At 74.2% G+C, this 112378-nt stretch carries 106 protein-coding genes (1 of these 106 running past the window's edge); 39 read left to right on the top strand and 67 right to left on the bottom strand.

Annotated elements, in window-relative coordinates:
• Window positions 1–125: 125 nt before the first annotated feature.
• A complete protein-coding gene (locus ACIA6B_RS13650) occupies window positions 126–2201 on the bottom strand; it encodes a family 43 glycosylhydrolase (protein ID WP_396773219.1) in 2076 nt (691 codons plus the stop codon).
• Window positions 2202–2512: 311 nt separating this feature from the next.
• On the opposite strand from ACIA6B_RS13650, the gene ACIA6B_RS13655 reads away from it, so the two are divergent.
• Window positions 2513–2992, top strand: coding sequence for a hypothetical protein (locus ACIA6B_RS13655; protein WP_396773220.1), 480 nt, complete (start codon window positions 2513–2515; stop codon window positions 2990–2992).
• A 78-nt stretch (window positions 2993–3070) separates the two neighbouring features.
• The gene (locus tag ACIA6B_RS13660) at window positions 3071–4273 is read left to right on the top strand and encodes an MFS transporter (protein ID WP_396773221.1); all 1203 of its coding nucleotides are present in this window, start codon (window positions 3071–3073) and stop codon (window positions 4271–4273) included.
• Window positions 4274–4343: 70 nt separating this feature from the next.
• On the opposite strand, the gene ACIA6B_RS13665 is transcribed toward ACIA6B_RS13660, so the two are convergent.
• Entirely contained in the window at window positions 4344–6557 is a 2214-nt protein-coding gene (locus ACIA6B_RS13665; RefSeq protein ID WP_396773222.1) for a carbohydrate-binding module family 20 domain-containing protein, read from the bottom strand.
• A 300-nt stretch (window positions 6558–6857) separates the two neighbouring features.
• Here ACIA6B_RS13665 and ACIA6B_RS13670 point away from each other — a divergent pair, with 300 nt between their 5' ends.
• Window positions 6858–7682, top strand: coding sequence for a hypothetical protein (locus ACIA6B_RS13670; RefSeq protein WP_396773223.1), 825 nt, complete (start codon window positions 6858–6860; stop codon window positions 7680–7682).
• Here ACIA6B_RS13670 and ACIA6B_RS13675 read toward each other — a convergent pair.
• On the bottom strand, window positions 7660–8343 hold the full coding sequence (locus tag ACIA6B_RS13675; RefSeq protein WP_396773224.1) for a hypothetical protein: 684 nt from the start codon (window positions 8341–8343) through the stop codon (window positions 7660–7662). The genes ACIA6B_RS13670 and ACIA6B_RS13675 overlap by 23 nt on opposite strands.
• A gap of 134 nt (window positions 8344–8477) precedes the next feature.
• Between ACIA6B_RS13675 and ACIA6B_RS13680 the strand changes: the two genes are divergently transcribed.
• The 3 genes from ACIA6B_RS13680 (at window position 8478) to ACIA6B_RS13690 (ending at window position 11069) form a co-directional block, all read left to right on the top strand.
• Window positions 8478–9641, top strand: coding sequence for a sensor histidine kinase (locus ACIA6B_RS13680; protein ID WP_396773225.1), 1164 nt, complete (start codon window positions 8478–8480; stop codon window positions 9639–9641).
• Entirely contained in the window at window positions 9620–10342 is a 723-nt protein-coding gene (locus tag ACIA6B_RS13685; protein WP_396773664.1) for a response regulator, read from the top strand. The genes ACIA6B_RS13680 and ACIA6B_RS13685 overlap by 22 nt, the downstream gene beginning before the upstream one ends.
• Before the next feature lie 163 nt (window positions 10343–10505).
• Window positions 10506–11069: a GNAT family N-acetyltransferase gene (locus tag ACIA6B_RS13690; protein ID WP_396773227.1), complete on the top strand. Its 564-nt coding sequence runs from the start codon at window positions 10506–10508 to the stop codon at window positions 11067–11069.
• 74 nt (window positions 11070–11143) lie between these two features.
• Here ACIA6B_RS13690 and katG read toward each other — a convergent pair whose 3' ends face one another.
• The 3 genes from katG to ACIA6B_RS13705 form a co-directional block, all read right to left on the bottom strand.
• Window positions 11144–13420 carry a catalase/peroxidase HPI gene (gene katG / locus ACIA6B_RS13695; protein WP_396773229.1) on the bottom strand — a complete coding sequence of 759 codons (2277 nt, stop codon included), beginning with the start codon at window positions 13418–13420 and terminating at the stop codon, window positions 11144–11146.
• A 43-nt stretch (window positions 13421–13463) separates the two neighbouring features.
• Window positions 13464–13892, bottom strand: coding sequence for a Fur family transcriptional regulator (locus tag ACIA6B_RS13700; RefSeq protein WP_357299172.1), 429 nt, complete (start codon window positions 13890–13892; stop codon window positions 13464–13466).
• A gap of 280 nt (window positions 13893–14172) precedes the next feature.
• The gene (locus ACIA6B_RS13705; protein ID WP_396773231.1) at window positions 14173–15171 is read right to left on the bottom strand and encodes a glycoside hydrolase family 11 protein; all 999 of its coding nucleotides are present in this window, start codon (window positions 15169–15171) and stop codon (window positions 14173–14175) included.
• Between the two features lie 479 nt (window positions 15172–15650).
• On the opposite strand from ACIA6B_RS13705, the gene ACIA6B_RS13710 reads away from it, so the two are divergent.
• Window positions 15651–16067: an ArsR/SmtB family transcription factor gene (locus ACIA6B_RS13710; RefSeq protein ID WP_396773232.1), complete on the top strand. Its 417-nt coding sequence runs from the start codon at window positions 15651–15653 to the stop codon at window positions 16065–16067.
• 1 nt (window position 16068) lies between these two features.
• The gene (locus ACIA6B_RS13715; protein ID WP_396773234.1) at window positions 16069–16536 is read left to right on the top strand and encodes an SRPBCC domain-containing protein; all 468 of its coding nucleotides are present in this window, start codon (window positions 16069–16071) and stop codon (window positions 16534–16536) included.
• Window positions 16537–16581: 45 nt separating this feature from the next.
• Here the strand turns inward: ACIA6B_RS13715 and ACIA6B_RS13720 are convergent, their stop codons facing one another.
• Entirely contained in the window at window positions 16582–17442 is an 861-nt protein-coding gene (locus ACIA6B_RS13720; protein ID WP_396773236.1) for an SDR family oxidoreductase, read from the bottom strand.
• A gap of 85 nt (window positions 17443–17527) precedes the next feature.
• On the opposite strand from ACIA6B_RS13720, the gene ACIA6B_RS13725 reads away from it, so the two are divergent.
• Entirely contained in the window at window positions 17528–18250 is a 723-nt protein-coding gene (locus ACIA6B_RS13725) for a TetR/AcrR family transcriptional regulator (RefSeq protein ID WP_396773237.1), read from the top strand.
• Window positions 18251–18271: 21 nt separating this feature from the next.
• Here the strand turns inward: ACIA6B_RS13725 and ACIA6B_RS13730 are convergent, their stop codons facing one another.
• The gene (locus ACIA6B_RS13730) at window positions 18272–19237 is read right to left on the bottom strand and encodes a PaaX family transcriptional regulator C-terminal domain-containing protein (RefSeq protein WP_396773239.1); all 966 of its coding nucleotides are present in this window, start codon (window positions 19235–19237) and stop codon (window positions 18272–18274) included.
• Between the two features lie 187 nt (window positions 19238–19424).
• Between ACIA6B_RS13730 and ACIA6B_RS13735 the strand changes: the two genes are divergently transcribed.
• Complete coding sequence (locus ACIA6B_RS13735) at window positions 19425–20792, top strand: PHB depolymerase family esterase (RefSeq protein ID WP_396773241.1); 1368 nt, start codon at window positions 19425–19427, stop codon at window positions 20790–20792.
• A gap of 127 nt (window positions 20793–20919) precedes the next feature.
• On the opposite strand, the gene ACIA6B_RS13740 is transcribed toward ACIA6B_RS13735, so the two are convergent.
• Window positions 20920–21897 (bottom strand): aldo/keto reductase family oxidoreductase, encoded by a 978-nt coding sequence (locus ACIA6B_RS13740; protein ID WP_396773243.1) that lies wholly within the window; start codon window positions 21895–21897, stop codon window positions 20920–20922.
• A gap of 99 nt (window positions 21898–21996) precedes the next feature.
• Between ACIA6B_RS13740 and ACIA6B_RS13745 the strand changes: the two genes are divergently transcribed.
• Both ACIA6B_RS13745 and ACIA6B_RS13750 read left to right on the top strand, forming a co-directional pair.
• Window positions 21997–23163, top strand: a complete 1167-nt coding sequence (locus ACIA6B_RS13745) for a sensor histidine kinase (protein ID WP_396773244.1) — start codon at window positions 21997–21999, stop codon at window positions 23161–23163.
• Window positions 23160–23813 (top strand): response regulator, encoded by a 654-nt coding sequence (locus ACIA6B_RS13750; RefSeq protein WP_396773246.1) that lies wholly within the window; start codon window positions 23160–23162, stop codon window positions 23811–23813. The genes ACIA6B_RS13745 and ACIA6B_RS13750 overlap by 4 nt, the downstream gene beginning before the upstream one ends.
• 54 nt (window positions 23814–23867) lie before the next feature.
• Here ACIA6B_RS13750 and ACIA6B_RS13755 read toward each other — a convergent pair whose 3' ends face one another.
• The 15 genes from ACIA6B_RS13755 to ACIA6B_RS13825 form a co-directional block, all read right to left on the bottom strand.
• Window positions 23868–24089 carry a hypothetical protein gene (locus ACIA6B_RS13755; protein ID WP_396773247.1) on the bottom strand — a complete coding sequence of 74 codons (222 nt, stop codon included), beginning with the start codon at window positions 24087–24089 and terminating at the stop codon, window positions 23868–23870.
• Window positions 24090–24254: 165 nt separating this feature from the next.
• Entirely contained in the window at window positions 24255–25271 is a 1017-nt protein-coding gene (locus ACIA6B_RS13760) for an ABC transporter permease subunit (RefSeq protein ID WP_396773248.1), read from the bottom strand.
• Window positions 25268–26146 (bottom strand): ABC transporter ATP-binding protein, encoded by an 879-nt coding sequence (locus ACIA6B_RS13765; protein ID WP_396773250.1) that lies wholly within the window; start codon window positions 26144–26146, stop codon window positions 25268–25270. Before ACIA6B_RS13765 ends, ACIA6B_RS13760 begins: the two co-directional genes overlap by 4 nt.
• 122 nt (window positions 26147–26268) lie before the next feature.
• Complete coding sequence (locus tag ACIA6B_RS13770; RefSeq protein WP_396773251.1) at window positions 26269–27702, bottom strand: glycoside hydrolase family 19 protein; 1434 nt, start codon at window positions 27700–27702, stop codon at window positions 26269–26271.
• 6 nt (window positions 27703–27708) lie between these two features.
• Window positions 27709–29451 (bottom strand): type IV secretory system conjugative DNA transfer family protein, encoded by a 1743-nt coding sequence (locus ACIA6B_RS13775; RefSeq protein ID WP_396773253.1) that lies wholly within the window; start codon window positions 29449–29451, stop codon window positions 27709–27711.
• A complete protein-coding gene (locus ACIA6B_RS13780; protein ID WP_396773255.1) occupies window positions 29448–31211 on the bottom strand; it encodes an ATP/GTP-binding protein in 1764 nt (587 codons plus the stop codon). The genes ACIA6B_RS13775 and ACIA6B_RS13780 overlap by 4 nt, the downstream gene beginning before the upstream one ends.
• A complete protein-coding gene (locus ACIA6B_RS13785; protein WP_396773257.1) occupies window positions 31208–32707 on the bottom strand; it encodes an SCO6880 family protein in 1500 nt (499 codons plus the stop codon). Before ACIA6B_RS13785 ends, ACIA6B_RS13780 begins: the two co-directional genes overlap by 4 nt.
• A gap of 21 nt (window positions 32708–32728) precedes the next feature.
• Complete coding sequence (locus ACIA6B_RS13790; RefSeq protein ID WP_396773259.1) at window positions 32729–34042, bottom strand: hypothetical protein; 1314 nt, start codon at window positions 34040–34042, stop codon at window positions 32729–32731.
• Window positions 34035–34781 (bottom strand): hypothetical protein, encoded by a 747-nt coding sequence (locus ACIA6B_RS13795; protein WP_396773260.1) that lies wholly within the window; start codon window positions 34779–34781, stop codon window positions 34035–34037. Before ACIA6B_RS13795 ends, ACIA6B_RS13790 begins: the two co-directional genes overlap by 8 nt.
• A 2-nt stretch (window positions 34782–34783) precedes the next feature.
• Window positions 34784–35152, bottom strand: a complete 369-nt coding sequence (locus ACIA6B_RS13800; RefSeq protein WP_396773262.1) for a hypothetical protein — start codon at window positions 35150–35152, stop codon at window positions 34784–34786.
• 62 nt (window positions 35153–35214) lie between these two features.
• Window positions 35215–35904: a hypothetical protein gene (locus ACIA6B_RS13805; RefSeq protein ID WP_396773264.1), complete on the bottom strand. Its 690-nt coding sequence runs from the start codon at window positions 35902–35904 to the stop codon at window positions 35215–35217.
• Window positions 35901–36404 (bottom strand): hypothetical protein, encoded by a 504-nt coding sequence (locus ACIA6B_RS13810; RefSeq protein WP_396773265.1) that lies wholly within the window; start codon window positions 36402–36404, stop codon window positions 35901–35903. Before ACIA6B_RS13810 ends, ACIA6B_RS13805 begins: the two co-directional genes overlap by 4 nt.
• Before the next feature lie 293 nt (window positions 36405–36697).
• Window positions 36698–37924 carry a ricin-type beta-trefoil lectin domain protein gene (locus tag ACIA6B_RS13815; protein WP_396773267.1) on the bottom strand — a complete coding sequence of 409 codons (1227 nt, stop codon included), beginning with the start codon at window positions 37922–37924 and terminating at the stop codon, window positions 36698–36700.
• 128 nt (window positions 37925–38052) lie between these two features.
• Window positions 38053–39114, bottom strand: coding sequence for a zf-HC2 domain-containing protein (locus ACIA6B_RS13820; protein WP_396773269.1), 1062 nt, complete (start codon window positions 39112–39114; stop codon window positions 38053–38055).
• A 99-nt stretch (window positions 39115–39213) separates the two neighbouring features.
• Window positions 39214–39780: a sigma-70 family RNA polymerase sigma factor gene (locus ACIA6B_RS13825; protein ID WP_396773271.1), complete on the bottom strand. Its 567-nt coding sequence runs from the start codon at window positions 39778–39780 to the stop codon at window positions 39214–39216.
• Between the two features lie 481 nt (window positions 39781–40261).
• Here ACIA6B_RS13825 and ACIA6B_RS13830 point away from each other — a divergent pair, with 481 nt between their 5' ends.
• Window positions 40262–41809, top strand: coding sequence for a ricin-type beta-trefoil lectin domain protein (locus ACIA6B_RS13830; protein ID WP_396773273.1), 1548 nt, complete (start codon window positions 40262–40264; stop codon window positions 41807–41809).
• 72 nt (window positions 41810–41881) lie between these two features.
• On the opposite strand, the gene ACIA6B_RS13835 is transcribed toward ACIA6B_RS13830, so the two are convergent.
• Window positions 41882–43366 carry a S8 family serine peptidase gene (locus tag ACIA6B_RS13835; RefSeq protein ID WP_396773275.1) on the bottom strand — a complete coding sequence of 495 codons (1485 nt, stop codon included), beginning with the start codon at window positions 43364–43366 and terminating at the stop codon, window positions 41882–41884.
• 197 nt (window positions 43367–43563) lie between these two features.
• On the opposite strand from ACIA6B_RS13835, the gene ACIA6B_RS13840 reads away from it, so the two are divergent.
• The gene (locus tag ACIA6B_RS13840; RefSeq protein ID WP_396773276.1) at window positions 43564–45585 is read left to right on the top strand and encodes a hypothetical protein; all 2022 of its coding nucleotides are present in this window, start codon (window positions 43564–43566) and stop codon (window positions 45583–45585) included.
• Here the strand turns inward: ACIA6B_RS13840 and ACIA6B_RS13845 are convergent.
• From ACIA6B_RS13845 to ACIA6B_RS13875, 7 genes are all read right to left on the bottom strand, one after another.
• Window positions 45546–47483, bottom strand: a complete 1938-nt coding sequence (locus ACIA6B_RS13845) for a hypothetical protein (RefSeq protein WP_396773278.1) — start codon at window positions 47481–47483, stop codon at window positions 45546–45548. The two genes, ACIA6B_RS13840 and ACIA6B_RS13845, sit on opposite strands and share 40 nt — an antisense overlap.
• A 118-nt stretch (window positions 47484–47601) precedes the next feature.
• Window positions 47602–48087, bottom strand: coding sequence for a hypothetical protein (locus ACIA6B_RS13850; protein ID WP_281942285.1), 486 nt, complete (start codon window positions 48085–48087; stop codon window positions 47602–47604).
• Between the two features lie 69 nt (window positions 48088–48156).
• Window positions 48157–49101: a hypothetical protein gene (locus tag ACIA6B_RS13855; protein ID WP_396773280.1), complete on the bottom strand. Its 945-nt coding sequence runs from the start codon at window positions 49099–49101 to the stop codon at window positions 48157–48159.
• A gap of 41 nt (window positions 49102–49142) precedes the next feature.
• Window positions 49143–50795 carry a class I adenylate-forming enzyme family protein gene (locus tag ACIA6B_RS13860; RefSeq protein WP_396773281.1) on the bottom strand — a complete coding sequence of 551 codons (1653 nt, stop codon included), beginning with the start codon at window positions 50793–50795 and terminating at the stop codon, window positions 49143–49145.
• Between the two features lie 109 nt (window positions 50796–50904).
• The gene (locus tag ACIA6B_RS13865; protein ID WP_396773283.1) at window positions 50905–51669 is read right to left on the bottom strand and encodes an ABC transporter permease; all 765 of its coding nucleotides are present in this window, start codon (window positions 51667–51669) and stop codon (window positions 50905–50907) included.
• Window positions 51670–51671: 2 nt separating this feature from the next.
• Window positions 51672–52649, bottom strand: coding sequence for an ATP-binding cassette domain-containing protein (locus ACIA6B_RS13870; protein ID WP_396773284.1), 978 nt, complete (start codon window positions 52647–52649; stop codon window positions 51672–51674).
• 150 nt (window positions 52650–52799) lie between these two features.
• Window positions 52800–53951 (bottom strand): glycosyltransferase, encoded by a 1152-nt coding sequence (locus ACIA6B_RS13875; protein WP_396773286.1) that lies wholly within the window; start codon window positions 53949–53951, stop codon window positions 52800–52802.
• 71 nt (window positions 53952–54022) lie between these two features.
• Between ACIA6B_RS13875 and ACIA6B_RS13880 the strand changes: the two genes are divergently transcribed.
• From ACIA6B_RS13880 to ACIA6B_RS13890, 3 genes are read left to right on the top strand one after another with little or no spacing between them, the layout of a single operon-like run.
• On the top strand, window positions 54023–54961 hold the full coding sequence (locus ACIA6B_RS13880; protein WP_396773288.1) for a 3-oxoacyl-[acyl-carrier-protein] synthase III C-terminal domain-containing protein: 939 nt from the start codon (window positions 54023–54025) through the stop codon (window positions 54959–54961).
• Between the two features lie 12 nt (window positions 54962–54973).
• On the top strand, window positions 54974–55792 hold the full coding sequence (locus ACIA6B_RS13885; RefSeq protein ID WP_396773290.1) for a 2-hydroxy-acid oxidase: 819 nt from the start codon (window positions 54974–54976) through the stop codon (window positions 55790–55792).
• Window positions 55793–55827: 35 nt separating this feature from the next.
• Window positions 55828–56772 (top strand): GIY-YIG nuclease family protein, encoded by a 945-nt coding sequence (locus ACIA6B_RS13890; protein ID WP_396773292.1) that lies wholly within the window; start codon window positions 55828–55830, stop codon window positions 56770–56772.
• Window positions 56773–56965: 193 nt separating this feature from the next.
• Here ACIA6B_RS13890 and ACIA6B_RS13895 read toward each other — a convergent pair whose 3' ends face one another.
• From ACIA6B_RS13895 to ACIA6B_RS13925, 7 genes are all read right to left on the bottom strand, one after another.
• Window positions 56966–57178, bottom strand: a complete 213-nt coding sequence (locus ACIA6B_RS13895) for a helix-turn-helix transcriptional regulator (RefSeq protein ID WP_396773294.1) — start codon at window positions 57176–57178, stop codon at window positions 56966–56968.
• A 343-nt stretch (window positions 57179–57521) separates the two neighbouring features.
• Complete coding sequence (locus tag ACIA6B_RS13900; RefSeq protein ID WP_396773297.1) at window positions 57522–58544, bottom strand: aminotransferase class I/II-fold pyridoxal phosphate-dependent enzyme; 1023 nt, start codon at window positions 58542–58544, stop codon at window positions 57522–57524.
• Entirely contained in the window at window positions 58541–59818 is a 1278-nt protein-coding gene (locus tag ACIA6B_RS13905) for an FAD-dependent oxidoreductase (protein ID WP_396773298.1), read from the bottom strand. The genes ACIA6B_RS13900 and ACIA6B_RS13905 overlap by 4 nt, the downstream gene beginning before the upstream one ends.
• A complete protein-coding gene (locus ACIA6B_RS13910) occupies window positions 59815–61515 on the bottom strand; it encodes a prenyltransferase/squalene oxidase repeat-containing protein (protein ID WP_396773300.1) in 1701 nt (566 codons plus the stop codon). Before ACIA6B_RS13910 ends, ACIA6B_RS13905 begins: the two co-directional genes overlap by 4 nt.
• Window positions 61512–62540, bottom strand: coding sequence for a UbiA family prenyltransferase (locus tag ACIA6B_RS13915; protein ID WP_396773302.1), 1029 nt, complete (start codon window positions 62538–62540; stop codon window positions 61512–61514). The genes ACIA6B_RS13910 and ACIA6B_RS13915 overlap by 4 nt, the downstream gene beginning before the upstream one ends.
• Entirely contained in the window at window positions 62537–63556 is a 1020-nt protein-coding gene (locus tag ACIA6B_RS13920) for a polyprenyl synthetase family protein (RefSeq protein WP_396773304.1), read from the bottom strand. The genes ACIA6B_RS13915 and ACIA6B_RS13920 overlap by 4 nt, the downstream gene beginning before the upstream one ends.
• Before the next feature lie 209 nt (window positions 63557–63765).
• Entirely contained in the window at window positions 63766–64788 is a 1023-nt protein-coding gene (locus ACIA6B_RS13925) for a methyltransferase (protein WP_396773306.1), read from the bottom strand.
• A 159-nt stretch (window positions 64789–64947) separates the two neighbouring features.
• Here ACIA6B_RS13925 and ACIA6B_RS13930 point away from each other — a divergent pair, with 159 nt between their 5' ends.
• Window positions 64948–65811: a TauD/TfdA dioxygenase family protein gene (locus ACIA6B_RS13930; protein WP_396773307.1), complete on the top strand. Its 864-nt coding sequence runs from the start codon at window positions 64948–64950 to the stop codon at window positions 65809–65811.
• A 9-nt stretch (window positions 65812–65820) separates the two neighbouring features.
• Here ACIA6B_RS13930 and ACIA6B_RS13935 read toward each other — a convergent pair whose 3' ends face one another.
• Entirely contained in the window at window positions 65821–67014 is a 1194-nt protein-coding gene (locus ACIA6B_RS13935; protein ID WP_396773309.1) for a cytochrome P450, read from the bottom strand.
• Between the two features lie 144 nt (window positions 67015–67158).
• Here ACIA6B_RS13935 and ACIA6B_RS13940 point away from each other — a divergent pair, with 144 nt between their 5' ends.
• Window positions 67159–68340 carry a nucleotide disphospho-sugar-binding domain-containing protein gene (locus ACIA6B_RS13940; RefSeq protein WP_396773310.1) on the top strand — a complete coding sequence of 394 codons (1182 nt, stop codon included), beginning with the start codon at window positions 67159–67161 and terminating at the stop codon, window positions 68338–68340.
• Window positions 68341–68362: 22 nt separating this feature from the next.
• A complete protein-coding gene (locus ACIA6B_RS13945) occupies window positions 68363–69565 on the top strand; it encodes a cytochrome P450 (RefSeq protein WP_396773312.1) in 1203 nt (400 codons plus the stop codon).
• Window positions 69566–69580: 15 nt separating this feature from the next.
• Here the strand turns inward: ACIA6B_RS13945 and ACIA6B_RS13950 are convergent, their stop codons facing one another.
• The gene (locus tag ACIA6B_RS13950; protein WP_396773314.1) at window positions 69581–70993 is read right to left on the bottom strand and encodes a condensation domain-containing protein; all 1413 of its coding nucleotides are present in this window, start codon (window positions 70991–70993) and stop codon (window positions 69581–69583) included.
• Between the two features lie 65 nt (window positions 70994–71058).
• Between ACIA6B_RS13950 and ACIA6B_RS13955 the strand changes: the two genes are divergently transcribed.
• The 3 genes from ACIA6B_RS13955 to ACIA6B_RS13965 are packed head-to-tail and all read left to right on the top strand — an operon-like array spanning window position 71059 to window position 73384.
• Window positions 71059–71784 (top strand): 4'-phosphopantetheinyl transferase family protein, encoded by a 726-nt coding sequence (locus ACIA6B_RS13955; protein WP_396773316.1) that lies wholly within the window; start codon window positions 71059–71061, stop codon window positions 71782–71784.
• Window positions 71778–72059 carry a phosphopantetheine-binding protein gene (locus ACIA6B_RS13960; protein WP_396773318.1) on the top strand — a complete coding sequence of 94 codons (282 nt, stop codon included), beginning with the start codon at window positions 71778–71780 and terminating at the stop codon, window positions 72057–72059. The genes ACIA6B_RS13955 and ACIA6B_RS13960 overlap by 7 nt, the downstream gene beginning before the upstream one ends.
• A complete protein-coding gene (locus ACIA6B_RS13965; RefSeq protein ID WP_396773320.1) occupies window positions 72056–73384 on the top strand; it encodes a glycosyltransferase family 2 protein in 1329 nt (442 codons plus the stop codon). The genes ACIA6B_RS13960 and ACIA6B_RS13965 overlap by 4 nt, the downstream gene beginning before the upstream one ends.
• A gap of 126 nt (window positions 73385–73510) precedes the next feature.
• Here ACIA6B_RS13965 and ACIA6B_RS13970 read toward each other — a convergent pair whose 3' ends face one another.
• The 4 genes from ACIA6B_RS13970 to ACIA6B_RS13985 all read right to left on the bottom strand — a co-directional run bounded on the left by ACIA6B_RS13970 (window position 73511) and on the right by ACIA6B_RS13985 (window position 77220).
• Complete coding sequence (locus tag ACIA6B_RS13970; RefSeq protein ID WP_396773666.1) at window positions 73511–74755, bottom strand: beta-ketoacyl-[acyl-carrier-protein] synthase family protein; 1245 nt, start codon at window positions 74753–74755, stop codon at window positions 73511–73513.
• Entirely contained in the window at window positions 74752–75012 is a 261-nt protein-coding gene (locus ACIA6B_RS13975) for an acyl carrier protein (protein ID WP_107155127.1), read from the bottom strand. Before ACIA6B_RS13975 ends, ACIA6B_RS13970 begins: the two co-directional genes overlap by 4 nt.
• 39 nt (window positions 75013–75051) lie before the next feature.
• Complete coding sequence (locus ACIA6B_RS13980; RefSeq protein ID WP_396773323.1) at window positions 75052–76332, bottom strand: cytochrome P450; 1281 nt, start codon at window positions 76330–76332, stop codon at window positions 75052–75054.
• A 93-nt stretch (window positions 76333–76425) separates the two neighbouring features.
• A complete protein-coding gene (locus tag ACIA6B_RS13985; protein WP_396773325.1) occupies window positions 76426–77220 on the bottom strand; it encodes an endonuclease/exonuclease/phosphatase family protein in 795 nt (264 codons plus the stop codon).
• A gap of 222 nt (window positions 77221–77442) precedes the next feature.
• Between ACIA6B_RS13985 and ACIA6B_RS13990 the strand changes: the two genes are divergently transcribed.
• Together ACIA6B_RS13990 and ACIA6B_RS13995 are read left to right on the top strand one after the other, a co-directional pair.
• Window positions 77443–77784, top strand: a complete 342-nt coding sequence (locus ACIA6B_RS13990) for a GlsB/YeaQ/YmgE family stress response membrane protein (RefSeq protein WP_396773326.1) — start codon at window positions 77443–77445, stop codon at window positions 77782–77784.
• Window positions 77784–78323: an adenylate kinase gene (locus ACIA6B_RS13995; RefSeq protein WP_396773328.1), complete on the top strand. Its 540-nt coding sequence runs from the start codon at window positions 77784–77786 to the stop codon at window positions 78321–78323. The genes ACIA6B_RS13990 and ACIA6B_RS13995 overlap by 1 nt, the downstream gene beginning before the upstream one ends.
• Before the next feature lie 37 nt (window positions 78324–78360).
• Here the strand turns inward: ACIA6B_RS13995 and ACIA6B_RS14000 are convergent, their stop codons facing one another.
• From ACIA6B_RS14000 to ACIA6B_RS14010, 3 genes are read right to left on the bottom strand one after another with little or no spacing between them, the layout of a single operon-like run.
• Window positions 78361–79302 (bottom strand): acyltransferase domain-containing protein, encoded by a 942-nt coding sequence (locus ACIA6B_RS14000; protein ID WP_396773329.1) that lies wholly within the window; start codon window positions 79300–79302, stop codon window positions 78361–78363.
• A gap of 53 nt (window positions 79303–79355) precedes the next feature.
• On the bottom strand, window positions 79356–79526 hold the full coding sequence (locus ACIA6B_RS14005) for a hypothetical protein (protein ID WP_199199507.1): 171 nt from the start codon (window positions 79524–79526) through the stop codon (window positions 79356–79358).
• 54 nt (window positions 79527–79580) lie between these two features.
• Window positions 79581–80864: a multidrug effflux MFS transporter gene (locus tag ACIA6B_RS14010; protein ID WP_396773331.1), complete on the bottom strand. Its 1284-nt coding sequence runs from the start codon at window positions 80862–80864 to the stop codon at window positions 79581–79583.
• 170 nt (window positions 80865–81034) lie between these two features.
• Between ACIA6B_RS14010 and ACIA6B_RS14015 the strand changes: the two genes are divergently transcribed.
• Window positions 81035–81637: a TetR/AcrR family transcriptional regulator gene (locus ACIA6B_RS14015; protein WP_396773333.1), complete on the top strand. Its 603-nt coding sequence runs from the start codon at window positions 81035–81037 to the stop codon at window positions 81635–81637.
• Between the two features lie 26 nt (window positions 81638–81663).
• A complete protein-coding gene (locus tag ACIA6B_RS14020) occupies window positions 81664–82332 on the top strand; it encodes a lysophospholipid acyltransferase family protein (RefSeq protein ID WP_396773335.1) in 669 nt (222 codons plus the stop codon).
• Window positions 82333–82434: 102 nt separating this feature from the next.
• Here ACIA6B_RS14020 and ACIA6B_RS14025 read toward each other — a convergent pair whose 3' ends face one another.
• Window positions 82435–83490 (bottom strand): LacI family DNA-binding transcriptional regulator, encoded by a 1056-nt coding sequence (locus tag ACIA6B_RS14025; RefSeq protein WP_396773336.1) that lies wholly within the window; start codon window positions 83488–83490, stop codon window positions 82435–82437.
• A gap of 456 nt (window positions 83491–83946) precedes the next feature.
• Between ACIA6B_RS14025 and ACIA6B_RS14030 the strand changes: the two genes are divergently transcribed.
• Window positions 83947–86064 (top strand): cellulase family glycosylhydrolase, encoded by a 2118-nt coding sequence (locus tag ACIA6B_RS14030; protein WP_396773338.1) that lies wholly within the window; start codon window positions 83947–83949, stop codon window positions 86062–86064.
• A gap of 48 nt (window positions 86065–86112) precedes the next feature.
• Here ACIA6B_RS14030 and ACIA6B_RS14035 read toward each other — a convergent pair whose 3' ends face one another.
• Window positions 86113–87594 (bottom strand): YncE family protein, encoded by a 1482-nt coding sequence (locus tag ACIA6B_RS14035; RefSeq protein WP_396773339.1) that lies wholly within the window; start codon window positions 87592–87594, stop codon window positions 86113–86115.
• A gap of 186 nt (window positions 87595–87780) precedes the next feature.
• Here ACIA6B_RS14035 and ACIA6B_RS14040 point away from each other — a divergent pair, with 186 nt between their 5' ends.
• The 3 genes from ACIA6B_RS14040 (at window position 87781) to ACIA6B_RS14050 (ending at window position 90472) form a co-directional block, all read left to right on the top strand.
• On the top strand, window positions 87781–88374 hold the full coding sequence (locus ACIA6B_RS14040) for a TetR family transcriptional regulator (RefSeq protein ID WP_396773341.1): 594 nt from the start codon (window positions 87781–87783) through the stop codon (window positions 88372–88374).
• A 110-nt stretch (window positions 88375–88484) separates the two neighbouring features.
• Complete coding sequence (locus tag ACIA6B_RS14045; RefSeq protein ID WP_396773343.1) at window positions 88485–89681, top strand: SRPBCC family protein; 1197 nt, start codon at window positions 88485–88487, stop codon at window positions 89679–89681.
• Window positions 89678–90472, top strand: a complete 795-nt coding sequence (locus tag ACIA6B_RS14050; RefSeq protein ID WP_396773345.1) for an esterase/lipase family protein — start codon at window positions 89678–89680, stop codon at window positions 90470–90472. The genes ACIA6B_RS14045 and ACIA6B_RS14050 overlap by 4 nt, the downstream gene beginning before the upstream one ends.
• Window positions 90473–90477: 5 nt before the next feature.
• Here ACIA6B_RS14050 and ACIA6B_RS14055 read toward each other — a convergent pair whose 3' ends face one another.
• Window positions 90478–91368, bottom strand: coding sequence for a LysR family transcriptional regulator (locus ACIA6B_RS14055; RefSeq protein ID WP_396773346.1), 891 nt, complete (start codon window positions 91366–91368; stop codon window positions 90478–90480).
• A 95-nt stretch (window positions 91369–91463) separates the two neighbouring features.
• Between ACIA6B_RS14055 and ACIA6B_RS14060 the strand changes: the two genes are divergently transcribed.
• Both ACIA6B_RS14060 and ACIA6B_RS14065 read left to right on the top strand, forming a co-directional pair.
• Window positions 91464–92513, top strand: a complete 1050-nt coding sequence (locus ACIA6B_RS14060) for a saccharopine dehydrogenase family protein (RefSeq protein ID WP_396773348.1) — start codon at window positions 91464–91466, stop codon at window positions 92511–92513.
• A complete protein-coding gene (locus ACIA6B_RS14065) occupies window positions 92510–92959 on the top strand; it encodes an SRPBCC family protein (protein WP_396773350.1) in 450 nt (149 codons plus the stop codon). The genes ACIA6B_RS14060 and ACIA6B_RS14065 overlap by 4 nt, the downstream gene beginning before the upstream one ends.
• Before the next feature lie 15 nt (window positions 92960–92974).
• Here ACIA6B_RS14065 and ACIA6B_RS14070 read toward each other — a convergent pair whose 3' ends face one another.
• From ACIA6B_RS14070 to ACIA6B_RS14080, 3 genes are read right to left on the bottom strand one after another with little or no spacing between them, the layout of a single operon-like run.
• Entirely contained in the window at window positions 92975–93628 is a 654-nt protein-coding gene (locus ACIA6B_RS14070; RefSeq protein WP_396773352.1) for a nitroreductase family protein, read from the bottom strand.
• A 45-nt stretch (window positions 93629–93673) separates the two neighbouring features.
• On the bottom strand, window positions 93674–94381 hold the full coding sequence (locus tag ACIA6B_RS14075; RefSeq protein ID WP_396773354.1) for a VOC family protein: 708 nt from the start codon (window positions 94379–94381) through the stop codon (window positions 93674–93676).
• Window positions 94382–94407: 26 nt separating this feature from the next.
• A complete protein-coding gene (locus ACIA6B_RS14080) occupies window positions 94408–96414 on the bottom strand; it encodes a putative bifunctional diguanylate cyclase/phosphodiesterase (RefSeq protein WP_396773356.1) in 2007 nt (668 codons plus the stop codon).
• Window positions 96415–96605: 191 nt separating this feature from the next.
• Here ACIA6B_RS14080 and ACIA6B_RS14085 point away from each other — a divergent pair, with 191 nt between their 5' ends.
• The 3 genes from ACIA6B_RS14085 to ACIA6B_RS14095 all read left to right on the top strand — a co-directional run bounded on the left by ACIA6B_RS14085 (window position 96606) and on the right by ACIA6B_RS14095 (window position 98598).
• Entirely contained in the window at window positions 96606–97154 is a 549-nt protein-coding gene (locus ACIA6B_RS14085) for a hypothetical protein (RefSeq protein WP_396773358.1), read from the top strand.
• 119 nt (window positions 97155–97273) lie between these two features.
• Window positions 97274–97597, top strand: coding sequence for a hypothetical protein (locus ACIA6B_RS14090; protein ID WP_396773360.1), 324 nt, complete (start codon window positions 97274–97276; stop codon window positions 97595–97597).
• 77 nt (window positions 97598–97674) lie between these two features.
• Entirely contained in the window at window positions 97675–98598 is a 924-nt protein-coding gene (locus tag ACIA6B_RS14095; RefSeq protein WP_396773362.1) for a LysR family transcriptional regulator, read from the top strand.
• A gap of 90 nt (window positions 98599–98688) precedes the next feature.
• On the opposite strand, the gene ACIA6B_RS14100 is transcribed toward ACIA6B_RS14095, so the two are convergent.
• Genes ACIA6B_RS14100 through ACIA6B_RS14110 form a run of 3 tightly spaced genes read right to left on the bottom strand, consistent with a single transcriptional unit; the run spans window position 98689 to window position 99855 of the window.
• Complete coding sequence (locus ACIA6B_RS14100; RefSeq protein WP_396773363.1) at window positions 98689–99039, bottom strand: hypothetical protein; 351 nt, start codon at window positions 99037–99039, stop codon at window positions 98689–98691.
• Window positions 99040–99089: 50 nt separating this feature from the next.
• Window positions 99090–99377, bottom strand: a complete 288-nt coding sequence (locus ACIA6B_RS14105) for a hypothetical protein (protein WP_396773365.1) — start codon at window positions 99375–99377, stop codon at window positions 99090–99092.
• 25 nt (window positions 99378–99402) lie between these two features.
• The gene (locus ACIA6B_RS14110) at window positions 99403–99855 is read right to left on the bottom strand and encodes a hypothetical protein (protein WP_396773366.1); all 453 of its coding nucleotides are present in this window, start codon (window positions 99853–99855) and stop codon (window positions 99403–99405) included.
• A 419-nt stretch (window positions 99856–100274) separates the two neighbouring features.
• On the opposite strand from ACIA6B_RS14110, the gene ACIA6B_RS14115 reads away from it, so the two are divergent.
• A complete protein-coding gene (locus ACIA6B_RS14115; protein ID WP_396773368.1) occupies window positions 100275–101300 on the top strand; it encodes a LysR family transcriptional regulator in 1026 nt (341 codons plus the stop codon).
• A gap of 92 nt (window positions 101301–101392) precedes the next feature.
• On the opposite strand, the gene ACIA6B_RS14120 is transcribed toward ACIA6B_RS14115, so the two are convergent.
• Window positions 101393–102298 (bottom strand): TerC family protein, encoded by a 906-nt coding sequence (locus ACIA6B_RS14120; RefSeq protein WP_396773667.1) that lies wholly within the window; start codon window positions 102296–102298, stop codon window positions 101393–101395.
• A 301-nt stretch (window positions 102299–102599) separates the two neighbouring features.
• Here ACIA6B_RS14120 and ACIA6B_RS14125 point away from each other — a divergent pair, with 301 nt between their 5' ends.
• A complete protein-coding gene (locus ACIA6B_RS14125; protein ID WP_396773369.1) occupies window positions 102600–104774 on the top strand; it encodes a BTAD domain-containing putative transcriptional regulator in 2175 nt (724 codons plus the stop codon).
• Window positions 104775–104807: 33 nt separating this feature from the next.
• Here the strand turns inward: ACIA6B_RS14125 and ACIA6B_RS14130 are convergent, their stop codons facing one another.
• Window positions 104808–105362 carry a murein hydrolase activator EnvC family protein gene (locus ACIA6B_RS14130; protein WP_396773371.1) on the bottom strand — a complete coding sequence of 185 codons (555 nt, stop codon included), beginning with the start codon at window positions 105360–105362 and terminating at the stop codon, window positions 104808–104810.
• Window positions 105363–105446: 84 nt separating this feature from the next.
• The gene (locus ACIA6B_RS14135) at window positions 105447–105710 is read right to left on the bottom strand and encodes a hypothetical protein (RefSeq protein ID WP_396773373.1); all 264 of its coding nucleotides are present in this window, start codon (window positions 105708–105710) and stop codon (window positions 105447–105449) included.
• A gap of 126 nt (window positions 105711–105836) precedes the next feature.
• On the opposite strand from ACIA6B_RS14135, the gene ACIA6B_RS14140 reads away from it, so the two are divergent.
• Window positions 105837–106730: a hypothetical protein gene (locus tag ACIA6B_RS14140; RefSeq protein ID WP_396773375.1), complete on the top strand. Its 894-nt coding sequence runs from the start codon at window positions 105837–105839 to the stop codon at window positions 106728–106730.
• A 127-nt stretch (window positions 106731–106857) separates the two neighbouring features.
• On the opposite strand, the gene ACIA6B_RS14145 is transcribed toward ACIA6B_RS14140, so the two are convergent.
• The 7 genes from ACIA6B_RS14145 to ACIA6B_RS14175 all read right to left on the bottom strand — a co-directional run.
• A complete protein-coding gene (locus tag ACIA6B_RS14145; RefSeq protein WP_396773376.1) occupies window positions 106858–107793 on the bottom strand; it encodes a peptidoglycan-binding protein in 936 nt (311 codons plus the stop codon).
• A 176-nt stretch (window positions 107794–107969) separates the two neighbouring features.
• Window positions 107970–108689 carry a JmjC domain-containing protein gene (locus ACIA6B_RS14150; RefSeq protein WP_396773378.1) on the bottom strand — a complete coding sequence of 240 codons (720 nt, stop codon included), beginning with the start codon at window positions 108687–108689 and terminating at the stop codon, window positions 107970–107972.
• Between the two features lie 151 nt (window positions 108690–108840).
• The gene (locus ACIA6B_RS14155) at window positions 108841–109218 is read right to left on the bottom strand and encodes a UBP-type zinc finger domain-containing protein (protein ID WP_396773380.1); all 378 of its coding nucleotides are present in this window, start codon (window positions 109216–109218) and stop codon (window positions 108841–108843) included.
• A gap of 109 nt (window positions 109219–109327) precedes the next feature.
• Window positions 109328–109558 carry a ferredoxin gene (locus tag ACIA6B_RS14160; protein ID WP_396773382.1) on the bottom strand — a complete coding sequence of 77 codons (231 nt, stop codon included), beginning with the start codon at window positions 109556–109558 and terminating at the stop codon, window positions 109328–109330.
• Complete coding sequence (locus tag ACIA6B_RS14165; RefSeq protein ID WP_396773384.1) at window positions 109555–110775, bottom strand: cytochrome P450; 1221 nt, start codon at window positions 110773–110775, stop codon at window positions 109555–109557. The genes ACIA6B_RS14160 and ACIA6B_RS14165 overlap by 4 nt, the downstream gene beginning before the upstream one ends.
• 160 nt (window positions 110776–110935) lie before the next feature.
• The gene (locus ACIA6B_RS14170; RefSeq protein WP_396773386.1) at window positions 110936–112051 is read right to left on the bottom strand and encodes an arabinogalactan endo-beta-1,4-galactanase; all 1116 of its coding nucleotides are present in this window, start codon (window positions 112049–112051) and stop codon (window positions 110936–110938) included.
• Between the two features lie 29 nt (window positions 112052–112080).
• Window positions 112081–112378, bottom strand: partial view of a cellulose binding domain-containing protein gene (locus ACIA6B_RS14175; protein ID WP_396773388.1) — the end only. It continues 806 nt past the right edge of the window; the window shows 298 of its 1104 coding nt (coding positions 807–1104); its start codon lies off the right edge, out of view; it ends in the stop codon at window positions 112081–112083.

Genomic DNA, 112378 nt, shown 5'->3' on the forward strand with positions numbered 1-112378 from the left:
CGCGCCCCCGCGCGCCCTCAGCCCCCCCCGCCGCGGGCCCCCCCCCCCCCCCGCCGCGCCCCCCCCCGCGCGCCCCCCCCCCCCGCCCCCCCCCCCCCCCCCCCCCCCCCCCCCCCCGCGCCCTGTCACGGGGTGGTCAGGTCGAACCGGCGGACGGTGACCGCGCCGCCGAGCGCCTGGGTCGCGTAGTTGAAGATTCCGAAGCGGTAGCCCATGAAGAACTGCCAGGCGTTGTTCAACGTCAGCGCGTTGCCCAGCGGGACGAAGTTCGTCCCGTCGGTGCTGTAGGAGAAGGTCGCCTGCCGTCCGCTGCCCGGTCTGATGTCGGCCTTGGCCCGCAGCCAGATCCGACCACCGCTGACCGCCGCGCCGGCGATCTCGGTACCGGTGTTCGTGGTGCGCCAACCGCTGTCCATGGTCAGGTTGTTGGTCATCACCACGCGTGTCGCGCCGTTGTCCCGGCGGACGCCGATCCAGGCCGACGAGTCCCGCAGCATGGCCAGACCGGTGCGGTCGCCGTCGCGCATCGTCGAGTAGTCCAGTTCGATGGTCGCCGTCGACGTCGGTCCCTGGATCCGCCGCGTCGCCGTGTTGCGCGCGCTGTAGAGGTCGTTCGTGACGGTCGCCGTCTGCAACCGCAACCCGTCACCGACCGACCACTTGGTGTTGTCCGGGTTGTGGTTCCACTCCCACAGGTGACTCAGCGAGGTGCCGGTGAACGTGTCCGCGCCGGTCATCGGTTGCACCGCGCGGGTCGGCAGCGGCGACGGGTAGGAGCTGCCCCAGCCGCCGTTGACGGTCTGGATCTGGGGCCAGCCGTCGCCGGTCCAGGTGATCGGGGCGAGGGCCGGGACGCGACCACCGGGGTACGCGTCCACGAACGCCATGTAGTACCACTGGCCGTTCTGTGTCTGCACCAGGCCGCCCTGGTGCGGTACGCCGCCGCCGGCGATCGGGCCGGGCATGTTGAGCAGCACCTGCCGCGTCTCGTACGGCCCCCACGGGCTGGTGGAGCGCAGGATGTACTGACCGTTGGCGGGCCGGGTGACGAAGATGTAGTAGTAGCCGTTGCGCTTGTAGAAGCGGGAGCCCTCCAGCGTGCCGATGGACGAGGGCGTGGTGTAGACCTGCTGGCTGCGCACCTGGCTCAGGCCGTCCGCGGACAGTTGCGCGACGCTCAGGGTGCTGTTGCCGTAGGCGACGTACATGGTGTCGTTGTCGTCGATGAGCAGGCCGGCGTCGTAGTAGCAGTTGTTGATCTCGGAGCGCTTCTGCCAGGTGCCGCTGACCGAGGTCGAGGTGTACACGTACGACTTGTTGAAGTCGATGCACCCGATCCAGTAGAACGTGCCGTTGCTGCTGCGGTAGTTCAACGTCGAGGCCCAGATGCCGTTGACGTACGCGCGGGCACCGTTGAGGTCGTACTTGGTGCCGAAGTCCAGCCGGGGCACCGAGTGCCCGGCGATCTCCCAGTTGACCAGGTCGTAAGAGCGCAGCACCGGCGCGCCCGGCGAGTAGTGCATGGTCGACGAGGACATGTAGTACGTGTCGCCGACGCGGATGATGTCGACGTCGGCGAAGTCCTGCCAGACCACCGGGTTGGTGTACGTCGACCCGCCCGGGGTGCCGCTGTCACCCAGCTTGACCAACTGCCACTGCTGGTTGTTGCCGCCCCAGTCGCTGTACTGCACCACGTTCGCGCCGTCCGCGGTCGAGGCGTTCTGCACCTCGACCGCCTTGCTGGAGTGCCGGGCGATCAGCCGCACGTAGCCGCCGGCGGAGTCGGCGAGCCGGAACTGCTGGTTGGTGGCGTTGTTGTCCGTCCACTGGACGATGCTGGCACCGTCGGCGGTCGAGACGCCGGAGACGTCAAGCACCTTGCCCGAGTGACGCGAGCGCAGCCGGTAGTAGCCGCTGCCGGAGTCGACGAACTGCCACTGCTGCCAGGCGCCGTCGTTGCGGGACCACTGGGTGATCCGGGCCCCGTCGTTCGTCGCCTGGTTGTACACGTCGAGCGCCTTGCCGCTGTTGCGGTTGACCAGCACGTACCACGCGTTGGTGTCGACGGTCGCCGCCGACGCGCCGGTCGGCGTCACCGCGACGATGCCGGCGCCGAGCAGCACCGCCAGCGTCGCGGCCACGACGCGCGACCACCGGCCGCCACGTCCGACCCGGGCCGCGAGTCTATCGATTCGCACCATGCTCCTCCTTCGTTCGGGCCGGCGCGCGGTGCGAGGACGACGGACAGCTCAGCCTGTTAGCGCTAACATACGAGCTGCCACGCGAGAGGGGTGCGCGCCCGGGCCGGGCGGGCACTCCGGACCGCCGACGATGCGCCACGATTCCGGAGATGCACACATCGACTGTGAGCGATAACACGCCGGACGTCAAGTCGTCACAATCATCGATGTCTTCACACGGGCGAACGGGTGGCCGGTCGCGGTGGACCGGCCGGACGCCACGGACCCGGGGGCAGCCCGCCGACGGAGATGTGTCAATGTAATGTTGACAGATGACTTCGGAGCTGGCGGGCCTGTCCGAGATCGGCGCCGCCCGGGCGCGGCTGGACGAGCGGGAGCTGGAGCTGATCGAGCGAGCCCGGCACGACGGCGCGACCTGGACCGAGATCGCCGACGCGTTGGGGTTGGGCAGCCGGCAGGCCGCCGAGCAACGCCGGCAACGGCTGGTGGCGGCCCGCCGGGCCCGGCTCGGACGGCTCGACCGGGCCTGGTCGGCCGAGGTGGTGGCGCTGCGGGCCGCCGTCTTCGACCTGCACCGGTGGATCGTGGCGGACCGGGCGTGGGACAGCCGGTTCCGCCGCGCCGCGCTGGTGCGCGACACCACCACGGCCGCCCTCGACGCCGAGCCGGGGCCGTTGTACGCGCTGGCCGCGTACCTCGTGGCGGACCTGGCCGGCGTCGGACCGCGACTGCCCGCGCCGGCCCGCGGAGCGGCGGACCGCATCACCGCCGCACTGTCAACAATGAATTGACGTCGTCGGGCAGCATTGCCGCCATCTCACTCAAGAAATGAGGATGTGAGTCTTCCCCGCTCAATGTTGGAGGGCTCCATGCGCCGCAACACCGCGCTGTTCGTGGCCATCTCGCTGCTGTCCGGGCTCGGCGGCAGCGCCATGGCCCTGGTCGCCGGCATCTGGGTGCTGGACCTCACCGGCTCCACCGGGCAGGCCGCGCTCGCCGGGCTCTGCGGGTACGTGCCGGTGCTGGCCGGACCGTGGCTCGGCGGGCTGCTGGACCGGGCGCCCCGGCGACCGCTTGTCATCGGCGTCAACCTGGCGCTGGCCGCGGCCCTGCTCTGCCTGCTCGCGGTGCGCGGGCCGGACCAGACCTGGCTGATCTTCGTGGTCGCCGCCGCCTACGGGGTCAGCTACGTGCTGATCGACGCCGGCGAGACGGCGCTGCTGCCGGCGGCGCTGTCCCCGGCGCAGCTCGCCGACGTCAACGGCTGGCGGTCCAGTGCCCAGGAGGGCATGAAGCTGGTGGCGCCGCTGGCCGGCGCGGGACTCTACGCGTGGCGGGGCGGCCACCCGGTGGCCGTGCTCAGCGCCGCCGCGCCGGTGCTCGTCGCACTCCTCTACGCCGCGCTGCGGTTACCCGCCACCGGCGGCGTCCCGGCCACCGCCGACCCGCCGACGTCGCCACCCGACCCGGCGGCGGAACGCCCGCCCGGCCCGCGGGCCGGGCTCGCCGCCGTCCTCGGCCGGCGCGCGGTGCGCGTACCGGTGACGCTCGCCGCCGTGTCGATCGCGATGTCCGGCTTCACCACCGCCGCGCTCTACACCGTGGTGACCACGGAACTGGCCCTGCCGTCGACGTTCCTCGGCGTGCTGGCCAGCGCGCAGGGTGGCGGTTCGGTGCTCGCCGGTCTGGCCGTGGGGCGACTCGTCGACAGGTGGGGCGCGGTCGCGGTCGGCGTCGCCGGCACCGCGCTGTTCGCCGCCGGCTGCCTGGGTCGGTGCCTGCCCTGGTCGCCGGCGACGGTCGCCGCCTCGGTGGTGATCGGCGTCGGTCTGCCGTGGACGCTCGTCGCCGCCGTCACCGCGGTCCAGACGCACACGCCGCCGGCGCTGCTCGGCCGCCTCTCCGGCACCGCGAACACGCTGATGTTCGGGCCGATCACGCTGGCCATCCCGCTCGGCTCGGCGGCCGTACGCCTCGGCGGCCGGCCACCACTCGTCGCCGCCGCGGTGACCTGCCTGGTCGTGGCGCTGCTGGTGGTCACCGGACGCGGGCAGCGACCATCACGCGCCTGACTGTTCCCGCCGGCCTGAGCGGTGGGCGCGGCCCGTCCCCGAGGTGCGGGGCGGGCCGCGCCGTGCCCGGTCAGCGCCAGGTGTCGGTGGCGGTGCGGGTGCCGCCGGCCGGCGTGGTGAAGCTCCGGTTCGCACCGGACTCCCAGGTCACCGAGCCGTCCGGGTTCTTCTTGACGTACTTGTACTCGACCGCGGTGTTCGGCGGCAGGTCGACGGTGGCCCGCCAGACCGGGTAGGTGGCCGGGGAGAGCGCGACCGCGCCGGCCGGGTTCCACCCGCCCAGCGCCGCCACGTTGCCGACCACGAACACGTTCTGGCCGTAGGCCGTGGTCGCGGTGACCGCGAACGAGGTGGCCACCGCCGTCGAGACGGTGTCGCCACGGAACGTCTCGGTCACCGCGTACGTGCCGGCGGCCGGCGTGGTGAGGCTCCGGTTCGCGCCGGTCTCCCAGGTCACCGCGCCGGCCGTGGTCACCTTGACGAACTTGTACTCCACCGCGGTCGACCGGGGCAGGTCGACGGTCGCGCGGTAGGTGCCGCCGCCCTGCGCGGTGAGCCGGACGCCGTTGGCCGGCGTCCACGACCCCAGCTCGGGGACGCTGCCGACGACGTACACGTCCTGGCCGGCGCTCGGGGTCGCGCTCACGGTGAACGTGGTGGCGATCCGGTCGGTGGGGCTGGTGGTCGGGCTGGCCGTTGGTGACACCGTCGGGGAGGCGGTCGGGGAGGCCGTCGGAGAGGCGGTCGGCGACGGGCTCGTCCCGGGCCGCGCGCCGACGTGGACCGCGACCGCGCCGTTGGCCGGGACGGTCACGGTGGCCCGGCCGCCGGAGACGGTCACCGTGCCGCCGGTGCAGCCGGCGGCGGTGGCGCCGCCCGTGATGACGTCGCAGTACCGCCCGTCGGCCAGGCCGGTGGTGAACGTGGCGGTGGTGGCGGCGCCGGAGTCGTTGATGCCGATCCACGCCCGGTCGCCCCGGTGGAAGCCGATCACGTTGCTGTTCACGGTGGTGAAGTCCGAGACCGTCTTCACCGGGCGGGCCGCGTTGGCCCAGCCGACCATGCCCTTGATGCCGACGCTGCGGGTCAGGCAGTTCCAGGCCGCGCCGCAGACCGTGTCGGTGACCCGCCCGGTGCCGTCGCTCGGCGGCGACTGGTTCCGGTTGGACCAGGTGAAGCTGTCGTAGACCGACGGCTTGCCGTGCGGGTACGCCAGCGCGAAGTAGTTGGCGAGCACGTAGTCGCTGCCGTTCTGGTACGACAGCACCACCCCGTCACGCTCCAGGTCGTGGTTGGTGACCATGGCGAAGACGTTGGCGCTGGGCGCGTCGAGGTTCCAGTTCGGCACGTTGGCCAGCGCGGAGATGGAACCCAGGAACGCCGAGCGGATGCCCTTGGCGTACCCGAAGTCGAGCACGTCGCCGTTGCCGGTGAACGCCCGGGCCTGCAACGTCGGGTTGCTGGCGCCGTCGAAGATCTCCTGCGCCACGTACGGACGGCGGCCCTCGGCCACGGTGTTGTTCAGCTTGCCGAGGATCGCGGCGAAGTCGTCCTTCCGGACGTGCTTGACCGCGTCCACCCGGAAGCCGTCGACGCCGAGGCCGATCAGGTCGTTCAGGTAACCGGCGATCTTGCTGCGGACCGCGTCCTTCTCGGTGTAGAGGTCCGACAGGGACAGCAGCTCACAGCTCGTCACCTGGGACTCGTTGTTCCAGTCGCTGATGCCGCCCGAGGTCGGGCAGTTGTCCCCCGGCCGGTGGAAGTCACCGCTGCCGTAGGGCACCGCCGGGTAGCTGTAGCCGCTGAACTCGGTGCCGGCGTACCCGCGTGTGCCGGCCGGGTTGTTGGTCCCGGCCATGTGGTTGACCACCGCGTCCACGTAGACCCGGACGCCGGCGGCGTGGCAGGTGGTGACCATGGCGGCGAACTGCTGCCGGTTGCCGAACCGGCTGTCCAGCTTGTACGACACCGGCTGGTACACCTCGTACCAGGGGTGCACGCCGTCGGGGCTGTTCGGCAGGCTGACCGACTCCTGCGGCGGGGCGACCTGCACCGCGCTGTAGCCGGCGGGGCCGAGGTGGTCGGTGCAGGCGGCGGCGACCGAGGGCCAGTTCCATTCCCAGAGGTTGGCGGTCACCTCGCTGTCGTTGAGGACGGTGGCGGCGCGGGCGGGGGTGGCGGTGGTGGCAGCGGCGACGACCGCCGTCCCGCCGGTCGCGACGAGCGCGGCGGCGAGCAACAGGCGAGCGACGCGGCCACGCGGGTGTGGCCTGGGGGATTCCATGGCAGGGGTACCTCTTCCGGTGCTCGAAAGGGTGCGCGGGAGGGGCGGACGGCCATCCGGGTAGCGAACACCATGCGGGATTCATGAAAGTCTTTGCAATACCTTGCGGCAAAGTTTTCGAAACCGGTCCGCAACATCAACCGCCCTGGAGCGCCAACGAGCAGGCCAAACGGGACCCTGACGCCCCCGCGACCGGATGGCAAGAATTCCAACGCTGTGGGACCGCCGGCACGACGGTTGACCGGAGCCGGCATGATCGGGGGCAGCCACACCGCCTCCCGCACCCCGAAGGGACCCGTCATGGCACACGCCCCGACCACGCCCGCCCGCGGACCGGCCCGGCGGCTGCTGCCCGCGCTGGCGGGGCTCGCGCTGCTGGCCGCGGCCACCGGCTGCGGCGGCGCGGCCGAGCCGGTGAGCGGCCCGACGAGCACCGGCTCTGCCGGCGCCGCCGCGCCGACGAGCCCGTCGACCGACCCGAGCCGGGACGGCGGCACGACAGTGGACGGCCGCACCGTCCCCGCGGTGGCGCCCGGACTCGGCTTCCCCGACGGCAGCAAGGTCGACACCGTGTTCGGCGACCCGTCCTCGGCGACGGTGATCCTGACCGCTCCCCCGCCGGAGCAGGTGCTCACCCACTACCGTCAGGCCGGTCCGGCGGCCGGGTATCCGGTGGGCACCGACACCGCCGGGACGCTGCACCTCGCCGGACGCGGCTGGACCGTCGCGGTCATCACCAGTTCCCGGGACACCACCGTCACCTTCGCCCACGCGCAACCGGCCGGGACGACCGCGCCGCCGCAGGGCGACTCCGAGGTCGCGCTGACCGGCCGGGACCTGGGCGTGACGAACCTGCCGTTCAACTTCCGCTTCCCGCCGGGCAGCCGGCTGCGCGACCTCTCCGACACCACCGCCGGCGCGCGGCTCACCCTGGTCGAGCCCGCCCCGGAGCGGGTGCTCGCGTTCTACCGCGACCACCTGCCCCGGGGGTTCTTCGACGTCACCGGCGACCGCACCGTCGACGGGACCACCACCATCACGTTCGACAAGGACGACGGCGAGTGGACCGGCACCATCGAGGCGACCGACGACCGGGTCACCGTCACCACCGTCCACCACCGGTAGCCCGGATCCGCCGGGCGCCGACCACGTTGAGCGCCACGCCCCACAGCAGCGCCGCGGTCGCCCACCGCGCCCACCCCGGACCCCCGGGTGATTCGACGAGCACCGCCCGCAGGGCCGCGTACGGGGTGAGCCAGTCGCGGACCCCGGGCAGTGGGGTCAGCAGCGCGTACGCGCCGAGCGGCAGCACGATCGTCGCCGGGCAGGCCCACGCCGGCCGTCCGATCAGCAGCCCCAGCCCGGTCCCGACGAGCTGCGCGAGCACCTGCACCAGCACGCCCGCCACGGTGATCGCGCCGACGTGCGCCCACGGTTCCGGCGCGGTGGACCCGGCCGCGGCCAGCGCGGTGACGGCGAGGACGTCGCCGGCGAGCCCGACGACCACGGCGATCGACACCGCCGCGACGATCGTGGGCCGCACGCCCGCGTCGGGGAGCCGGCGGAGATCGTTCGCGAGCAACACACCCAGGAACGGCAGCGGGACGGAGACAGCCCCGTGCACCAGCTCGCCGACCGTGGCGACGGTGCGCTCGCCGGACGGGAGCCCGGCTGCGAGCGCCGCGGCGGCGAGTCCCACGCCGATCGTCGCCACCAGCAGGACCCGCCGGCCCGATGTCCCGACCACCCGCCGCAGCGCCTGCGCGACCGACCCGTCTCCGACCATGTCAACCTCCCGCTCGGTACTCCGACCGGGATGACGATCGCCGACGGATCCGCCGGGCCGCACGGGCCGGAGGATCCGGCCGCGCCCCTACTTTGGTAGCTACCGTCCACAGCCGAAACGCCTAGGCTGCGGGCATGGCCGCCGCGCTGATCGCCCTGCTCGTGCCGGACCCGCCAGGCGGTCGGGCGACCGTGCGGGACCGCGTCGCCGACGCCGTGGCGGTCACCGTGGCGCTCGGGTACGGGCTGACGATGCTGCGGATCGGCGACGCGACCGCGGCCGGCGCGGCGATCCCGTGGCCGGTCGACGTGCTGCTCGGGGTGCTCTGCGCCGTTCCGCTGGCGACGCGGCGGCGACGCTCGTTGGCGGTGCTGCTCGCCCTGCTCCCGTTCGGCGCGGTCTCGGTGACGGCGACCGGGCCGATCCTGGTGGCGCTGTTCACCGCGGCGATCCGACACCGGGCCCGGCTGCTGTTCGCGTTGGGCGCGGCGCACGTCGGCACCGGCGTGGGATACTTCCTGCTCCAGGGCGATCCGCCGTATCCGGTCTGGGTGGACGTCGTCCTCCGCGCGGTGACCGGCGCGGCGGCGATCGGCTGGGGCCAGTTCGTGCAGGCTTACCGGCGGCTCACCGCCTCGCTGCGAGCACACGCGGCGCGGTTGCAGGCCGAGCAGCACCTGCGCGTCGAGCAGGCCCGGCTCACCGAGCGGGCCCGGATCGCCCGCGAGATGCACGACGTGCTGGCGCACCGGATGTCGCTGATCAGCCTGCACGCGGGCGCGCTGGAGGTGCGTGTCGACGCGCGACCCGACGAGATCGCGGTCGCGGCCGGGGCGATCCGGTCCAGCGCGCACGAGGCTCTGGCGGAGCTGCGCGCCGTCGTCGGCGTGGCGGGCCGGCCCGAGCCGCCGCAACCCGGGCTCTCCGACCTGCCCGACCTGGTGGCCAGCGCCCGCGCGGCGGGGATGCGCGTCGAGTTCGCCGACGAGGTGGCCGGCGACGAGCCACCGACCATGGTGGGACGGACGGTCTACCGGGTCGCGCAGGAGGCGCTGACCAACGCGAGCAAGCACGGCAGCGACGCGAGCGCGACGATCCGACTGACCGGTCGGGTCGGCGAGGGGCTGCGCATCGTCGTGGCCAATCCCCATCCGGGCACCGGCGGGCGTGCCGGCCGGCCCGGCGGGATGGGACTGGTCGGCATCGACGAGCGGGTGGCGATGGCCGGTGGGCGGGTGCGGTACGGCGCGGAGGGCGGGGAATACCGGATCGAGGCCTGGCTGCCGTGGCCCGCCTGACCGACGCACCCGACGGACCGCCCGCCACCGCGTCGGAGCCCGGCCGGCGGCCGATCCGGCTGGCTGTCGTGGACGACGACCCGCTGGTCCGCTCCGGGCTGCGCATCCTCGTCGGCGGATCGCCCGACATCGAGGTGGTCGCCGAGGCGGCCGACGGCGCGCAGGCCGTGTCGATGGCGCACGCGCACTGGCCGGACGTGATCCTCATGGACGTCCGGATGCCCCGCGTCGACGGGCTCACCGCCACCCGGCGCATCCGGTCCCGCCCGGGCGCACCGGAGATCATCGTGTTGACCACGTTCAACGCTGACGAGTACGTGCTCGACGCGCTGCGCGGCGGCGCGTGCGGGTTCCTGCTCAAGGACACCCCGCCCCGGGAGATCCTCGCCGCGGTGCGCACCGTCGCCCGGGGTGCGGCGATCCTCTCCCCCGCCGCGGTCCGTCGACTTGTCGACCACATCGCGGACCCGGCCGCGGGGATCCGTCGGGCCCGGGCGCGGGACCGGCTGGCTGCCCTCACCGACCGGGAACGGGACGTGGTGGTGCTCGTCGGCGAGGGCCGGTCGAACGCGGAGATCGCCGCCGGGCTGGGCATGAGCGTGCCGACCGTGAAGGGCCACGTGTCGCGGCTGCTGGCCAAGCTCGACCTGAACAACCGGGTGCAACTCGCCCTGCTCGTGCACGACGCCGACCTCGCCTGAACGTCGGCCGCTTGTCGACGTCGGTGAACCCGGGCATCCACGCGCGGTGCGGGGGTGTCGCCCGGTGCGGAAGTCGTCACCGCGGTGACCGCAACCCGCCCGGGGCGACGAAGACGCGGGAAAAGCTCTGGGCGGCCCGACGTGCTTCCCGCATGATCGGCTCGTGGAGACCTACCTGGAGACCGAACGCCTGCTGCTGCGCCGGTTCACCGCCGACGACGCAGACCTGCTGATCGAGTTGGACAGCGACCCGGCGGTGATGCGCTATCTGACCGGTGGCAGGCCGACCGCGCCGGAGACCATCCGCGAGCGCTACCTGCCGAACATCCTGGCCGGCTACCAGAAGTGGAACGGCGACCTCGGGCTGTTCGCCGCACACGAGAAGGACGGCGGCGCGTTCGTCGGCTGGTTCATCCTGCGTCCGGCGGCGCAGGGCCCGCTCGACGACGTGGAACTCGGCTACCGGCTGCGGCGGGCGGCCTGGGGCAACGGCTACGCCACCGAGGGCTCACGGGCGCTGCTGGGCAAGGCGTTCACGGAGCTCGGGGTGCGCCGGGTGTGGGCGGACACGATGGCGGTCAACCAGGGTTCGCGTCGCATCATGGAGAAGCTCGGCATGACGCTCGTACGGACCTTCCCCACCCCCGCCGACATGGAGCTGATCGACGGCGCCGAGCACGGCGGCGTGGTCTACGAGATCACCAGGAGGCGGTGGGAGCGGCAGTAGCACCCCGCCGGAGGACCGGACGAGCCCCGGTCGATCCGCGAGGGATCGCCGGGGCTCGTCGGTGCGACGGTCGATCAGGCCAGGTCGAACCGGTCCAGCTCCATCACCTTGGTCCAGGCCGCGACGAAGTCGGTCACGAACTTCTCGCGGGCGTCCTCGCTGGCGTAGACCTCGGCCAGCGCCCGGAGCTGCGAGTTCGAGCCGAAGATGAGGTCGACCGCGGTGGCGGTCCACTTCACCTGGTCGGTCGCGACGTCCCGGATCTCGTACACGTGCTCCTCGGACTCCGACGCCTTCCACCGGGTGCCCGGGGAGAGCAGGTTGGCGAAGAAGTCGTTGGTGAGCACACCCGGGCGGTCGGTGAGCACACCGTGCGCCGCGCCACCCACGTTGTTGCCGAGGGCGCGCAGACCGCCGACCAGGACGGTCATCTCCGGCGCGGTCAGGCTGAGCATGTACGCGCGGTCGACGAGCAGGACCTCCGGCTCGGTCTTCTCGCCCGGCCGCAGGTAGTTGCGGAACCCGTCGGCACGCGGCTCCATCACCCGGAACGACTCGACGTCGGTCTGCTCCTGGGTGGCGTCGGTACGACCCGGGTGGAACGGCACCGTCACCTCGACGCCGGCGTCCCGCGCCGCCTTCTCGACCGCGGCCGAGCCGGCCAGCACGATCAGGTCCGCGAGCGAGATCTGGGCGCCGCCGGCGGCGTTGAACTCCCGCTGGATGCCCTCCAGGGTCGCCAGCACGGTCGCGAGCTGCTCCGGCTGGTTGACCTCCCAGTTGCGCTGCGGCTCCAGCCGGATCCGCGCGCCGTTGGCGCCACCGCGCTTGTCGGTCGAGCGGTAGCTCGCGGCCGAGGCCCAGGCGGTGGAGACGAGCTGCGCGGTGGTCAGGCCGGAGTCGAGCACCTTGGCCTTGAGCGCGGCGACGTCGGCGTCACCGACCAGCTCGTGCTCGGCGGCCGGCACCGGGTCCTGCCAGAGCTGGGCCTCCGGCACCCACGGGCCGAGGAAGCGGCTGACCGGGCCCATGTCGCGGTGCAGCAGCTTGTACCACGCCTTGGCGAACGCCAGCGCGAACTCGTCCGGGTGCTCCAGGAAGCGGCGCGAGATCTTCTCGTACGCCGGGTCGACGCGCAGCGACAGGTCGGTCGTCAGCATCGTCGGCTTGTGCTTCTTCGACGGGTCGTGCGCGTCCGGGATGATCTCCTCGGCGTCCTTGGCGACCCACTGCTTCGCCCCGCCCGGGCTGGTGGTGAGCTCCCACTCGTAGCCGAACAGGATCTCGAAGAAGCGGTTGCTCCACTCGGTCGGCCGGTCGGTCCACGTCACCTCGAGGCCGCTGGTGATGGTGTCCCCGCCCTTGCCGCTGCCGTGGGTGCTCAGCCAGCCGAGGCCCTGCGCCTCCAGCGGGGCGCCCTCGGGCTCCGGACCGACGTGGTCGTCGGCGACGCCGGCGCCGTGGGTCTTGCCGAACGTGTGGCCACCGGCGATGAGCGCGACGGTCTCCTCGTCGTTCATCGCCATCCGGCGGAACGTCTCGCGGATGAAGTGCGCCGCCGCGGCCGGGTCCGCGTTGCCGCGGGGACCCTCCGGGTTGACGTAGATGAGGCCCATCTCGGTCGCGCCGACGCCGGCCGCCATCTCCTTCTCGGAGGCGTAGCGCTCGTCACCGAGCCAGGTGTCCTCCGGGCCCCAGAAGATCTCCTCGGGCTCCCAGACGTCCTCGCGGCCGAAGCCGAAGCCGAACGTCTTGAAGCCCATCGACTCCAGGGCCACGTTGCCGGCCAGCACCAGCAGGTCGGCCCAGGAGATCTTCTGGCCGTACTTCTGCTTGACCGGCCAGAGCAGCCGGCGGGCCTTGTCCAGGTTGGCGTTGTCCGGCCAGCTGTTCAGCGGGGCGAACCGCTGACCGCCGTCGCCGGCGCCGCCGCGGCCGTCCTCGATGCGGTAGGTGCCCGCCGCGTGCCAGCTCATCCGGATCATCAGGCCGCCGTAGTGGCCGAAGTCGGCCGGCCACCACTCCTGCGAGGTGGTGAGCACCTGGGTGATGTCCCGCTTGAGGGCCTCGACGTCGAGCTTGGCGAACTCCTTCGCGTAGCTGAAGTCGGCCCCCAGCGGGTTGCCCTTCTCCGAGTGCGCGTGCAGCACCGACAGGTCGAGCTGGTTGGGCCACCAGTCCCGGTTGGTGCGCGGACGACCGCCGGTCTTCGGGGTCGGCGAGTCGATCGCCGGGTTCTCGCTCTCGCTGCCGTGCGCGGTCACGGAGTCGTGCGCGACCGGGCAGCCGGCCGCCTCCTTGGCGTCCACGCCCTGGGCGCTGACGGGCCCGTTGTCCTGGGTCTCGCTCATCTGTTTCCTTCCGAACTGGCGGATCACTGGCCGAACTCGCGGATCACTGGGCGGTGCGGGCGGTCGCGCAGCCGGGACAGGTGCCCCAGTAGACGACCTCCGCCTCGTCGACCACGAAGCCGTGGTCGTCGGAGGCGGTGAGGCAGGGGGCATGACCGACGGCGCACTCCACGTCGGCGATCGTGCCGCACGAGCGGCAGACGACGTGGTGGTGGTTGTCCCCCACCCGCGACTCGTAGCGGGCGACGGCACCGGCCGGCTGGATGCGCCGCACCAGACCGGCGTCGGTGAGCGCGCGGAGCACGTCGTAGACGGCCTGGTGGGAGACGGTCGGCTGGTCCGCCCGGACCAGCGCGATCACGGTGTCGGTGTCGACGTGCGGATGGTCCCGCAGCGCGGCGAGCACCGCCAGGCGGGGCCGGGTCACGCGCAACGAGACCGCCCGCAACTGGGTCTCGAAGTCGGACGTCATGCCCGCAACCCTAGTCCAGTCTTCTGGAATGAATCAAGTTTCCGCCCCGGTGTGTCGGCCGGCACACGCGACGGCGGGGGGGGGGGGGGGGGGGGGGGGGGGCCGCGCCCCGGGGGGGGGGGGGGGGGGGGGGGGGGGGGGGTGGGGGGGGGGGGCGGCGGGGGGGCCCGCCGGCGCGGGGCCCCCCCCCCCCCGCGCCCGCGGCGGCGCCCCCGCCCCCCCCCCGCGCCCGCCGGCCCCCCCCCCCCCCCCCCCCCCCCCCGCCGGGCGGGAGATCGGCTCAGGCGGCCGAGCAGCTCGCCGTCGGCGTGTTGCTGTTGCCGTTCTTGTAGAGCGTGATGCCGAAGTTGTTGCCGTTGCCGTTCGGGCGCGCGGTGAGCGTACCGCTGGTGCCGCTCACCGACGCGTTCCAGCTGTTCTGGAGCGTCTGACCACCCTGGGTCTGGATGCTGACCGTCCAGTTGCTGCTGCCGCTGACCGAGAACGTCACGTTGAACCGGTCGCTCCACTCCTCGGCCCGGCTGACGCTGACCGTGCAACCGCCGTTGTTCGGCGGCGGGGTGGTCGGGTTGGTGCTGGTGCCGCCGATCGTGATGTTGGAGTTGCCGCTGCTCTGGTAGCCCTCGGTGGCCAGAATCTGGTAGTCGTGGCTGCCCAGGTTCATGCCGGAGCGGGCCCAGGCGTCGAAGTGGTTGCCGGCGGTGATCGTGCCACCGACCCGCTTCGACTGCCGCACGCTCCAGTACTGGTAGAACGTCCGGGTGCCCTCGATCGAGGGCGCGTTGACGCGCTGGGTCCGGTAGATGTCGTACGTGCCGCCGTCCGAGGTCACCGTGCCCATGAAGCCGCTGCCCGGCGGGCGCCAACTGCCCCAGCTGTCGACGATGTAGTACTCGACGAGCGGGTTGCGGGTCCACCCGTAGAGGGTGAGGTACGCGTTGCCGGACGGGTTGAAGCTGCCGGAGTAACTGACCGTCCGGCGCCCGCCGGGGTTCCAGCCCTTCCCGGCGACGAAGTTGTTGATGCCGCTCCACTGGGTGCTGTACTGGCCACCGCTCCCCATCGTCATGGAGACGTTGCCGCTGTCCTTCCAGAACGAGTAGAAGTAGCCGTTGTTCGTGCCGGTGGAGTTCGACGTGACGGTCTGGTCGGCGTAGGCGGGACCGGACAGGACCGCGGTGGTCCCGGCGGCGGCGAGCGCCACGGCGCAGGCGCCGCCGAGCAGCATCCTGAGGCGTCCGCGCCTGCGGCTGCCCGAGCGGACGGGGGCGTCGTTCATGGGCGTGTTCCCTCCCTGTGGTGGCGGGCACGCGGCCGGCGGGTGGCAGCACCACCGTCGACCGACGGACATCGACCGTCATCGAGGCGAGTCGATGGCCACAGTATTGAAGCCACCCTTCACAGTGTCAACAACTTCCGGAAACATCATGGAAATCGGAGGTGCCACACGACACCTCGCCGCAACCTCGCAATCGCTGCTCAGCGCCACTTCGAAGCGCTTCGACAGGCTGCCTCACGCGAGACCGCCCACGACCCCGTGGGTTCCACCGAAGCTCGAAACCCGAAACTTTCGGAGCCTTTCCGGACCACCGCAGCGGACCGCCGCCCCTTCCACCCGAAGCCCGCCCCCGCTGTTTCTCGGAAATAGTGGCCATTCGAGCGCCGATGAGCCCGCTTTCCGGGAAACAGCGGGGTGCGGGGACGCCTCGGCCCCGGTGCACGTTGAACCTTGTGGTTCAGTGTCGTAAGGTGAACCCTGTGGTTCAGCAAGAGACGCTCAACCGGGTGTTCGCCAGCCTGGCCGACCCCACGCGGCGCGACATCCTCGTCCGGCTCGGCGCGGGCCCGGCCACCATCAGCGAACTCACCGAACCGACCGGGATGAGCCTCACCGGCATGAAGAAGCACGTCCAGGCGCTGGAGAACGCCGGGCTCGTGGTGACCCGAAAGGTCGGCCGGTCCCGGCAGTGCCGGCTCGCCGACGCCCCGCTGGACGACGCGATGGCCTGGCTCGCCTTCTACCAGCGGCTCTGGGCGCGCCGCCTGGACGGCCTCGACGCCTACCTGACGCTCCGGTCCGAACCAAGCAGCCGACCCGAACCGGGCAGCCGGTCCGCACCGGGCAGCCGGTCCGAACCCGAGCAGCCGGACCCGACACGACCCGAAGGACCGTGACATGACGATCGACCTGACCGTGACCCGACAGCTCCCCGCCTCCCCGGAGGAGGTCTTCGACGCCTACACCGACGCCGAGAAGCAGCGAACCTGGTTCGGCATCCTGGACACCGAGCCCGGCATCGTCGAGATCGAGGTCGACCTCCGGGTCGGCGGCCGGCAGACCGCGGTGTGGGGCCCCTCCCCGGACGCGCTGTTCCGCGAGACGCAGACCTTCCTGGAGATCGACCGGCCGCGCCGGTTGGTCACCGAGTCCACCGGGAGCAGCCCCGACGGCGCCACCATGACCACCCGCATCGAGGTGACGTTCGAGGAGAAGGACGGCGGTACCCTGATGACCGTGGTGCAGTCCGGCTTTCCCACGCCGGAGCTGCGCGACTTCTTCGCCGGAGAGGCGTGGACCGGCGCGTTCGACCGGATCGAGTCGTACCTGGCGCGCGGGCGGGGACGCGCGGCCCCGCGCGGCTGACCGCCGGCCGGGCGGCCGTCAGGAGCCGGACCCGACCGGCGGCCGTCAGGAGGATCCGACAGCCGCCCGCAGGGCGTCCCGCGCGCCGCGGGGTGCACGGCTGAGGAGTTCGCCGAGCAGCGGGTCGACGCTGGCGAAGAAGCCGTCCCGCGCGGCCCGGTAGAAGCCCAGCAGGAAACGCGTCCGTTGCTCCGGCACCCCGGCGGCGACCTGCGCGGCGATCCACTCCGTCTCGCCCGTCGGTCGGCACCGGATGGTCCGCCCCGACAGCTCGGACGCGATCTCGGCGACCTCCACGAAGGTCGGTGCCGCGGACGCGGTCAGGGTCGTCGGGCCGTCGTACCCGCCGTCGGAGGCGAGGATCGTCGCGGCGACCTCGGCGGCGTCCTCGCGGGCGGTCCAGGACACCGGCCCGTCGCCGGGTACGGCGATCACGCCGGTCTCGCGCCAGGGGCCGGCGAACCACGGGAGGCTGTGGGCGTAGAACCCGTTGCGCAGCGACGTCCAGGCGATCCCGGAGGCCGCCAGGAGCTGCTCGGTGGCGAAGTGGCTCCGCCCGGGGGCGAACGGGTTGTCCGGCGCGGCGGCCTGGTGGCTGGTGTAGACGATCCGCTTCACTCCGGCGTCGATCGCGGCGTCGACCGCCGCGCGGTGCAGGGCGGTCACATCCTCGACCGGGTCGTTGGAGGAGACGAGCAACAACTGGTCGGCGCCCGCGAACGCGGTCGGCAGAGAGGCGGGATCGGCGTAGTCGCCGCGCCGGACCTCGACGCCACGCCGCGCGAAGCGCCCCGCCTTCGCGGTGTCGCGCACGGCGACCACGATCTCGCTCGCGGGCAGGCGGTCGAGCAGGTGGTCCACGGTGGCGCCGTTGAGGGCGCCGGTCGCCCCGGTGACAACAATCATTGATTCGCCTTTCGCGTTACCAATGGAAACAGGACGACCGTAGCCGCCTGAGTCACCGATAGCAAGTCGGTGTTATCGTTGGTTCATGAGCGATGGCGTCAAGAGTCGGGCGGACACCCGGGCAGCGATCGTCGACGCCGCCTCGTGGCTGTTGCACAGCGGCGGCCCCGGCGCCGTGACGACCCGGGGCGTCGCGGAGCGGGCCGGCGTGCAGGCCCCCACCATCTACCGCCTGTTCGGCGACAAGGACGGCCTGCTGGAGGCGGTCGCCGAGCGGGTACTGGCCACGTTCGTCGCGGACAAGGCCGTCGCCGTGGCGGCGGCCACGGCGGCGGACGCCGACCCCCTCGACGACCTGCGGGCGAGTTGGCGCCGACAGATCGAGTTCGGGCTCGGCAATCCGGCCGTGTTCCGCCTGCTGAACGACCCGGAACGCGTGGCCGGCTCACCGGCCGCCCGCCTGGGCAGGCAGATCCTTCAGACACGTGTGCACCGACTGGCGGCGGTCGGTCGGCTCCGGGTCCCCGAGCCGCACGCGGTCGACCTCATCCACGCCGCGGGTGTCGGCACGATCCAGACACTGCTCGCGACTCCGCCGGAGCACCGGGATCCCACCCTGGCCGACGCGATGATCGACGCCGTCCTGGGCCGGATCCTGACCGACGCCCCGGCCGAGGCGCCGGACGGCTCCCGCGCCGCGGCCGTCGCCCTGCGGGCCCTCGCGCCGCACCTGCCGATGTTCAGCGACGCCGAACGCCACCTGCTGGTGGAGTGGCTCGACCGCATCACGACGGCGGCCGGGCGGTAGCGCGCGTACCCGCGTCGTTCGTCAGCCCGACGCGCCGCAGCCGTCCGCGCGTACCCCGGCGAGCATGTCGGCGGTGGTGTGCGCCCGGACGTCCGGCGGCGCGCCGCCGGTGTGTCGCGCCACCACGGCCCGGACGTGGCGCTCGGCGGGGTCGGCCAGGCCGTCGTAGACGGCCGCGAACAGGTCCCGGGCCGCCTGTCGCGGCCAGCCGGCCGGCAGGAGCTCCAGCGGCAGGTGCGGGTCGAGCGTCGGGAACCGCCGGTAGGTGTCCATCACCTCGGTACGCGCCCGCACCGCCGCCGCGCCGTCGACCGAGCCGGTCCGCGACGCCAGCGGCGTCCACCGGCGCAGAAACTCCTGGTACTGCCCGCGGATCGCGGCGACGTCCCACGCCTCGATGGGCGCGCGCCCGCCGGCCGCCTCCAGCGCCGCGTGTCGGCCCCGGAAGACCGTGACGGCGCCGAGGGTGAGCTGGGCCAACCGCGCCCGGGCCGGCGGCGTCAGCTCGGTCGGCGAGATCCACAACCCGTCGTACAGGGGTGCGTAGCCGAGCCAGCGGAGCTGGCCGCGCAGCGCCCGACGCTGCGCGCTGTGCTCCTGCGGCAGTGAGAACGCGACGATCGTCCAGCATCCGTCCCACGGCGTCGCGGCCGCGGTGGAGGTGAGGATCCAGTTTCCCCCGGCGGAGAGGTCGGCGGCCACCGTGGGGCTGAGCCGGTAGGAGCTGTGGCGGCCGTGCCGGCTGCGTTCCAGCACCCCCCGGCGGGCCAGCCGGCTGATCGCGGTGCGGGCGCCGGCGCTGGTCACCCCGGCCTCCGCGAGCAGCGCCACGATCGCGGCGGAGGGAAGCGCCGCCCGGGTACGCAGGGTGTAGTCCGCCAGCAGCGTCACCGCGACGCCCTGCGGCGCCGGGCCGGACTGTCGCCGGGGCAGACGCACCGACGGCTCGTCCGGGTAGATCTCCTCGATGTCGAACGCGCTGGCCACGGGCGCTCCGGACTCGGCTCGGGGACGGGACCTCGACTGTAGACGGATCATGCCCGCGCCATACACATCGTGATACGTCGATTGACACTTCCGGGACCGGCGGGAACACTATCTGCTACCCGACACGGAGCCGGGCAGGGCGCACCACCGACGACCCCAACCTGCACAGGTGATCGAAGGAGTCTCCGTGAGAATCAGAGCGAAAGTGCTGCTCGCGCTGGCCGCGACGCTGGCGGCGACGCTGGCCGCGGCCGGCCTGGTCATCCCCGCCACGCAGCCCGCGTACGCGGCGTCGCTGACCGAGGTGACCAGCTTCGGCGACAACCCGGGGCGGATGCGCATGCACGTCTACGTGCCGGACAACCGGCCGACCCGACCGGCGACCGTGGTGGCCATGCACGGCTGCGGCGGCTCCGGTCCCGGCTTCTATTCCGGCAGCGAGTTCGCCGCACTGGCCGACCGCTACGGGTACATCGTGATCTATCCGACCGCGACCCAGCAGGCCGGCTTCGGCAACTGCTTCGACACCTGGTCCGACGCCGCCAAGCGCCGCGGCGGCGGCAGCGACCCGGTGTCGATCATCTCGATGATCCGCTGGGTCCAGCAGCAGTACGGCGCCGACCCGGGCCGGGTCTACGCCACCGGCAGCTCGTCCGGCGGCATGATGACCAACCACATGCTGGCGCTCTACCCCGACGTGTTCGCCGCGGGCGCCGCGTTCATGGGCGTGCCGTTCAACTGCTTCGCCAACGCGGCCGACTATCCGCCGCAGAGCAGCCAGTGCACCGGCGGCAGCATGAACCGGACGCCGCAGCAGTGGGGCGACGCGGTCCGTCAGGCCTACCCCGGCTACGCGGGCCCCCGCCCCCGGGTGCAGTTGTGGCACGGCACCGCCGACACACTCGTGCCCTACTCGCTGCTCCAGGAGACCATCGAGCAGTGGACCAACGTGTTCGGGCTCAGCCAGACACCCACCTCCACCGACACGCCGCAGACCAACTGGAACCGGCGCCGCTACGCCGACTCCAGCGGCACCGTGCAGGTCGAGGCGTACAGCATCCAGGGCGCCGGGCACAGCCTGCCGTCCAGTGGGATGGCCGCGGCCGCGATCGCGTTCTTCGGCCTGACCGGCACGCCGAGCCCGACGACCTCGCCCAGCCCCACCACGTCGCCCACGACGTCGCCCAGCCCCACCACGTCGCCGACCCCCGGCCCGACCACGCCCCCGCCGGGCTCCGGCGCGTGCCGGATCAGCGTCGAGGTCAACGCCTGGAACTCCGGACTGACCGAGAACATCACCATCACCAACACCGGGGCCGGTGCGGTCAACGGCTGGTCGCTGGTGTTCACGCTGCCCGGCGGCCAGACCATCACCTCGGGCTGGAACGCCTCCTACTCCCCCGCCGCCGGCCAGGTGACGGCCCGTAACGTCGCCTACAACGCCGCCATCCCGGCCAACGGGTCGACCACCATCGGCTTCCAGGCCAACCACAGCGGCAACACCGCCAAGCCCAGCTCCTTCACCCTCAACGGCGCCCCCTGCACGCTCACCTGACCGGGAGCCGCCCCCGGGCAGCGCGCTGTTTCCCGGAAAGTGTGGTCATTCGAGCTCGAATGGCCACACTTTCCGGGAAAGCGGGCGAGCCGGGGGCGGGGGTGGGGGTGGGCGGCGTGGGAGCGGGTCAGGGCAGGGGGGCGCCGCGGGCGACGATCCAGAGGTCGTACCACTCCTCGCGGGTCAGGTCCGGGGCACGACGGGCGGCGTCCCGGCAGGCCCGGATGCGGTCGGGACGAGCGGTGCCGATCACCGGCGCCACCCGCGCCGGGTGCCGCTGGATCCACCACAGCACGATCGCCTCCGGCGTGGTGCCCTTCGCCTCGGCCAGGGCGGCGACCCGCTCGGTCGCCTCCCGGTCGGCCGGCGTCCGGGCGGTGCCGGTGAACCGCCCACGGGCCAGCGCGCCCCACGCCTGGAGGCCGATCCGGTGCGCCCGGCAGTGCTCCAGGGTGCCGAGCGGAAAGCCGGTCCCGGTGGACTCCGCGGTGTTCACCAGCACGCCGGCCTCGACCCAGTCGCGCCGACCCAGGCTGATCTCCAACTGGTTGGCCACGAGCGGCACGTCGAGGGACGCCTGGAGGTGGGCGATCTGCGGGGCCGCCATGTTCGACACACCGAACTGCCGCACCAGGCCCTGCCGGTGGAGCGAGGTCAACGCGCCGGCCACCTCGTCCCGGTCGGCCAGCGGGTCCGGCCGGTGCAGCAGCAGGACGTCGATCACGTCGGTCCGCAGCCGCGCCAGGCTCCGCTCGACGCTGCGCTCGATGTGCGCGGCGCGCAGGTCGTACCGGCCCGGTCCCTCGTCGCCGGGCAGGCGGATACCGCACTTCGTCTGGATCAGCACCCGGCGGCGCAACTCCGGCGCGCGGGCCAGCACCTCGCCGAAGACTGCCTCCGACTTGCCGTTGCGGTAGATGTCCGCGTGGTCGAACGCGGTGACGCCGATCTCCAGGGCGGCCTCGACCGCCGCCTCGGCCGCCGCGATCTCCGGCGCGCCGTACGGCTCGGCGCCCCACCCGCCGCCCAGCCCCATGCAGCCGTAGATCAGTCGGTGGTCGCGGATGTCGGCGCTCGCCGGGGAAACGTGCTGCTCGTCGGCCATGACTCGTGGATAGCACAGGAACCGATCTTCGGCGCGGCGAGCACCGGGACCGTACTTTCGACCGGTTCGGCGTGGGCCGGGACTTCCTAGCCTGGTGCCATGAGCGACACGCGTCGACCGGCCGGCCTGCTGTGCGACCTGGGCCTCGCCGTGGTCTTCCTCCTCGGCCTGGCGTTCACCGCCGTCATGCTCGCGGACAGTTGGGGTCCCCGGTACGCCGTGCTCGACGGGACGGTCGGGGCGACCGTCTGTCTGCTGGCCCTGCGCCGCCGCCGGGACCGGGTCCGCACGGCGGCGGCCGGGCTCGGCGTGGCGGCCGTCGCCGTCGTGGTCGCCCACGTCGCGGGCCTGCCGCAGGAGCCCGGCCCGATCACCGGGCTGGCGCTGGCCGTGCTGGTCGGCTCCGTGATCCGGACCCGGCCGGCGCGGACCGCCGTCGCGGTCGGCGGCGCCGGCCTGCTGGTGATCGTCGGCAGCCTGCTCACGTCGCTGGACAACCGGCACGGCTTCTCCGCGGTGACCGTGCTCGCCGTGCTGTGCTGGCTGGCCGCCGTCGCGGTCGGCGTCGCGCTGCGCCTCGCCGACGCCCGCGGCCGGGCCACCACCGAGCGGGTACGCCGGGACGAGCGGCTCGCGCTGGCCCGTGAGCTGCACGACGTGGTCGCCCACCACGTCACCGGCATCGTCGTGCAGGCCCAGGCCGCGCAACTGGTCGGCGCGAAGCGGCCGGCGGAGGTGCCGGCGATGCTGGCCGGGATCGAGCTGTCCGGCGCCGACGCGCTGGCCGCCATGCGCCGGGTGGTCGGGCTGCTCCGGGACACCGACGACGCGGCCCCCGCCCCGCCCGACCCGGAACAGCTCACCGACCTGGTGGCCCGGTTCGACCGGCTCGGCCCGCCGGTGCGGCTCCGGCTGCCCGCCGGTGACCACGGGTGGCCCCCCACCGGTGACCTCGCCTGGCCGCCGGAGGTGACCACCACGGTCCACCGGATCGTGCAGGAGTCCCTGACCAACGTGTCCCGGCACGCCCCACACGCCGGGTCGGTGACCGTCACGGTCGACAACTGCTCCGAGGGGGTGTCCGTCGAGGTGGTGGACGACGCGCCGCCGGTGCCCGCGCGGGTCGGCCACCGCGGCGGCTACGGCCTGGTCGGCATGCGCGAGCGGGTCCGGACGCTGGGCGGCACGCTGACCGCCGGCCCCCGCGACGGCCGGGGCTGGGCCGTCCGGGCCACGCTCCCTCTCCCGGTCCGGAGCCCACGATGAGCATCCGGGTGCTGATCGCCGACGACCAGGCCATGATCCGGAGCGGGCTGCGACTCATCCTGGAGGACCAGCCCGACATCACCGTGGTGGGCGAGGCGTCCGACGGCGTCGGGGCGGTGGCCGAGGCCCGCCGGCTGCGCCCGGACGTCTGCCTGGTCGACATCCGGATGCCCCGGCTCGACGGCATCGAGGTGACCCGCGCGCTGGCCGGCCCGCCGAACCCGCTGCGGGTCATCGTGGTGACCACGTTCGACCTCGACGAGTACGTCTACGGCGCGCTGCGCAACGGCGCGGTCGGTTTCCTGCTCAAGGACGCCGGGCCGGCGCTGCTGGTCGAGGCGGTCCGGGCCGCGCACAACGGCGACGCGCTGGTGTCCCCGTCGGTGACGCTGCGGCTGCTCAGGCACGTCACGGCCGCGGCCCGGCCCGCGGCGGCGGCCCGGTCGACGGCCCGGCTGTCCGCGCGGGAGCTGGAGGTGGTCCGGGCGGTCGCACGCGGGCGGACGAACCAGGAGATCGCCGCCGAGCTGTTCATCTCGTTGAGCACCGTGAAGAGCCACCTCTCCGGCATCCAGACGAAGCTGGGCGTCCGCAACCGGGTGGAGATCGCCGCCTGGGCCTGGGAGAACCGGGTGGTCGAGGGCGCCTGACCGGCTCATGCCGGCGGCTCGACGAGCGGCCGGCGGAACGGGCAGGGCCACGGCTCACCAGTAGTGCGACCGTATGGTGGCGAGCCGACTCGCCCGGCCGGCGATCCTGACCGGGCCGCGACCGCCGCAGCTCATCGCCGTCGTTGACGAGTCGGTGCCGAGCCGCTGCTCGGCGTCCCAGGCGTAGAACCGTTCCAGCTCGGTGAACCCCCGCTTCGCCGCGAGGCGCATCGAGGTGGCGCCAGCGGTGGGCCTTGCCACCTTCCGGGCGTCCACACCCGCTACAGGCTACGAACTTGATGGCGTCAACGAGTCACCCGTGACACGCGCGACGGACACGGACGCCCGACGATCGCCGGACCCAACCGCCTGACCCATCCTCGCCATCAAGTTCGTAGCGTGCCGGGACCACTTGTCCCCACCGGACTTCGACCAGACGCGTCAGCTCGGACGGCGCTGGACCCGCCGGAACGCGACCGCCGCCAGCAGGCCGGCGAGCACCAGGTAGCAGCCCGACTCCAACCACTGGACCGACCAGTACCGGGCGACCGGCTGGTAGGCGACGTCCACGTGCAGGTCGTGGTCGGCCAGGCAGGTCGCGGTGTCGCCGAACGGCCCCTCCGCCGCGCCGGTCCTCGGCGGGTCGGTGAAACACCTGTCGAAGATCGCCCGGTCCAGTGGCGTGCCATCGCGGGTACGCAGCTCGCTCACATCGGTGATCCAGGCGTCCGGCAGGGTCAGCCCCTTCACCACCGGCGCCCCGGTGATGCCGCCCAGGCCGCGTGCCTGGTTGATGGCCGAGGCGGTCATCGGCAGCGTGACGTGCTCCGCCGGCAGCAGGTGTGGCCGGACCAGGTTCGGCACCAGGAACTGGACGACCACGAAGACCAGCGCGGTCACCGCCATGGCCGGCACCGTGCGGCGCACCACCAGCCCGATCAGGACCCCGAGGACGACGGCGAACACCGCGTACGCCACCGGGGCGAGGTTGCGGGCACCGAACAGGACGGTGCTGAAACGGTTGTCCGCGACCCGGTCGACCGGGCTCATCGCCCAGGTCACCAGCGCGGCGGCGACACCGGTCACGGCCATGGCGGCCAGCCCGACCACGGTCAGCTTGACCGCGAGCCAGCGGCGGCGGGTCACGCTCTGGTTCCAGACCAGTCGTTGGGTGCCGGCCTCCAGCTCCCGGGCCACCAGCGGCGCGCCCCAGAACATGCCGAGCAGGCCGGGCACCGGCGCGAGCAGCGCCGCCAGATAGAGCGAGGTGTTCTCGTAGTCGACCGCGAGCTGGGCCAGCCGGGGGCAGTCGGGCCGGCCGGCGCACTGGGCCCGGTAGGCGTCCTCGGCGTCCCGGACGTCCAGGCCGAGATGCACGACGTACGCGGCGAACAGCGCCAGCGCGACCACGCCGACCAGGGCCGGCACGCGAAACTGCCGCCAGGTGAGCCAGCTCATCGGTTTCCCTCCCCCGCCGCCCGGGTCAGATAGCTCAGCACCAGGTCCTCCAGCCCGACCGGCGCCACGCGCCACGGCCCGCACGGCGGCGGGCCGTCGACCCGCACGACGGCGTCGATGTGCGCCCCGGTGTGCCGTGTCACGACCGCCTCCACCCCGGCCGGCAGCCGGTCCCGCTCATCGCGCGGGCCGTCCAGCCGGTGGTGCCGGGCCAGCAGGTCGGCCACGTCGCCGGCGACCTGCACCCGGGACCCGACCAGGACGACGAGGTGGTCGCAGGCCCGGGCCACGTCGCCGAGCAGGTGGGAGGAGAGGATGGCGGTGGCGCCCAGTTCGGCGACCACCTCCATCAGGTCGCGCAGGAAACCGTCGCGGGCCAGCGGGTCCAGCGCGGCGGCCGGCTCGTCGAGGATCAGCAGGTCGGGACGCTTGGCCACGGCGACGGTGAGCGCCAACTGCGCCCGCTGGCCGCCGGAGAGCCGGCCCGCCCGCTGACCCGGGTCGAGTCCCACCCGGGCGATCCGCCGCGCCGCCAGCGCCGGATCCCAGGTCGGGTTCAGCTTCGCCCCCATCCGCAGGTGGTCGGCGACCGAGAGGGCGGCGTACACCGGGGTGTCCTGGGCGACGAAACCGACCCGGGCCAGGTGCGCGGCGTTCGCCGCGGGCGGCGAGCCGAGCACCCGCAACGTGCCCGCGGTCGGCGTGGTCAACCCGCAGGCGAGATTCAGCAACGTGGACTTGCCGGCGCCGTTCGGGCCGACCAGCCCGACCACCCGGCCCCGGGGGACGTCGAGGTCGCAGTCGAGGAGCGCGGGCCGACGACCGTACCGTTTCGTCAGGCCCCGGGCGTGGACGGCGAGTTCGGAAAGTGACATGGCCCGATCCTGCGGATCGGGGCCGTCGCCGGCATCGGTCCGCAGGAGGGCCGACCGCCCCGGCCGTCGTCCTTTCGGCCGGTTTCCGGGCCGGGTGGCGGGCCCGTCAGCCGGTCAGCCGGTCAGCACGACAGGGTCCCCTCGTCGCCCGGGTCGACGCCCAGCGCCTCGGTGAACCGGCGGTACGCGTCGACCCGGTCCCGCACCTGCCCGGGGTTGCCGCCGCCGCACTCCAGCGCCCCGTTGATGCTGCGGACCGTCCCGCCGAACCCGGCGCCGCCGGTGATCGCCGCGTGCGGCGTGGTGGCGCCCGCGCCGGACTGGGTCATCCAGAACCAGAGCGCGGTCCGCCACGCCACCGCCGGGTCGGTCGCGACCAGGTCCGGGTTGCCGAGCAGGTCGGCCCCGAGCGCGTCGCCGGCCGCCCGGTAGTTGTAGTTCCAACTCAGTTGCAGCGGCCCGCGCCCGTGGTAGGCGGTCCGGCCGGCCGGGCACCCGTAGGGCCGGCCGCCGTCGCAGTAGGTGCCCCACGCCGCCCGGTCGATCTCGTCGACGTGGAGCAGGCCCTCGGTCTCGTGGTCGACGTTGGCCAGGAACGCGGCCAGTTCCCGCTTGCGGGTCCGCTCGTCGCCGGTGGTGGCGAACGCGGGGAACGTCGCCATCGCGTCGGAGAGCCCGGCGTACGTGTAGAAGGCGTTGCGCCCGGGGAACATCGCGTCGAACGTCGACCCGGTCAGCAGCGTGCCGTCGCTCTCCGGCACCACCCGCTTGTGCACACCGGCCCTCGGGGACACCGACGGGCTCGGCGAGGCGGTGGAGGTGTCCGTCCCGCCGACCGTGTAGCCGGCGAACAGTCCGCGCACCCGGAACGGGTAGCTGTCCAGCAGGATGACCGGCATGCCGCCCTGGGCCTCGACCGCCGCCGTGCCCTGGTCCCAGGCCATCAGCGTCAGCGTGAGATGGTCACCGACCACCTTCCTGTCGTCGAGCATCCGCTGGGTCTCCTCGGCCAGGTGGCAGAACCACCGGGCGTGGGCGTGGATGGAGTCCTCCGGGTCCAGCGCCGACGCCTCGCCGCTGTCGTCGTCGTCCTCGCCGTACTGCGCGAAGACCTCGGGCGTCAACTGGGACAGGCCCTTGCGGCCCTCCTGGCCCTCCTTGTCCGCGTCGAAGTCCGACGCGTACTCGATCTGGGCGGCGAGGATCACGGGGGTGAGCAGGTCGCACTCCCGGGCCGCCGCCTCGATCGGCGCGACCAGGTCGGCGTCGGGCACCCCCGCGGAGTCGAACCGGCCGCCACCGTCGCCCCCGGCCAACTCGGTGAGGACGCTGCCCCCGGCGCCGGGACCGAGCGTGCTCTCCGGATCCGGCGAGTACGAGGTCAGCTGCGACCCGCTGAGCAGGATGATGACCACCAGCACGATCAGGGCCAGCGCCGCCGTCGCCGCCAGCGGGAACATGCCGACCATCGAGAGGAGCAACCAGGTGAGCTGGGTGGCGCCCAGCCGGCCGGTCGACGTCTGCCGCGCCGCCCGCGCCGCCGCCAACTTCGACACCGGCCGTCACCCGGCCCGCTGGTGCCAGGCCGCCGACGCCCGCTCGGTGACCGCCCGCGCCTCGGCCTTCGCCGCCGCCGCGATCGGGCCCGCGTCCGGCTCCTTGTACCAGGGACGCAACCGGATCACCGCCGGCCGCACGCCGGTCGCCAGGAGCAGCGCGGTGCCCTTCGGCAGCGCCCGGATCCGGTCCGCCGGCAGCACCTGCTCCTGCCGGTACGACACCGACCGGCTACCGCCGTCGCGGGACCGGGAGTAGGTCGGGGTACGCACGTCGTGCTGGCCGACCAGGCGGGCGACCTTGTCCACGAAGTCGGCGTCGTCCAGCCCGGCGCCCAGGAGCTTGACCGTGGCGGCGCTCCACAACGCGTCCATCCCCGCCTCGCCCCAGACCCGCACCCCCTGCCGGTAGCTCTGCAACAGCGTCACCACGCTGACCCCGCGGGAGCCCAGATGGCTGTAGAGGTCGGGCAGGTCGGCGATGCGGCACACGTTCGCCGCCTCGTCCAGCACGGCGGTCATCGGCGGGTCCAACCGGCCGCCCATCCGTTCGGCGGCCACCACGCCGGCGCGGACCACGGCGTCCGCCAGCCCGGCGATGACCCCGGCGGCGGACCCGCCGCCGTCCTTGGACAGCAGGTAGAGCGTGTCCCGGCCGAGCACGTGCTCCGCCGGGACGAACTCCGGGCGGTCCGGGTCCGGGCTGACCCAGGCCAGGATCTCCGGGTCGAGCAGGCAGGCCACGCACTGTCGGGCCGTCTCGTAGATGCCGTCGCGGGTCTCCACCGCCCCGCGTACGGTGCCCTGGAGCTGGTCGGCCATGGCGGTCAGCCCGGCGTCGCGGAGCAGGTCGATGGGACTACGGTCGGCCGGGTCGGCGAGCCAGGCCAGCATCTCTTCGACCGGCACGCCGCCGCGCGCGGCGGCCAGGAAGAGCGCGGTCAGCGTGTTCTGCGCCGCGGCGGTCCAGAAGTCCCGCTTCGACGCGTCGTCGTTGACCGAGCTGACGAAGTGACCGGCGAGCCGCCGCGCGCCCTCCGGGTTGTGGCAGCCGCCGAGCATGTCCCACCACATCGCCCGCTCGGTGTACGCGATGCCCTGCGGGTCGAACGTCCACACCCGGCCGATCCGGGCCCGCTCCTGCCGGGTGACCAGGTAGACGTCCGACTTGTTGGACGTGAGCAGCACCGCGCCGGGCGCGCGCAGCACCCGTGGGATGGCGATTCCGGTGGACTTCCCGGAACGCGGCGCCATCAGGTCGAGTTCCACGTCCTCGTAGGACGACCGCAGCTCGGGGCCCGACGGCAGCAGGTCGCCGAGCAGGTTGCCGGTGTCGTCGGGGCGCAGTCGGGGCACGTCCCGCAGCGACGGGCGCAGTTCGCGGGCCCGCGCCTGCGCCGCCTTGCCCGTCATGGTCCGCAGGTCGGCCGCACCGGCGAGGTTCGCCGGCCGGCCCAGCCGGCGGACCACGGCGCGGGTGGCCGCGACCACCGGGACGGCGGCGAACGGGACCAGCCCGGCCGCGCCGCCGTACACCAGGGCCGACGGCACGCCCGGCCACACCGCCCCGGCGTCGCCGCCGAGCAGGCTCAGGTAGACGTCGAGGCGGAACGGCGGCGGGCGCCAGCCGTAACCGCCCACCCCGGCGGCGAGCGTGCCCCCGAGCCAGAGCAGGGCGAAGGCGGCGAGGTTGATCAACGCGAGGACCGGGACCAGCCAGGCCAGGTGGTCCCCGCCGCCGCGCTTCACCGGTGCTCCAGGTCGGGCCGGGAGCCGGCCGTGACGGCCCGCACCACCGCGTCCCGCTCGGCGCGCATCCGGTCCGCGTCGCCGTTGGCGATCCACCGCGTGTTCGTGTCGTGCAGGTGCCGCTCGGCGTCGGTGATCGCGACCCGGATCGGGATGCCGGGCCGCCCACCGACCTTGATCAGGAAGCGGCCCCGGCCGGGCGGTTCCTCGTTGCCGCCGTCCTGGGCCCAGCCGGCCGGCGAGGACCAGGACGAGACCAGCTCGATCTCGCGCCGGGACAGCCCGACCACGCGGGCCAGCTCCTCCATCTCCGCCCTCGGCAGTCCGGCGCAGGCGACCATGCCGGCCCGCTCGACGAACCCGCGCGCCTTGGCCTTGTCCGCCTCGCTGCCCAGCGCCTCGGCGTCCTTCAACGTGTGGGTGATCTTCGCGTCGGCCAGCCCGAGCGAACGGTTCAGCCGGGTGAGCGCGTCGATCCGGTCGACGATGCCGGAGGCCGCCCGCAGCGGGCGCCACAGCTCGTCCAGGACGGTGAAGAACCAGCGCCGGGGCGCCAGGCCCGCGTCGGCGAGGGCGTGCGACGCGGACACCGTGCCCAGGCCGTCCGACCAGGCGGCGAGCATCGCGGCGGCGGTCAACTGCCCGTCCGCCTCGCCGATGCGCGAGATGTCGATGCAGACCGCTGTGGCGTCCGGGTCGATCCGGGTGGCCGTCTCCGACGCGAACGTGTCGCCGAGCGGGCCGTCCACGATGCCGAGCAGCGACCGGTGCAGCGGGTCCACCGCGTCCCGGTACCGGGACTCCTGCCCCCGGTCCAGGGTGACCTGCCGGACCTGCGGCGGCCCGGCCTCCAGCACCGCGAGCAGGTCCGGCAGCCGGTACGTCCGGCCCGGCGCGGTGCGCTCGCGCAGGTGTCGCAGGCAGGCCGAGAGCACCGACTGCTCGTGGTCGCTGATCGGCGTGCCCCGCACGATGGTCAGCAGGGCGGCCACCATGTTCAGCACCCGGCCGTGGGACTCGGCGGACAGCGCCTCGCCGGCCTGGCCGCCGATCCGCGCCGCCGCCGCGCCCATCGCGCCCGGGTCGAGCACGTTGAGCCCGCCGACGCCCCGGGCGATGGAGATGACCTGCCCGCCGAGCGCGCGGACGGTGTCCGCGTAGTCGGGCTTGAGGTCACCGAGCACCAGCGGGACGACGCCCTGCCCGGCCAGGCCGATCAGCATCCGGTTGATCAACGTCGACTTGCCGAGACCCGGCATGCCGAGCATGAACAGCGACGGGTTGGAGATGTACCGCGCCCGGGTGAACCAGTTGAGCGGGTCCCCGCAGACCGTGGCGCCGGTGCTGATGTGCTGCCCGAGCGGTACGCCGGTCATCGGCGCGCCCGAGCCGGAGGCGAACGGCCAGAGCCCGCACGCCTGCACCGTGGTGGCCCGCCACATGGCCGGCGGGTCCAGCGTGGCCACCCGGCCGCCACCCAGCTCGGGCGAACCGCGGTGCGGCACCGCGTCGACCCGGTCCATCCGGGCCAGCCGCTGCCGGTACCGGTGCTCGGCCGCCTCCTCCGCGGCCCGCCGCCGGCGCGCCCGCCGCAGCGCCCGCGGAGTCTGCTCGCCGCTCTCGTCGGGTTCCCGGTCCTGCGCCTCGACGGGCGGCACCACCAGGCCGGACATCGCGGTGTCCGGACCGGACGTCCCCCGTGGCCAGCCCGCGCCGAGGTCCAGCACCCGCACGCCGTCCGCGCCCACCCCGGCCGTCACAGCGCCTCCTGAAGGTCCTGCGGGACGATCGACTGCTCCCAGGGCAGGATGCCGACCGGAAGCGCGCAGGTGAACGCCGCGGCCTGCAACCGGTCCGCCGGTCGCATCGCGATCCGGGTCGCGCCGAGCAGGTTCCGCATGGTCACGTTCGCGTCGCGCACCTCGGCGACCGAGTCGACTGTCAACGTCACCAGCATCGAGAACTCCACCAGGCCGGCGCCCGACGCCTCCTCCGCCGCGGTCTGCTCGGCCGCCTGGATCTCCGCGACCGCCCGGGCCCGGACCAGGCCCTTGGTCGAGTTCGCCATGAACTGGGCGGACCGGCGGTCGGACTCGACGATCCGGGCGGAGGTCGCCGGGTCGATCGGGCGGTAGACCAGGGCCACCCGCTTGCGGCGGATGCCGGCGGCCGGGTCGAGCAGGCTGCGCAGGATCCCGGAGCGCACCACGCCACGTGGCGCCATGGTCAGCAGCCAACTGCGGGACACCCCGGAGTCGTGCTGGTACGCGGTGACTGTCTCGACGGTGGCGGCCGGCCCGGCGTCGTCCCACTCCAGGCCGGTGCCGCCGTGCTGGGCGCGTACGTCGAGCACCTCGGCCGCGGCGGCCGGGTCGTACGCGACGCGGACGACCTCGGCGATCCGTTCCGCCGACAGCGGCTCCGCCGCGCCTCCACCGGCCGCCACCAGCCCGTTGAGCACCCCCTGCAACCGCAGCGCCAGGTCGGCCAGCATGGTGTCGTCGTCGCGCCGGCCGCCGCCCGGCGCCGAGTAGGTGAGCGTCAGGTAGGTGTTCATCTCCGAGGACGCGTCCGGGTAGGAGCGCACCACCTCCTCCATCACCGCCCGGGCGGCCGGCGGCGCGTTCGGGGAGAGCCGGCCCAGCACCTCGGTGGCGAGCCGGGTGCCCGGGTCGGGGGCGGTCTCCACCACCACCGACGCGCCACGCAGCCCCGGCTCGTGCGCCAGCCGGGACAGCCACTCCCCCCACAGCGCCACCCACGTGTCGACCTGGTCCGGGTCGACGAGCGATCCGCCGTCCGGCTCGCAGCTCAGCACGATCGTGTACTGGTGCCGGTTACGGTGGTGCAGCACGCCGAACGGCCGGTCGTACGGGTCGCGTCCCTCCAGCATGGTCACCCGGCTCAGCAGCCCGGGCGGGCGGAACCGGCCACCGGGCCGGGTGGACAGCGGTCCGGAGACGTAGAGGTGCTGCCGCTTGGACCGGCGGCGCATCCACCCGACCCGGACGCCGGCCATCTGGAAGACGTTGCGGCCGTCCTGGGTGCGGATCGCCAACGGCGCCAGCACCAGCGCGAACGGGAGTCCCACCACCAGGGCCGCGTCCAGCGAGATCATGGACGCGATCAGGACCACCACGAGACCGCCGAAGAGGCCGAAGGTCCCGATCAGGCCCAGCGACCCCAGGCCGGCCTTGCGGGGACGACGCCAGTTGCCGTACGTCGGTGTCTTGATCTGTTCGGTTGCCGTGCTCATTGCTCGTCCTCCTGGGCCGGCCTACTGTCGGTCGGATTGCGGCAGCGCTCCCCCGGCGATGCCGGCGGCGTGCCGGTGGGTGCCGGCGAGGGCGCCGGCGCTCTTCTGTGCGGTCCAGGCGGCGGCGCCGACCGCGCCGCCGACGACCCGCCCGGCCGTCGACACGACGCCGCGTCCGCCGCCGCCGGACGAACCGCCGCCGGACGGCGCCGCGTTCTCGGGCGCCGGGGCGCCGCCGCCGGACGCGGACCGCCTGCCGGACCCCGAACCGCCACCGCCGCCGCCGGACCCGCCGCCGGACGTCGCGGCCCCGCCAGCCCGGGACGTCCCGCCGGCCTTCGACGCCCCGCCGGCCCCTGCCCCGCCGCCGCCCCGGGCCGCGCCGGAGGGTGAGCCGCCACCGCCCGGCGCCCGGGCCGTGCCGCCGCCGTGACCGCCCCCGGCGATCCGCCTGGCCCCGCTCGCCACGGCGCCCGCCGCCGCCGCGCCGGCGCCGACGCCGGCACCCACGCCGTCGCCCGACCCCAGTGCCGCCATGGCCGGTACGACCAGCCGCATCAGCGCGGGCAGCGCCACGGCGGCCATCAGCAGGATGGCGGCCCCGGCCAGCTTGTAGTGCTTGGCGTCGCCGTCGACCGAGCCGATCATGGCGGCCCCGGAGTACATGATCAGACCGACCACCGGTTTGAACGCCAGCCAGGCCACCATCCAGGCGATGTGCTTGCGCCACCACCCGCCGCCCGACTCGGTCATCGACGCGGCGGCGGCCAGCGGCAGCGTGCCGGTGAGCAGCACCATCGCGCCGAGCCGCAGATACATCAGGATCACGTGGATGCAGCCGGCGACCAGCAGCAGCAATCCGATGATGATCAGCAGGAACGCGGTCAGCCCGTCGGTCCCGCAGTTGGCGATCAGCTTGAGCTGCGCCTTGATGCCCTGGTCGTACAGGTGGTCGCTGTAGCGGTCGGCCTCCGTGGCGAGCAGGTTGAGCACGGTCCAGGCGGCGCCCACCGTGAGCACCATCCGGACCAGGCCCAGCAACGCCGTCCAGAGCGCCTGCCCCCGCCGCAGCAACGCCATCCGGAACGCCGCGGCCAGCAACGACGCCACCGCGATGGACACCACGAGCCAGTTGGTCTGGAGGTGGATCTGGTTGTTGATCGTCTCGTCGCCGAGCGTCGGCACGTCGCCGAGGTTGGCGAACAACTCCACCGCCGCGCCCAGGATGGCGCCCGCGATGTCACTGAGGATGCCGTCGATCCCGCGCTCGAAGAAGCCGACGACCTGCCCGATCTCCCCGATGTAGACGGCGTCGCCGGTCGCGCACTCAGCCATCGCCGACCCCCCGCCACAACACGAAGCCGGTCAGCGACACGACCGCGGTGACCGGCCCGTACAGGCCGCCGGAGGCCAACGGGCGCAGCCGCCAGTCGACGTCGTTCCAGTCCGCCGTGTAGTCGACCGAGAAGTACCGTGCGGTCGCCTGCCGGACCAGCACCCGGACCACCGCCGTGCGGGGCGTGTAGCGCACCACCAGGAACCCGGCGAGCCGGTTGGAGGTCTGCGGTGGGCCACCCTCCTCCAGCGACTCGCGCATGGCGTCGAAGTAGTCCCGCCCGAGCCCGGGCACGAGCTGCTGCCGGCTGACCGTACGCCAGTCCGGACCGCTCATCTGGCGGGAGATCGTGTGCACCGCCAGCACCGCGCCCATCGGGGTGTGCGCGAAGCACCAGCGCAGCGGCCCGGTGGTGCGCAGCGGCCCGGCCGAGGCGGAGAACGGGGTCTGCGCCCCGTTGACCGGCCGCCAGGTGACGTCGTCCGGCGCCGCGACCGGAATCTGCTGCGCGGTGTCCACGGTGCGGCAGCCCTGCGGTCGCGACCCGTCCGGCCCGAGGCCGCCGATCACCGGCCCGGTCGCGGGCGCGGCCCGGGTGGCGTCGTCCCCGCCGCCGTAGACCGCCGCGCCGACGCCGGCGCAGAGGGCCAGCACGACGAAGGCCGCCGACACCTGCCACCGGCGTTGCCGCCAGAACGGCCCGCCCGCCACCGGCTCGGACGCGTGTCGTGAGCGCACGGTCAGTTCCCCTCGCCCTGGCCGCCGGTGCCGAAGACCCAGCTCACGATCGGGCCGGCGGTGGCGACCAGGATGCAGCCGCCCAGCACCATGCCCAGCCGGCTCATGTGCTCCGAGCTCTCGCCCCGCTTGTGCGAGATGGCCATCACCGCGCCGGTGATCAGCACGCCGAGGACCCCGGCCGCGGTGCCCGCCCAGGCAACCAGGCCGAGCGCCTGCTCGACCTTCGTGGCGAGCTGCCCAGGCACCGAGTTGCCGCCGGTGGACGGCTGCGGCACCCCGCCGCCGCCGGACGACTCGGGGTCGGGCGCGAGGCGGAACCCGACCGGGATCCGTACCAGCCCGCTGTAGTAGATGTCGGAGAGGGCCATGGGTGCTCCTTCGATGTCAGGGACGGTCGGTCAGCCGGCCGGTGGCCGGTCGGGTCGGGTGGTCACTGGCTGAACCCGAGCGCTTCGACGAGCGGCCCGGCGGTGGTCGCGAGCAGGCACGCCGCCAGCACGAACGCGATCTGCCTGGTGTACTCGGTCCGCTCCTCCAGCGCGCCGCGCCGCAACTGCGAGGCCAACGTCATGCCGGTCAGCAGCAGGCCGACCACGGCGGCGGCGCTCACACACCACGCCATCAGCGTGAGCAACTGCACGACCGGCGCTCCGGCGTCGTCGACGTCCACCTCGTACGGTGCGATCGACGGGGTGCTGAAGCTCTTCTTGTTGATCGCGTTCTCGCACGTGAACTTGCCCGCGTACAGGGCGCCCTTGAGCGTGCACGAGTGGGATCCGGTGATCTCCACGTTGTCCTTGGTCCGCGAGTGGCCGCTCAGATCCACGAGCATCTCGACGTCCATCCAGACCGTGTCCCCGTCGGTGTACTCGGCGGTCAGGTCGAACGAGCCGTCGGTCGAGCCCTTCTTGCCCGAACAGACCCGGTCGCCGTGCCCGGCCGGGTAGGTGTTCACCGTGGTGGTGGTCTTCAGGCAGATCTTGTAGAGGAACGCGGCGTCACCGCCGTCGACGGTCACCGTGTAGCTGCCCGCGGCCACCGCCGCCGTCGGCGGGGCGAGGGCGAGCAGCGCCAGGACCAGGGCGACCAGGACCGGCCCGGACCGGCCCGGCCGGGTCACCGCGTCCCCCGTCCCGGCCGGGCCTCCGCCAGGGCGGCCAGCCGGGCCAGTTGTCGGGGCGGCTGCTTCGGCTCCACCCCCACCCGGTACGACGGGACCCACGGCACCCGGTGCACCGGGGCGATCGCGCGCAGCAGCCGGATCCGGCCGAGCAGCGGCGCCGGCAGCCGGCCTGGGGCGTCGGCGATCAGCACCACCCCCACCAGCCACATCCCGGCCGGATGGCGGCCCTCCCGCATCGCGTTCAACGCACGGGAGACCGCCCGCAGACCGTCCAGGTTGGTCCGGCCGACCACCGCGACCCGGGCCGGTTCACCGATCGCCGGGTCCGGCCACCGGCACCCGACGTCGGTGCCGCCGAGCAGCCGGGTGAGGGTGCTGGCGCCGGCGCCGCCGTGCGCGCCGATCCAGCCGATGCCCTGGTCGGAGAGGACGTCGCGGTGTCGGGCCGGACGCTCGTCACGCTCGGCTGGTCGCCGCAGCATCACCGGCTGGCTCATCGTCCGTCTCGCCTCCCTCTGTGCTCGCGTCGCGTCTGCCGGCCGCACTACGACGCGATCGCCCACCCGGTTCAGCGTGGATCCCAGGTTTTTTCCGGAGCCCGTCCCCGCCCGGCCCCACCGGCCGGGCGGACGCCGCCGTCCACCACCGACTCGGCCTCACCGACTACCCCGGTGACCGCTGCGCACGGCCGGCGGCTCGGTGAAGGAACCGCCCGGGGCGGCGCTGCGCACGGCGGTGGCCGGACGGGCCCGGGCGCGGAAGCACCCGGCCCGTCCCGGGGTCGGTCGGATCAGCGGGCGGCCTCGCGCCAGTTCTGGTTGCTCTGGCTGGCGGCGCACTCCCAGATCTGTAGCGGCGCACCGTCGTCGGAGTTCCAGTCGCGCACGTCGAGGCACTTGCCGGAGTGCGGATTGCGCAGCAGCCCGCCCTCGGCCACCCAGACCTGCGCCGGCCCGCCGTTGCACCACGCGAGCTGCACCTTGGCCGCGTTGTCCCGGGACGCCCACGCCACGTCCATGCACTTGTCCAGCACCGTCAACGTGTCGCCGGGACCACGGGTGAACCGCTGGGCCGGGGTGCCGTTGCAGTGCCAGAGCTGCAACCGCACCCCGTCGGCCGACTCGCCGCCCGGCACGTCGACGCACTTGTCCGCGTACCCGCGCAGCGCGAAGCCGGGGGTGGAGCGGACGACCGTACGCTTCGGCGACGGCGCCGGCGCGGCCCCGCCGCCGCGGAACGTCACCACGACGTCCGCGCAGCCCGGGCAGTTGTAGACCGTCTCGTTGCCGGCGACCCGGTCGTGGGTGGACCACAGGTAGGCACGCGGGCCGAACGGGAGCAGCGCGGCGGTGTACGCGCTCTCCGCGTCCCGGTTCGGGTTGACGCAGTTGATCCGGTCGCCCCGGGCCGGGTCCCGGACGGCGTGCGCCTCCGGGCAGGCGGCGAGGAGCTGGCCGGCGGAGCAGTCCCACCGCGCGCAACTGCCCGCCGCCTCCGGCCTCGGGGCGCCGGGCGCGTCGATCGTGATCGTGGTGGAGACCGCGTCGACGTAGCTGACGTTGTACCAGGGCGCGGCGGCGTTGTTCCGGTCGAAGTTGAACTCGGCCAGGCTCACCGGCTCCGCGCCCCGCTCGCACCGGTCGGCGAACGCGCCGCAGTCACCGACCAGGCAGCGGAACGACCCGTTCGGGTCGCCGTCGCAGCGCTGGCGGGCGAAGAACCGGCCCCGCCAGTGGCCCGGCTCGCCGGCGTCCGGGATGACGATGGTGCTCTTCTCGCCCGGACGCAGGGTGGGCAGGCCGCTGATCGGCCGCGAGCCGTCCCCACTCTCCCCCGCACCGATCCACAGCGTCTCCGCGGTGCCGTTGACGAACGTCACCCGCTCCCCGGTGGCGGCGGTCGCCGTGCCGCCCGGCACGCCCACGATCAGCCCCGACCCGAGCAACACGGCGGCGAGCAGGGCGGACCTCCTGCGCGTCGGCCGCCCGCGGGTCGACGATCCGGTGTTCACTGCCATGTAGCCCTCCCTCGGCCTGACGCGGGGACGCGTCACGTCCCCGACGAGTGCGGCAGGCGCACGGCCACACGACGGCGCGGGCGGGCTTCCGGTTCAACCGGAGTCGGTGCGGATCGGAGGGGTTGCGGTCAGCGGGAGATCGGCGCGGTCACCACGGAGGTGCCGTCCGGCCGGCCCACGCCGACGAAGGAGAGGTCGTCGACCGACGGCGACAGCTCCCCGGTCACCTCCTGCGGACCGGCCGAGGCGGTCCAGTCCCGGACGGGGTGGGTGACGCCGTCCCGGGTCACCGCGAAGAGCCGGTAGCGCAGGCCGGGCCGCAGCCCGGTCGCGGTGATCCTGATCGTGGAGCCCTGGCCCTCGTGGGTGGTGATCGACACGGAGAGGCTGACACCCTGGCCGGGCGCCTCGCCGGTGGCGGTCAGCACCAGGTCGTCGCGGCCCCCGCCGCCGACAGCGGCGACGATCCCACCGGTGAGCACCGCGAGCGCCAGCACCACCGCCCCACCCCAGAGCAGCAACCGGCGCCGGGCGGAGAGCGGCCGGGAACGGCCGTCGCCGGGGCGGGAGCGGTGACCGGACGCCGTCGCCGGCCCGGTCGTGCCGCCGGACCCTCGGCCGGGCCGCACGGGCCGCCGGCCCGCCGGCATCGGCCCGTCGTCAGGCGCGGTCGGGCCGTCCAGGTCCGGCCCGGAGCGGGGTACGGCGGGCGGCGCCGGCCGGGCACCGGCGTCCGACGGGGATTCCGGTACGACGGGTCCACCGGCGACCGGCACGGCCGGCTCCCCGACGACCGGCACGGCCGATTCCCGAACGACGGGCGCGACCGGCTCCCCGGCGACGACGGGGTCGGGGACGGCCGGGTCGGGAAACGCCGGGTCGGGGACGGCCGGCTCGACGACGGCGGAGGACGCCGGGTCGGGGCGCACCGCCGGGACGGCCCGCGGGGGCAGCACGGAGGCCGGCGGCAGGACCGCGGCCGGCGGAACGTCGAACTCGGCCCAGTCGGCCGCGTCGAGCGCGCCGAGCCCGCTGGTCACGCCACCCAGGTCGGCGGCGGCGGAGAGGCACTCGTCGCAGCCGGCGAGGTGCGCCTCGAACGCGACGCGGTCGGTCTCGTCGAGCGCGCCGAGCAGGTAGAGCGCGAGCGCCTCGTGCGCGGACGTGGGGTGTTCACCACCGGTGCGCATCACGCCCCCCTTCCCGACCCGACGAAGGGTGCGCCGGAACGACGACCCGGGTCACCGCGTCGGTGCCGGGATCGGACGAGGAGTCGCCGGGACGTGACATCAGGCCGACTCGATCGGGCCGATCGCCGCGTGCAGCGCCCGCACCGCGTAGTACGTCCGGGACTTTACCGTACCCTCGGGTATCCCGAGCCGCTCCGCCGCCTCCGCGACCGAGGCGCCCTTGTAGTACATCTCGATCAGGACCGCCCGGTGCTCCGGCTTGATCTGCCGCAGCGCCAGCCGGACGGTGTGGGCGGTGACCACCCGGTCCATCTCGTCGTCGGCCGAGGTGAGCCGGTTGAGGTCCGGCACGGCGACCTCGGGTGGCCGGGCCTGCCGGGCCCGGCCGGCGTCGACGGCCACGTGCCGGGCGACGGTGTAGAGCCAGGGGGCGATCCGGCGCGGCTCCTCGGCCAGCGTGCCGAGGTTGCGCCAGGCCCGCAGGAACGTCTCCTGCACGAGATCCTCGGCCAGCTCCTGCCGGCCGAGCACCAGGCGGGTGACGAAGCGTAGGAGCGGTTCACGGTACTGCTCGTGGATCCACCGCATCAGGCTCTCGGCGGAACCCTGCCCGACGGCCTCGCCCGGAACTCCGGGCTCCACCGCCTCGTTGGGCACCGCCGACACCGAACGCCTCCCCCTGACGTGTCGGGCGTGCCCGCCCGGCCGGCCCGGCGCCACGGCACCGGACCCCTCTGAGGGAGAAGGATAACCGTACTCATCGGACGCCGTCGCCGGCCGGCGGACCGCGACCAGGGTGGCGGTGCTCACCGGGCGCGCCCCGCCCGACGGACGACGACCCGGCGCGGGCCGGCCCAGCCCACGACGAGGCTGGTCAGCCCCGTGTCGGGCGAATGGTGGCGAGTCCACATCGAGCACTCCGATCGACGGTCCGGCGGTGTCCGGCGGCGGAAATCGGTCCGTCCGGCGCCGTCCACGTTGACGGCCCGGTGCGCCGGTCGGTTCAATGGCGGCCGGACTGGAATCGGAAAGATTCCGGTCGGGTGAACCGAGGACGTCGCGCATGCGTCACGCCTGGCGACGTCATCACCGGAAGGGAAGTCCCGTGACACCCGATCTTCCTGGCCTCCGATCCCGGCTCGCCCGGATGCCGCGTCGTGTCGTCGCCGCCATCGCGGCCGGCCTCGCGGTGCTGCTCATGGTGGTCGCCTCCGTGAGCTGGGGCATCGCCACCGCCCGCGACGACAAACTGACCGGCCGCAAGGTCTCCGCCGAGCATCTGACCGCCATCCGGGCCGCGGCCCGCTCCTGCCCCACGCTGACGCCGGCCCGGCTGGCCGGGCAGCTGATGACCGAGTCCGGCCTGGACGGACGCGTCGGCAAGACCACCTCGGGTGGTCGTGGCTTCGCCGGTCTGGACGACGACCGGTGGAAGTCCTGGGCGCCGTGGCCGGGCGCGGACCGCACCGACACGGCCGCCAACATCCTGGCGCTGGCCCACCAGATGTGCGACCTCAGTGGGCAACTGCGCCTGGCCGCCATCCCCGGCGACCCGTGGCGGCTGTCCCTGGCCGCGTTCCACACCGACCTCGACCGGGTACGCGAGGCGAAGGGCGTCCCGTCCGACGCGGTCACGTACGTCGACGACGTCAGCCGCTACGCGGCGTACTACGGCGAGTTGACCGCGTTCGGCGGCTCCGGCACCACCCGACCGGACACCGAGCGTCAGCAGCCGAAGGCGGTGCCGGCGAGCTACGTCCGACTCGTGGCGCGGGCCGGCTCGGTGTGTCCGGAGGTGCTGCCCGCGGCGGTGGCGGCCCAGCTCATGGCGCTGTCGGGTTTCGACCCGAACCTGCTCGGCGACGACGGCCGGCGGGGCATCGCCCAGTTCCTGCCCGAGGTGTGGCGGGCGCACGGGCCGGCGGGCGCCTCACCGTGGGACCCGCAGGTGGCGGTCCCCGCGGTCGGCGTCGCGCTCTGCGCGCTGCGTCGCGACCTCGCCGGCCTCGAGGGTGACCCGGGCCTGCTGGCGCTGGCCGCGTACCGGAACGGGCCGACCGCGGTACGACAGACCGGCGGTGAGCTGGACGACGACACGCAGGCGTTCCTGCGCCGGGTGAAGGAGTTCACCGACTTCTACGCGCTCGACGGACGGCTCACGGCGGCGCCGGCCAGCCCGAGCCCCTCCCCGTCCGCCACGCCCCGGTCGCCCAGCCCGACGCCGACGGTCAGGCCGCCCGCGCCACGGCCCAGCGCGTCGCCGTCGACCCGCCCGCCGGCCGAGCCGGAGAAGCCGGCCCCGCCGAAGCGCCCGACCGGCGCGAAGCAGCTCGTCGGCAAGGAGACCGGGCTGTGCGCCAGCGGCGGCGCCGGGGACGGCATCCCGGTGGTCCTGCGGCCGTGCCGGGAGGAGCGGGCGCAGTGGTGGACGTTCGCGTCCGACGGGAGCGTCCGCGCCAACGGTCTCTGCCTGGACGTGGCCTGGGGTGAGAAGCGGGACGGCGCGCCGGTGCAGAGCGCCCTGTGCAGCGGCAACCCGGCCCAGAAGTGGAAGTGGATCGAGTACCAGGGCACCCGGTCGCTGTTCAACCAGGAGACGGACCGCTGCCTGGACGTGGACGGGCACGGGACGGGTGCCCCGCTGAACGCGTGGACCTGCGTGTTCAACCCGAAGCAGACCTGGTCGCTGCGCTAGCCGGAGAGTGTGAGGCGGGGCCCCTTTTTGACAGACGTCTGTCAAAAAGGGGCCCTGCCTCACGACCTGGCGTCAGCCGGCCCAGCGGCGGCGGCGCAGCCGGTAGACCAGAAAGCCGCCCGCGCCGAACAGCAGCGCGAACCCCAGCAGCACGGCGACCAGCGTGCCCCCGCCCCGGCCCGCCTGCGCGGCGGCCGGAGCCTGGGCGTCCACGGACGGGGCCACCGAGGCCGCCGGATTGATCATGCCGGAGCCGTAGCGCGGATCTCCCTCGGCGACCTGCCCGCCCACCGGTTCGGCGGTGGCGCGGATGCGCTCCTCCACCTGCGCGGCGCTGAGGTCGGGCTGGGCGGCCCGGATCAGCGCGGCCTCGCCCGCCACGAACGCCACCGCGAACTCGGTGCCGGTGTTGCCGATCACCTTGCCGCCGCCGGCACCGAGCGTCGCCACCTCGATGCCGGGCGCGACCACCTCGACCGAGCCGTCGACGTACTTCTCGGCGAGCTGGCCGCCCGCGCCGACGCCGCCGGTGAGCACCAACGACCCGCCGGACCCGCCCCGTGGCGACGGGAGCGTGGTGGGCTTGACCGGCGCTCCCGCCACCACCAGCACGTCGTGCTCCAGCGCGGTGGCCAGCGACGCCGCCACCGCCGGGTCGGCCAGGTCGACCCGGGAACCGAGCGCCACCACCGAGGCGCCGGTGCTGACCGCCACCTCGATGGCCGTCGCGGCGTCGGCCGGGCGGGCGTCGCCGGAGGACCGGACCATCCGCACCGGCACGATGGTGGCGTCCGGCGCCAGCCCCACCGGGCGGTTCTCGACGCTGTCGTCCGCGGCGATGATGCCCGCCATCGCCGTACCGGAGCCGAGGCAGTCCTCGTCCCCGCGCCCATTACCGACGGTGACGTCAGCGCCCACCGCGACCCGGCCGCTGAGCTGCTGGAGACCGGCGTCGACGCCGGTGTCGACGACCGCCACCTTGACGCCGTTGCCGCGGGTCAGGGTCCACGCGCTGTCCGCCGCCATGCGAAGCTGCGCCCACTCCGACCGCCCGCTCGACGCGGTGGTGGCGGTGCACTTCCCGTCCCGACCGGGCCCGCTGGGCGTACCGGAGGGCGTGGGACTCGCGCCCGGTGACGGGCTGCCGTCCGGCCGCGCGCCCGGCGACCGGGTCGGCGTGGGACGGGCCGACGGCCGGCGGGGGGCCGGCAACTGTCCGTACTCGACCCCCTCGCCGGCGGCGTCCCACGGCAGCACCAGGTGCCACCCGGCCCGCAGCGTGCCCGGATCGGTGAGCCGGGCCCCGTCCGGCTGGACCCGACCGGTGTTGAGCTGGTAGATCTCGGCGGCCCGCGCGCCGCTGCCCAGGAACCGCCGGGCGATCTCGGTGAGATTCTCCGGTTGGCCCTGGTACTGCGCCGCTACCACGTAGTACTTCACGTACGGCTCGGTGTCCGGCCCGGACCGGGCGGCCGAGGGCCGTGGCACGGCCAGGATCGCGCAGCCGACCATCACCACCACGAGCAGTCTTGCAAGGATGGAGTGCTTCGCCAGCACCTCGGGTCCCCTTCCGTCACCGCGGCCCAGACCGATCGGCCGTCACCGTCTATTGCGGATCAGCGCCGACTTCGTTCAAATCAATCTGAACCAGATTTCCATGGCGTCCGTCATGGAGACCGCCGAGGGTACCGGCCCTCGATGTCGAACGGCTCCGGCCGACGGCGGGACGACTGTGTGACGAAGGCGGGGCGGCGGTGACAGGGCTGGCACGGACCGCCGCCGTGGGCGGCCGGGGACTCGACCGGATGCCGACCACCCGCCGTTTCGACCCGCGCCGGCACCGGCGGGTGCCCGGCCTGCTCGATCTGTGGCTGGTGTGCGGCCCGCGCGGGAAGCCGGCGCTGCCCACCGCGCCGGACCGCCCGCTGGACGCGCCCGCGCTGGCGGACCTGGTCCGGCGGACCGGGGACGCCGCCGACGACGTCCGGATCCTCACCGACGACGGGGCCCGCCACGCCGAGCTGTTCACCGAGGTGGCCGGCCTGCTCGGGCACGACGTGCTGGTCAGCCCGGACGGCGCGGACATCCGGCAGGTGCTGCCCGGCCGGGTGCCCGACGCCGACGACGGGCCGCTGCACGCGTTGCCGCTGGACCGCGTGACCCGGCAGCCGATGGACTGGCTGGTGCTGCAACCACCGGACCTCGCCACCCCGCTGCCCGGCTGGTTCGCGGTGGAGGACGGTCTGGTCCGGCCCCGCACCGGCGTGGTCAACCTGCCGCTGCCCACCGGTGTGGCGTTGGCCACCCGGGCCGACTTCGTGGCCCGCCGGGCCACCGCCCACCGGCTCGGCGCCACCGCGACGGAACTGGTCACCGTCTCCGTCACGGCCCGCTCCGGCGGCTTCCTGATCGGCGACTACAGCGGCACCCAGCAGGTCCGCGACGCCGGGCACCTGGCCGCGCTCCTCGGTGAGCTGCCGCTCTACGGCGCCGACCTGCGGCTCTGGCTCACCTGGCCGTCCGAGCCGGACGAGCAGGCGAAGCTCGCGGCCCAGGCCGCCGAGCTGGCCGAGACCACCGGCGCCACGGTCTGGACCCCGCCGCCGGGCGGACGCGCCGAACTCGTCGCCGACCACCGCCACCTGCGCGCGCTCGACGCGGCCGGCGGTGTCGCGCCGTGGCAGGCCCACCGCCCCCGGTACGCCGAGGGCCCGCCGGGCGTCGACGCGACAGCGGACGGTCTCCTGGTGCCGCGCCCGTCGCGGCAGCGCATCGTGGTGACCGACGCAGACGTCGACGCAGACGCAGACGCCGACGGCGAGGAGATGCGGGCGGTCGAGCCGCCGACCGCCGACGTGCCCGACCACCACGACGTCAGCGTCCCGGAGTCCTCGCCCCGTCCCCCGCTGGCCACCGAGCAGCGCCGTGCCGGCCGGTACGGGCCGCCCTGGCTGCGCCCCGGCCAGCAGGTCACGATCGAGGCGTTCGAGGCGTACGTGCCGGTCACCGGCGACCTGGAGCGGGCCGCCGCCGACGGCGTACCCAGCGCCGAGCTGTTCCTGGTCGGCTACCTGGACCCGCGGTCCGCGCCGGACCGGGCCGACCTGCTGCGGGTACGGGTCGAGCCGGGCGGCGCGATCCCGGTGCAGGTGCTGCGCTCACACGTCCCGGCCCGCCTCCAGTACCTGCTCGGCGCCCCGGACACCTACCTGCTGCCGGCCGGCCGGCTGGACCGGGTGCGGGTCCGCGGCGCGTTTCGGGCCACCGACGACGGCCGGTTGCGCCCTGTCGACGGGCTCGACGGCGGGGCGCTGCGCATCCGCCCCGCGCCGACGAACGCGTCGAGCGCCGGGTTACCGCACGACGTCAGCCGCTGGCCGGCACACGGCACCCGGCGGGCGTACGCGCTGCTGCCGGCACACTCGCGCGGCCTGGCGCCGGGTTGGTTGCCGCTGTCCCGGCGGCGGCCGGCGGCCCGGGCCGGCCGGCTGCTCGTGGAGGTACGGGTGCCGCGTGGCCGTACGCTCGACGTCGTCGCCACCGCCGACGCCCTCACCGCGCTGCCGCTGGCCCGTGGCCGCGCCGAGCGGCTACGGCAGGCCGGCGTCGAGCTGATCCTCACCAGCCGCTCCTACGACCGGGTCCAGGTCGACCGCGTCCACCGGGCGCGGGACGGGGCGTGGGAGGCGGTGCCCGGCGTGGCGGCCGGCCCGCTGCCCGTGGTGGCGCGCGGCGTTCAGTCCGCCCCGACCGGCCCGGCGGCCACCTCGAACTGAAGCGACCAGCGGCCGGCCGGGACCGGCCCCAGCACCACCGGCACGCAGCGTCCGTCGGTGGCGGCGGCGAGGCCGCGCGCCCCGGCCGGGGACGGGCCCGCGGTGAACACCACGGACGGCGCCGGCAGGTCCTCCCCCGGCCGCGGCGGCTCGGGCAGGCCGGCCAGCCGGCGGTAGCCGTCCGGCAGCTCGGCGCCCAGCGCCTCCCCCACCACCGCGACGCCGACACCGGCGTCCGACAGGCGGCCGGCGAGGGTCGCGGCGGCGCGGCCACACACCGCCGCCGGCCCGACCAGCGTGAACACGTCGGGCACCCGGGCCAGGTCCACGTGCAGCCGCCACGGTCCGCGACGCCCCAGCACCAGCGGCAGCACGGCCGGCGGGGCCGTCTCCCCCGGGCCCAGCCAGGCGTACGGCGGCACGCCCCGCCCGGCCGCCACCCCGACCAGCCGCACCCGGGCCGGACCGACATCGGTCTCCAGGTCGGCGGTGAGGTACGGCGCCTCGTCCGCGGCGGGCAGCGGCGGGCGCGGCACGTCCGACGTCGTTCCGGTGCCGGCGGAACCGGTCCCGGTGCCGGCCGCAGGGCCGGCGGGGCCGGTCCGGGTCGAGGTGTCGGTTGAGCCGGTCCCGGTCGCGGTGTCGGTGGGGCCGGCCTTGGTGTCGTTGTCGGTGGGGCCGGTTCCGGGGCCGGTCGCGGTCTCCGGCGACGCGGCGGGACGGAGGGCCGGGGAGGCCGTCGAGGGCGCCGGACGCGGCTTCGGCGCGTCGGCCGCGCCCGACGCCGGGGGTGTGGCCGGCGGGGCGGCCCCGGCGGCGGGCGGGCCGGCCGGCGGCGCCGGTGACGGCGCGGATCGGGAGCGGCCGGTGCCGGCCTTCGTCGCCTTGCGCGCCGGCGATGCCAAGGAGTTCGTCGTGATGCTCCCCGAGCGGCCGGCCGGCTGGTCCGGGGCGACCGCCGGGGGCGATCCGGGCGGGTCACCGACGGGCCGGCGGACCGCCGTCGCGGCGTCGTCCGCTGCCGCTGCCCCTCCCGCTGCCGCCGGCTCGGACGCGACGCGGTCACCGGCCGTCGCCGTGACGCGGCCACCGGACACCGGCGTGACAGGGCGGCCGGACGCGGGCGTGACGCCGTCACCGGACACCGGCGTGACAGGGCCGCCGGACGCGGGCGTGCCGCCGTCACCGGGGGCGATCGCGATACGGTCACCGGGCGCGGGCGTGTGGTGCCGCTCGGGCGGCCACGGCCCGTCGTCACCGGCCAGGGACACGCCACGAGCGGCGCGACGCGGGCGCAGCAGCATGATCGCCACCGCCGCGAGCAGCACCGACAGCACGCCCGCGCCGACGCGGATCACCATCGGGTCGACCCCGCCGGTCGAGGTCCGGCCTCCCCCGGGCGGCGGGGCGGCCACCTCCGTGGCGACCGGGGCACGCGTCGCCGCCCGCGTGGTGGCGGGTGCCCGGGTCGACGGCGGTACGCGGCTCGGCGGGGCCGTGGTGCGGGCCGGCGTGGACGGGGCGGGGTCCGGCGACCGGGTCGCCGGCGGGGCGGACCGGGTCCGGGTCCGGGGCAGCGGGCCGATGCGTACCCCCTGGCCTTTGGCGTCCCGGGGCAGCACGAGCACCCAGCCCGGGTTCAGCACCAGCCCGTCGGTGAACGTCTCCCCGTCCGGCTGGGCGCGACCGGTGTTCAGGTCGACGATCTCCCGGTAACGGTTACCGTTGCCGAGCGTGCGCAACGCGATGGCGTACAGGTATTCCCGCTGTCCGTCGACCGGCGGACCGACCACGTAGTACCGGCCGGTCTCCGCCGGCGCGGCGTGCGCCGGGCCGGTCGGCACCAGCCAGATCCCGACCAGCACCAGCACCGCCAGCACGGCCCACCGCATCCGCACGCGTCGCCCTCCCTCTCCTGCGCCACCGCCACCCTGCCGTCGGGCTCACTACGGACCGGACCGCCGGCGGTTCAACGGTGATCGGGGTCGGATCACGGAGCGGGCCGGCGGAACGGTGTCACGGGGAGGTGGAGAAGACGCCCATCAGCGCGAGCCCTCCGCAGCAGAGCGGCACGACGACGACCAGCGCGGCCAGCGCGACGCTGTAGTTCGACCACAGGCCGAACCGCGTCACGTCGGTGCCGTAGGCGTCGTGGACGCGGTTGCGCCAGCCACCGAACCGGAACGAGAGGTGGTGCGCGGCCCCGGGCTGGGCCAGCACCGACGTGGTGATGATCGGGATGCCCATGAAGTCGGTGTAGCGGACGTCGCGCGGGCCGGCCGGGACCGCGATGTGCCACGTTCCCTCACCGGGGATCGGCACCGACCGCCCGTCCACCTTGAAGCGGCTGGTCGTCGGCGCGGGCACCAGGTAGGGCCCCCGGTTCACCGAGACGACGAGCACCGCGAAGCCCGGCGGCGGCGCGATCGGATGGGGGTAGGCGACCAGGGGCGTGACCGCGCCGGGCATCGGCGGGTATGGCTGCGAGGGGAGGTAGGACACGGCTGACGATTCTGGCACGGCGGCGCACCCCCGCGCCCGCGCGCCCACCTGCAGCCACCGGTGGTCCGGTCAGCGCAGCTCGACGACCGGGCGGGTGAGGACCTCGTCGGCGTAGCCGTCGTCGGAGGCGAGCCAGCGACCGAAGTCGTCATCCCGGTAGGCGGTCGCCAGGGTGAGCCAGCCCAGGAAGAATCCGCTGCCACCGCAGGTCGCGCCGCCGCCGTCGCCGCCGCACACCACGGTCCGCTCGGTCGTCGCCTCGTGCCGGTACGGATCCTGCCCGATCGCCAGGCCCCACCGGTTCTCCTCCCGGTGCGGACCGGTGCGGTGGTCGAAGGGGTATCCGTCGGCAGGGTGGTCGTCACCCCAACGGAAGAGCGTCGTCACGCCGGCCCCGCACGCCCACTCCCACTCGTCCGGGGTGGTGGTCCGCAGGCCCAGGCGCCCGAGCCCGGCCATCGCCTCGTCGTACGAGACCTGTCGGATCAGCCGGGCCCGCGTGACCCGCCCGGCCCGGTCGAACTCGACGTGCAGCCCGCCGTCCGGCCCGACCCGCCGCATCCCGCCGATCCCCGGCTCCGCCGACGCGGCCACCTCGCGCACCCGGGGATCGTCCGGCGCCAACGGCACGCCGCAGGGGTCGAGCGCGTCCACCGCCACCAGCATGGCCGGCAGCTCCACCACCCGCTCGGGCGACGTCATCGCGTCGACGAACTCGGGCAGGGACGGCAGGCCGTACTCGTCGGCGCTCTCCGCGTAGTCGGCCGCCTGGGCGGCGTCCGGCCGGAACCGTGAGCCGTCGTACCCGAGTGTCGGTCGCCCGCCCGGGACGAGCACGAACCGCGTGCCGTCCCGGTCGAACCGGGCCTGCCGGTGCGACCACCCGGCGCCGGCCCGGACCGTCAGGCCCCGCAGCGTCAGGCCGTGCCGGTCGGCGATTCCCGCCGCGACCCGGTGCGCGGCGTCGTCGGACATGACGTTCCACTCGGCGGACGTGAGGGCGGCGTAGGACACGGCACGAGGATAGGGCCCGCACGCCGACCGCGCGGCCCGGCTCACCCCGCGGTGGACGCTCCGGCGTCGGCCAGCAGCCGCTGGCGCATCAGGAACTTGCGGACCTTGCCGGTCGGACCCATCACCACGCCGTCGTCGGGCACTGTCACCACCCGGCGCAGCGTCGCGGCCACCGCCGGGCCCAACGCGGCCCGGACCCGGTCGGTGCGGTCCAGCGCCGGGTCGGCGTCGTCGGTGAGCAGGAGCAGCACCTCGGTGACGGTGGCGCCGTCGTCCCCGGCGGCGGCGATGACGGTGCAGTCCCGCACATCCGGGCAGTGCGCGAGGATGCGTTCCTCGGACAACGCGGTGTAGAGCCAGGTCCCGCCGCCCAGGTCGACCGCGTCGCTGGCCCGGTCGACGTGGTGGTAGTCGCCCCGCGCGTCGCGGTACATCAGGTCCCCGGTCAGGTAGTACCCGTTCAGCCGGGTCCGGTACGTGGTGACCGAGTCGTTCCAGTAGCCGATGGCCAGCGTCGGCGACCTCAGCCCGACGTGCCCGACCTGCCCGTCCGGCACCTCCTCGCCGGTGGCCACGTCGAGCAGCGCGATCTCGGCGAACGGGTACGGCTTGCCGACGCACCGGTCGTAGCGGTTGCTGCCGGGCCGGTGGGTGATCCGGAACGCGCCGTGCCCCATCTCGGTGGAGCCGAGCATGTCGACGAACTTCGAGCCGGGCACGTCGACCGGCCCGTCCGGGGTCCAGGTGGGATGGCTGCCGACCGCGACCAGCCGGCGGACGTGCGACTCGTGGGCGCAGTCGCCGGTGTTGAACCAGTTGCGCACCGAGCTGAGATCACGGGTGGTCAGGTCGACGCGGGCCAGCTCGGACCAGGTCACGGCGAAGCCGAACACACCGGTCGGGCGCCACCGCTCGATGGCGTCGAGGACGGTCTCGGCGCTGCGCGCGAACGGACCGCCCTGCGCCGAGAGGCAGAGCAACTGGTAGCCGTTGCAGAGCGCCTGGTTGAGCGTGATGATGCCGGCGGCGTGCGCGGCCGGCAGCGCGGACAGCTCCCGCACCTCGCCGTGCGGCCGGGACTCGGTGAGCCGTACGGCGCGGATCGCGGCGAACAGGCCGTGGTGCGAGTGGACGATCGCGGCCGGCACCCGGGTGGTGCCGGAGGAGTGGGTGATGACGACCGGGTCCTCGGGATGGTGCCGGTGGTGCGCGGGGGCCTGCGCCGGGTCGCCGGTGCCGGTCTCGGCGGCGTCACCGAGGACCGGTACGCCGAGGTCGTGACCGCGCAGCGCGTCGTGGTCGGCGTCGACGAGCACGCCGACGCCGCGCAGCCGCCGGACGAACTCGGCCGCCAACTCGATCGGCATGTTGCCGTTCATCAGCGCCGGGATCGCCCCGAGCCGGGTGAGGGCCAGGAAGTTGAGGAACACGTCCGGCGCGGAGGTGACGTAGACCGCGACCGGGTCGCGCCGGCCGATGCCGCGCCCGGCAAACCAGGCCGCCCGGGCGGCGACCCGCTCGGTCAGGGTGGCCAGCGACAGCGGCGTCCAGGCGGGGATGCCGTCCATGTCGACGTCGAACGTCACCCGGGGCGTCCGCATGTCGGCGCCGTGCTCGGCCAGCCGGAGCAGCACGTTGCCCGCGCCGAGTTCCTGGTCCGCCGCCAGGGTCGCCCGGAAGTTGTCGGCACCCAAACGAGTCGCCTCCCCACGTGACACGCTCACCGAAAGCGCCCCCGCCGCGCCAGGACACGATCAGGCTAGAGCGCCGGGCACGGCGAGACAATGGTCGATGCACGGACGGTCAGGAGACCTCGCGGTTGAACAGGTGCGACGACCAGAACAGGCTGGCGGCGGCGAGCCCGGTCATGATGAGCGCGCCCTGCCAGACCACGGTCTGCAGGATCTGGCCGGCGAACAGCGCCCGCATGCCGTCGGTGGCCCAGGCGAACGGGTTCCAGAGCGCCGCCCGCTGGATCCACATCGGGGCGAGCACGAGCGGGATGAGCACGCCGGCCAGCAGGGAGATCGGCTGGCCCACGGTGTTCACCAGCACGCCGAGGCTGTTCTCGTTGCGGACCAGCAACGCGATGTCGTACGAGATGGACGTGCTCAGCAGCACCATCACGGCCAGCAGCGCGTACGAGACGAGCAGGTTGGCCAGGTGCACGCGCAGCCCGAACGGCAGCGCCACGAGCGTGATCACGACCGCCTGCACCACGTTGAGGCACACGTGCATCAGGGCGCGACCCAGCAGCAGTGCGGTCCGGCTCACCGGGGTCACCCGGCAGCGTTCGATGATGCCGGCGCGTAGCGCGCTGAGCAGCCCGTAGCCGGCGAACAGGCCACCGAAGAGGCCCATCGCCACGAACAGGCCCGGCACGTAGATCCGGTAGGCGTCCGCGTACGTGGAGGCGCCCCGGTCGACCATCACCACCTTGAGGAACGGCGCGAACAGGATGAGGTAGGTGATCGGCTGGGCCAGGCTGAACGCGACCATCACCGGGTTGCGCACCATCAGGCCGGCCTCCTGCTGGAAGATCAGCCAGGTGTCACGGACGACTCGCACGGTCACTCCTCCAGCGAACGGCCGGTCTTGGCCAGGAACACGTCGTCGAGGCTGGGCCGGCGGGTCTCGATCGCGCCCGGCTCGATGCCCCGGTCGTAGAGCGCCCGCATGATCTGCGGGATGGCCGTGGCGGCGCTGTCGACGTAGAGCCGCAGGGCGCCGTCGACCGGCTCGGACCCGCGGACGTAGGGCGCCTCGGCGAGCACCTTCGTCGCGGCCGGCAGGCCGCCGCCGGCCGGGTCGGCGAGGTCGGAGGCGGTGAAGTCGATCGCGACCACGTCCCCGGAGATCTCCCGTTTCAACGCCGACGGCGTGCCCTCGGCCACGATCCGGCCGGCGTCGATGATGGAGACCCGGTCGCACAGGCTGTCCGCCTCGTCCAGGTAGTGCGTGGTGAGGAAGATCGTCATGCCGTCCTCGCGCAGTCGCCGGACCTCCTGCCACATCCGGGCCCGGCTGGGTGGGTCGAGGCCCGCGGTGGGCTCGTCCAGGAACATCACCTGCGGCGAGTGGATGACCCCGAGCGCGACGTCGAGCCGTCGGCGCTGCCCACCGGAGTACGTCCGGATCCTGCGGTCGGCGAAGTCGTCGAGCTGGAACGCGCGGATCGCCGCCGCCGCCAACTCCTGCGCCACGCCCTTCGACCGGCCGTGCATCCGCGCCTGGAGGATCAGGTCCCGGCGGGCGGTGGAGTCGTCGTAGGTGCCGCTGGCCTGCGCCACGAACCCGATCCGGTGGCGTACCTGGGCCGGCGAGCGCAGCAGGTCGACGCCCGCGATCGTCGCCGCGCCCCCGCTGGGGCGCAGCAGCGTGGCCAGCATCCGCAGGGTGGTGGACTTGCCCGCGCCGTTCGGGCCGAGGAAGCCGACGATCTCGCCCCGCCGGACCGCGAAGTCGACGCCGCGGACCGCCTCGACCGTGCTGGCGCCGCGACCACGCCCCACCCGGAAGGACTTGCGTAGGCCGGTGGCCTCGATCATCGAGCCTCCTCGTGCGGCGACGACGCGGGGCCGGCCCGCGTCGCGCACCGTCCGATCACGAGGGTGGCCGGACGGGGGCGTCAGGTCAGGCTAGTGCGGGCCCGGGCGTGGGACAACGGTCGATGCGTTCCGGTTCGCCGCGGGTCGGCGTCACGGCGCCGCGGCCAGCGCGGCGAGGTGCGCCGCCGCCGCACTCGCGCCGCCGGCCGCGGCGAACGAGTCGCGGACGCGGGCCGCCCCGGCCCGGTACGCCGGATCGTCGAGGACCGCGGTCACCGCCTCGGTCAGTTCCGCCGGGGTCGCCTCGTGGAAGGAGACCTCGCGGCCGGCGCCGGCCCGGGTCACCTGGCGGGCGATGGCCGGGTGGTCGTGCCGGATCGGCGCGACCACCACCGGCACGCCGTGCGCCAGCGCCTCGGAGACCGTGCCCAGCCCGCCGTGCGAGACGACCGCGTCCAGCCGGGGCATCAGCTCCAGCACCGGCACCCGGGGCGCGACCAGCACATGTGCCGGCGGGTCGGGCACCAGGTCCGCCGGGGCGGTGAGGATCACCTGGAGCCGGTCGGCGAGCGGCGCGGTGGCGGCCGTCACCCGCCGGTAGAAGTCGCGGGCCAGGTGCTCGGCCATCGTCCCGACGGTGACCAGCACGTGCCGGCGGTCCGGCGCCCAGGCGGACCAGTCGAAGTCGGGCGCGTTCGGCCGCCGCCCCAGCGCCGGCCCGGTCAGCACGCACCGCGCCGGCATCGGCGCCGGGCCGGTGAGCGCCGTCGTGGTCAGCCCGATCACCAGGTACGGCGAGAAGCGCAGGTCGAGCGTTTCGTCGACGGGCAGGTCGGTCATCGCCCACACGCGCCGCACCTGGTCCGCCACCCAGTCGGTGAACTCGGGCATCTCCGCCGTCGGCGGGGTCAGTTCCAGCATGCCGACGCAGAACGTCGCCCAGGGCACGCCGTGCCGGTGTGCGGCCAGCGCGCCGGCCAGCGCGTACTGGTCGACGACGACGACGTCCGGCCGGTACTCCGTGACCGCCCGCTCGGCGGCGTCCCGGATGAAGCGGTTGGCCGGCAACACGTGCCCCGCCCAGAGGCTGCGCACCGCGGCCATCCCGGACTCGCCGTCCGGGCGGTACCAGCGTTTCCCGGTCGGGAACAGCGTGGCGTCCGGGCCGATCAGCGGGCGCAGGTCGCTGCGCGGACCGCACCAGGCCACCTCGTGTCCGGCCGCCGTCAGCGCCTGGCCGATGGCGAGCGGGGCGTTCAGATGGGAGAAAACCGGCAGCACCACGAAGAGGAACCGAGCCACGTCGATATGATGCCACGCGCGTTGACATCCACCGGCGTCGTTGATCTGATCTTCTCCGTGACGGTGTGCGGATGACGGCTGTCGACGCCGTCTCGGTGTTCCTGCCGGCCCGCCGCGTGCCGATCGAGAGCCTCGCCGCGCCGCTGCGCCTGACCGAGATGCAGATCCGGTTGTTCCGGCGGTTCCACGGGCTGACCGAGGTGCGCCACGACCCCGACCTGTCCCTGACCGACCTGCTGCGGCACGCGGTCGACGGCCTCACCGCGCTGCGCGAGGTCGCGCACCGGGTGCGCTTCGTGGTGTACGCGCGGGCCTTCCCGGTGGTGGCGCCGTACCCGGTGAACCCGCTGCACGACGTCTGCCGGGCGGTCGGTCTGGGGCACGCGGTGGCTTTCACGCTGACGCAGCAGTCCTGCGCGAGCGCGCTGGCCGCGGTCGACGTGGCCGGCCGGCTGCTGGCCGCCGAGCCGCACCCGCCGGGCGAGGAGCCGCTCGCGCTGGTCCTCACCGGGGAGAAGGCGTTCACCCGCGACGCCCAGTTCATCCCGGAGACGTCGGTGTTCAGTGAAGGCGCGTCCGCGTGCCTGGTCAGCGCGCACGGCCGCCGGGACCGGCTGCTCGCGTACGCCGTCGCGCAGCGGGGCGAGTTCGACGTGGCCGGCGGCGCGTCCCCGGCCCGGTTCCAGCGCGAGTACCGGCCGGCGCTGGCCGAGGTGATCGGTCGGGCCCTGGCGCGGGCCGGCACGACGCTTGCCGACCTGCGGCTGATCCTGCCGCACAACGTCAACCTGATGACCTGGAAGCGGCTGGTCAAGCTGATCGGGTTCCCGCTGGACCGGGTGCTGCTGGACAACATCACCGGCGCCGGGCACGTGTTCTGCGCGGACGCGTTCGTCAACTACCGCACCGCGCGGGAACGCGACCTGCTGCGGCCGGGCGACCGGTACCTCGTGGCGGCCGTCGGCGCCGGGGACGGGGCCACGTTCGCCGCCATGGTGTTCGAGCACTGACCGGGGAGCGTGATGGGCACCGACCTGCACCTGATCCGGGCCGCGCGCCGGGAGTTCACCGGCCCGGCGGTCCTGCTCGACGATCCCGTGCTGCGCGAGCGTGCCGCCGAGTACCTGACCGACCTGGTACGCCCGTACGGCCTGCGGGTCGACGCGGCGGCGCGGGGCCAGTCCTACGGGGAGATGGCCGCCGAGCTGATCGGGGCGCTCGTGCCCGAGGACGAGCCGGTCGACCTGCTGGTGCTGGCGTTCGCCGTGCACGACGCGCTGCCCGGCCGGGCCACCGCGGCCTACCTCAGTCACGTCTGCCCCGGCACGCCGATGTCCATCGCGCTCTGCGACCAGGGGTCGGCGGCGGCGTTCACCGGGCTGCGGATCGCCGGCGCCCACGCGTACCGCCGGGCCCTGCTCATCGTCGTCGAGCAGTCCGTGCTGCCGTACGACCCGGGGGTCGCCGTGCCGGACCGGCACCGGGCGGTGGCGCTGTTGCTCGGCGACGGCCCGGCCGACGACAGCGCGCGGGTGACAGCGGTCCGGCAGCACGCGGACGTCGGGCCTGACGACGTGGCCGCCCTGGCGGCGGTCGAGCTGCGCGCGCTGGGCGCGGGGCGCGCGGACGTCTCGGTGGTGCTCGGCACCAACCTCGCCGCAGTCGGGGCCCTGCTCGGCGGACCGGTCACGGTCATGCCGCCGGGGCAACCGTCCACCGGCGTCTGGTGGGCGCTGCTCGACCAGTTGGCCAACGGCGCCGCTGCTCGGGTGGTGGTGGTCGACTACGACGCCGAACTGCACTACCTGTGCCTGGTGGCGACCTCCACTGACCGCCCCTGATGGGATCGGCCGCAAGTAACCTACCGTTGTCCGGCATGGACGGTGGCGAGATCACTCGACTGAAGGTGGACGGGTTGCACTCGATCGCTCACCTCCTGCCCAAGGCGGGTGGCCGGTGCGGGGTGTACGAGTTGATCTTTGCCGATGGCCAACGCTACGTGGGACAGGCGGTGGACGTCGTGACGCGGTTCTGTGCCCATCGCCGGACCTGGTCCGACATCGTCGAGATCGCCTTCCGGCGGGTCAGTCGCAGTCAACTCGACGAGGCGGAGCGTGACCAGATCCACCGGCGCGAGGCGGCCGGGGTGCAGCTTCGCAACGTCGTGCACACCACCGGCCGGCTCAGCGTCAGCGAACTGGACCTTCTCCTACCCCCGGCGGAGCAGCAGCGCTGGCTGACCGACGACGAGCCGCAGCCCGTCGCCTTCGCTGACCGGCCGATCGATTCCGCCCTGCGCCACCGCACGAGCCACCGCTTCAGCCGCCTGAAGGCCGACCGCCGATTCACCGACGAGTTGGCCCGCCTGGTGGGCGCCTACCTGCGCGCGACCATGCCGGCGCCCGCACTGACGGAGCTGAGCTACTGGACGGTCAGCGCGCTCCCGGGCACCAACGCCGGCGCCTACCCGCGCCTGCTCACCGTCTCGGTGCACGCTCTGGAGACCCTGTACGTCTGCCACCGAAAACACACCCCGCAAGAACTGGAGATCCACCTGAACATCGACCGGTCCGCCGCACGTTCGCGTCTTCGAGCCCGCCTCGGGCTGGCGTTGATGCACACGGCCGAGGCCCGCTACCGGATCCGCCCTGGAGTGCTGGGGCTGCGCTTCACCTCGACGCGATCCGCCCACGACGCGCTCACCAGGCCCGGCATCATCAAGGCTGCCCGAAAGCTCAACCTGGACCTCATGCGCAAGGGGCCGGCGCTGAACTGGAAAACCCACTGCCCGGACCTCGTCGAGCACGTCCTTTCCATCTGACCCACAACGTTCCACCAGACGTCGGGTGACCAGCCCTCGGCGGGCCCGGCTCTCCGGGACGACGTCGCCCCGCGAGCACGGCAGATCGCTGGCATGCGGATGCGGCCTGCTGCCGAGGACCCCGGTGCGGCGAATGGGCGCCGGCGTGGCCCCGTCCGGGTGCGTATAGCTGGGCCCGACGCGGACCGTCGCGTCAGGGCTGTTCGTCGTCCCCGCCACGGGGCTGGTTCGGCCGGTACCGCCTGATCCAGGCTTCGACGTCGGCGCGGTCCCACACCCGGACCTTGCCACTCGCCACCGTGTCGATGGGGTTCGGGAAGGTGGACCGGTTCGTGATCTCGGTCGCCCGCGTGCGCGACACGCCACCGAGCATGTCCGCGATATCGGAGAGCGCCACAAGCCTCACACCGTGACCGTATGCACGTGACTGGCGTACACGTTGCCACTTGCAACATTGACGGTGCGCACGTTACAGGGGAGGCTGGTGGGGCACGTCCGATGAGCGGTCCGGGTGCCTGAACGAAGTTCGGTGCCCGGATCCGCATGTCTCGGGAGAAGCATGATCGAGAGAGAATCACCCCGGTCAGAGTGGGTGCCGGAGCTGGCGAAGCGGATCATCCGGCGGCACTGGATCCTGGGTCACTGCCATCGGTGCCACGACCGGACGGACGGCTGTCCGTCCCTGCGCTGGGCACGCGACCGCCTGACGGCGCGGCGGTCGGCCGCCGCCGCGCGGTCTCCGCGCTGACTCAGAACCCCTCGTCGAGCGCCGCCCGGACGAACGCGCAGAGCCGCTCGTTCGCCTCGTCCGAGCCGACCGTGATGCGGACACCGGCGCCGGGCAGCGCCATCACCAGGATGCCGGCCGCCCGGGCCCGGTCGGCGAACGGCGCCGCCCGCTCCCCCAGCGGCAACCACACGAAGTTGGCCTCGCTGGGCGCCACGGTGAGCCCCAGGCCCCGCAACGCGTCGACCAGGCCGGCGCGCGCCGCCACCAGGTCCGCGCACCGCCGGGTCAGCTCCGGCGTGACCTCCGGCGCCAGGCTCGCCACGGCCGCCGCCTGGGCCAGCGCGTTCGGGAAGAACACCGCCCCGGTCAGCGCCGCCGCCGGGAGCAGCCGGGGCGGCACCACGGCGTAGCCGACGCGCAGCGCGGCCAGACCGTACGCCTTGGAGAAGGTGCGCAGCACGCAGACGTTGTCGTACGCCCGGAACAGCTCCATCCCGTCCGGCGCGTCCGGGTCGGTGACGAACTCCCGGTACGCCTCGTCCACGATGACCGGGACGTCGGCCGGGATCCGGTCGAGGAACGCGCGCACCTCGGCGCGGCGCAGCGCCGTCCCGGTCGGGTTGTTGGGGTGGCAGAGCAGCACGCAGCGGGTCCGGTCGGTCACCGCGTCCGCCATCGCGGGCAGGTCGTGGTCGTAGCCGTCCAGCGGCACCGGCACCGCGGTCGCGCCGGCGTTGCGGACGATCAGCGGGTAGCCCTCGAACGACAGCGCCGCGTGGACGACCTCCGGCCGGGGGCCCAGCGACTGCACCAGGTGCTGGCACAGCCCGGCCGAGCCGGGGCCGACCAGTATCGACTCCGGTCCCACCGCCAGCTTGGCGGCCAGCGCGGCCACCAGCGCCGACGAGGTGCGGTCCGGGTACCGCTGGAGGGTCGCGGCGCCGTCGGCGACGATCCGCCGGATACCCGGCAGCGGCGGGTACGGCGTCTCGTTCATCGACAGGTCGACCGGCGGCGTGTCGACGGCGGTGGCAGGCGTCATGATCGCTCGCTTCTGGACGGGGCCGGCGGGGACGGGACGCGGGCGTGCCGGTCGGTGAGCAGCCCGAGCTGGTAGAGCCGGTCGACGAGGGAGAGCGGCCGGACATCCGTGCCGGAGAGATTGCCGGCGGTGAGCCCGAGCAGCCTCGGGTTGGCGGCGGTGCGGCGCATCATCCGTACGCCGAGCAGTTTCGGCAGCCCGGAGACGCTGGTGATCATGCGGGAGGCGTTGTGGCTGACGGTCGCGACGTGGTCGAGGCGGGGCCGACGCGCGGCCTCGAAGGCCCGCAGCGCCCGGTCCACCGCGGTCGGCGCCGGCGTGCCGCCCTCGGCCGCCAGGCTGGCCGCGAGCGTCTCGGCGTCGCCCAGGGAACTGTTCACGCCCTGCGCGGCCATCGGGTGCACCGCGTGCGCCGCCTCGCCGACCAACGCCAGGCCGGGCACGGCCAGGCGGTCGGCACGCAGCCGGTAGACCGCGAGGAGTTGGCGGCGGTGCAGGCTGGCCCGGATCGCGGCGCCGATCGGCCGGACCGCCGGCACGTCGGCGAGCAGCCGGTCGCACCACGCGCCCAGGTCGGCCCGGCCCCGGAACTCGTCCCCCGTCACCTGGACGTAGAGCCGGCACCGCCCGCCGGGCAGCGGGTAGACCAGGCACAGGCCGCGCCCGGTCCGGTAGGCCGTCACCTCGTCGGCCACCTCCGCGTCAGCCACGTCGAACGCGACCAGGCCGTGCGGGTACTCGCGGCGTTCGACGGTCACGCCGGCCGCCCGTCGCAGCGGGGAGGACATGCCGTCCGCGGCGACCACCAGCGCCGCCGGAACGTCCTGCTCGCCCCCGTCGCCGGCGACCCGGACGCCGGTGACCCGGCCGTCGTCGGCACGCAGCGGGCCGGTCACCCGCCGACCCCACCGGACCTCCACGGTGGCGGGCAGCCTGTCGGCGAGCACGCCGCGCAGGTCGCCGTAGTCGGCGCAGAGGATCTCCCGGTACCCGCCCGGCAGGCCGGCGTAGTCGAGGCAGAGCAGCGGCCCGCCGTCCGGGTCCCGGATGGCCAGCCGCCCGACCGGGCGGGCGCCGGTGGCGCGCAGGGCGTCGAGGACCCCCCACGAGTCGAGGATGCGGACGGTCTCGGGCTGGAGGATCTCGCCCTTGGCGATCGACGCGGGGGTCCGCTGGCGGTCGAGCACGAGCACCCGCAGCCCGAGCGCGCCCAGCGCGCGGGCGCTCGCCAGGCCGCCGGCGCCGGCGCCCACCACCACGACATCCGGGCTCATCGGGCCACCGCGCCGGGCGCGACGTCCGACCGCCCGGCGGTGGCCCGGCGGTACTCGCCGAGCGCGCGCAACGCGACCGCCTGGGTGATCACCGCGTTGGGGTAGCGCATGTGGTGGCGGATGTAGTTGCACACCCGGGCCGCCGGCCACCCGCCGTCCGGGCCGGCCGCCGCCACCAACCAGGCGACGCCCCGCTCCACGGCGGCCTCGACGTCGGGATCGCCGGTGGCGAGCAGGCCCTGCACGGCCCACGACGTCTCCTCGACCGTGCCGGGGGTGCCGTCGCCCGGGCCCCACGAGCCGTCCGGCAACTGTGTTCCGCGCAGCCACCGGACCGCCCGTCGCACCACCTCGTGCCGGGCGTGGCCGACCCGGGACAGCGCGCCCACCACCACGGCGGTGCCGGAGGTGTGGTCGCGGTACCAGAGGTTCTCGAACGTGCCGTCGGGCGCCGCGCGGGTCAGCAGCCAGGCCGCCGCCCGGACGATCGCCGGGTGGTCGTCGGGATGGCCGGCCTCGTGCAGGGCCAGGATCGCCTGACTGGTGATGGCCGGGCAGGGACCGTCGTTGGCGAGCTGCGTGTCGCGGACCCACAGGCTCCACGAGCCGCGGCTGTCCTGGCGGTCGACCAGCCAGGCCAGGCCGGTACGCAGCACCGGGTCGGCGGCGGCGTCGGGATAGCCGGCGAGCGCCGACAGGATCTCGGCGGACTCCAGCGTCACCGGCCAGCCGCCCACGTTGGAGTAGCTCCACCCGCCCGGCGGCACGTCCAGCACCTCGAACGCGGTGGGCTTCTGGGTGGCGTGGAAGACGTCGCGGGTGGCCCGCAGCCGCGGGTCGGCGGCGTACCCGGCGGCGATCAGGCCGGTCACCGCGTACCCGGAGCGGGTCAGGTCCAGGTTCGTCACGGCGTCCCAGGCGCCGTCGGGGCGGACCGCCCGGCGCAGCCAGCCGACCACCGCCTCGGCGATGTCCGGCGCCTCGCCGCTGCGGGCCAGCCCGAGCAGCACCAGCGCGGCCGGCCACGGGTCCTCGCTCAACGCGCCGGTGCGGCCCTCGTGGTCGAAGATGGAACGCAGCAGGCGTACCGCCACCGGGCGGGCCCGGCGCAGCGTGGCCCGGCGCAGGCGGCCGGCGGGCAGCAGGTCGGCCTGCATCAGGGCGAGACCGATGAAGGGCGCGGTGCGGAACGACAGCCGCCGGCGGCGGACCCGGTCGAACAGCACGATCTCCAGCGGCAGCCGGCGCAGCGGACCGGCCTCGGCGGTCATCCCGGCCATCGTGAGCAGTTGGCGGCAGAGCAGCGAGATGGCCCGGTCGGTGACCGCGTCGACGCCGCCCATCCCGGCCAGCCGGGCCCGGCCGGCGGCGATCGCCTCGGCGCTGGCCACCGGGGCGCTCAGCGCCAGCGCCGCGACCGCGACCGCGGTCGGGACGACCTCGCTCTCGGCGCCCACCACGCCGCCCCAGCCGCCGTCGTCGTGCTGCTGCCGGCGCAGCCAGCCGGTGCCGGCGTCGACCAGGTCGGCGCTGCCCACCGGGTCGGCGGCGTGCAGCGCGGCCACCGCGCCGGCGGTGCCCAGCACCGAGGCCGGCGGATCGTCGCCGAAGACGCCGTCGGGGCGTCGGCGGCGCAGCAGCGCCTCGGCGCCGGCGGTGATCGCCCGCCCCACGGCCTCGGCGGTGACAGCGGTCATGGCGCGTCCTCCAGGGACATTCGACGAGGGCTGGCCAGGGCCAGGTCGGCGGGGGCCGGCCCCAGTTCGTGCCGGGCGCGCATGCCGCGCTGCGCCCACCAGGTCAGCGCCACCATCGGCAGCGCGAGCGCGAGTTGCACCGCGACGCCGAGGCCGAGCCCCACCACGGCCGAGGCCAGCACGACCCGCTCGACGACCAGCACGGAGTGGGCGCGCAGCGCCACCCTGACGGGCATGTCGGTGTGGTGCGCCAGCAACGGCCGCAGCGCGGTGAGGCCCACGACGCCGACGACGAGCAGGGTCGCCAGGTAGCCGGCCCGCCCGCTCCGGTCGGCCAGCAGGCCGGCGGCAAGGGCCGCGCCGAGCGTGCCGGCGTAGAGCGCCAGCACGGTCCGGACCGCGACCGGGACACCGCGCCCGACCGGCAGCGTCCGGTAGCCGCCCGCACGGTCGCCGTCGATGTCCCGCAGCGCCCCGACGAGGTTGGACATGGCGTCGTGCGCCCAGAACGCGACGGTCAGCGCCAGCAGGACGGGCAGGACCGCTGACGGGTCCGCCGGCAGCCCGACGGCGAGCGCGCCGTAGAGCAACGCGACCGCGCCGAGCCCGCCGCGCACCAGGTTGCCGGCGAACCCGCGGGCCTTGAACCAGCGGCTGTAGGCGACGATGCCGCAGCCGGCCAGCAACGCCGCCGTCGTGGTGCCCCAGCCGCCGGCCCCGGCGAGGACCGCGAGGATCGCGAAGCAGGCGAAGCCGCAGACCAACGCGGTACGCGCGCCCAGCCGGCTGGACGGGATCGGCCGGTGCGGCTTGCTGCCGGCGTCCAGTTCCCGGTCGAACCAGTCACCGAGGTAGTGGCCGCCGAGCCAGCCGGCGGTGGGCGCCGCCCAGGCCGACAGGAGCCGCCACGGATGGTGGGCCCCGTCGACCACCGCCGCCCCGCCGAGACCCACCAGCCCGACGTACCAGAGCGTGTAGGGCCGCCAGGTCTCCACGTGCGCCCGCAGCGCCCGGGCGGCCCTCACGCCATCTCGCTCGTCATCCAACGCGCGATGCTGGCCAGCACGTCCGCGCTCGCGGAGGGGGCGAGCACGGCCAGTTCGGCCCGGGCCCGCTCGGCGTGCTCCGCCATCCGCCGACGCGCGCCCTCCACCGCGTCGACGTCGCGGAGCAGGGCGGTGACCCACTCGACGTCGCCGGGGCCGGCGCCGCGCCGGTGCAGCACCGCCATCAGCTCGACGCGGGCGGTGTCGGTGGCCGCGTCGTACGCCAGCAGCAGCGGCAGGGTCGGCCGGCCGTTGTTGAGGTCACTGGTCGCCGGCTTCCCGGTCTGCTCCGGAGTGGCGACGTAGGACAGCAGGTCGTCGCGGATCTGGAACGCCGTGCCGAGGTGCTCGCCGTAGCGGGCCAGCGCGGACGCCACGCCCGGTTCCGCGCCGCCGAGCAGGGCGCCGACGTGGCACGCGGCGCGGAACAGGGAGCCGGTCTTGAGGCGGATCATCTCCGCGTACCACCGGGCGCCCGCGTCCAGGTCGCCGACGAGCTGGGCCTCGACGGCCTGGCCCCGGCACAGATCCTGTCCCGCCTCGGCCAACGCGGTGACCGCGGCGACGACGTGGCCGGGCGGGACCGCGCCGCCACCGTCCACGATGGCCTGGAACGCCTGGAAGATGAGGTGGTCGCCGGTCACGATGGCGTTCGGGATGCCGAACGCGACCGGAACCGCCGGCCGGCCGCGACGCATCGTGTCGGCGTCGATGATGTCGTCGTGCACGAGCGTCGCGACGTGCAGGTATTCCATGCCGAGCGCGGCGGCGAGCACGTCCCGGGGGGACCCGCCCACCGCCTGGGCGGCGTGCAGCGTCATCATCGGGCGGAGCAGCTTGCCGGGGGGCAGCAGCGCGTACCGGGCGATCGCGTCGGGCTGCTCGGTCGTCTCCGGCCACCGCCGGAGGAGTTCGGCGTGCAGCAGCCGTCCCGATTCGCTGCGGGCGAGGTCGTCGATGAAGGGCGGATATTTCGTGAAGCCAGCAACCGTCATGACGCGTCGACCCTTTCACGAAGGCTCGGCTAGTCGCCACGCGAGACGTTACCGGCCGGAACTCCCGCGAACAACCATTGATAAATGTGCCGATTCATGGGTGGAGGCGAATACGATGACGATATTATTCGGCAAATTGGACGATGCGCAGTCAAATCGTCGACGGCCCGGCGCACCGGTGGGTAAGGGACGTGTGACGGCCCGACCGGTCAGGCGGGCGCGAACTCCATCAGCGTGAGCCCGTCGGGGCCGTGCCAGGTGCGCCGCGGCGCCAGCCCCGCGGCGGCGGCCAGCGCGGCGTGCTCGGCGGCGCTCCGCTCGCGACCGCCCACCAGCACCAGCATCCGCAGGTCGTACGGGGACAGGTGCGGCACGTGCGGCACGGTCGGGAGCACCTCGATGACCAGCACCCGACCGGTGTCGCCGGCCGCCTCCGCGCAGCGGCGCAGGATCGCCGTCGCGTGCTCGTCGCTCCAGTCGGTCAGCGCGCGGGACACCACGTAGACGTCCGCGCCGGCCGGCAGCGGGGCGAAGAAGTCCCCGACCACGCCCGTGGCCCGGTCGGTGAGGCCGTGCTCGGCGAACGTCGCGACGGCGGTCGCCACCGGCTCGTCGCGGTCGACGAGCGTGCCGCGCAGGTGCGGGTGGGCGCTGAGCAGTTCCCGCAGCAGCCCGCCGGAGCCCCCGGCGACGTCGACCACGTGCGTCACCTCGGCCCAGGGGTAACGCGCCGCCACCTCGGGCGCGGTGAACAGCTGCTGGCTGAGCATCAGCGCGTCGAAGTAGGCGCGGTGGTCCGGGTGGGCGTCGAGGTCGGCCCAGAAGTCCCGGCCGTGCACCGACCCGTAGCCGGGCCGGCCGGTGCGGATCGCGTGCGGCAACCCGGCGAAGGCCAGGTCCATCCGCGCGCCGAGACCGCCGAGGTCCAGGTCGGCGCCGTGCCCGCCGCCGTTGCGGTCGCAGAGCAGCTCACCCGCGTCGGTGAGGGCGAAGACGTCCGGTGACACCTCGACGAACACGCCCCGGTGGGTCAGGTAGCGCAGCAGCCGGCCGAGCGCGCCCGGGTCCGCGTCGCACGCCGCGGCCAACGCGTCCAGGCGCGTGACGCCGGCCGCGATCCGGTCCGGCACGCGCAGGGTCACCGCCGTGCGTACCGCGAACGGGGTCGCCAGATCGGTGAGCCGGTCGAGCCGCGCGGCGGCGTCCCGGTCCACGTTCGCATCGAGCGCCACGAGTCTCCCCTCCCCCACCGACGGGCCCGGATCATGGCCCGCGGCCCCGAATGATCCCAAGCCGGCCTCCGGCGCGTCAACGACGACGCTGGTGAGGACATTCACGATCGTGGAAGAATGCGGCGACAGGGCCGTCGCGCGCAGACCGGAGGACCATCGATGACCACTTCCACCGCCGTCGACGTGCGGCTCGTCGCCGGAGCCCTGGGCGCGCAGATCCGCGGCATCGACCTCAACACGCTCACCGACGCCGGTTTCGCGCTGGTCCACGACCTCCTGCTGAAGCACCAGGTGGTGTTCCTGGCCGGCCAGACCGGGCTGACCCCCGAGGCGCACGTCGCGTTCGGCCGCCGCTTCGGCGAGGTCGAGCTGCACCCCTACCTGCCCCGGCTGGAGGGGCACCCGGAGATCGTGGTGATCGACTCCACCGACGGCGGCAAGGTCGACGTCTGGCACACCGACATGACGTTCCACCAGAGCCCGCCGATCGCGTCGATCCTGCACCTGATCGAGCTGCCGGAGGTCGGCGGCGACACCATGTGGACCAACCAGTGCCGGGTCTACGAGGCGCTCTCCGCGCCGCTGCGCGACCTGCTCGACGGGCTCACCGCCATCCACGTCATCCGGATCGGCACCGAGTTCACCAGCCGCGCCGAGCACCCGGTGGTGCGCGTGCACCCGGAGACCGGGCGTCGCTCGCTGTACGTCAACCGGCTCTTCACCTCGCACATCCCGCAACTGACCCGCACCGAGAGCGACGCGCTGCTGGAGCACCTGTTCCGGTTCTCCGAGAGCCCCCAGTTCACCTGCCGGTACCGCTGGCAGGTCGGCGACGTCGCGGTGTGGGACAACCGGGTCACCCAGCACTACGCGATCAACGACTACGACGGTCTCCGGCGCGGGCAGCGCATCACCGTGCTCGGCGACCACCCGGCCGGCGACCCGCCCCGGTGGGAGCACTACGCCCCGGCGCCGGGCGAGCGCTACTGGCCGGACCGGGTCAACGCGGTGGAGAGCTACTGACCGCGTCGCTCACCAGGTGACCGGGAACGACGCGATGCCGCCGTTCATCCGGTCGTGCCGCCACGGGATGTCCTCGACCGGCACCGCCGGCGCCAGCTCCGGCATCCGGTCGAGCAGCACCCCGAGGGAGAGTTCCACCTGCATCCGGCCCAGCGCCGTGCCGAGGCAGAAGTGCGGCCCGAAGCCGAAGGTCAGGTGCGGCACGGTGGGGGTCCGGTCGATGTCGAAGACGTTCGGGTTCCGAAAGTGCCGGGGATCGCGGTTGCCGGCCCAGGGCAGCGCCATCACGCACTCCCCGGCCCGCATCACGACCCCGCCGAGGACCAGGTCCTCGCGCACCACCTGGACCCGGAACATGCTGCTCACCGACGTGTAGCGGAGGATCTCGTCGGTCGCGGCGGACAGCTTCTCCGGGGCCGCGCGCAGCTTCGCCAACTGCTCCGGGTGCTGGAACAACGCGCGCAGGCCGGCACTCGTGGAGTTGATCTCCAGGCCGCCGAGCAGCACCCCCATCGCCAGCTCGACCAGCTCGGCGTCGACCAGCTCGTGCGCGTCCTGGCCGCGCACCCACGCCGAGAGCAGGTCGTCGCCGGGCGCCGCCCGCTTCCCGGCGAGCTGCCCGGCCAGGTAGGCCCGCAGCTCGGCCTGCGCGTCGGCGGCGCCGGCGGAGCCGTACGCGGTGATCGAGTTGAGGCCGGAGATCCAGTCGTAGAAGCGGGGGCGGTCGGCGACCGGCACGCCGAGCACCTCGCACACCACGTGCACCGGCAGCGGCGCCACCAGTCCGGCCACCAGGTCGGCCGGGCGGGGACCGGCGAGCATGGCGTCGACCAGACCGTCCACCAGCCGTCGGACCCGGGGCCGGAACGTGTCCATCCGGCGCGCGGTGAACGCGCGGCTGGCCACCCGGCGCACCACCGCGTGCGCCGGACCGTCCATGTTCAGCTCCCGTGGGCCGGTGGCGCCCGACGCCTCGGTCGCGCCCAGCGGCAGCCGGGAGAACCGGGCGTCGGCCAGCACCGTGCAGCAGTGCTCGTAGCTGAGCACCAGCCAGGCGGCCCGGCCGTCGGGCAGCCGCACCCGGCTGATCGGGTCGCTGACCACCATGTCGAGCAGCTCGGCGGGCAGGTCGCCGGTGAACGGCTCGAACGGATAGGCGCGCGGGCCGGAATTGACGGCCACGTCGAGGTCCACGTCGGACATCGGGTAAGACTCCAACACCCGTTAGTCCGGCGTCAATATCTGTTGACGGTGGCGGCGACCTTCCGCGTACGGACGTCCATCGCCTAGCATCTGTGGTCCGGAGCTGCCGTTTCACGTGCGGATTGGTCGGATTTGACTGCGCCTTTGCGAATTCTGATGTCGACGTGGGGCTGGCGGTCGCATTTCTACAGCCTGGTCCCGCTCGGTTGGGCGCTCCAGGCGGCCGGGCACGAGGTGCGGGTGGCCAGCCATCCCTCGCTTGTCGCGGCGATCACCTCGGCCGGGCTCGCGGCGGTGCCGCTGGGCGAGGACGTCGACTTCGCCGAGGCGTTCGCGGGACGGATCGGCGCGGTGGGCGACCTGGACCGGCCCGGGGCCCAGCCGGCGGACCGGCTGGAACCGGCGATCACCGCCGACGGCGGCGTGGTCCGGTTCGCCGACGCCCTGCTCGACGACCTGGTCGCGTTCGGCCGGGTCTGGCAACCGGACGTCCTGGTCTGGGAGCCGTTCAACCTGGCCGCGCCGGTGGCCGCCGCCGCGCTGGGCGTGCCAGGCGTGCTGAACCTGTGGGGGCCGGACTCCTCGGTGACGCTCCGCCTGGACCCGGATTCGGTGCTCGGGCCGCTCGCCGCCCGGTTCGGGCTCGCCGCCGCCGACGTGTCACCGCACGGCGACCTGACGCTCGACCCGGCGCCGCCGCCGCTCCAGGCGCCGACCGCCCGCCCGGGGCGGCCGGTGCGCTTCGTGCCGTACAACGGCACGGCCGTGCTGCCGCCCTGGCTGCACCGGCCGGCGGCCCGGCCGCGGATCTGCGTCACGGCCGGCACCATGATGGCCGGCGTCGGGCTGCACGACCGGCTGGACCTGAGCCGCGTGATCCGGTCCGTGGCCGAACTGGACGCCGAGGTGGTCGTGGTGGTCGAGCCCCGGCAGCAACGCGGCCTGGGCCCGCTGCCGGCGAACGTCCGGCTGGCCGACGCGCCGCTGGCGATCCGGCTGGTGCTGCCGACCTGCGCCGCGCTGGTGCAGCAGGGCGGGGCCGGCACCACCATGACCGCGCTCGCGTACGGCGTGCCGCAGCTCATCCTGCCGCAGGTCAGCGACCAGCACTTCAACGGCGAACGGCTGGCCGCGACCGGTGCCGGCGCCTGGTTGGCGCCCGAGCACGCCGACGGCGCGACGCTGCGCGACGCCGTCGGCGAGCTGATCGGTGACGGCCCGGCGCGCACTGCCGCCACGTCGATGCGGGACCGCATCCGCGCGCTGCCCAGCCCCGCCGAGGTGGTGCCGGTCCTGACCGCCCTCGCCCGGCGCACCCGGACCTGACCAGCCGCCAGAGGAGTCGCAGATGACGCAGCCGCAGCCCGTTCCGTACCCGCTCGCCCCGGCTCCCACGATCTACCACCCGTCACCGGACTACACCCGGTTGCGGGAGACCTGCCCGGTGGCCCGCGTCGAGCTGCCCGACGGGGCGTCGGCGTACCTCGCCACCCGGCACGCCGACGTCCGCCGGGTGTTCACCGACCACCGGTTCAGCCGGGCCGCCGCGGCCGGGCCGAACCGGCCGACCCGCGAACTCGGCTCGCTCGCCGAGGACTCGCTCATCGGCATGGACCCGCCCCGGCACACCACGATGCGCCGGGCGGTGTCGCACGCGTTCACCGTGCGCCGGGTGGAGGAGCTGCGCCCGACGGTGGCGGCGCTGGTGGCCGACATGATCGACCGGATGGAGGCGGCGGGCCGCCCGGCCGACCTGATCACCCACCTCTCCGCGCCGCTGCCGATCTACGTGATCAGCAAGCTGTTCGGCATCCCGGAACGCGACCAGGAGCGGGTCCGGGAGTGGTCCGACGCGCTCGTCGGCGACTGGGACGCCGATCCGGCGGCCCCGCAGGCGGCGCTGGACGCGTTCCAGGAAATGATCACCGAGCGCCGGCGCCGGCCCGGCGACGACCTGATGAGCGCGCTCATCGCCGCCTGGGACACGCACGAGGACCTCACCGAACGGGAGCTGGTGTCGGTCACCGCCGGCATCTTCGTGGGCGGGCACGAGACCACCACCAACCAGCTCAACCTGTTCCTGCTGGTGCTGGCCCGCCACCCGGAGCAACTGGCCGGGCTGCGCGGCGACGACCCGGCCGCGGTCGCCCGCGCGGTCGAGGAGCTGTCCCGCTTCATCCAGCTCGGGGACAACGGCGTGCTGCTGCCCCGGGTGACCACCGAGGAGGTGGAGCTGGGCGGCGTACGCCTGCCGGCCGGCTCGGCGGTGATGCCGGCGATCGCGTCGGCCAACCGGGACGCCACGGTCTTCCCCGACGCGGACACGCTGGACCTGGCCCGCGCGCACAACCCGCACCTGGCGTTCGGCGCGGGCCCGCACCACTGCCTCGGCGCGGCGTTGGCCCGGATGGAACTCCAGGAGGCGCTCGGCGCGCTGCTGCGCCGGCTGCCCGGCCTGCGGCTCGCGGTCGACGAGTCGGAGCTGCGGTTCCGGCCGGGACTGGTGGTCCGCAGCCTGGAGTCGTTGCCGGTGACGTGGGACGACAGGTGAGCGCCACGCGACCGGTCAGTCGCCGGCCGACCCGGGCGTGACCCGGGTCGGCGCCGCCGCGTCGAGCGCCGCCTCCACGGCGACCTCCTCCACGCCCCGCAGCAGGCGCTCCGCCTGCGCCTCGGTGAAACTCGCGAAGTCGAAGATCACCTGGAGGTGCACGGTCCCCGGATGGTCCTCGACCGTGATGAACGCCTGCTCGGGAAGGTGGTCCAGCGGGCCGTCCCAGACCAGGAACGTCTCGGCGGCCCGGCGGCGGAACGTGTCCGCGGTCACCGGCTCGTCGTGGGCGTGGTCGTCGGCCGCCGCCCGGGTGGTCACCCGCCGGTCGTTGATCCGGCAGCTCACGCGCGCCGGGTAGCCGCGCTCCGCCTCCAGGCGGGCCTCGGTCTCGGCGAGCTGCGTCGGGTCGTAGTAGGCGTACATGCCGGCGGTCATCGAGGCCCGCCGGGCCCGGGACACCACCTCGTCCACTGTGGTGTCGGCGGTGTCGACGGTCAGCACGCCGTTCTGGCTGAGCGGGGCGATCGCGTCGGCGAAGCCCGGCCGGAACCGGTTGCCCACGATCAGCTTCGCGGTGAGCGGACTGACGCCGGTGGCCCGGCCGATCGCGACGGCGATGACCGCGAGCAGGACGCGCGAGGTGTCCGTCCGGGTCCGCCGGGCGACGGCACGCACCGCGAGGTACGCCGCGGGCGAGCTGAACCGGCCGTGCCAGTACCGGTGGCCCTGCCGACCGCCGCCGGGCCGGGGCGGGCCGAACGTCAGCGGCGGGACGGACCGCAGGTGCGACGCCCAGTGGCGGACGGCCCGGTCGCTGACCCGCCGTAGCGGCGGCGTCTCCTCCCGCCGCCCGAGGTCGAGGATCTGCACGGTGCGCGGGTCGTGGCCACGGCGGACGGCCGGCCCGACCAGCCCGAGGTCCGCCAGGAGCAGCGACGTGGCGGTCCCGTCCACCACCAGGTGGTCGAAGGTCAGCACCCGGTGCACCGGCGCGCCCCGGTGCCGGACCACCGCCATCCGCACCGACCAGTCGCGGTACAGGTCGTAGGGGGCCAGCAGGCGGGCGTGCCCGAGCTGGTAGGCGAACGTCGCCACGTCGGCCGGGTCGGCGTTGTCCGGCACGTCCACCACGTCGAGCACCGTCTCCCCGGCGGCGGACACGACCTGGCACGGCCCGCCCCGGTCGTCGGTGCCCAGCCGCATCCGCAACGCCGGGTGCCGGGCCAGCAGGTCGGCCAGCTCCGCCGCCATCTGCTCGACCGTGACGCCGGCCGGCACCGGATGGGCGCCGCTGACGTTGTGCGTCCACCCGGTCTCCCGCATGTCCTCAAGGATCGCCTTCTGACCCCAGGTCAGCGGCGCGGTCCCGGCCCCGGGGCCGGCGAACGGGACGGGGATCCGCACCTCGGCCGTCTGCGCGATCACCGGGCTATCAGAGCAACGCGCATCGGCACGTGTCAACGCCCGGACGGACCGTTACGCTGCCGTCCATGCCGGACCGCGTACGCGTCTGCGTCATCGCCGCCGACGGCTCGCCGGACGAGCTGGCCCGGTGCCGGGCGGTGCTCGACCGCGACGAGCGGGCCCGCGCCGCCGCGCTCGGCACCCCCTGGCTTCGGGACCGGTTCACCGTCGCGCACGGCGCGCTGCGCATCCTGGCCGGGCACGCGGTGGGCGTACCGCCGTCAGCGCTCGTCTGGCGCCGGGGCCGGCACGGCAAGCCGACGTCGACCGGTCCGCACACCAGCCTGTCGTACTCCGGCTCGCTGGTCGCGGTGGCGATCAGCCGGGACCGCCCGGTCGGGGTGGACATCGAGCACCTGCCGCCGGGCCGCGATCCGGTCGAACTGGCCGCGCGGTTCTTCCACCCGGCGGAGGCCCGGCACGTCGCCGCCGGGGCCGACGCCGGGGAGCGGGCCCGGCGGTTCACCCGGCTGTGGGTCCGCAAGGAGGCCGTGGTCAAGGCGGCCGGGGGCCGGCTCTGGCCCAACCTGGCGGTGGCGGTCCACCCCGGCGACGTGGTCGCGTGCGTCGAGCCGGCCGGCGCGTACCGGGTCGTCGACCTGGTCACGCCCGCCGGGTACCGGGGGGCGGTCGCGTCGCCCGGCGACGCGCCGTACGCAGTCGAGTTTCACCCGTTGACACTCGCCGATGTGCTTTGCTCTGATGAGTCCATGCTGGAGCGCTTGATCGACCCGCCGGCACCCCGGTGCTAGAACACGACACGTCGACCACGTCGCCGCAGCGCGACCAGGTGGTCGAGAGCCTCACGGCGTTGCTGGGCCGCATGCTCAGGCCGGCTGTCCCGGTCACCGAGCGGACCCAGCTGATGGACGACCTCGGCCTCAGCTCGTCGCTCGCCCTGGAGCTGCTGCTGGAGCTGGAGGACGAGCTGGAGATCCAGATCGACGTGGAGGATCTGGACGAGGACCGGATGACCACCCTCGGCGACCTGGCGGACTACATCACCGCCAACTCCACCCCCCGTTGAGCACGGCGAACGGGCGGCAGCCGGCCCTGAGCGTGGTGGTGCCCGCGCACAACAACGGCTCCGCGCTCGACGCGACGCTGCACTCGCTCACCCGGCAGACCCTGCCGCGCGACGATTTCGAGGTGATCGTCGGCGACGACGGCTCCACCGTTGCGCTGGGTCCGGTCGTGGACCGCTACCGCGACCGGCTGGCCGTCGAGTACGTGCGCAGCGACACCAACCGGGGGCGCAGCGCCAACCGCAACGCGGCGGCGGCGCGCGCCCGGGCCGACACGTTGGTGTTCCTGGACGCCGACACGGTAGCGCACCCCGGGTTGCTGGCCCGGCACCGGGACTTCCACGCCGACCGGGCCGGTCGGGCCGGGGTCCTGCTCGGCCAGCGCTACGAGCTGGACTGGGCCGGCACGGACGCGCTGCTTCGGGGCGAGCCGATCGTCCCGGCGATGCTGGACGCCGAGCGCGGCGACCCGCGCCTGGAGGACATCGCCCACCCGCAGCGGATGCGCGACTTCCCGAGCGCGCCCTGGGTGCTCGGGCTGACCCACAACGCGTCGGTCGACCACCAGTCGTTCCGGCGGGTCGGCGGGTTCGACGAGGCCATGGTGAAGTGGGGCTTCGAGGATCTGGACTTCTTCTACCGGGTCTTCCACCTGCACGGCGCGCCGGCCGAGCTGTTCCACCTCGACGTCGACGCGTGCTCGTACCACCTGCCGCACTTCCGCCGGACCACCAACGGGCTCGCCTCGATGGACAACATGAAGTACATGTTGCGCAAGCACCTGCGCTACGACATCGAGGTGCTGTACGCGATCAACACGTTCGGCCGGCACCTGGGCCGCATCCGCCTCTACCGGGACGCGATCGACGCGTACCGCCGGGCCGGGCTGGGCCGGCCGGCCGCGCTGCCCGCCCCGCTCCGGGAGGAGCTGGCCACCAGCCGGGCGTTGCTGATCGGGCACGGGGTGTCCACCATGGACCTCGGCTCCGGGTCGCACACGTTCGACCACGCGGCGCCGCCCGGCGACACGAACTCGCACCTGCTGGGCACCGTGCTCCAGCAGTTCCGGACCGGCGCGCTGGACGTGATCGTCAACATCGACCTGTGGCGCTGTCTGCTCCCCGAAGACCTGCCGGCGTTCCTGACCCGGGGGCTACTCAAGGCCGACCGGATCGAGCTTTTCGCCAGCCACGCCGACGTGGACCAGCAGGCGCTGCTCCCGGTGCCGCTCGTCGCTGACCTCGACTACCTGGTCGACATGCTGAACCCGCACTTCGCCCTGACGGTGACGCCGCACGACACCGCCACTCAGATCACCCTCCGCTGACCCCGCCCACCCGAGCCCTCCCCCCTCCCTGGCGCGCACTTTCACGGAAAGCGTGGCCATTCCGCTCGGGATGGCCACACTTTCCGTGAATCTGCACGGGGAGAGGGGTGGGGGGCGCGGGGAGGGTCAGGGGGTGGTGGGGTGGGTCAGGACGAGGCTGACGTTGTGGCCGCCGAAGCCGAACGAGTTGGACAGCACGGCGTCCACCGCGACCGGGCGGGGCTGCTTGCGGATGTGGTCGACGTCGCCGGCCGGGTCCGGGTCGTCGAGGTTGTGCGTGGGCGGCAGCAGGCCGTGCCGGAGCGCCTCGACGCCGATTGCCGCCTCGATCACGCCGGAGACGCCGAGCAGGTGCCCGGTCACGCCCTTGGTCGAACTCAGCGGCGGCGGGTGCGCGCCGTAGACGTCGGCCAGGGCGGCCAGTTCGGCGGCGTCGCCGGCCTTCGTGCTGGTGCCGTGCGCGTTGACGTACCCGATGTCGTCGAGGCCCAGGCCGGCGTCGCGGACGGCCATCCGCATGCAGTGCGCCGCGCCGGAGCCGTCGGGCCGGGGCGTGGTCGGATGGTACGCGTCGTTCGTGGCACCCCAGCCGAGCACGTCGGCGTGGCGGCGGGCGCCCCGCGCGGCGGCGTGCTCGGCGCGTTCCAGCACCAGTACGCCGGCGCCCTCGCCGAGCACGAGGCCGTTGCGACGGCGGTCGAACGGCCGGCTCGCGGCGGTCGGGTCGGCCCAGCCCCGGGCCAGTGCCCGGGCGTTGCCGAACGCGTCGGCGAAGGTGGGGAACAGCGGCGCCTCGGCGCACCCGCACAGCACCACGTCGGCCTCGCCGGCGCGCAGGATGCGCAGCGCCTCCCCGACCGACTGGGCGCCGGCCGCGCACGCCGTGCCGACCGACGAGGTGTAGCCACGGATGCCGAACGTGATGGCGACCCGCGCCGCCGCCATGTTCGGCAGCGTGCCGGGCAGCATGTACGGGCTGACACCGAAGCGGCCCCGCTCGGCCCGCCGCAGCACCTGGTCGGCCAGGGTGGACAACCCACCGACGCCGGAGACGACGACCGCCACCCGGTACGGGTCGACGTCCCGACCGACCCGCAGACCGGCGTCGGCCAACGCGTCCCCGGCGGCGCGCAGCGCCATGACGATCGACCGGTCCACGACGCGGGACTCCGGGCCGGGCAGCACGGAGGCCGGGTCGATCGGCGGGGCGATCGCCGCCACGTCGACCACGCCGTGCACCGGATGACCCTGCGGCGGCCGGGACAGCCCCGACCGGCCGTCGCACACCGCGTCGAACACCTCGGCGGCGGTCGAGCCGACCGGGCTCACCAGCCCGATGCCGGTGATCGTCGCGCCCGGCCGCACGCTCAGTGCGCCGAGGCCGGCTGGATGCGCTGCGCCACCGTCCGGGAGAACTCGCCGAGCGTCATCATCGCGAGCATCTCGGCCTCGTCGTCGTCGAACGCCACGCCGAACCGGTCCTCCACCCGGACCGCCAGCTCGGCGAGGCCGAGCGAGTCCACGTCCAGACCGGCCGGCCCGAAGACGGTGTCGTCGTCGACGTCGTCCACGTCGTACTTCATCTCGGTCAGGGCGGCGAGCAGGAACGCGCGGATCTCATCGGTCATGGCCGGTGTGTCCTTTCCCCAGCGTGGAATCGACCTTACTCAATCGGCATGGTTTGGCAAGGTCCCGATCGGCCGGTGGACCGCCGGCCCCGGCGGCGTGAGACGCACCGGCAGGTGGTCGTACCCGCGCAGCATGAGCTGACGCCGCTCGCCGGGCTCGGCGGCGAGCGCCAGCGCGGGGAAGCGGTCCAGCAGGAGAGGCAGGACCAGCCGGCCCTCCGCCCGGGCGAGGGCCGCGCCGAAGCAGTGGTGCGGCCCGGCGCTGAACGCCAGGTGGCGGTTGTCCACCCGGGACGGGTCGAACACGTCCGGGTCGGGAAACCGGCGTGGGTCCCGGTTGGCGGCGCCGGTCAGCACCACCACGGTCCGACCGGCCGGCACCGGCAGCCCGGCGATCTCGGTGTCCGCCGCCGCGTACCGGAGCGCGAAGTGCACCGGCGGCTCGTACCGGAGGATCTCCTCGACGTACGCCGGGGCGAGCGACGCGTCGGCGCGCAGCGCGTCCCGCGCCTCCGGCCGCGCCACGAGCAGGACCAGGCCGTTGCCGAGCAGGTTCGCGGTGGTCCGGAACCCGGCGTTGTACATGATGATCAGGTTGGCCAGCAGTTCGTCGGCGGAGAGCTGGTCGGGGTCGCGGTCCCGGATCCGCACGAGCGCCGACACGAGGTCCCCGCGCGGCCGGTCCCGGCGCGCGGCAAGCAGTTCGGTGAAGTACGCGGTCAGCTCCGTCGCCGCGACGTTGGCCGCCCGCACCTCCCGCATCGAGCGCCGGCCGATCTCCAGCACCGCGTCGAACGTGCGCACCCGGGACGGGAACCAGGCCCGGTCCCGCTCCGGCACGCCCAGCAGCTCGCCGACGACGTCACTGGGCAGGGTGAGCGCGAACCCGCCCATGAAGTCGACCGGTCGGCCGTCCGCGCCGGCCGCGGCGAGCCGGTCGAGCAGGCGGTCGGCGATCCGCGTGATCGCCGGCTCCAGCGCGGTGACCCGGCGCGGGGTCAACGCCTGGCCGAACAGGCGCCGGACCCGGAGGTGGTCGCCGGGCGCGGCGTTGAGCATCGACGTCTGGAGGATCCGGGTCACCGGGTGCTGGCGCCAGCGGGTGCCGGCCCGGTCCAGGAACTCCGCGCCGAGCACCCGGAAGACCGGGTCCCGCAGCACCCGGTGGACCGCCTGGTAGCCGTGGACGACCAGGGCGTGCGGTTCGCCGGGCCGGAAGGCGACCGCCTCCCCCATCCCGTGCAGCCTCGCGTAGAACGGGTACGGGTCGCGTCTCACCTCCTCGCCGAGCAGGTCGTCGAGGGAGATGGAGACACCCATGGGCCGCTCCTCGGGACACCGGTGGGCCCGACCCTAGACGGGCCGCCGCTGGCTGTCCACAGTGACCGGACAGCCGGTGACGCCGGTCGACCGTCAGCGCGGGGGCCGGTCGACGGTGAGGGTGGCCACCAGCGCCGGATGGTCCGTCGTGCCGCGCATGTCCACCGCCCGGCGGCAGCAGATGGTGACGTCGGTCGTCGCCATGATCTGCTGGCGGGCGCCGTCGTCGACGCGGCGGTAGCCCGGCGGTACGCACGACCGCACGTCGGGCGCGCCGCCCGCGCGCAGGTTCAGGTCGCCGCCCAGCACGGTCGGGGCGTATCCGGCGTCGCGGCGGATCGCCGGCACCACGGTGTCGAGCAGCTGCGCGCACTGGGCCAGCGCGACGGCGCCGTCGGTGTTCGCCAGGTGCGTGGTGCAGGCGTGCAGCACGGCGGCGGCGTGCAGGCAGAGCCAGACCCGCTCCTCCGGGTCCGCGAGATCCTGCGCCGGATAGGTGCCGCGGTGCGCGCCGGCGCGGGCCCCCGGGCCGGCGAGGCGGGCCACCAGGCCGATCCCGTACGGCTGGCCGTTGACGCATCGGGTCGCGGCGCGGCTGGGGCGGTCGCCGGCGGCCTGGAACGCGGGGACGACCCGGCCGCCCGGCCGGACCGCCGCGAGCGCGCGGGCCAGCGTGTCCACGTCGTCCCGGCAGATCTCGTTGAGGGTGACCACGTCGGGCCGCTCGGCGGCGATCACCTCGGCGGCCCGCCGCACGGAGCCGCCGGTGTAGCAGCCGGCCCGGCCGCTGTTGCAGAGGTTCATCTGGAGCATCCGGACGGTGCCCGGCCCGCCGCCACCGGCGCTGGACGAGCCGGCGGGCAGCCCGGCCACGACGAGCAAAAACACGACGGCCAGCGCCCGGCGCAGCGGCCGGGCGACGCGGGGTGCGGGCGACTCGGGCAGCGGAACTCCGGCGGGGTGGCGGGCGCGGCGGGGTGTGCGTGATCCTACGTGCGGCGTCCCGGCGCCACCCGGCCGCACCGCCGCCGGCCGGGTCGACGTGCGCGGGGTTTCCGGTGGTGCGGTGGGCGGGCATGAAGGCCGGAACCGGTGGGAGGAGTGACGGCAATGCTCGTGGGTGGTTATCTGGGCGCGGTGCTCATCGGCGCCCTCATCGGGCTGCTCGGGCGGCTGGTGCTGCCGGGCCGGCAGCGGATCGGCATCTTCGCCACGTTCGTCATCGGCGTCGGCGCGGCGGTGCTCGGCACCGTGGTCGCCCGCTGGGTCGACATCGCCGACGACGCGCCGGTGCGGCTCTGGGTCCTGCGGTGGGACTGGATCGTGCTCGCGCTACAGGTCGGCTTCGCGGTGGTCGGCGTCGCGGCGGCGAACGCGCTCACCTTCACCCGGCTCGCCGGCGGCGACGAGGAACACCGCCGGCGGAGCGCCCGCGGCAAGGCCCGGAGCTGATGCCGGCGCCGGCCCGGATCCTGGTCTACGGCGTGTACGGCGCCGGCAAGTCGACGGTGGCGGCGCGGTTGGCCGAGCGGCTCGGGCTGCCCTGGTGCCCGGTCGACGACCTGCTGTGGCAGCCCGGCTGGGTGGAGGTGCCGGTCGCCGAGCAGCGCCGCCGGATCGAGGCGGTCTGCCGGGGCGACCGGTGGATCCTGGACGGCGCCTACCACGGGTGGCGGGACGTGGTGCTGGGCCGCGCCGACCTGGTGGTGGGCCTGGACTATCCGCGGGCGCTCTCCTTCTGGCGGTTGCTGCGGCGCACCGCCGGCCGGCTGGTCAGCGGCGAGGAGATCTGCAACGGCAACCGTGAGTCGCTGCGCAGCGTGCTGTCCCGGGACTCGATCCTGGTGTGGCACGTGGCCGCGTTCGGTCGGGCCCGGCGGCGGATGCGGGCCTGGCAGGCCGATCCGACCGGGCCGCCGGTGCTGCTGTTCCGCAGCCCGGCGGCGCTGGACCGCTGGTTGGCCGAGCTGCCGTCGACACTCTCCCGCTGACCGGCCGGCACGACGGCAGCGCCGCCTCCGGTGTCGGTCAGCACGGGAAACGCCCGACGCGCCAACGCCAGTGACGGCCGGCGGCCAGGTGGTCGACGGCCGCCCGCTGGAGTGCCGTGCGGCGCTCCAACCGGTCGAGCGGCGTGCTCAGGGTACGGAACACGAACCGCAGCACCTCGACGTCGGCGTCGATGCCGTCCGGCTCCTGGTAGGGCTCCAGCGCGAACCGGCGCTGGAACCGGACGATGTTGGAGTCCTCCGGCAGGTACTCCCGTAGCTGGGGGTCGAGCAGCCAGGAGCCGCAGGAGAACTCCGTGTGGCGCTCGTCGGGGAAGTGGCGTGGGAAGAACGCCCGGGCCCGGTCGAGCGACGCGTCCACGGCCGCCGGGCTCAGCGGCCCGGCCTCGGGGATGTGCAGGCCGATGGTGTCGCCGCGCTGGTGCTGGAGCCGACCCAGCTCGTAGAGCCCGCCACGGGTGTGCAGCGTCAGCCAGCTCTGCATGACCGGCCAGCCCTCGCCGGCCATCCGCCTGTCGATCGCCAGGTTGCGGCCCAGGTCGGCGAGGGTCGCCCGGGTCACCGCGTCGTCGATGCCGTGCTCGCGGTGGTACGCGGTGACCACGTCGACCAGGGCCAGGTACGCGTACACGTAGAGGTGCCGCCAGGCCGGGCCCCGCTCGCGGGGCAGGGCCGGGCCGGGCGGCAGCCAGTCGTGGCCCCCGAGATCGGCGCGGACCAGGGCGATCGAGCGGTCGAGCAGCCAGCGCAGCTCCGGGGTCCACAGTGCGGAGCCCGGGTCGGGCCAACCCGCCATGACCTCGGCGGCGTCGTCCGGGCGGACCCCGAGCCGGTCGAGGATCGCCGGCGCGTCGGCCCGGGCCGGCAGCGGCGCCGACGGCCGGTCACCGGCGAGCCGGTGCACGCGCGCGAGATCCTCGACCGGCACTCCGAGCCGGACGGCGGTGTCGTCCAGATCCACGCGGACGACCCTACCGACGGCGCGGTCGCCGCGACAGGCCGTGCCCGGGGCGCTCAGGCCGGCTCCGGCACGCCGCCGGGCTCCCCGTCGTCGGGCATCGGCTCGGTCGGCGCCTCCGGCAGGACGTCCGGGGTGTCCGGCAGCAACTCCCCCGGGTCGTCCGGCACGTCCTCGCGTGGATCGATCGGTGGGTACAGCGCGGGGTCGAGGTCGGGATTCGTCATCGGCCCAGTATCCGACGAGATCGCCCCGGCCGCGCGGGACGACGTCGGGTCCGGTCAGTGCACCGCCACGACCGCCGGCGCGGGCTCCAGGTCGACGAGCCGGGCCGGCCGCACCACGACCAGCAGCACCGCCAGCGCCGCCACCATGCCGCCGGCCACCACCAGGGCCATCGCCAGCGCGCCGGTGCCCAGCACGCCGACCAGCGGCGCGGCCACCGCACCCACACCGAACTGCACGGCGCCCAGCAGCGCGGACGCGGTGCCGGCCGCCTCGCCGTGCCGGGACAGCGCCAGCGCCGGCGCGTTCGGCATCGCCAGGCCCGCCGCCGCCAGCACCAGCCACAACGACACCAGCAACGCGGGCAGCCCGCCGACGTCGGTCGCGGCGAAGACCACCAGGGCCAGGCCGGCCAGCGTCCCCGCGGCCAGCGAGGCGACCAGGATCCGCTGCGGCGGGAAGCGGCGCAGCAGCCGGACGTTGTACTGGGTCGCCCCGATCAGGCCCACCGCGCCCGCGCCGAACGCCAGCCCGAACTGCTGCTCGTCGAGTCCGTACCCCTGTTGCAGCACGAACGACGAGCCGGCCACGTACGCGAACAACGCGGCCATGGCGAGGCCGGCCACCAGGACCAGGCCCACGAAGACCCGGTCGCGCAGCAGCGACCCGTACAGCGCCGCGGTCGCGACGACGCCGCCGCGCCGGCGCCGCACGGGCGGCAGCGTCTCCGGCAGGCCGAGCGCGGCGACCACGACCAGCAGTACGCCGAAGACGGCCAGCGCGACGAAGACGCCGGTCCAGTCCGTCCAGCGCAGCAGCCCGCCGCCGAGGGTCGGGGCGAGGATCGGCGCCGCCCCCATCACCAGCAGCAGCCGGGACAGCAGGGTGGCGAACGCCGCGCCGCTGAACAGGTCCCGGACCACGGCCATCGCGACCACCACGGTCGCGGCGACGCCGAGGCCCTGCACCACCCGCAACGCGCCGAGCACCGCGACGTTGGGCGCGACCACGCAGAGCGACGACGCGAGAACGTGCAGGACGAGCCCGGCGATCAGCGGGCGCCGCCGCCCGACGGCGTCCGACAGCGGGCCGATCAGGAGCTGGCCGAGGGCCAGCCCGGCCAGGGTGCCGGTGAGCGTCAGTTGGACCGCCGCCGAGGTGGTCGCGAAGTCGTCGACGATCGCGGGCAGCGCCGGCAGGTACATGTCGATCGTCAGGGGTCCCACCGCGATCAGCGAACCGAGGACCAGCACGAGCCGGGCCCGCTGTCCGCGGCTCATCAGGTCACCGGGCGTCCGGGCACCGGGCGTCGACAGCTTGTCGGGACGGACATCGGTCATCGGGAGGTCTCCGCCCGGTCAGGGCGCGGCCGGGCAAGGTTCGGTGCGGTAGTCACACCTCGGTTCAAATGCGGTGGCGCCGACCTGATTCCCGGCTGGCCGAGAGGTAACGCGGGTCACTGCCGGCACGGTCCGTAGACACTGTCTACGAAGGCTGGTAGACAGTGTCTATGCCGCCGCCCGACAGCACGCTCCGGGCCCGCCTGGTGCGGGCCGGCGTCGACCTGCTCGCCCAGGAGGGCACCGCGGCCCTCACGCTGCGCGAGATCGCCCGGCGGGCCGGCGTCTCCCACGGTGCGCCGCGACGCTACTTCCCGACCCACCTCGCCCTGCTCGCGGCCATCGCGCGGGAGGGTTACCAGCAGCTCGGCGCCGAGGTCACCGCCGCGATCCGCGGCACCGGACCGGATCCGTACGACCAGGTGCTCGCACTCGGCCGGCTCTACCTGCGGTTCGCGCGCACCAACCACGGCATGTTCGAACTCATGTTCCGGCACGACCTGCTGCGGGGCAACGGCATCGGCCTGCGGGACGCCAGCGAGGAACTCTTCGGCGTCCTGGTCGACCTGGTCGCCCGGGCCCGCCCCGAAGCGGCCGACGCCCCCGCGCCGCCGGTCGTCGCCGGCACGCTCTGGGCCAACCTGCACGGCATCGCCGAGCTGCGGCAGTGGGGCAGTCTCCAGACCATGGTGCGCACCGACGACGTCGAACCGCTGCTGCGCGCCGCCGTGGCGGCCCACCTCGGCCGGCCCACGCCCGGCGTCCCCCGTTGACCGGGACCCACCCTCGGAGGGAACACGTGCTGTTGCAGACCGGCACCCGGCTGGTGCTCGCCCCGCTCGGCAGGATGGCCTTCCGGCCGGTCGTCGAGGGCCGGCACAACGTGCCGCGGCACGGGCCGGTGATCCTGGCCGCCAACCACCTGTCCTTCATCGACAGCGTGGTGATCCCGCTGGTGGCCCCGCGACCGGTCAGCTTCCTGGCCAAGGCCGAGTACTTCCGGCGGCCCGGCCCGCGGGGGTGGCTCACCCGCACCTGCCTCACCGGCATCGACGCCATCCCCGTGGAGCGGGGTGGCCACCGGTCGGCCCAGGACTCGCTGCGGGTGGCACTCGACGTGCTCGCCGCCGGCCGGGCCTTCGGCATCCACCCCGAGGGCAGCCGCTCCCGCGACGGGCGGCTCTACCGTGGTCGCACCGGCGTCGCGTGGCTCGCGCTGGCCTCCGGCGCCCCGGTGGTCCCCGTCGCCGTGCTCGGCACCGACCGCATCCAACCGGTCGGCGCCCGACTGCCCCGGCCCGGTCGGGTAACCGTACGGTTCGGCCCGCCCCGGCACTTCACCCCGCCGGTCACCGGCAGCAGCGGGCGGGCCCGGCGGGCCGTCACCGACGAGATCATGACGGCCATCCAGGCGCTGTCCGGTCAGGAACCCGCCGGCTGCTACCTCGACCTGCCGTCCGAGGGATAGCGAACACCCCGCCGGCGCGTCGACGCGCGCACCCGGTCGGATCGGTCCCCGCCACCGGCTCCGGACCCGAGGCGCGGCCGGCAGGTCGGCTGACCGCCCGCCTCAGCGGGCCGGCGCGGCGGTGCTCTCCCGGACCGTGAGGCTGGTCGCCAACTCCAGACCGGTCCGCTGCGTCGGTTCGCCGCGCCCGAGCGCGAGCGCCAGCTCGGTCGCGGCCACGGCCATCTCGGCGAGCGGCTGACGCACGGTGGTCAACGGGGGGTCCAGCAGTTCGGCGATCGGCAGGTCGTCGAAGCCGACCACGCTCAGGTCGGCCGGGATCCGCAGCCCGCGTTCCCGCGCGGCCCGGTAGACGCCGACCGCCTGGAGGTCGTTGCCGGCGAAGATCGCGGTCGGGCGGTCCGGCCGGCCCAGCAGCCGCAGCGCGGCGGCCCGCCCGCCGTCCACGGTCAGGTCGGCGCGGGCCACCAGGTCCGCGTCGACCGGCAGGTGGGCGGCCTCCATCATCGCGCGGTAGCCGTCGAGCCGCGCCCGGCAGCAGAGGATGCGGTCCCGACCGCCGATCATCGCGATCCGGCGATGCCCCAACCGGAGCAGGTGCCCGGTGGCCGAGCGACCGCCCGCCCAGTTGGTCGCCCCGACGAAGGGCACGTCGTCGGGCAGCTCGCTCGTGGGATCGAAGACCACGAACGGGATGCCGCGCGCCCGCAACTGGTCGCGTTGCTCGCCGGACAGCTGCGCGACGGAGACGATGCAGTCCGGACGACGGGCGAGCGTGTCGTCGATCCAGTAGCGGACGCCACCGCGCTCCGGCCCGAACTCGGTCAGCACCACGCCCACCCGGTGCGCCCGGGCCACCTGCTCGACGCCGCGGACGACCTCGACGCCCCACATGTGTTCGAGCTGGTCGAAGACCAGTTCCACCAGGTTGCTGCGGGTGGACGAGGTGGGCCTGCGGTAGCCGTACCGGCTGATCAGCGCCTCGACCCGGGCCCGGGTGTCCGAGGCCACGCCGGTCCGGCCGTTGATGACCTTCGACACGGTCGGGACCGACACCCCGGCGGTCTCCGCGATGTAGGAGATCGTGACCGGCCGGCCCGGAGCCGCCGCCGCGTCGTCCGGCCCGATGGCCGACGCGTCCGGCTCGGTCTGCGACAAGCTGGCTCCTCCCCCGGCCGACCCGCCCCTCCGGGGTGGCCACCGCTGCCCGGCCCCAGGATAGCCGTCCGTCCATGCCCGCCGGTGCCGCCGGTGTCGCCGGTGCGCGCCGGGCAGGGTCGAAACTTTCCGGTCGACCTCGCGCGTTTTCCGCGCCGATTCGCGCCGTTGACGTCGCACGACACCGAACGTCGTCACCGAGCCCGCATCTTCATTGACCGTCATCACAGAAACGCGTAGCGTTCGACCCGAAACTTTCCAGGGAGCCGGGAAGTTGCTGCCGCAGCGCGGCGATCGGCGGAGGCATCGGGCGGCGTCCGCGAGAAGCACTCCAGCGCGCGATGGCGTCGCCGGGTGGGCCGTGCGGCCACCCGGCGACGCCGGCGCGCGCCCCCACCCGTCCGGAACCGTTGGCCACCGGCCGCGTACGGGCGGACAACGGCAAGGGAGAACACGATGATCCTGCGCACCCGAAGAATCCGCCTCCGGGGCGGTCCGCTCGTCGGCGCCGTGGCGGCCCTGCTGGTGGCGTCGACGATGACGGCCGTGGGCGCCCAGGCGGCCGGCGGCTGCCGCGTGGCGTACGCGGTGCCGTCGCAGTGGTCGGGCGGGTTCACCGCCGCGGTCGACGTGACGAACCTCGGCACACCGGTCAACGGCTGGCGCCTGGCCTGGACGTTCCCGTCCGGGCAGCGGGTCACCCAGGCGTGGAACGCGACGGTCACCGCGACGGGCGGCCAGGTCACCGCGACGAACGCCGCCTGGAACGCCACCGTGCCGACCAACGGCACCGTGTCGTTCGGCTTCAACGGTTCGTGGTCGGGCGTCAACACCGCGCCGACCGGCTTCACGCTCAACGGCGTCACCTGCGCCGGGGACGGCGGCGGCACGCCGTCCCCGACCGGCGGCCCGTCAACCACTCCGTCGACGAGCCCGTCGCCGACCGCCACGGCGTCACCGTCGACGCCACCGGCCACCCCTCCCCCGGCCGGGAACCCGATGACCACGGTGGCCGCGATGCAGCCCGGCTGGAACCTCGGCAACACGCTCGACGCCATCCCCGACGAGACCGCCTGGGGCAACCCGCTCACCACCCAGGCGCTCCTGCGTCACGTGCGTTCGCAGGGCTACCGCAGCGTCCGGCTCCCGGTCACGTGGAGCAACCACCACGGCCCGGCGCCCGACTACACCATCGACGCGGCCTGGCTGGCCCGGGTACGCCAGATCGTCGACTGGGCGCTCGCCGAGGACCTCTACGTGATGATCAATCTCCATCACGACTCCTGGCAGTGGCTCAACACCTACCCCACCGACCGGGCCGGCGTGACGAGCCGGTACCGGGCACTGTGGACGCAACTCGCCACCACGTTCCGCGACCACTCACCGAGGCTGGTCTTCGAGAGCATCAACGAACCCCAGTTCGCCGACACCACCGACGCGCAGGGTGACACCGCGACCCGGGAACTCAACGCCGAGTTCGTCCGCCTGGTACGCGCCACCGGCGGGGCCAACGCCACCCGGCTGCTGGTCCTGCCCACGCTGCACACCAGTGGCGAGCAGGCGCGGCTGGACGCGTTGTCCGCCGGCATCGCCGACCTGCACGACCCCAACCTCGCCGCCACCGTGCACTTCTACGGGTGGTGGCCGTTCAGCGTGAACATCGCCGGCGGCACCCGGTACGACACGAACGTGGAACAGGACCTGGTCGGCACGTTCGACCGGCTGCGGGACACGTTCGTCGCCCGTGGCATCCCGGTCGTCATCGGCGAGTGGGCGCTGCTCTCCTGGGACCACACCCGGCCCGGCATCATCGAACGGGGCGAGTTCCTGAAGTACCTCGAAGCGGTCGGCTACCACGCCCGCACCCGCAACCTCACCACGATGCTGTGGGACGCCGGCCAGTTCCTCGACCGCACCGCGCTGCGCTGGCGGGACCAGCGCGTCGCCGACATGATCAGGACGAGCTGGACCAGCCGCTCCGGCACCGCGTCCAGCGACCAGGTGTACGTGCCGCACACCGGCACGATCACCGGCCGGGCCCTCACCCTCAACCTCAACGGCCTGTCGTTCCGCGGTCTCTGGCAGGGCGACACCCCGCTGGCCGCCGGCGCCGACTACACGGTCTCCGGCACCACCGTCACGCTCACCCCGGCGGCACTGACCCGCCTGGTCGGCGACCGGGCCTACGGCGTCGACGCCACCATCGAGGCCCGCTTCTCCCAGGGTGTGCCCTGGAAGATCGACATCATCAGCTCGGACCCGCCCACCCAGGCAGCCGCCACCGGCACGACCAGCTCGTTCGCCATTCCCACCCGGTTCCACGGTGACCAGCTCGCCACCATGGAGGCCACCTACGCCGACGGCAGCCCCGCCGGCCCGGCCAACTGGACGCCGTACAAGGAGTTCTGGGGACACTTCCAACCCGACTACACCGCCGACACCATCATCCTGAAACCGGAGTTCTTCGCCGAGGTGAACGACGGCACCGTCACGCTCACCTTCCACTTCTGGAGCGGCGCGCGAACCACGTACCGGATCACCAGGGCCGGCGCCGCGGTCACCGGCGCTCCCTGACCGGCCCCGGTGCCGCGGTGGACGCCGCGGCACCGGCGGCGGGTCCGGTCAGCCGAGGCCGGGCCAGGCGGCGAGGTAGCCGCCGCCGGTGCCGAGGGACGGCCCCGGACCCCGCCAGAACCCGGCCCTGTCGACCTGCGCCACCGCCGCCGCCACACCGCCGGCCGCGACCACCCCCCGTACGGTCCCGGCGCCGCCGTCGGTGAGCACCACCCAGCTCAGCCGCCGCCGCAGGTCCGGGGCGAGCACCAGCACCCAGGCGTCCCCACCGGCGTACGGGGCCAGCCGCCGGCCGCCGAGCGTCACCCGGGACCGGTCGGCGATCTGGTAGGCCGACACCCCGCCGGCGTAGATCCGGCCGGACTCGTCGGCGCCGATCGCGAGCGGCGTGATGGTGTTGCCCCGGTTCCCCTTGCTGTCGATGCGGCTGATCACGACCTGCCCGGCGAGCTGGCGTCCCGAGGCGGGGTCGAACCGGGCCAGGTAGGTGTGGTGCGCGTCGCCGGTGTTGGTCGCCCGGCTGAAGTCGTCGGTGACCACGTTCGGCGCGGACCGTCCCACGTCGGCGGCCGAGCGGGCGAACACACTGTTCCCGCCGGCGGTCTCCCCGGCCAGGTAGAGCCGTCCGTCCCGGCCCATCGCGACGCGGTCCGCCCGGGTGTCCGCGCACAGGTCGCCCAGCCGGTCCGCCGGATGGTCGTACGCCCGCCAGCGCAGTCGTCCCCGCCGGTCGTAGGCGTGCACGTAGGCGATCTGCACCGGCACGCACCGCCCGCCGGAGGTCTGCCGGAACCCGCTGACGAAGACCAGGCCGCTGCGGTCGTCCACCGCCACGTCGCTGACCGTGCGACCGCTCGGGGCGATCCGGGCCAGCGTGGCGCCGGTCAGGTCGTACACCGTGACGGTGGCGCCGGTGACCGCCGCGACCGTGCCGGCGGATCCGACCGCGACCCGGCTGGCGGCCCCGCCGCGCTGCCACCGCGCCCGCCCGGCCGCCGCGTCCAGCAGCAGCACGCCCCGGTCGGTGGCCACGGCGATCTCCCCGCCGGTGCGGCGCACCTCCAGGTCCTCGACCGCGCCGGCCAGCCGGACGGTACGCAGCAGCCGCCGACCGGTGCCGTCCAGGAACAGCACCGCGCCCGCGCCGCCCCGACCGATCGTGGTCGCCCGCTCGCCCGGCAGGCCGGTGAACCGGCCGCCGACGACGAGCTGGCAGGTGGGGCTCACGTCCACCGCCGTCGCCACGCCGCCGGCCCGTCCCAGGTAGGAGCCGGCGGTCGGGTCGAGCCGGCTCGCCGACCGCGGCGCCCGGCCGGGTGGCGGGCAGTCGAGCGGCGCGGGGCCCAGCCCGGCCCGGCCACCACCCGGCGCGGCGCTGGCGCCCGCGGCCGGGCGGTCGGGAGCCCCGGCGGTCGGCGTGGTGGTGGGTGCGCCGGCCCGTGGCGCCGGGTCCGGGGCACAGCCGGACAGCAGGAGCAGCAGGCCGGCTCCGGCCGCCGTCCATCGGCGGCCCCGGGGGATCGTGGGCACGGTGGTTCCTCCCTCGGCCGCGACGCCGCCCCGGGCGCTCCCGTGGCGACGCGCAGACTAGCAACCCGCGGCGGCACGAACGGGTGGCCGGGCCGCGGCGTCGCTCGGGGGCGCGGGCGCTGCGTGCCCCGCCGCCCCCGGTCCGGCCCGGCCGAGGGGCGTGACCATCTGCGCTAACGTGACCGGATGACCTCTCCAGCGACGCAGGCGCGGGGCCTGGAGACCCGACGGCGGGTGCTCGACGCGGCGATGGCGGAGTTCGCCCGGCACGGCGTCGACGGCGCGCGGATCAACCGGATCGCGGAGCGGGCGCGGGCCAGCAAGGAACGGATCTACGCCTGGTTCGGCGACAAGGACGCCCTGTTCGACACCGTGATGGAGGTCGGGCTCGAGGAGTTGTCCCGGGTGGTGCCGATCACGCCCGACCTGGTGGACTACACGGTCCGGCTGCACGACACGTTCGCCGCCCGACCCGACCTGCAACGCATCGCGGCGTGGGCGTGGCTGCACGAACGCGGCCGGGCCGAGCAGGTGTCGGAGAAGCGCGTGACCGGCTACCGGCACAAGCTCGCGGTGATCCGGGACGCGCAGCGGGCGGGACTTGTCGATCCGGAGTGGCCGCCGCACCACCTGCTGGCCGCGTTGATCGCGGTGGCCACGTCCTGGCTCACCGCCCCGGTCGAGCTGCACCGGGCGCTCGGGCCGCAGCCCGAGTCGGGCGACGACGCGCGGGCCCAGGTCCGCCGCGCCGCGCAGCGGTTGGTCCGTCCGCCGGGCTGACGTCCGCACGGGCGTCGAACCGCGCGAATCGAACCAGTCGGTTTGATTTTTCCGCGACCGGTGCTATACCTGAACCGAACCGACTGGTTTGATTTTAGGGAGGCGGAGCGATGCGCGCGGTGCTGATGGTCCTGTCCGCAGCCGACCACTGGACGCTGCGGGACGGCACGCGGCACCCCACCGGCGTCTGGGCCGAGGAGGTCGTCGAGCCGCACCGGCTCTTCTCCGCCGCCGGCTGGCGGATCACCGTGGCGACCCCCGACGGCGTGCCCCCGACGGTCGACCCGCGCAGCCTGCGGCTGCCCGCGACCGGACCCCGGCGCGCGCGCCGGCACCGCCGCTATCTCGCCGCCCACGCGCGGGAGTTCGCCCACCCGCGGAAGCTGTCCGAGGTGGACCCGACCGACTACGACGCGGTCTTCTACCCGGGCGGGCACGGCCCGATGGAGGATCTCGCCGTCGACCCGGTCTCCGGCGCGCTGCTGACCCGGGCCCTGCGCGCCGGCACGCCGCTGGCCCTGCTCTGCCACGCCCCCGCCGCCACGCTGGCGGCGACCGGCGAGGACGGGACGTGGCCGTTCGCCGGCTACACGATGACCGGCCTGTCGAACCGGGAGGAGTTGCTCAACCGGTTCGCCCGCAAGGCCCGCTGGCTGCTGGAGGACGAGCTGGTGGCCCGCGGCGCCCGCTACGTCCGTGGTCGGGTGCCGCTGCGGCCGTTCGTCACCGTGGACCGCAACCTCTACACCGGGCAGAACCCCGCGTCGTCCGCGCGGCTCGCCCGCCGGATGATCGCCGACCACGAGGCGCGGCCCGCGCTCTCGGTCCGCGTCAGCCGCACCGTCGCGGCCAGCCCGGACCGGGTCTACGCGCTGGTCAGCGACATCACCCGGATGGGCGAGTGGAGCCCGGAAACGTACGCCGCCCGGTGGCGTGAACCGGGCCGGCGGTTCACCGGCAGCAACCGGATCGGTCCGTTCTACCGGTGGCGCATGACGGCGACCGTGACCGAGGCGGTGCCCGGCCGGGTGTTCGGGTTCACCACCGCCTGGCCGTCGTCGTCCACCTGGCGCTACGAGCTGGAGCCGGTCGACGGCGGCACCCGGGTCACCGAGTCGATGACCCGGGCGACGCCCCAGATGGCGGCGGTCCGCGCCGTCCAGCGCCTGGTCGGCGTCGCGGACCGCGCCACCCACCTGCGCGCCGGCATGGCGACCACACTGGAACGGCTGGACGCGGCGCTGCGCCGGGAGGGCGACCGGGCGGACGGCGCGGTCCGGCCGACGACGGAGGGGAGCACCCGGTGAGCGAGGGCGCCTGGCGGCCGTTCCGGACGCCGCTGCACTACCTCGGGCTGCCGCACAGCGTGACGCCGCCGATCTGGCGGGAACGGCGGGCCGGCGCCGAGCTGGCCGCCCTGCGGGCCGCGCGTCCCGCGCCGCCGACGCCGCCCGAGCCGGGGGCGCCGATGCTGGTCGTGCCCGGCTTCGCCGCCGGCGACGACCGGGTGGCGTTGCTGCGGGACTGGCTGCGCGAGGGCGGGTGGGACGCCCGACCGACCGGGCTCACCGACGGCCGCCGCTGCTCCAGCCGGGACCTGGCCGTCGTCGAGGCGGCCCTGCTCCGCCTGCACACCGAGACCGGACGGCCGGTCACCCTCGTCGGCCACAGCCGGGGCGGCATGTTCGCGAAGGCCCTCGCCGTCCGCCACCCCCGGCGGGTACGCGCCCTGGTCACGCTCGGCTCGCCGCTGACCGACCCGTTCGGGATCCACCTGGCGGTACGGCTGCTGACCATGTGGATGGCCACCATGACCCGGCTCGGCCGCCGGGACTGGGTGCGCGACTGCCCGTTCGGCGACTGCTGCCGCGAGGTCCACGACGACGTGCTGACGCCCGCGCCGCCGGGTCTGCCGTTCACCTCGATCGCCAGCCGCAGCGACGGCATCGTGTCCTGGCACGCCTCCCAGGACCCGGCGGCCCGCTGCGTGACGGTGGACAGCTCGCACGGCGGGATGGTCGCCCACCCGGGCGTGTGGGCGGCGATCGCGGACGCGCTGACCACCAGCGACGCCCCGGGCCGGGCGCGGGCCGGGTAGCCCGGTCAGTCCGCCGGCCCGCCCCGGGCCCGGCGGGCGGCGGCCCGGAGCGCGTGGTCGATCTCGGGGTGCGCGTCCACCCGCCAGGCCAGCGCCAGCGTCGCGGGCGGCGCCCCGCGCACCGGGACGTACGCCACGCCCGGTGTGGCCGCGGTGCGGGCCAGCAGGGACGGCACCGGGCAGCAGCCGACGCCGCCGGCCACCGCGCGCAGCAGCCCGGCGACGTCGGTCACGGGCTCCCCGGCGCCGACCGGCGCGTCCGGGGTGAGCCGCCACCCGGCGACGAAGGCGGCGTCGACGTCGTCCGGCAGCGGCACCTGCGGCTCCCCGGCGAGGTCGGCCACGGTCACCTCCGGCCGTCCGGCCAGGTGGTGCCGCGCCGGCACGGCCAGCAGCCGCCGGAACACGCCGACCGGCTCCAGGTGGAGGTCGCGAACGGTGTCCGGTGCGTACGGCGGCCACAGGTAGCCGGCCTCGGCGGTGCCGTCCCGCAGCCGCCAGACGTGCTCCCGGAACGGCACGCCGGTGAGCGTGACCTGCCAGCCCGGCAGGTCACGCCGCAGCCCGAGGACGGTTTCCGCCTTCAACTCGTCGACGCTGGCGGCCAGCGTGGTGAGGAGCAGCCGGCGGCCCGGGTGCGCGGCCCGGCGCGCGTCACGGCGTGCCTCGGCGGCGAGGTCGAGCAGGGCGCGCGCGTGCGGCAGGAACGCCCGGCCCGCCGCGGTGAGCGCGACCTGCCGTCTGCGCCGGGAGAACAGCTCGACGCCGAGGTCGGTCTCCAGCGCCCGGATCCGCGCCGACAGCGACGGCTGCGCCAGGCCCAGCTCCTCGGCGGCGGCGGTGAAGTTCATCCACTCGGTGGCGGCGACGAAGGCCCGTACCCGATCCAGGTCCACCGGCCCCACCCTAGCCAGGTCGGATAGGAGAAACCTCTCGACACCGCGCCGGCGTCTCTTGGACACCGGCGGTCCCGGCGGGTCATGGTCGTGGCGTGTCTTCCCTCATCATCTACGGGGCCACCGGTTACGTCGGCCGGTCGGTCGCCCGCCTCGCTCTCGACCGCGGGCTCCGTCCGGTGCTGGCCGGCCGGGACGCGAACCGGCTCGCGGCGCTGGGTCTCGACGCCCCGGTCCGGACCGCCGCGTTGGATCAGCCGCGTGCGCTGGACCGGCTGCTCGCCGACGCCACGGTGCTGCTGAACGCGGCCGGTCCGTTCGCCCGGACCCAGCAGCCGTTGCTCGACGCCTGCGTCCGGACCGGAACGCCCTACCTCGACCTGTCCGGGGAGGCGGCGGAGTTCCTGACCGTGTGGCGGCGGGACGCCGAACTGACCGCCGCCGGGGTGATGGCGATGCCCGGTGTCGGCTTCGGTGTGGTGCCGACGGACGCGGTGGCCGTGCACCTCGCCCGCCGGCTGCCGACCGCCCGCCGGCTGGAGCTGTCGTTCGCCACCGTCGGCCGGGTGTCGCGCGGCACGCTCGACACGCTCACCGGGGGCATGGCGGACGCCGGGGTGCAGCGACGCGACGGACGGCTGGTGCCGGCGCGCGCCGCCGCCGAGCACCGGTGGATCGACGACGGCGCGACGCGTACCCGGGTGGTCACCAACCCCTGGCGCGCGGACGTCGTCTCCGCCGCGCGGTCCACCGGAATCGCGGACGTCGCGACGTTCTTCGCCGCGCCCGCGCCGATCCGCCTGGCGCTGCGCGCCGCCCCGGCCGCGCCGTGGCTGGTCACGTCCCCCGCCGCGCGGCGCGTCCGGGCCGCGTTGCTGGCCCGGCTGCCGGACGGGCCCACGCCGGCGCAGCTCGACGCCGGTCGCACGTTGGTGCACGGGCTGGTCCGGGACGACGCGGGCACGGTGGCCGAGGCGGTGCTGACCGGGCCGGCCGCCTACCGGTACAGCGCCCACACCGCGGTCGAGCTGCTGGCCCGCACGGCGGCGGGGGACGCGCCGCCGGGCTACCGCACCCCGGCCGAGGTGCACGGCCCGCAGATCGCGCTGACCACGCCCGGCACGACGCTGCGGGACCTGCGGTGACCGCCTCCGGATGGCCGCCCGGCCGGGAACCGGCGCGCTGCCCCGTGCACACCCGCAACGAGGCGTTCGTGCCGCTGCCCCCGCAGGCGGTGTGGCAGCGGCTCGTCGATGCCACCGCCTGGCCGTCGTGGTACCCGAACGCGCGGCGCGTCGTGGTGACCGGCGCGCCGGTCCTCGGCCCCGGCGTCGAGTTCCGCTGGACGACGCTGCGGGTCCGGGTCCGGTGCGTGGTCGACCGTTGGGAGCCGTACCGGCTGCTGGGCTGGACCGGACGGGCGGTCGGCTCGTCCGGGCACCACCGCTGGGTTCTCACCCCGGCGCCGGGCGGGACCCGGGTGGTCACCGAGGAGACGCAGACCGGGTTGCTGCCGCACCTGGCCGCTCCGGTGCTGACCCGCTCCCTGCTGCGCTGGCACCAGCGCTGGCTGGACGGCATCGCGGGCTGAACCCGGCGCGCACGCTCACCAGCGGTCGACGTGCAGCACCTCGTCGAGTGGCTGGCGCTTCGCCGGCCGGAACGTGTCGCCGGTGTAGTAGGCGGTGGGGATCAGGGCCGCCTGCCGGACCTCGGCCGGCAGGCCCAGCAACTCGGCCACCTCCGCCTCGTACGCCAGGTGGAGCGTGGTCCAGGCGGTGCCGAGTCCACGGGCGCGCGCCGCCAGCATGTAGCTCCACGCGGCCGGCAGCAGCGACCCCCACAGCCCGGCCTGGTTGCCGGCGGGCAACTCGCCGCCGCCGGAGAGCCGCAGGCACGGGATGAGCAGCACCGGCACCTGGCCCATCCGGTCGCCGAGCCACGCCACGCTCTCCCCCACCCGCCGCTGCACCGCGGCGCGCTCGGGCTCGTCGACGAACAACCGTGCCGCCGACCCTTCCGACGCCAGGTAACTCTCGACCGCGCGGCGGTAGAACCCGCCGATCGCGGACCGTACGCCCGGGTCGGTGACGACCAGCCAGTGCCAGCCCTGCCGGTTGGAGCCGGAGGGCGCCTGTAGGGCGATCTCCAGGCACTCCCGGACGAGGTCCATCGGCACCGGACGGGTCAGGTCCAGCCGCTTACGCACGGTTCGGGTGGTGGTGAGCAGGTCGTCGGGGGTCAGTGGCAACGTCGGCATCCCGCCAGCGTGGCACGCCGGCGGGCCGGCCGTCCCGACGGGTGGTCAGCCGCCGGTGGCCACCGGTCGGATCACGGTGAGCACCGCACCCGCCGGGTCGGCCAGGGCGCACACCCGACCGGTCACGACGTCGCTCGCCGGCACCAGCACCCGGCCGCCCGCCCGGACGGCCCGCGCGGCGGTGTCGTCCGGATCGGTCACCGCCACGTAGACCATCCAGCCGGTCGGAAGCAGGTTCCGCAACGGCGGCGGCATCCGCAGCCGGCCGGCGACCGGGCCGGCCGGGCCGGCGAGCAGGGCGTAGGAATCGTCCGGGGCGCCCGGCGGCACCGTGGCCCGCAGGCCCAGCGCGTCGGCGAGGAACCGGTCGGCCGGCTCCGTGTCCCCGGTCATGTACTCGTACCAACAGGGCTGGCCCACCCCGGAGGCCGCCACCGGCGCGCCGGCCCGCAGGCGGAAGGCCGCGCCGAGCGGATCGCGCACCTCGTCGCCGGTGACCCGGGCTCCGGCCCGCTCGGCGGTCGCCCGGACGCCGGCCGGATCGGCCGCGCCGAAGACCGTCCACCACCGGGCCACGCCGTCGCCGCGGCGCAGCTCGGCGGCGACCACCCCACCGGCGTACGCGGTGCCGCCGTGCGCGGTGGGGGTGAACGTCCAGCCGAACAGGTCACCGTAGAAGTCACGCGCCGCGTCGAGGTCGTCGGTGACGAGTTCGGCGCCGATGGGCGACGCCGGGGCGAGGGGTGGGGTCACGGGGTCCTCCGGGTGCGGTGGTTCGGTCAGGGCTCGGGCGGCCGGACGACGGTCGGCACGACGACGGTGTCCTGCCAGGCGTGGGCGGTCCGACGCAACAGGTCGTCCAGGGGCGTGGGACGGCCCAGATGGTAGCCCTGCCCGGCGTCGACGCCGAGCGAGCGCAGCGCCGGAACCAGGGGCGCGTGCTCGACCGACTCGGCGACGGTCCGCATGCCCAGACCGTGCGCGGCGCGGACGACGGCGTCGATGAGGACCGGATCCGCGCCGCCGCGGTCCGCCTGCCGGACGAAGTCCCCGGCGATCTTCACGGTGTCGAAGGGCAGGTGCTTGAGATAGGCGAACGACCCGAAGCCGGCGCCGAAGTCGTCGAGGCTCAGCCGGCAGCCCGCGGCGCGCAGCGCGTCGGCGAGGTGTCGGACCGCGGCCACGTTGGTGATCGCCGCGGTCTCGGTGACCTCCAGTCCCAGCCGGTCGGCCTCGATGCCGGCGGCACGCAGGGTCCGCACCACCCAGTCGCCGAACCCCGGTGACTCCAGCGAGCGGGCCGAGATGTTGATGTCCAGCCGGAGGCGGGCCCGGGTGGGACCCGGCGCGGCCAGGGCCGCCGTCGCCGTGGCCACCACCCAGCGGTCCAGGTCACCGATGAGGTCGTCGCGTTCCACGGTGGGCAGGAACTGCGCGGGCGACAGGGCCGGCTGCACCCCGTCGCGCAGTCGGATGAGCAGCTCGTGGCTGATCACCCGGCCGGTCGACAGGTCGACGATCGGCTGCGCGTCCAGACTCATCCGGTGTTCGTCGAGCGCGCGGCGCACCCGGGTCGTCACGCTGACCCGGCGCACGGCGTGGCGGTACTGCTCGGGCAGGTAGAGCCGGGCCCGGTTGCGGCCGGCGTCCTTCGCCTCGTAGAGGGCCAGATCGGCGTGCGCCAGAAGGGTGTCGCGGGTGTCGCCGGGCTGCCGGGCGGCGGCGCCGATGCTGAGGGTCACCCGCAGCCCGGCGCCGGCGGTCGGCACCGGGGCACGCACCACGGCGTCGCACATCGCCTCGGCGAACACCACGGCGCCCGCCGCGTCCGCCCCGGGCAGGACGACGGCGAACTCGTCCCCGCCGAGCCGGCCCAGCACGGTGCCGGGCGGCAGCTCGTGCGCCAGCAGCCGGGCCAGCGCGCGCAGGACCTCGTCGCCCACCGCGTGCCCGTGCACGTCGTTGATGTCCTTGAAGTTGTCGATGTCGACGAGCAGCAACGCGCCGGTGCCCTGGTCGTCGGCGAGCAGCTCGTCGATGCGGGCCAGCAGGGCACGCCGGTTCGGCAGGTCGGTCAACGGGTCGCGCTCGGCGAGGCGGGTCAGCTCGTCCTGGACCCGGCGCATGTCGGTGATGTCGTGGGCGGTGCCGAGCACCCGCGTCGGCGCGCCGGCGTCGTCGGTGAAGACCTCGCCGTAGCACTCGAACACACGCATCGTCACGCCGTCGGCGAGGAACATCCGGTGCGTGTACGAGAAGGGTTCGGCGGTGCGCAGCGCCGTGTCGAGCGTGCTCTCGATCATCGCCACGTCGTCGGGGTGCAGCATCCGGCGGTACGACCCGTAGTCGAGGGTCGTGCCGGGCGGCAGACCGAACATCTGTAGCAGCACGTCGCTCCAAACGACCGCGTTGCCCCGCACGTCCCACTCCCAGGTGCCGACCTTGGCGAGCTGTTCGATGTGCGCCAGCCGCCACCGGTAGTTGCGTCCCCGCTCGCGCTCCTCGCGTTCGGCGCTGACGTCACGCACCTCGACCAACCGCAGTCGCTGGCCCGCGTGCTCCATGCCGTGGCACCGCATCTGAAACCACCGCAGGGTGCCGTCCGCGGCGGGGACGGGGAGGTCGGTCATGCTCTCGCCGGGCGCCAGGCCGGCCAGCGGCAGCTCGTCCAGACGCGGTCCCAGCCGGTGACCGGCCTCGTTGCGCCACAGTGGCCGACCGTCGGCGGCGAGCACCACCAGGGCCGTGGTGATGGTGTCGGCTGCGATCACCGACAGAGCGCTCACTCGGGATCACCCACTTTCTGCACCGACCGGGAGCCCGGCACGCGACGAGCGACGGAAGGTCATCTTGCCGCGACGCGGAGTCTATCGACGCACCCGGCCGGAGGTACGCGGCCGGTGTTCGCGGTGAGCGGAACACCAGCCGCGTAACTCCGTAATCGTGTAATCATGTAATCACGAGCAAAGGAGTCGTCATGTCCCCTCGCCACACCTCAACCCACGCCCGACCGGAGCCCCCCGCCGACGCCACCGGCTGGATCACCGGCGTGACCCCGGACGGATGGTTCTCCGAGCCACCGCAGGTCGTGATCGACCGCGACGAGATCACCATCTGGGGCCGCCTGCCCGAACCCCAACTTGCCGCCGACGTCACCGACGCCGACCGCACCGCCGCCCAGGCCGGGCGGATACTCCGGTTCCGGGAGGACACCCGCGACGACCGCATCCGTGTCGCCCGCCAGGTCGAGCACCGCTACCAGCGCAAGGTGAGCTGGGGGGTGCGCTGCGGGGCGACCGAGCAATTGTTCTCCCACCTCGCCGCGCCGGTGATGACCCGACTCCGCCAGCCGGAGCGGCAGATCCTCGACACCCTGGTGGACGCCGGCGTCGCCCGCTCCCGCTCGGAGGCGCTGGCCTGGTGCGTCCGGCTCGTCGGCCGACACACCGACGACTGGCTGACCCAGCTACGGCAGGCCATGACCACTGTCGACGACCTGCGCCGACAGGGCCCCGACGGCGTCTGACCGGCACGGCCGGGCCGGCATGCGCCGGCACGCGCGGGCTCCGCGACATCGCCCGGCGACAAAATCTACATCGATGTAAAGTGCTCGGTGACCACCGTCCGTTCGAGAGGGGAGAAACCATGACCAGGACCCGAAGGGCCGCCTCGGCGGCTGCCGCGGTGGCACTCGCCGCCGCCGGCGTGGTGTCCGCGGCCGGGCCGGCTCAGGCGGCGAACATCCAGTACTTCTCCGGCTACTCCACCGCCGTGATCGGAGGCGGCCCCGGGAACACCATCGAGGACGCCCTGGCGCGGGCTCAGGCCAACGCCGAGGCGAGCATGCACGCCTACGAGCAGCAGTTCGGCAAGACCTGCGGCGTCACCTACCGCGACGGCAACTGGCAGAGCGGCGGCGGGTACGGCGTGATCCTGGCCGACTACCAGATCACCGCCGACTGCGTGTGATCCACCGGGTGCGGGGCGGGGCCGGTCCGCGGCTGCGGCCGGCCCCGCGCCACCGCCCGGCCTCTACACTGTCCGACATGGAGGACGGTCTCCAGGAGTTCCGGGTCCTCGCCGAGGAACTGTCGTTCACCCGGTCCGCGGCGCTGCTGGGCACCACCAGCTCCACGGTCTCCCGCCGCATCGCGAGCCTGGAACGCCGGCTCGGTGTCCCGCTGTTCGAACGCACCACCCGGAGGGTGGAGCTGACCGAGGCGGGTCGGGCGCTCCGGTCCCGGATGACCGAGATCGACGCGCTGTGGCGCCGGACGAAATCCGAACTCGGCAGCCCGGCCACGCCGCCCCCGGCGACCGTCCGGGTGCGCACCTATCCGGTCAAGGCGCGGGTGCTGATCGAGGAGTTCGCCCGGCACCTCCCCGACCTGTCGGTGGTCGTGGACGCGAACAACGACGTCCAGGGCGCGCTGGACTCCGTGGCGCGGGGAGTCGCCGCCGCGGCGCTGCACTGGGACGACGCGGCGGCGCCGCGCCCGGGGCGTCCCGGCCTGCTGACCACGGTCGTCGCCGACGAGCCGAGCTGGGTGGCGATGCACCGCGGCCACCGACTCTCCGGCGCCGCCGTCCTGCGCCTGGCCGATCTCGCCGACGAGGACTGGATCCTCGCGCCGGCCGGGCACCCGTTACGCGAACTGGAGGACCGCGCCTTCGCCGCGGCGGGGTTGCGGCCCCGCGAGGGTCACGTCGCGGAGGACGTGAGCCTGGTCCGCAGCCTGCTCCAGACCGGGCGGTTCGTGACGCTCGCCTCCGCCACGGTGCCGCCCAACGAGGAGCTGTCGGTCGTTCCGCTCGCCGACCCGCCGGTACGACGCATCATGCTGAGCGTCGATCCGTCGGCCCTGTCCCCCGCCCAGGTGGCCGGCGTCCGACGGGCGGTCGAGTCCTTCTACCTCCGGACGGCCAACTGCTCCGACGCCTACCGCCGGCATCGGAGCGGCCAGCGCTGACCCACCCGCGTCGCGGTGCCGGCAACGGCACTGGACGCGCCACCCGTCGCCGACGCGGTGGCACGTCCAGGCCCGGTGGGACGCGGGCGCTCAGGCCTTGCAGATCACCCAGTACTTGACGTACGCGAGGTTCGGGCCGCCCACGTTGTTCGTCTGGTCGGTCGACTTGTAGAGGCGACACATCAGGCCGGTCCGTTCGAGGCGGATCTCCTGATCCCGGGCCGGCGGGTAGGCGATGTTGTCCGCCCGCTGGAAGTCGGAGGAGGTGCAGATGGTCGGCCACGAGCAGACCACCGCGCCTTCGTGGGTGCCCTCGATGGTTTCGGTCGGACCGAGGATCGGCGGGTAGTACGCCTGGGCCGGGGTGGCGGTGAGGGCGGCCGCCCCGCCGCTGACGCTCAGCGCGAGCAGCGCGCCGGCCAGGACCTTCTTGGTTCGCATCGTTGCCTCCGTTGTCGTCGCGTCGGTGAGAGGTGCCGGCATGTCGTGGACTACCGGTACTTGTAGGCGATCAGGGCCCAGAAATCGCCGTAACGGTTGGTGCAGGTGGCGTAGTTCCAGTACGCGGTGTACTGGGAACGCGACATGAAGTCGTACTGCTCCGCGCTGCACCGCTGCGATTCGAAGTAGGTGCCCAGCGTGTACCAGCCCACCGGGTAGTTGTTCGCGGGCACGGTGTAGGCCGCGGCCGGGCCGGCAGCGCCCAGGGTCAATGCCGTCACGGCCGCGGCGGCGACGCCGAGCCGGCCGATCCATCGGGTTCGTACGGGGGTGGACATGACTTCCTCCTCGGGAACGGGTGGATCAGTAGTTGGCGTAGGCGACGGTTCCGTTGGCGTACACGTAGGACACGTAGATCGGACTGTTCGATCCGTTGCGCGAGAAGATCGAGTTGAGCTGCGCGTACTGGGTCGGCGAGAGGCGGAAGTTGATGGTGGTCTGCACCTGCGTGCCCGCGGCGACCCGCGGGCCGGAGTCGTAGACGATGCTGTTGGTGGCGGTGTCGACCACGTAGATGTTCTGGGTGATGCGGATGTTGTCGCACACGCTGTTGTTCCAGATCAGGGGCGCCTGGCTCTCGCCGTGCACGGTGTTGTCCCACTCGGCCACGGACAATGCCTGACGCAGCGTCGAACAGCCCTGGAAGCTCGGCAGGTCGCGGGCGGCGAAACCCGACGCCGCCGACGCGCTGCCCGATCCGACGAGTAACGCGGCGGCGGCGCCGGCGAGAACCGTCAGCGAACGGCGAAAACGCATGATGAGCCTCCTGCTCGATGAGAATTGACGGCCGTTGTCGAATGCACCGGATCACGAACCGGCTGACCGACGAAAAGCTAACAGTCGGCAAAACTGAATGACAAGGCTCTGTCTCGATACCAATCGTTCGCCGACTGGGGCCTCCGCCGGCACCAGTGCCGCCCGACGTCACCGCGCCCAGGTGGGTACACATCATTGCGCGGAGCGGGACAGCGGGCAGCGACGCGGTCCCCATTGTCACGACATCCGCAGCATCCGAGGTCATGCCGTAGAATTCGGGAAGGACAGCGGTTCGTCATCATTGAAATTGCCGTTTGCCGATGGACCAGCTACAGTTGCCGACATCATCGCGTACCCGCGATTCGCGAATCCCGGGCCCGGGAGCGAGTCGGCACCGCACGAGGCGAAATGGTGATCCGGTGAACTGGGAAGACCTCAAGGCGTTCCGGGCCGTCGCCGAGCACCGCAGCTACACGCGGGCCGCCGGCCTGCTGGGGGTGGCCCGCCCGGTGCTGTCGAAACGGGTGGACCGCCTGGAGAGAACCACCCGGGCGCGGTTGCTGACCCGCACGACACGACGGGTGGAGTTGACCGCCGCGGGCCGGCGACTGCTGGCGTCCGTCGACGCCATCGACGAGATCTGGATGCGGACGCTGCACGAGATCGGGGACGGCGGGACGACCGGCGACGCGCCGGCGACGCCGTCGACGATCAGGCTGGCCACCTACTCGCTGGCGGTCCCCATGCTGCTCGACGCGATGAGCGACGCACTGCCCGGCGTACGGTGGGCGACCGTGCCCTTCGAGCCGGCGACGAGCCTGCGGGCGCTCCGCGACGGCGGCCTGGAGCTGGTGTTCGGCTACACGCTGCCGGGGCAGGCGGTGCCCGCCCTCGCCGGGGTGCTGACGCGGTTGATGGTGCGCGAACCGATGTGGGTCGCGGTGGCCGAGGGCAGCGCGCACGCGCGTCGGTCGGAGGTCGACCTCGGCGACCTGCGAGACGAGTCGTGGGTGTCCAGACCCGACGGCCCGTTGCACCAACTTCTCGTGGACGCGTGCGCGGCGGCCGGTTTCGTCCCCCGGGTCGCGCACGCCGTCGACGACAACCACGCGGTGCGGGCCCTGGTCAGCTCCGGTCAGGCGGTGGCGCTGTGCTCCCCGTGCGTTCCGGTCACCCCTGGTCTCGCCGTCGTTCCGGTGCGCGACAGTCCGTCGCGGCCCTGTTTCGTGGCCTGGGACCCCAGGGTCATCCCCCGGCACACGATCGCTCCGCTCGTCGAGGGGCTGTACCTGTCGTACTTCCTCGCCGCGCGGCAGAACCAGCGCTACTGGACGTATCTGCTCCAGCATCCCGAGGTGCTGGCCCAGCAGAGCGCTCGGTCGGCGCTGCGGCGGTGCGCCCGAACCGCCGGCGCTCCCGCGTGGCCGAACGGGGCCGACCGCTGACCGCACGGGGCAGCCGACCGCCACGGACCGTCGGCCGCCGGCAGCGGCCCCGAGGCGGCGCGGTCGCCCCCGGGGGCCGCTGTCGGCGGCGTTCAGCGGGCGGCGGGGGTGCGCGGTCCGTCGCCGGCCGGCTGCCGGCCACGGGTGGCCACGAGGCTCCAGCCGATGGAGACCGCGAGCGTGCCGACGATGACGCCGAGGGTCAGCGGGATGGGCAGCTTGCCGACCGGGGTCTCGGAGAGGATCAGCTTCACCCCGGCGAACGCGAGCAGGAACGCCAGGCCGTAGTGCAGGTGCACGAACCGGCGCAGCAGGCCGGCGAGGCAGAAGTAGAGGCTGCGCAGGCCGAGCACCGCGAAGGCGTTCGCGGTCCAGACGATGAACGTGCTGGTGGTGATGGCCAGGATCGCGGCGACGGAGTCGATCGCGAAGATCAGGTCGGTGGCCTCGACCGCGACGAGGACGACGAACAGCAGCGTCGCGACCCGCCGGCCGTCGACCCGGGCGAAGAACCGGTCGCCGTGGTAGCGGGCGTCGGTGGGGACGACCCGGCGGACCAGACGGACGACGAGGTTGCGGTCGGGGTTCATCTCGGCGTCGTGCCGGAACGCCATCTTCCAGCCGGTCCAGACGAGGAACAGGCCGAACACGTACGCGGTCCAGAAGAACGTCTCGAGCAGCTCGGCGCCGACGAAGATGAACACCAGCCGGAACAGCAACGCGCCGATGACGCCCCAGAACAGCACCTTGTGCTGGTACGCGGCCGGCACGGCGAAGTAGGTGAAGACCAGGGCGAAGACGAAGACGTTGTCCACCGACAGCGCCTTCTCGATCAGGTACCCGGCATAGTAGGCGCCGGCGGCCTCGTCGCCCTGCCACAGCCACAGCACCACGCCGAACGCCAGCCCGGCGGCGATCCAGACGGCCGACCAGATCGCGGCCTCGCGGAAGCCGATCACGTGGTTGTCACGGTGCAGGAACAGGTCGACCGCGAGCATCGCGGCGATCACCAGGCTCAGGGCCAACCAGGCCCACAGGGGTACGGACACGGCGGGCGCTCCCTCCGACCGGGCCGGCGGGGTGCCGGCGAACGGGTCGAAGGTCTCCCCTGGCCGTCCGGCGGGTGCGGACGGCTCGCGTGGCCGGAACCCGTGGCGGGCTCGTCCTGACGGCCGACGCGTCCGGTGCGGGATGGGTACTCCCCCTCGAATTACGATCCATTATTCGGTAATCTCAGTTCGCATGTCAAGGGTCGGAGCCGGCCCCGGCGACGCCTAGACTTGACGTCGAGGTGCATCGATGGACAGGGGCCCTGGGCGGCTGGCGTGGGACCGGCCCGACCCGAATCCGACGACCGGGCACGACGAGCCCGGGCGACGTACCCCGCTGTGGTGCGGGGTCCTGGGCCCGCTGCACGTCCGGGTCGCCGGGACCGACGTGCTCGGGCCGGGCCCGCGGCAGCGGGCGCTCGTGGCCGCGCTGGCGCTGCGGTACGCGGCCGGCGTGCCCCTGTCCGCGCTCTCGGCCCGGGTGTGGCCCGAGCGGCACGACGTGGACCGCGGCGCGATCCGCGTCCTCGTGCACCGGGTCCGGCATCGGCTTCGGACCGCCGGCGCCGACGCCGACACCGGCCCGCGCCGCACCGCCGACGGCTACCGGTGGGACCTCGGCCCGGGGAGCAGCGATCTCGCCGACCTTCGTCAGCTCCGGGACCGGGCCCGTCGCGCCGAGGCGAGCGGGGACCTGGCCCGGGCCGTGGACCTGCTCGACCGCGCGTCGGCGCTGGTGCGCGGTACGCCGTGCCAGGGCGTCTGGTCGGATCCGGACCGGTGGCCCGAACTCGTGGCGGTCGGCGAGGAGGTGCGGGGGCTGCGGCGGATGTCGTTCGACGCGCGTCTGCGGCTCGGCGACCACCGGACGGTCCTGCCCGACCTGGCCGCCCTCGCCGCGCAGGAACCCACCGCCGAGTGGGTGCACGACCTGCACCTGCGCGCGCTGTCGCTCGCCGGCCGGTACGACGAGGCCGTCACCGCCCATCGGGCCTTCCGCCGGCGGCTGCGCGACGACCTCGGGGTGGAGCCGAGCACCGCGCTGGTACGGACGTACCGCCGGATCCTCGACCACGACGAGCCGCTGCCGGGAGGCTCGCCGCCGGCGCGCGAGGTGATCCGGGCCGGCGCGGACGACGACCGGTCGCCGACGCCGGGGAGCCGCGCCGCGCTGCGGGCGTTGACCGAGGCCGGCGCCTACATCGCCGACCGGGGCGACTACCGGCGGGCGGCGCACTGCCTCACCGCCACCCTGCGGCTCGGCGGGGACCCGGCCGCCCGCGCCGAGGCGTTGCTGCGGCTCGGCGAGGTCCGCTACCACCAGAGCGGCGGAGGGCTCGACGAGCTGGCCCGCGCGGCGACGCTGTTCCGTCGGGAGAACCGGCGGCACCAGGCCGCCGAGGCGCTGTCCTGGCAGGCCCGGGTGCTCTGGCTCCGCCCCGGGGACGGCGACTCCGCCCTCCGGCGGGTGGCCGAGGCCGTCGACCTGATCGACGACCGCGCGCCCGACCCGGCCGGCGCGGCGGCCCTGGTCAACATCTGCGGAATCCTGGCGGTCAGCGACCGGGGCCGGCCGGCGCGGCGAGCGGGACTGCTCGGGCTGGCCTGGGCCCGGCAGATGTCCCTGACGCCGCTGGACCTGCGGGCCCGCGCCAACCTGGCGCTCGTCGACCTGACCGCCGGGGACGCGGGCGTGGTCGCCGAACTCGCCCACCTCACGCAGGCGTACCGGGACCGTCTCGGCTGGGTGCCGCCGACGCTCTGGGTCGCGCTGGCCGACGCCGAGGACCGGCGGGCGCGGCTCGGCCCGGCGGCCACCTACCGGGAGCTGGCCGTGGGGAGCATCCGCGGGCAGGAGGCGACCGCCGACGTGCCCTGGTTGGTCGCCGAACGGGTGCGGGAGGCGTTCCAGCGCGGCCGGTGGACCGCGGCGCGCGGCGCGGGCGTCCGCTACCTGCACGGCGAGCACCGCCACCACCGGATGGCCTCCGAGGTGCACGTCGTCCTGTCGCGCCTGGCCCTGCACCAGGGCGACCTGCCGACCGCCGACCGGCACTCCGGCGCGGCGGAACGCCTGGCGCGGCGCGACGGCGGGGCGACGCTGCTCGGCCCCGCGCTGGTGCAGCGGCTACGGGTGCGGATCGCCCTGGACCGGCCGCGCGCCCACATCGCCGCGACGGTGGAGGAGGTGCTGGACCGGGTGCGCGGCGCGGCGCTCACCAGCAGCTTCGGCGTCGACCTGCCGTTGGCGTTGCGCGAGGCGGGCCTCAACGCGCGCGCCCTCGCCCGGCACGCGCCCGTCGAGTCTCCGTGGCGGCAGGCGGCGGAGGCGGTGCTGGCCGGCGACATGGCACGCGCCCGGCGGACCTACCTCGCGGTGGGCAGCCGGGGCGACGCCCGACAGGTGACGGCGGCGGGCGGGTGAGCGCCCGCCCGCCGCCGTCAAGGCGATCACCGGTCAGTTCAGGCCGGCGAAGTCGAACGGGATCGAGTTGCCCCGGGTCACGCTCTGGCCGCAGGCGCCGGCTGAGTTCCAGACCTGCGGCGAGTCGTAGCGCAGCATCTCGAAGTGCAGGTGCGTGCCACCGATGCCGGGCGGCGAGACCCCGCCGGTGTAACCCATGTAGCCGATGCCGTCACCACGGTTGAAGTACTCCCCCACCCGCATCCGGGAGACGAACCCGTCGAGGTGGCCGTAGAGGGTGCTCCAGCCGTTGGTGTGCGTGATGATGACGAAGTTCCCGTAGCCGCCGGCGTCCCAGCCGATGTAGCTCACCGACCCGGCGTAGGCGGCCGAGATCACCGACCGGTAGTTGCCGGCGATGTCGTAGCCGTCGTGGTTGTCGTAGCCGGGGCACCGGTCGTCCACCTTGCTGGTGATCACCCCGGTCGCCGGCCACTTGACCGCACCGTAGGCCGCCAGGGCCGGTGCCGGCGCGGCGCCCGCACCGAGGCCGAGGCCGCCGGCCACCAGGGCGGCGATCATGAGTACGCGGAGAAATGTCCGTCGCATGGCGGAAGTCCTGTCGTAGACGGTGGGTTTCCGAAGCGCGCGCCGCTGGACCAGGACAGTAACGACAGGACCGTTTCATCGCCGTTACACCGGCCGTGACCCGCGCCGACGCCGGGCCCCGGCGTCGAGGGACCCGACAAGCAGGATGTGGACGTGCGGATCCCGGCGGCCGGCCAGTGGCGGGAGCGCCCGGAGAAGTTCGGGTCGCTGATGCGGCCGGGTGCCGCGCAGGGCGAGCCACAGGAGAAGCGAGGTGCGCGCCTCCCGGGCCACGGGGGCCATCGTCCGGGCGAGGACGGCCGTCGCGGCGAGTGCGGTGAGCGCGAGGCCGAGGATGCGGAGTGCCATGCCCGCCATGGGAACACCCCCGCCGGGCAGGACCCACCGTGGCGCGTCCACCGAGGGTGGATCCGGTCCACGCGGGGTGGACCGCAGCGCCGTGGGAGTGGACGAGGACGCCCATAGCATGTCGAGGTGGACGAAGGACGAAGGAGCCGTTGGCCCGGCGTCTCGTGCGAATCGGACGCCTGGCCGTTCTCCCCGGACATCGCCGTCTTCGAAGCTCGGCGGGCGGTCGGTCAACTCGCCCGCACCCTGGGCGACGGACTCAATCCACCCGGCCTCGACCGCCTCGACGTGGACCCGGTGCTGCGCTACATCTACGCGGTCGACGTCCTGGAGGCGAAGTTGGCCCGCGTCCGGGAGGATCTGGTCGCCGAGGCGCGGGCGCGCGGGGTCGCATGGGCGAAGATCGGTTGCGCGTTGGGCGTCGGGGACACCGCGGCCCAGAAGAGGTTCCGCGACGGGCTCCGTGACGGTCGGCTCGATGAGTTGACGGTCGAGGCGATGACCTGCTGGATCGCCCGACAGGCCGCGACGCCGCACCAACTCCGGGAGGAGGTGGCCACTGAGCTTGCCGGCGTCACCCCGCTGGAGCGGCTCGAATACCTGGCCCGCAACGCGCTCGGAAGCCTGCGGGAGATCGACGACCTACTGGCGCTCGCCGGGTCCGAGCCCGCGACGACCCGCGGCGTCCTGCGCAGCGCGTGCGGCAGGATCGAGCGGGTCGCCAGATCGGTGATCGCCGACCACGAGATGTGGGACGCGATGGCCGACTGGGCCGGTCGACCCCGAAGCGTCGACCAGACGAACTACCACGCGTCGACCGCCTACCTGCTGCACGCCATGCGACTGCTCGTCTTCGCCCTGCTGCACGCGCCCGATGCGGAATCCGGGACCGTCGACCAGTTCCGGAGGTTCCTCGCCGAGATCCGGCGAGTCTATGCGATCGTGCTTCTCATCTTCGAACGTTTCGATGTCGGCTCCGCGGTCCCGTCACCCGAGGACGCCGACGCCGGCCTCGGCTGAACAGCCGATCACCGGCGCCGGCGGCGACGCGCGTCGGGGCGACGCGCGTCGGACCTCGGACGTCGACGGCGCGTGGTCGCCCGTCACGTACCGGGGCGCACGGCGACCGCGAGGTCGCCACCGGTGGTCAGTAGAAACATCCGGTGGCGGGCAGCGCCGCGGGCGCCGGGACGGCGGCGCCGTCGTAGACGGCCAGCAGGAGCTGCTGCGGGCAGCGGTTCGCGCCGTTCACCCGGACCTCCAGGTGCAGGTGCGGCCCGGTCACGTTGCCGGTGGCCCCGGTGTAGCCGACGACCTGCCCGGGGCTGACCCGCGCCCCGGCCGCGACGACGCGCGACGACAGGTGGCAGTAGAGGTAGTACGCGCCGTCGTCGGCGGTGATGCCGATGCCGTTGCCGCAACTGCCGCCCGCGTAGCCGACCGTGCCGGCGGTGATCGCGTACGTGGTCACGCCGGTCACGGTGGGCAGGTCGATCGCCGGGTAGTCGTGGTGCGGATCGTCGTACTCCGACCGGGGCAGGACCGAGCGGTCGATGACCGGCGCGTAGAGGCCCCCGCCACCGCCCCCGCCGAGCAGCCACTGCCAGGTCGTCGCGCCGACGGTGGTGCCGCCGGTGAGCCCGCGCCCGGTCTTGAAGGCGGTCACCGCGTCGGTGGTGCCGGCGCCCCAGGCTCCGTCGACCGTCAACCCGTACCCGTACTTGTTCAACGCGGTCTGCAACGCGCGTACCGCGTTGTTGTTCGCGCCGGGGTCCAGCGTGACGACGAGCCGCGACCAGGTCAGGGCGCCGACGACGCCGTCGGCGGTGAGGCCGTTCGCGGACTGGAACGCCTGCGTCGCCGCGGTCGTGCCGGCGCTGAAGGCGCCGTCCACGGTCAGGGTCTGGCCGTGGTGCCGGAGCAGGAACTGGGCCGAGGCGACGTTGGCGCCGGACATGCCGGCGCCGAGGGTCGGCCAGGCCGGTGTGGCGGCCTGCGCGGCGGCCGGGCCGACCAGGACGGCGGTCAGGGCGAGCACCGCCACGGCCAGTCGGCCGGTGAGGCGTCGGAGGGAAGTCGGCATCGGCGCTCCTCATCCAGGAGGTGACCGGCCGGTTCGCTGGCCCGGCCCGTCCGGTCCGGGACGGTCGCCGGACCCGGGCACCAGTATCACGACGACGATAAATATTTACAAGTGCCGAACAAGTGTAAAAGGTTTTCGCCGGCGTGCGACGCTCGCCGGGTTACCGGGCCCGTCACCTACCCGGCTCGGTGCCGCCGGACCACGCCGCCCCGCAGCAGCCCGGCCACCAGCGCGACCGCGTCCACGGGCGACACCTCCGACGGCAGGTCCCACGCCGACCAGGGCGCCCCGGTGTCGTCGGCCAGCCGGGCGGCGATCCACTCCCCGGCCGGCGGGTCCAGCACCAGCGCGGTGTCGGCCAGGTGCAGTCGAACCCGCCCGTCGGGCAGGTGGTCCACCGCGCAGACCGCCTCGGGCACGGTACGCACCGGCGTGTCCCGGGTGACCGGCGCGCCGAGGACCGCGTCGACCGGGCGGCGGGCCGGCTCCAGGAAGCAGCCGCGCCACGTCTGCGCCACCCGGTCGGCCACCGCGTCCGGGTCGAGGTCGTCGAGCGCGTTGCGGAGCAGGGCGATCACCTCGGTGATCGCCTCGCGGCGGCGGATCGGGTCCTGCCCGAACCCCCACGGCAGGTCCCGCCGGAACCGCTCGTCGCCGTCCAGCCTCCGCACCAGCTCGCCGGCCACCAGGTACGGCGTCAGCGACGGCAGGGACAGGCTCAGGTGCAGCGACGGCTCGCCGGTGGCGAAGCCGTTGTGGATCCAGCCGCGCGGCACCCAGAGCACGTCACCGGGGCGCAGCACGGTCTCCAGCGTCGGCTCGGCGAACTGCCGCCGGTGCTCCTCGGTCACCATTTGCGGCCGGAACGGCTGGTGCTCCAGCGGGTCGGCCCGCACCGTGGAGAAGCACGTGACGCACCTGCTGGTGAAGGTGGGCAAGCCGACCCGTACGGAGCTGGTCGACTTCGCCCGTTCGGCCGGGCTGGCGCCGCAGCCGGAGTGAGCCGGCGACGCGGGTGCGGCGGCCGTCGCCGCCTCGCCGGTCGGCTCAGTGCAGCCGGGTCTGCCAGTCGCTCGGCACCCGGCCCTCCGGCCCCGGGGCCGGCTGGTCGAGCGGATGCGCGTGCGGTTCGGCCAGCTCCGGCCCGCCCGCGTGGAACCGGTCGCGGGAATAGTCCCAGAACCACGGCTCGCCGGGCTCGAAGCTCTGCACGATCGGGTGGCCGGTGGTGGCCGCGTGCGCGGTCGCGTGCTGGCCGGGCGACGAGTCGCAGCAGCCGACGTGCCCGCAGGCCGCGCAGCGGCGCAGGTGGAACCACCACCCGTCGGTGGACTCGCACTCGACGCAGCCCGGTCCGCTGGGCGGCACGGCCGGGTCGATCGCCACGGTCTCGGCCGGCGACGCCGACTCGGGCAGGTCGTTCACGATGGTTCCCCTCCGATTGGTGACCGCGTACGCGCTCCAGCCTGCATTCTGTCGCCTTCCGGCCGGCGGCGCATCCGCGTGTCGCCCGATCGCGCCGTGGGGGTCGCCGTCAGGTGACCCGGATCGCCCCGGCCGGGCAGAGGTCGGCGGCGCGGCGCACCCGCTCGGCGCACTCCGCCGGCGGCGCGGCGGCCAGCAGCAGCACCAGCCCGTCCGCGTCGTCCTGGGTGAACACCTCCGGCGCGGCGAGCACGCAGTTCCCCGAGCCGCAACAGGCGTCCCGGTCCACCTCCACCCGCACCGTCCGTTCCTCGCCGGCGGAGCCGCCGGCGGCGGTCACCAGGTCACCGGCAGCGCGTCGAGACCGAAGACGACCGAGTTGTCCCGGGTGCTCAACTCCTCGGGGGCGGCCGTCACGCGCAGGTCGGGAAAGCGGCGGGCCAGCCCCGACAGCGCGATGCGCAACTCGGCGCGGGCCAGCGGCTGCCCGATGCACTGGTGCACCCCGAACCCGAAGGCCACCTGCTGGTGCGCCTGCCGGTACGGGTCGAACCGGTCCGGGTCGTCGAAGACCTCGTCGTCCCGATTGGCCAGGGCGATCAGGGCGATCACGCCCTCGCCGGCCCGGATCGCCCGGCCGCAGATCTCGACGTCCTCGGTGGCCACCCGGAGCACCCCGGCCCGCAGGACGCTCAGGTAACGCAGCAGCTCCTCCACCAGATCCGCCGTCCGGTCGGGCTCGTCGCGCAGGAGCGCGTACCACCCGGGTTCCCGGGTCAGCAGCAGGACACTCAGCCCGATCATGTTGGCGGTGGTCTCGTGACCTGCGACGAGCAGCAGCATCGCCATCCCGACCAGTTCGTCCACGTCGAGTTCCCCCGGCTCGACCCGTTCCCGGATCAGCCGGCCGAGCAGATCGTCCGACCCCTGGGGCCGGGCCCGCTTGGCGTCGATCAGCGCCCGGAGGTAGCCACGCAGCTCCCCGAACTCGTGCCGGAGCCGTTCCGGCGGCAGCCCGTGATCGAGCAGCGAGCGGCTGCGGGCCTGGAAGAAGTCGTGGTCGGCGTAGGGGACGCCGAGCAGGTGGCAGATCACCATGGACGGCAGGGACAGGGCGAAGGTCGACACCAGATCGGCCGGGGGCCCGGCGGCGGCCAAGGCGTCGAGCGACTCCTCGACGCTACGCCGGATCAGCGGCTCGATCTGACGGACATTCTTGATCATGAACTCGGCGGTGAGCATCCGGCGCAGCCGGGCGTGCTCGGCGCCGTCCATCTGGAAGAACATGCCCTTGCCCTCCTCGGGCGCCTGGGGCGGCAACGGGCGCAGCAACGGAAAGCCGGGGCGGGTGAAGTCGGCGCTGAAGGCGGGGTGCCGCAGCACTCGGCGGACGTCGGCATGCCGGGTGACCAGCCAGGCCGCGACCCCGGTGGGCAGGCGCACCTGTCTCACCGGGCCGACGTAACGCTGGCGCTCCGCCTCGTCGAGCGGGGCGAACGGACCTCGGGTGGGGTTGACCGGCGGCCAGAGCGGCAGTTCCGCCTCCACGGCACCCATCACATGGACCACCTCCGATTGAAGCGTTGAGTAGTCACATTGGTGCGCCACGTTACCCATCGATGAAGGTCGACACAATCCCCACGGTTGAGGCCCGGCGGGCGGTCAGCGTGCGCTCCGTACCGCGGCGCCGGTCACCGGCGTGGCCGGCCGGGGCGGGTCAGGGCGTCCAGCGTACGCCCGGGTTCACCCGCCCGGACCAGTCGAAGACGGCCATGTTGTCCCACTGGTTGCCGGTGCCGTTGATGTTCGCCGGGTCCCAGCCGTTGCCGCGCACGGCGTACCAGGTCGGTTCCCAGTAGAAGACGCCGATGGCGCCGGCGTTGCGCGCGGTGTTCTGCACCCAGTCGAACTCCTGGGCCTGCCCGGACCAGGTGGCGGCGATGCCGTCACAGGTCGCGTCGCCGACGGCGTTCGGCTCGCCGTCCGCGTTGTCGCGGGTGAAGGGGTACGCGGTCTCCACGATCACCACCGGCTTGCCGTAGCGACCGCGCAGGTCGACGATGTTGTGGTAGAGGTTTGCCAGGGAGCCGTGCCACATGCAGTAGTACGACAGGGCGGTGACGTCCCACTGCACGCCCTGGGCGCGGATGCCGTCGTAGAACCAGCGGGCGTTGGCGTTGCTGTCGGCGTCCGCGGTGTGGATCATCACCGGGATGTCGCCGCCGCACGCCTTCGTCGCCTGGTAGCCCTGCTTCAGCAGGCCGGCCAGCGGCGCGAAGTCGTTGTTGACGACCTTCCCCTCGTTCCACAGCATCCCGACGTTGATCTCGTTGCCGATCTGCACGCTGTCCGGCGGGGTGCCCTGCGCCCGGAGGCTGGCGCAGACGTCGTAGGTGAAGGCGTACACGTCGGTGCGCAGCTGGCTCAGGCTGTGGCCGGCCCAGGCGGCCGGCTTGTACTGCTTGCCGGGGTCGGCCCAGGTGTCGGAGTAGTGGAAGTCGACGAGCACCTTCAGGCCCTTCGCCCGGGCCGCGCCCGCCTGGGCCAGCACCCGGCTCTTGTTGTTGTAGCCGCTGGCCGGGTTGTTCCAGACGCGCAGCCGGACGTAGTTGACGCCGACGGACTTCAGGATGTCCAGGGGGTCGCGGGCGACACCGCCGGCGTCGTAGTACCTCGCCCCCAGGTCCAGGCTGCGCTGCAACGAGGAGACGTCGGCGCCCCGCATGCTGAGCGTGTTCGCGGCGGTGGCCGGCGCGGGCGCGCCGAGCGGGGCGGTGACGGCGAGGACGCCGGCCGCGACGGCCGCGGCCAGGGCCCGGGGGCGGTCAGGCACGGCGGGACGGATGCGCACTGTCCGGCCCCTCACGCGCCGACGGCGCAGGGGGCGCCGTTCAGCGAGAAGCCGGTCGGCGCCGCGTCACTGGCGCCCCACCGGCCCTGGAGGCCGAAGGTCGCGGAGCCGTTCGGCGCGAGCGTCCGGTTCCAGTCGACGTTGCGGGCGGTCACGGTGGCGCCGGTCTGCCCGACCGTGGCGTTCCATCCCGAGGTGACCTGCTGGTCCCCGGGGAAGGTGAAGGTGACGGTCCAGCCGTCGATCGGCGCTGCCCCGGTGTTCCGGACCGTCACGGTGGCCACGAATCCGCCCGGCCACTCGGACTCG

The sequence above is a fragment of the Micromonospora sp. NPDC051141 genome, from assembly GCF_044455765.1.
Classification (GTDB): domain Bacteria; phylum Actinomycetota; class Actinomycetes; order Mycobacteriales; family Micromonosporaceae; genus Micromonospora.

What these genes read in the sequence shown, in the direction of transcription:
- ACIA6B_RS13870 (WP_396773284.1), bottom strand. Translation starts at nt 52,649, where the DNA reads ATGATCGAGGCCACCGGCCTACGCAAGTCCTTCCGGGTGGGGCGTGGT.
- ACIA6B_RS13740 (WP_396773243.1), bottom strand. Translation starts at nt 21,897, where the DNA reads ATGGCCGACGAGCAGCACGTTTCCCCGGCGAGCGCCGACATCCGCGAC.
- ACIA6B_RS14120 (WP_396773667.1), bottom strand. Translation starts at nt 102,298, where the DNA reads ATGCTCGCGGTCGACCTGTTCCTGCACCGTGACAACCACGTGATCGGC.
- ACIA6B_RS13785 (WP_396773257.1), bottom strand. Translation starts at nt 32,707, where the DNA reads ATGAGCACGGCAACCGAACAGATCAAGACACCGACGTACGGCAACTGG.
- ACIA6B_RS14005 (WP_199199507.1), bottom strand. Translation starts at nt 79,526, where the DNA reads ATGACGAATCCCGACCTCGACCCCGCGCTGTACCCACCGATCGATCCA.
- ACIA6B_RS13880 (WP_396773288.1), top strand. Translation starts at nt 54,023, where the DNA reads ATGACGGCTGTCGACGCCGTCTCGGTGTTCCTGCCGGCCCGCCGCGTG.
- ACIA6B_RS14045 (WP_396773343.1), top strand. Translation starts at nt 88,485, where the DNA reads ATGCGCGCGGTGCTGATGGTCCTGTCCGCAGCCGACCACTGGACGCTG.
- ACIA6B_RS13975 (WP_107155127.1), bottom strand. Translation starts at nt 75,012, where the DNA reads ATGACCGATGAGATCCGCGCGTTCCTGCTCGCCGCCCTGACCGAGATG.
- ACIA6B_RS13665 (WP_396773222.1), bottom strand. Translation starts at nt 6,557, where the DNA reads ATGGAATCCCCCAGGCCACACCCGCGTGGCCGCGTCGCTCGCCTGTTG.
- ACIA6B_RS14090 (WP_396773360.1), top strand. Translation starts at nt 97,274, where the DNA reads ATGACCAGGACCCGAAGGGCCGCCTCGGCGGCTGCCGCGGTGGCACTC.
- ACIA6B_RS13715 (WP_396773234.1), top strand. Translation starts at nt 16,069, where the DNA reads ATGACGATCGACCTGACCGTGACCCGACAGCTCCCCGCCTCCCCGGAG.
- ACIA6B_RS14040 (WP_396773341.1), top strand. Translation starts at nt 87,781, where the DNA reads ATGACCTCTCCAGCGACGCAGGCGCGGGGCCTGGAGACCCGACGGCGG.
- ACIA6B_RS14135 (WP_396773373.1), bottom strand. Translation starts at nt 105,710, where the DNA reads ATGGCACTCCGCATCCTCGGCCTCGCGCTCACCGCACTCGCCGCGACG.
- ACIA6B_RS13655 (WP_396773220.1), top strand. Translation starts at nt 2,513, where the DNA reads ATGACTTCGGAGCTGGCGGGCCTGTCCGAGATCGGCGCCGCCCGGGCG.
- katG (WP_396773229.1), bottom strand. Translation starts at nt 13,420, where the DNA reads ATGAGCGAGACCCAGGACAACGGGCCCGTCAGCGCCCAGGGCGTGGAC.
- ACIA6B_RS13900 (WP_396773297.1), bottom strand. Translation starts at nt 58,544, where the DNA reads ATGACGCCTGCCACCGCCGTCGACACGCCGCCGGTCGACCTGTCGATG.
- ACIA6B_RS13935 (WP_396773309.1), bottom strand. Translation starts at nt 67,014, where the DNA reads ATGTCCGACGTGGACCTCGACGTGGCCGTCAATTCCGGCCCGCGCGCC.
- ACIA6B_RS13760 (WP_396773248.1), bottom strand. Translation starts at nt 25,271, where the DNA reads ATGAGCTGGCTCACCTGGCGGCAGTTTCGCGTGCCGGCCCTGGTCGGC.
- ACIA6B_RS13745 (WP_396773244.1), top strand. Translation starts at nt 21,997, where the DNA reads ATGAGCGACACGCGTCGACCGGCCGGCCTGCTGTGCGACCTGGGCCTC.
- ACIA6B_RS13725 (WP_396773237.1), top strand. Translation starts at nt 17,528, where the DNA reads ATGAGCGATGGCGTCAAGAGTCGGGCGGACACCCGGGCAGCGATCGTC.
- ACIA6B_RS13945 (WP_396773312.1), top strand. Translation starts at nt 68,363, where the DNA reads ATGACGCAGCCGCAGCCCGTTCCGTACCCGCTCGCCCCGGCTCCCACG.
- ACIA6B_RS13910 (WP_396773300.1), bottom strand. Translation starts at nt 61,515, where the DNA reads ATGACCGCTGTCACCGCCGAGGCCGTGGGGCGGGCGATCACCGCCGGC.
- ACIA6B_RS13720 (WP_396773236.1), bottom strand. Translation starts at nt 17,442, where the DNA reads ATGATTGTTGTCACCGGGGCGACCGGCGCCCTCAACGGCGCCACCGTG.
- ACIA6B_RS14030 (WP_396773338.1), top strand. Translation starts at nt 83,947, where the DNA reads ATGATCCTGCGCACCCGAAGAATCCGCCTCCGGGGCGGTCCGCTCGTC.
- ACIA6B_RS14015 (WP_396773333.1), top strand. Translation starts at nt 81,035, where the DNA reads ATGCCGCCGCCCGACAGCACGCTCCGGGCCCGCCTGGTGCGGGCCGGC.
- ACIA6B_RS13800 (WP_396773262.1), bottom strand. Translation starts at nt 35,152, where the DNA reads ATGGCCCTCTCCGACATCTACTACAGCGGGCTGGTACGGATCCCGGTC.
- ACIA6B_RS13890 (WP_396773292.1), top strand. Translation starts at nt 55,828, where the DNA reads ATGGACGGTGGCGAGATCACTCGACTGAAGGTGGACGGGTTGCACTCG.
- ACIA6B_RS13660 (WP_396773221.1), top strand. Translation starts at nt 3,071, where the DNA reads ATGCGCCGCAACACCGCGCTGTTCGTGGCCATCTCGCTGCTGTCCGGG.
- ACIA6B_RS13905 (WP_396773298.1), bottom strand. Translation starts at nt 59,818, where the DNA reads ATGAGCCCGGATGTCGTGGTGGTGGGCGCCGGCGCCGGCGGCCTGGCG.
- ACIA6B_RS13995 (WP_396773328.1), top strand. Translation starts at nt 77,784, where the DNA reads ATGCCGGCGCCGGCCCGGATCCTGGTCTACGGCGTGTACGGCGCCGGC.
- ACIA6B_RS14110 (WP_396773366.1), bottom strand. Translation starts at nt 99,855, where the DNA reads ATGCGTTTTCGCCGTTCGCTGACGGTTCTCGCCGGCGCCGCCGCCGCG.
- ACIA6B_RS13705 (WP_396773231.1), bottom strand. Translation starts at nt 15,171, where the DNA reads ATGAACGACGCCCCCGTCCGCTCGGGCAGCCGCAGGCGCGGACGCCTC.
- ACIA6B_RS13680 (WP_396773225.1), top strand. Translation starts at nt 8,478, where the DNA reads ATGGCCGCCGCGCTGATCGCCCTGCTCGTGCCGGACCCGCCAGGCGGT.
- ACIA6B_RS13830 (WP_396773273.1), top strand. Translation starts at nt 40,262, where the DNA reads ATGCCGCGTCGTGTCGTCGCCGCCATCGCGGCCGGCCTCGCGGTGCTG.
- ACIA6B_RS13790 (WP_396773259.1), bottom strand. Translation starts at nt 34,042, where the DNA reads ATGGCTGAGTGCGCGACCGGCGACGCCGTCTACATCGGGGAGATCGGG.
- ACIA6B_RS13700 (WP_357299172.1), bottom strand. Translation starts at nt 13,892, where the DNA reads ATGACGTCCGACTTCGAGACCCAGTTGCGGGCGGTCTCGTTGCGCGTG.
- ACIA6B_RS13810 (WP_396773265.1), bottom strand. Translation starts at nt 36,404, where the DNA reads ATGAGCCAGCCGGTGATGCTGCGGCGACCAGCCGAGCGTGACGAGCGT.
- ACIA6B_RS14125 (WP_396773369.1), top strand. Translation starts at nt 102,600, where the DNA reads ATGGACAGGGGCCCTGGGCGGCTGGCGTGGGACCGGCCCGACCCGAAT.
- ACIA6B_RS13750 (WP_396773246.1), top strand. Translation starts at nt 23,160, where the DNA reads ATGAGCATCCGGGTGCTGATCGCCGACGACCAGGCCATGATCCGGAGC.
- ACIA6B_RS13815 (WP_396773267.1), bottom strand. Translation starts at nt 37,924, where the DNA reads ATGGCAGTGAACACCGGATCGTCGACCCGCGGGCGGCCGACGCGCAGG.
- ACIA6B_RS14085 (WP_396773358.1), top strand. Translation starts at nt 96,606, where the DNA reads ATGTCCCCTCGCCACACCTCAACCCACGCCCGACCGGAGCCCCCCGCC.
- ACIA6B_RS13885 (WP_396773290.1), top strand. Translation starts at nt 54,974, where the DNA reads ATGGGCACCGACCTGCACCTGATCCGGGCCGCGCGCCGGGAGTTCACC.
- ACIA6B_RS13675 (WP_396773224.1), bottom strand. Translation starts at nt 8,343, where the DNA reads ATGGTCGGAGACGGGTCGGTCGCGCAGGCGCTGCGGCGGGTGGTCGGG.
- ACIA6B_RS14010 (WP_396773331.1), bottom strand. Translation starts at nt 80,864, where the DNA reads ATGACCGATGTCCGTCCCGACAAGCTGTCGACGCCCGGTGCCCGGACG.
- ACIA6B_RS13820 (WP_396773269.1), bottom strand. Translation starts at nt 39,114, where the DNA reads ATGCGCACCGGTGGTGAACACCCCACGTCCGCGCACGAGGCGCTCGCG.
- ACIA6B_RS14105 (WP_396773365.1), bottom strand. Translation starts at nt 99,377, where the DNA reads ATGTCCACCCCCGTACGAACCCGATGGATCGGCCGGCTCGGCGTCGCC.
- ACIA6B_RS13670 (WP_396773223.1), top strand. Translation starts at nt 6,858, where the DNA reads ATGGCACACGCCCCGACCACGCCCGCCCGCGGACCGGCCCGGCGGCTG.
- ACIA6B_RS13920 (WP_396773304.1), bottom strand. Translation starts at nt 63,556, where the DNA reads ATGACGGTTGCTGGCTTCACGAAATATCCGCCCTTCATCGACGACCTC.
- ACIA6B_RS14070 (WP_396773352.1), bottom strand. Translation starts at nt 93,628, where the DNA reads ATGCCGACGTTGCCACTGACCCCCGACGACCTGCTCACCACCACCCGA.
- ACIA6B_RS13990 (WP_396773326.1), top strand. Translation starts at nt 77,443, where the DNA reads ATGCTCGTGGGTGGTTATCTGGGCGCGGTGCTCATCGGCGCCCTCATC.
- ACIA6B_RS14145 (WP_396773376.1), bottom strand. Translation starts at nt 107,793, where the DNA reads ATGCCGACTTCCCTCCGACGCCTCACCGGCCGACTGGCCGTGGCGGTG.
- ACIA6B_RS13650 (WP_396773219.1), bottom strand. Translation starts at nt 2,201, where the DNA reads ATGGTGCGAATCGATAGACTCGCGGCCCGGGTCGGACGTGGCGGCCGG.
- ACIA6B_RS13955 (WP_396773316.1), top strand. Translation starts at nt 71,059, where the DNA reads ATGCCGGACCGCGTACGCGTCTGCGTCATCGCCGCCGACGGCTCGCCG.
- ACIA6B_RS14100 (WP_396773363.1), bottom strand. Translation starts at nt 99,039, where the DNA reads ATGCGAACCAAGAAGGTCCTGGCCGGCGCGCTGCTCGCGCTGAGCGTC.
- ACIA6B_RS14095 (WP_396773362.1), top strand. Translation starts at nt 97,675, where the DNA reads ATGGAGGACGGTCTCCAGGAGTTCCGGGTCCTCGCCGAGGAACTGTCG.
- ACIA6B_RS14130 (WP_396773371.1), bottom strand. Translation starts at nt 105,362, where the DNA reads ATGCGACGGACATTTCTCCGCGTACTCATGATCGCCGCCCTGGTGGCC.
- ACIA6B_RS14165 (WP_396773384.1), bottom strand. Translation starts at nt 110,775, where the DNA reads ATGGGTGCCGTGGAGGCGGAACTGCCGCTCTGGCCGCCGGTCAACCCC.
- ACIA6B_RS13930 (WP_396773307.1), top strand. Translation starts at nt 64,948, where the DNA reads ATGACCACTTCCACCGCCGTCGACGTGCGGCTCGTCGCCGGAGCCCTG.
- ACIA6B_RS13980 (WP_396773323.1), bottom strand. Translation starts at nt 76,332, where the DNA reads ATGGGTGTCTCCATCTCCCTCGACGACCTGCTCGGCGAGGAGGTGAGA.
- ACIA6B_RS13765 (WP_396773250.1), bottom strand. Translation starts at nt 26,146, where the DNA reads ATGTCACTTTCCGAACTCGCCGTCCACGCCCGGGGCCTGACGAAACGG.